The sequence below is a fragment of the Pseudomonas sp. P4_C1 genome (genome assembly GCF_056402155.1).
Window position 1 is genome coordinate 1 of record NZ_JBFUHY010000020.1, and the last position, 81,628, is coordinate 81,628.

General features: G+C 57.8%; 69 protein-coding genes, 5 tRNA genes and 2 pseudogenes. 33 read left to right on the forward strand and 43 right to left on the reverse strand.

The genetic code is table 11. From position 1 onward, the window contains the following. Positions 1-91: 91 nt before the first annotated feature. The 16 genes from AC1DU9_RS14255 to leuC all read right to left on the reverse strand — a co-directional run bounded on the left by AC1DU9_RS14255 (position 92) and on the right by leuC (position 18,688). The gene (locus AC1DU9_RS14255) at positions 92-868 is read right to left on the reverse strand and encodes an SDR family oxidoreductase (protein WP_477810360.1); all 777 of its coding nucleotides are present in this window, start codon (positions 866-868) and stop codon (positions 92-94) included. Then, entirely contained in the window at positions 865-2,076 is a 1,212-nt protein-coding gene (locus AC1DU9_RS14260; protein ID WP_477810361.1) for an O-succinylhomoserine sulfhydrylase, read from the reverse strand. Before AC1DU9_RS14260 ends, AC1DU9_RS14255 begins: the two co-directional genes overlap by 4 nt. Positions 2,077-2,157: 81 nt before the next feature. After that, positions 2,158-3,663: an amidophosphoribosyltransferase gene (purF, locus tag AC1DU9_RS14265; protein WP_108217777.1), complete on the reverse strand. Its 1,506-nt coding sequence runs from the start codon at positions 3,661-3,663 to the stop codon at positions 2,158-2,160. A gap of 41 nt (positions 3,664-3,704) precedes the next feature. After that, positions 3,705-4,265, reverse strand: a complete 561-nt coding sequence (locus AC1DU9_RS14270; protein ID WP_223457095.1) for a CvpA family protein — start codon at positions 4,263-4,265, stop codon at positions 3,705-3,707. Between the two features lie 98 nt (positions 4,266-4,363). Beyond that, on the reverse strand, positions 4,364-5,032 hold the full coding sequence (locus AC1DU9_RS14275; RefSeq protein WP_223457093.1) for an SPOR domain-containing protein: 669 nt from the start codon (positions 5,030-5,032) through the stop codon (positions 4,364-4,366). Further along, a complete protein-coding gene (gene folC / locus AC1DU9_RS14280) occupies positions 5,016-6,323 on the reverse strand; it encodes a bifunctional tetrahydrofolate synthase/dihydrofolate synthase (RefSeq protein WP_223457090.1) in 1,308 nt (435 codons plus the stop codon). Before folC ends, AC1DU9_RS14275 begins: the two co-directional genes overlap by 17 nt. Then, the gene (gene accD, locus AC1DU9_RS14285; protein WP_223457088.1) at positions 6,320-7,240 is read right to left on the reverse strand and encodes an acetyl-CoA carboxylase, carboxyltransferase subunit beta; all 921 of its coding nucleotides are present in this window, start codon (positions 7,238-7,240) and stop codon (positions 6,320-6,322) included. The genes folC and accD overlap by 4 nt, the downstream gene beginning before the upstream one ends. Before the next feature lie 217 nt (positions 7,241-7,457). Then, complete coding sequence (locus tag AC1DU9_RS14290) at positions 7,458-8,084, reverse strand: phosphoribosylanthranilate isomerase (RefSeq protein WP_223457086.1); 627 nt, start codon at positions 8,082-8,084, stop codon at positions 7,458-7,460. A gap of 63 nt (positions 8,085-8,147) precedes the next feature. Continuing rightward, entirely contained in the window at positions 8,148-8,972 is an 825-nt protein-coding gene (truA, locus tag AC1DU9_RS14295) for a tRNA pseudouridine(38-40) synthase TruA (RefSeq protein WP_095943676.1), read from the reverse strand. A gap of 309 nt (positions 8,973-9,281) precedes the next feature. After that, positions 9,282-11,885, reverse strand: a complete 2,604-nt coding sequence (locus tag AC1DU9_RS14300) for a motility hub landmark protein FimV (protein ID WP_477810362.1) — start codon at positions 11,883-11,885, stop codon at positions 9,282-9,284. A gap of 205 nt (positions 11,886-12,090) precedes the next feature. Continuing rightward, positions 12,091-13,101 carry an aspartate-semialdehyde dehydrogenase gene (locus tag AC1DU9_RS14305; RefSeq protein WP_223457082.1) on the reverse strand — a complete coding sequence of 337 codons (1,011 nt, stop codon included), beginning with the start codon at positions 13,099-13,101 and terminating at the stop codon, positions 12,091-12,093. A gap of 259 nt (positions 13,102-13,360) precedes the next feature. Beyond that, complete coding sequence (asd, locus tag AC1DU9_RS14310) at positions 13,361-14,473, reverse strand: aspartate-semialdehyde dehydrogenase (RefSeq protein WP_007975660.1); 1,113 nt, start codon at positions 14,471-14,473, stop codon at positions 13,361-13,363. A gap of 66 nt (positions 14,474-14,539) precedes the next feature. Continuing rightward, complete coding sequence (gene leuB, locus AC1DU9_RS14315; RefSeq protein ID WP_056722174.1) at positions 14,540-15,622, reverse strand: 3-isopropylmalate dehydrogenase; 1,083 nt, start codon at positions 15,620-15,622, stop codon at positions 14,540-14,542. A gap of 79 nt (positions 15,623-15,701) precedes the next feature. After that, positions 15,702-16,469 carry a class I SAM-dependent methyltransferase gene (locus AC1DU9_RS14320; RefSeq protein ID WP_223457078.1) on the reverse strand — a complete coding sequence of 256 codons (768 nt, stop codon included), beginning with the start codon at positions 16,467-16,469 and terminating at the stop codon, positions 15,702-15,704. Positions 16,470-16,613: 144 nt separating this feature from the next. Continuing rightward, complete coding sequence (leuD, locus tag AC1DU9_RS14325; RefSeq protein WP_157711688.1) at positions 16,614-17,258, reverse strand: 3-isopropylmalate dehydratase small subunit; 645 nt, start codon at positions 17,256-17,258, stop codon at positions 16,614-16,616. Positions 17,259-17,269: 11 nt separating this feature from the next. Next, entirely contained in the window at positions 17,270-18,688 is a 1,419-nt protein-coding gene (gene leuC, locus AC1DU9_RS14330; RefSeq protein ID WP_223457076.1) for a 3-isopropylmalate dehydratase large subunit, read from the reverse strand. Between the two features lie 147 nt (positions 18,689-18,835). Here leuC and AC1DU9_RS14335 point away from each other — a divergent pair, with 147 nt between their 5' ends. Then, a complete protein-coding gene (locus tag AC1DU9_RS14335; protein ID WP_223457074.1) occupies positions 18,836-19,726 on the forward strand; it encodes a LysR family transcriptional regulator in 891 nt (296 codons plus the stop codon). Between the two features lie 67 nt (positions 19,727-19,793). Continuing rightward, positions 19,794-23,072, forward strand: coding sequence for a sensor domain-containing protein (locus AC1DU9_RS14340; RefSeq protein ID WP_223457072.1), 3,279 nt, complete (start codon positions 19,794-19,796; stop codon positions 23,070-23,072). 171 nt (positions 23,073-23,243) lie between these two features. Here the strand turns inward: AC1DU9_RS14340 and AC1DU9_RS14345 are convergent, their stop codons facing one another. The 10 genes from AC1DU9_RS14345 to gltX all read right to left on the reverse strand — a co-directional run bounded on the left by AC1DU9_RS14345 (position 23,244) and on the right by gltX (position 29,206). Beyond that, positions 23,244-23,690: an Hsp20 family protein gene (locus AC1DU9_RS14345; RefSeq protein ID WP_223457069.1), complete on the reverse strand. Its 447-nt coding sequence runs from the start codon at positions 23,688-23,690 to the stop codon at positions 23,244-23,246. 129 nt (positions 23,691-23,819) lie between these two features. Further along, on the reverse strand, positions 23,820-24,779 hold the full coding sequence (locus AC1DU9_RS14350) for a tRNA dihydrouridine synthase (protein WP_108217793.1): 960 nt from the start codon (positions 24,777-24,779) through the stop codon (positions 23,820-23,822). A gap of 129 nt (positions 24,780-24,908) precedes the next feature. Then, complete coding sequence (locus AC1DU9_RS14355) at positions 24,909-25,370, reverse strand: acyl-CoA thioesterase (protein ID WP_223457067.1); 462 nt, start codon at positions 25,368-25,370, stop codon at positions 24,909-24,911. Positions 25,371-25,418: 48 nt separating this feature from the next. After that, positions 25,419-26,252, reverse strand: a complete 834-nt coding sequence (locus tag AC1DU9_RS14360) for an alpha/beta fold hydrolase (protein WP_223457065.1) — start codon at positions 26,250-26,252, stop codon at positions 25,419-25,421. A 29-nt stretch (positions 26,253-26,281) separates the two neighbouring features. Beyond that, a complete protein-coding gene (locus tag AC1DU9_RS14365) occupies positions 26,282-26,821 on the reverse strand; it encodes a TetR/AcrR family transcriptional regulator (protein WP_223457063.1) in 540 nt (179 codons plus the stop codon). Between the two features lie 184 nt (positions 26,822-27,005). Further along, positions 27,006-27,081: transfer RNA gene (locus AC1DU9_RS14370), tRNA-Glu, on the reverse strand. A gap of 80 nt (positions 27,082-27,161) precedes the next feature. Next, a tRNA-Ala gene (locus AC1DU9_RS14375) sits at positions 27,162-27,237 on the reverse strand. Positions 27,238-27,290: 53 nt separating this feature from the next. Continuing rightward, positions 27,291-27,366 (reverse strand) — tRNA-Glu (locus tag AC1DU9_RS14380). Between the two features lie 79 nt (positions 27,367-27,445). Beyond that, positions 27,446-27,521 (reverse strand) — tRNA-Ala (locus AC1DU9_RS14385). A 203-nt stretch (positions 27,522-27,724) separates the two neighbouring features. After that, complete coding sequence (gene gltX, locus AC1DU9_RS14390; protein ID WP_477810363.1) at positions 27,725-29,206, reverse strand: glutamate--tRNA ligase; 1,482 nt, start codon at positions 29,204-29,206, stop codon at positions 27,725-27,727. A 219-nt stretch (positions 29,207-29,425) separates the two neighbouring features. Here gltX and AC1DU9_RS14395 point away from each other — a divergent pair, with 219 nt between their 5' ends. Further along, positions 29,426-30,514 carry an HlyD family secretion protein gene (locus tag AC1DU9_RS14395; protein ID WP_477810364.1) on the forward strand — a complete coding sequence of 363 codons (1,089 nt, stop codon included), beginning with the start codon at positions 29,426-29,428 and terminating at the stop codon, positions 30,512-30,514. Next, a complete protein-coding gene (locus tag AC1DU9_RS14400) occupies positions 30,504-32,054 on the forward strand; it encodes an MDR family MFS transporter (protein ID WP_477810365.1) in 1,551 nt (516 codons plus the stop codon). The genes AC1DU9_RS14395 and AC1DU9_RS14400 overlap by 11 nt, the downstream gene beginning before the upstream one ends. A gap of 103 nt (positions 32,055-32,157) precedes the next feature. Here the strand turns inward: AC1DU9_RS14400 and uvrB are convergent, their stop codons facing one another. After that, entirely contained in the window at positions 32,158-34,173 is a 2,016-nt protein-coding gene (gene uvrB, locus AC1DU9_RS14405; RefSeq protein ID WP_477810366.1) for an excinuclease ABC subunit UvrB, read from the reverse strand. A gap of 335 nt (positions 34,174-34,508) precedes the next feature. Here uvrB and AC1DU9_RS14410 point away from each other — a divergent pair, with 335 nt between their 5' ends. Together AC1DU9_RS14410 and AC1DU9_RS14415 are read left to right on the forward strand one after the other, a co-directional pair. Beyond that, positions 34,509-35,705 (forward strand): amino acid aminotransferase, encoded by a 1,197-nt coding sequence (locus AC1DU9_RS14410; protein ID WP_477810367.1) that lies wholly within the window; start codon positions 34,509-34,511, stop codon positions 35,703-35,705. 238 nt (positions 35,706-35,943) lie between these two features. Further along, positions 35,944-36,153 (forward strand): hypothetical protein, encoded by a 210-nt coding sequence (locus AC1DU9_RS14415; protein ID WP_477810368.1) that lies wholly within the window; start codon positions 35,944-35,946, stop codon positions 36,151-36,153. On the opposite strand, the gene AC1DU9_RS14420 is transcribed toward AC1DU9_RS14415, so the two are convergent. Then, the gene (locus AC1DU9_RS14420; protein WP_223457051.1) at positions 36,150-36,380 is read right to left on the reverse strand and encodes a hypothetical protein; all 231 of its coding nucleotides are present in this window, start codon (positions 36,378-36,380) and stop codon (positions 36,150-36,152) included. The genes AC1DU9_RS14415 and AC1DU9_RS14420 overlap by 4 nt on opposite strands. A gap of 227 nt (positions 36,381-36,607) precedes the next feature. On the opposite strand from AC1DU9_RS14420, the gene AC1DU9_RS14425 reads away from it, so the two are divergent. After that, positions 36,608-36,683, forward strand: a tRNA-Asn gene (locus AC1DU9_RS14425). A gap of 98 nt (positions 36,684-36,781) precedes the next feature. On the opposite strand, the gene AC1DU9_RS14430 is transcribed toward AC1DU9_RS14425, so the two are convergent. Next, entirely contained in the window at positions 36,782-39,931 is a 3,150-nt protein-coding gene (locus tag AC1DU9_RS14430) for an efflux RND transporter permease subunit (RefSeq protein WP_477810369.1), read from the reverse strand. Beyond that, complete coding sequence (locus AC1DU9_RS14435; protein WP_477810370.1) at positions 39,928-41,037, reverse strand: efflux RND transporter periplasmic adaptor subunit; 1,110 nt, start codon at positions 41,035-41,037, stop codon at positions 39,928-39,930. The genes AC1DU9_RS14430 and AC1DU9_RS14435 overlap by 4 nt, the downstream gene beginning before the upstream one ends. 216 nt (positions 41,038-41,253) lie before the next feature. Here AC1DU9_RS14435 and AC1DU9_RS14440 point away from each other — a divergent pair. Continuing rightward, positions 41,254-42,310, forward strand: a pseudogene (locus tag AC1DU9_RS14440) (TolC family protein). A 53-nt stretch (positions 42,311-42,363) separates the two neighbouring features. Here AC1DU9_RS14440 and AC1DU9_RS14445 read toward each other — a convergent pair. The 3 genes from AC1DU9_RS14445 to AC1DU9_RS14455 form a co-directional block, all read right to left on the reverse strand. Next, positions 42,364-43,635, reverse strand: coding sequence for an OmpP1/FadL family transporter (locus AC1DU9_RS14445; protein WP_457266245.1), 1,272 nt, complete (start codon positions 43,633-43,635; stop codon positions 42,364-42,366). Positions 43,636-43,834: 199 nt separating this feature from the next. Beyond that, a complete protein-coding gene (locus AC1DU9_RS14450; RefSeq protein WP_223457043.1) occupies positions 43,835-44,461 on the reverse strand; it encodes a TetR/AcrR family transcriptional regulator in 627 nt (208 codons plus the stop codon). Positions 44,462-44,576: 115 nt separating this feature from the next. Next, complete coding sequence (locus AC1DU9_RS14455; protein WP_223457041.1) at positions 44,577-46,094, reverse strand: nucleobase:cation symporter-2 family protein; 1,518 nt, start codon at positions 46,092-46,094, stop codon at positions 44,577-44,579. Between the two features lie 256 nt (positions 46,095-46,350). Between AC1DU9_RS14455 and AC1DU9_RS14460 the strand changes: the two genes are divergently transcribed. Both AC1DU9_RS14460 and AC1DU9_RS14465 read left to right on the forward strand, forming a co-directional pair. After that, complete coding sequence (locus AC1DU9_RS14460) at positions 46,351-46,632, forward strand: BrnT family toxin (protein WP_477810371.1); 282 nt, start codon at positions 46,351-46,353, stop codon at positions 46,630-46,632. A gap of 3 nt (positions 46,633-46,635) precedes the next feature. Further along, on the forward strand, positions 46,636-46,941 hold the full coding sequence (locus AC1DU9_RS14465; protein ID WP_223457037.1) for a BrnA antitoxin family protein: 306 nt from the start codon (positions 46,636-46,638) through the stop codon (positions 46,939-46,941). 55 nt (positions 46,942-46,996) lie between these two features. Here AC1DU9_RS14465 and AC1DU9_RS14470 read toward each other — a convergent pair whose 3' ends face one another. Then, the gene (locus tag AC1DU9_RS14470) at positions 46,997-47,827 is read right to left on the reverse strand and encodes an arylamine N-acetyltransferase family protein (protein ID WP_477810372.1); all 831 of its coding nucleotides are present in this window, start codon (positions 47,825-47,827) and stop codon (positions 46,997-46,999) included. A 175-nt stretch (positions 47,828-48,002) separates the two neighbouring features. Here AC1DU9_RS14470 and AC1DU9_RS14475 point away from each other — a divergent pair, with 175 nt between their 5' ends. After that, the gene (locus AC1DU9_RS14475) at positions 48,003-48,341 is read left to right on the forward strand and encodes a hypothetical protein (protein WP_477810373.1); all 339 of its coding nucleotides are present in this window, start codon (positions 48,003-48,005) and stop codon (positions 48,339-48,341) included. A 35-nt stretch (positions 48,342-48,376) separates the two neighbouring features. On the opposite strand, the gene AC1DU9_RS14480 is transcribed toward AC1DU9_RS14475, so the two are convergent. Together AC1DU9_RS14480 and AC1DU9_RS14485 are read right to left on the reverse strand one after the other, a co-directional pair. Next, on the reverse strand, positions 48,377-49,783 hold the full coding sequence (locus AC1DU9_RS14480) for a DUF1254 domain-containing protein (RefSeq protein WP_477810374.1): 1,407 nt from the start codon (positions 49,781-49,783) through the stop codon (positions 48,377-48,379). A 112-nt stretch (positions 49,784-49,895) separates the two neighbouring features. Then, positions 49,896-51,467, reverse strand: coding sequence for a sensor domain-containing diguanylate cyclase (locus AC1DU9_RS14485; protein WP_477810375.1), 1,572 nt, complete (start codon positions 51,465-51,467; stop codon positions 49,896-49,898). Between the two features lie 208 nt (positions 51,468-51,675). Here AC1DU9_RS14485 and AC1DU9_RS14490 point away from each other — a divergent pair, with 208 nt between their 5' ends. After that, on the forward strand, positions 51,676-52,143 hold the full coding sequence (locus tag AC1DU9_RS14490; protein WP_477810376.1) for a hypothetical protein: 468 nt from the start codon (positions 51,676-51,678) through the stop codon (positions 52,141-52,143). Between the two features lie 424 nt (positions 52,144-52,567). Here AC1DU9_RS14490 and AC1DU9_RS14495 read toward each other — a convergent pair whose 3' ends face one another. Continuing rightward, a complete protein-coding gene (locus AC1DU9_RS14495; protein ID WP_477810377.1) occupies positions 52,568-54,322 on the reverse strand; it encodes a L,D-transpeptidase family protein in 1,755 nt (584 codons plus the stop codon). An 85-nt stretch (positions 54,323-54,407) separates the two neighbouring features. Between AC1DU9_RS14495 and AC1DU9_RS14500 the strand changes: the two genes are divergently transcribed. The 8 genes and pseudogenes from AC1DU9_RS14500 to AC1DU9_RS14535 all read left to right on the forward strand — a co-directional run bounded on the left by AC1DU9_RS14500 (position 54,408) and on the right by AC1DU9_RS14535 (position 60,827). Then, positions 54,408-55,109, forward strand: coding sequence for a murein L,D-transpeptidase catalytic domain family protein (locus AC1DU9_RS14500; protein ID WP_477810378.1), 702 nt, complete (start codon positions 54,408-54,410; stop codon positions 55,107-55,109). Positions 55,110-55,216: 107 nt separating this feature from the next. Continuing rightward, on the forward strand, positions 55,217-56,938 hold the full coding sequence (locus AC1DU9_RS14505) for a copper resistance system multicopper oxidase (RefSeq protein ID WP_477810379.1): 1,722 nt from the start codon (positions 55,217-55,219) through the stop codon (positions 56,936-56,938). 10 nt (positions 56,939-56,948) lie between these two features. After that, a complete protein-coding gene (locus tag AC1DU9_RS14510; protein ID WP_477810380.1) occupies positions 56,949-57,836 on the forward strand; it encodes a copper resistance protein B in 888 nt (295 codons plus the stop codon). 52 nt (positions 57,837-57,888) lie between these two features. After that, a complete protein-coding gene (gene copC, locus AC1DU9_RS14515) occupies positions 57,889-58,272 on the forward strand; it encodes a copper homeostasis periplasmic binding protein CopC (RefSeq protein WP_477810381.1) in 384 nt (127 codons plus the stop codon). A gap of 3 nt (positions 58,273-58,275) precedes the next feature. After that, the gene (gene copD / locus AC1DU9_RS14520; RefSeq protein WP_477810382.1) at positions 58,276-59,232 is read left to right on the forward strand and encodes a copper homeostasis membrane protein CopD; all 957 of its coding nucleotides are present in this window, start codon (positions 58,276-58,278) and stop codon (positions 59,230-59,232) included. Between the two features lie 187 nt (positions 59,233-59,419). Then, positions 59,420-59,659 carry a type II toxin-antitoxin system RelB/DinJ family antitoxin gene (locus tag AC1DU9_RS14525; protein ID WP_477810383.1) on the forward strand — a complete coding sequence of 80 codons (240 nt, stop codon included), beginning with the start codon at positions 59,420-59,422 and terminating at the stop codon, positions 59,657-59,659. Then, a pseudogene (locus tag AC1DU9_RS14530) lies at positions 59,652-59,936 on the forward strand (type II toxin-antitoxin system RelE family toxin); the annotation flags it as partial. The gene AC1DU9_RS14525 and the pseudogene AC1DU9_RS14530, both read left to right, overlap by 8 nt. 105 nt (positions 59,937-60,041) lie before the next feature. Beyond that, on the forward strand, positions 60,042-60,827 hold the full coding sequence (locus tag AC1DU9_RS14535; RefSeq protein WP_477810384.1) for a transporter substrate-binding domain-containing protein: 786 nt from the start codon (positions 60,042-60,044) through the stop codon (positions 60,825-60,827). Between the two features lie 71 nt (positions 60,828-60,898). On the opposite strand, the gene AC1DU9_RS14540 is transcribed toward AC1DU9_RS14535, so the two are convergent. After that, positions 60,899-61,120, reverse strand: coding sequence for a hypothetical protein (locus tag AC1DU9_RS14540; protein WP_223462685.1), 222 nt, complete (start codon positions 61,118-61,120; stop codon positions 60,899-60,901). 329 nt (positions 61,121-61,449) lie between these two features. Between AC1DU9_RS14540 and AC1DU9_RS14545 the strand changes: the two genes are divergently transcribed. Both AC1DU9_RS14545 and AC1DU9_RS14550 read left to right on the forward strand, forming a co-directional pair. Then, entirely contained in the window at positions 61,450-61,596 is a 147-nt protein-coding gene (locus AC1DU9_RS14545; RefSeq protein WP_223462687.1) for a hypothetical protein, read from the forward strand. Positions 61,597-61,602: 6 nt separating this feature from the next. Then, positions 61,603-62,022: a type II toxin-antitoxin system YafO family toxin gene (locus AC1DU9_RS14550; RefSeq protein ID WP_477810385.1), complete on the forward strand. Its 420-nt coding sequence runs from the start codon at positions 61,603-61,605 to the stop codon at positions 62,020-62,022. A 100-nt stretch (positions 62,023-62,122) separates the two neighbouring features. Here AC1DU9_RS14550 and AC1DU9_RS14555 read toward each other — a convergent pair whose 3' ends face one another. From AC1DU9_RS14555 to AC1DU9_RS14565, 3 genes are all read right to left on the reverse strand, one after another. After that, positions 62,123-62,383 (reverse strand): hypothetical protein, encoded by a 261-nt coding sequence (locus AC1DU9_RS14555; protein ID WP_477810386.1) that lies wholly within the window; start codon positions 62,381-62,383, stop codon positions 62,123-62,125. Positions 62,384-62,526: 143 nt separating this feature from the next. Further along, on the reverse strand, positions 62,527-62,781 hold the full coding sequence (locus AC1DU9_RS14560) for a hypothetical protein (protein WP_477810387.1): 255 nt from the start codon (positions 62,779-62,781) through the stop codon (positions 62,527-62,529). A gap of 55 nt (positions 62,782-62,836) precedes the next feature. After that, on the reverse strand, positions 62,837-65,122 hold the full coding sequence (locus AC1DU9_RS14565; RefSeq protein WP_477810388.1) for a glycosyl hydrolase family 28-related protein: 2,286 nt from the start codon (positions 65,120-65,122) through the stop codon (positions 62,837-62,839). Between the two features lie 223 nt (positions 65,123-65,345). Between AC1DU9_RS14565 and dusA the strand changes: the two genes are divergently transcribed. After that, a complete protein-coding gene (dusA, locus tag AC1DU9_RS14570) occupies positions 65,346-66,341 on the forward strand; it encodes a tRNA dihydrouridine(20/20a) synthase DusA (protein WP_477810389.1) in 996 nt (331 codons plus the stop codon). 56 nt (positions 66,342-66,397) lie between these two features. Here the strand turns inward: dusA and AC1DU9_RS14575 are convergent, their stop codons facing one another. Further along, positions 66,398-67,231, reverse strand: a complete 834-nt coding sequence (locus AC1DU9_RS14575; protein ID WP_477810390.1) for an undecaprenyl-diphosphate phosphatase — start codon at positions 67,229-67,231, stop codon at positions 66,398-66,400. A 524-nt stretch (positions 67,232-67,755) separates the two neighbouring features. Here AC1DU9_RS14575 and AC1DU9_RS14580 point away from each other — a divergent pair. From AC1DU9_RS14580 to AC1DU9_RS14595, 4 genes are all read left to right on the forward strand, one after another. Then, positions 67,756-68,496: a winged helix-turn-helix domain-containing protein gene (locus AC1DU9_RS14580; protein ID WP_477810391.1), complete on the forward strand. Its 741-nt coding sequence runs from the start codon at positions 67,756-67,758 to the stop codon at positions 68,494-68,496. 29 nt (positions 68,497-68,525) lie between these two features. Next, positions 68,526-69,269, forward strand: coding sequence for an EAL domain-containing protein (locus AC1DU9_RS14585; RefSeq protein ID WP_477810392.1), 744 nt, complete (start codon positions 68,526-68,528; stop codon positions 69,267-69,269). A 34-nt stretch (positions 69,270-69,303) separates the two neighbouring features. Further along, entirely contained in the window at positions 69,304-69,990 is a 687-nt protein-coding gene (locus tag AC1DU9_RS14590) for a winged helix-turn-helix domain-containing protein (protein WP_477810393.1), read from the forward strand. 360 nt (positions 69,991-70,350) lie between these two features. After that, positions 70,351-71,745, forward strand: a complete 1,395-nt coding sequence (locus AC1DU9_RS14595; RefSeq protein WP_477810394.1) for an undecaprenyl-phosphate glucose phosphotransferase — start codon at positions 70,351-70,353, stop codon at positions 71,743-71,745. A gap of 484 nt (positions 71,746-72,229) precedes the next feature. Here the strand turns inward: AC1DU9_RS14595 and rfaH are convergent, their stop codons facing one another. Continuing rightward, on the reverse strand, positions 72,230-72,760 hold the full coding sequence (gene rfaH, locus AC1DU9_RS14600; RefSeq protein WP_477810401.1) for a transcription/translation regulatory transformer protein RfaH: 531 nt from the start codon (positions 72,758-72,760) through the stop codon (positions 72,230-72,232). Between the two features lie 648 nt (positions 72,761-73,408). Between rfaH and AC1DU9_RS14605 the strand changes: the two genes are divergently transcribed. From AC1DU9_RS14605 to AC1DU9_RS14630, 6 genes are all read left to right on the forward strand, one after another. After that, the gene (locus AC1DU9_RS14605; RefSeq protein WP_477810395.1) at positions 73,409-73,849 is read left to right on the forward strand and encodes a low molecular weight protein-tyrosine-phosphatase; all 441 of its coding nucleotides are present in this window, start codon (positions 73,409-73,411) and stop codon (positions 73,847-73,849) included. A gap of 37 nt (positions 73,850-73,886) precedes the next feature. Beyond that, positions 73,887-76,112, forward strand: a complete 2,226-nt coding sequence (locus AC1DU9_RS14610) for a polysaccharide biosynthesis tyrosine autokinase (protein ID WP_477810396.1) — start codon at positions 73,887-73,889, stop codon at positions 76,110-76,112. A gap of 339 nt (positions 76,113-76,451) precedes the next feature. Beyond that, the gene (gene wecB, locus AC1DU9_RS14615) at positions 76,452-77,570 is read left to right on the forward strand and encodes a non-hydrolyzing UDP-N-acetylglucosamine 2-epimerase (RefSeq protein ID WP_477810397.1); all 1,119 of its coding nucleotides are present in this window, start codon (positions 76,452-76,454) and stop codon (positions 77,568-77,570) included. A gap of 88 nt (positions 77,571-77,658) precedes the next feature. After that, positions 77,659-78,921, forward strand: a complete 1,263-nt coding sequence (gene wecC, locus AC1DU9_RS14620; RefSeq protein WP_477810398.1) for a UDP-N-acetyl-D-mannosamine dehydrogenase — start codon at positions 77,659-77,661, stop codon at positions 78,919-78,921. Further along, positions 78,912-80,141, forward strand: a complete 1,230-nt coding sequence (locus AC1DU9_RS14625) for a hypothetical protein (RefSeq protein ID WP_477810399.1) — start codon at positions 78,912-78,914, stop codon at positions 80,139-80,141. Before wecC ends, AC1DU9_RS14625 begins: the two co-directional genes overlap by 10 nt. Beyond that, a complete protein-coding gene (locus AC1DU9_RS14630; protein ID WP_477810400.1) occupies positions 80,125-80,913 on the forward strand; it encodes a hypothetical protein in 789 nt (262 codons plus the stop codon). Before AC1DU9_RS14625 ends, AC1DU9_RS14630 begins: the two co-directional genes overlap by 17 nt. Positions 80,914-81,628: the final 715 nt, after the last annotated feature.

An 81,628-nucleotide genomic window follows, 5' to 3' on the forward strand; every position in this document is an offset into this window, starting at 1 on the left:
AAGCATGCTCTCTCCCTCTGTGGGAGCGAGCTTGCTCGCGATGAGGGCAGCACATTCAACATCAAATGCCGAAAACCGCACCCTGCCCCCATCACTCGCTGTAAATCATCTTCTTGGTCATGCCGCCATCGACCACGAATTCCTGGCCGGTGACAAACCCGGCGTTCCTCGACAGCAGCCAGGCCACCATCGCCGCGACATCCTCGACCGTCCCTACCCTGCCCGCCGGATGCTGGGCATGATCGGCTTCGGTCAAGGGTTCGGCACGCCGCACCGAAGGATCGCGCGCATCGATCCAGCCAGGGCTGACGGCATTGACCCGGATCTCCGGGCCAAGACTGATCGCCAACGCATGCGTCAGGGCCAACAAACCGCCCTTGCTCGCCGCGTAAGCCTCTGTGTCGGGTTCAGACTGCCCGGCGCGGGTCGAGGCCAGATTGACGATGGCACCGCTGTGAGCGCGCAGGTACGGCGCACAGTGCTTGGCCAGCAACATCGGCCCGCTGAGGTTCACCGCCAACACCCGATTCCAGTGAGCCAAGTCGAGGCTTTCCAGAGTGATGTTATGCGGATCGGCAACCGCGGCATTGCAGACCAGTGCATCCAGGCGCCCGAACTGGCCGAGCACCTCGGCCACGCCCAGTGCGACCTGCCCCTCGCTGGCGACATCCATGGTGATGAACCAGGCGTTGTCACCCAGCACCTTCGCCACTTTCGAGCCGCGCTCGCGGTCCAGATCCGTCAACACGACTTGCCAGCCTTCGCTGATCAGCCAGGCCGAGATCCCCAGGCCAATGCCCCGCGCAGCGCCGGTCACCAGCGCTACGCGGCCATTCGAGCCGGTGGTCGGTGCAGGCAACTCGATCACAACGCAGCCAGACCGCGCGCCAGATCGGCTTGCAGGTCCGCCACGTCTTCCAGACCGACCGCAACGCGGATCAGGCTGTCACGAATGCCCGCCGCTTCACGTTCCTGCGGCGCCAGGCGACCATGGGACGTGGTGCTCGGATGGGTGATGGTGGTCTTGCTGTCGCCCAGGTTGGCGGTGATCGAAATCAGGCGCGTGGCATCGATAAAGCGCCAGGCGCCCTCTTTACCACCCTTCACTTCAAAACTGACGACCGCACCGAAACCCTTCTGCTGGCGCAGCGCCAGTTCGTGCTGTGGATGACTCTTGAGACCGGCGTAATGGACTTTCTCGATGCCTTCCTGCTGCTCCAGCCATTCGGCCAGTTGCTGGGCGTTGGCACAATGGGCCTTCATCCGCAGGTTCAGGGTTTCCAGGCCCTTGAGGAAGATCCAGGCATTGAACGGGCTCAGGGTCGGCCCGGCGGTACGCAGGAAGCCCACCACCTCTTTCATCTGCTCGCTGCGACCGGCGACCACGCCGCCCATGCAACGGCCCTGGCCATCGATGAACTTGGTGGCCGAGTGCACGACGATGTCCGCGCCCATTTTCAGCGGCTGCTGCAAGGCCGGGGTGCAGAAGCAGTTGTCGACCACCAGCATCGTGCCTTTGGTGTGCGCGATTTTCGCCAGTTCGGCGATGTCGACCAATTCGGCCAGCGGGTTGGACGGCGACTCGACGAACAGCAATTTGGTATTGGCCTTGATCGCCGCGTCCCAGCCGGACAAATCCGCCAGGGCCACGTAATCGACTTCGATGCCGAAGCGCTTGAAGTACTTTTCGAACAGGCTGATGGTCGAGCCGAATACGCTACGCGACACCAGCACGTGATCACCGGCGCTGCACAGGCTCATCACCACAGCCATGATCGCGGCCATACCGGTGGCGGTGGCCACGGCCTGCTCGGCGCTTTCCAGCGCGGCGATGCGCTCTTCGAACGCGCGTACGGTCGGGTTGGTGTAGCGCGAATAAACGTTGCCCGGCACTTCGCCAGCGAAGCGCGCAGCGGCGTCGGCGGCGGTACGAAACACGTAGCTGGAGGTGAAGAACATCGGATCACCGTGTTCGCCTTCCGGCGTACGGTGCTGACCGGCGCGTACGGCCAGGGTATCGAACGCTACACCTTCGAGGTCGCTGTCCAGCCGACCGGCATCCCATTCCTGACTCATGCTCTCACTCCTTGCCCTGCTCTTGATAGATGAAGTTCTTTTTGCCAGATACAAAACCGGCCCCTCAGGGCCGGTAGATACTCAGTTGTTGTACAGATCGATGATCGCACTGACTGCCTGCGTCTTGACCTTGGAGGCATCGTTGCGTGCCTGCTCGATCTTGTTCAGGTAAGCCTCGTCGACGTCGCCGGTGACGTACTGGCCATCGAACACCGCGCAATCGAACTTGTCGATCTTGATCTTGCCGCCACCGACCGCTTCGATCAAGTCAGGCAGATCCTGATAAATCAGCCAGTCAGCGCCGATCAAGTCAGCCACGTCCTGGGTCGAACGGTTGTGGGCGATCAGTTCGTGAGCGCTCGGCATGTCGATGCCATAGACGTTCGGGTAGCGAACCGCTGGGGCCGCAGAGCAGAAGTACACGTTCTTGGCGCCAGCTTCGCGGGCCATCTGGATGATCTGCTTGCAAGTGGTACCGCGAACGATGGAGTCATCCACCAGCATCACGTTCTTGCCGCGGAATTCCAGCTCGATGGCATTGAGCTTCTGGCGTACCGACTTCTTGCGCGCAGCCTGGCCCGGCATGATGAAGGTCCGGCCGATGTAGCGGTTCTTCACGAAGCCTTCGCGGAACTTCACGCCCAGGTGGTTCGCCAGTTCCAGGGCCGCGGTGCGGCTGGTGTCCGGGATCGGGATGACCACGTCGATATCGTGATCCGGACGCTCGCGCAGGATCTTCTCGGCCAGCTTCTCACCCATGCGCAGGCGGGCCTTGTAGACCGACACGCCGTCGATGATCGAATCCGGACGCGCCAGGTACACATGTTCGAAAATGCACGGAGTCAACGACGGGTTGGTCGCGCACTGACGGGTGTGCAGCTTGCCGTCTTCAGTGATGTAGACCGCTTCGCCCGGTGCCAGGTCGCGAATCAGGGTGAAGCCGAGCACGTCCAGGGAAACGCTTTCGGAGGCGATCATGTACTCGACGCCTTCGTCGGTGTGACGCTGGCCGAACACGATCGGACGGATGCCGTGCGGGTCGCGGAAACCGACGATGCCGTAGCCGGTCACCATCGCCACGACGGCGTAGCCACCGACACAACGGTTGTGCACGTCAGTCACAGCGGCGAACACGTCTTCTTCGGTTGGCTGCAACTTGCCGCGCTGGGCCAGTTCGTGAGCGAACACGTTCAGCAGCACTTCCGAATCGGAGCTGGTGTTGACGTGGCGCAGGTCAGATTCGTAAATCTCCTTGGCCAGTTGTTCAACGTTGGTCAGGTTACCGTTGTGCGCCAGGGTGATGCCGTAAGGCGAGTTGACGTAAAACGGTTGAGCTTCGGCCGAGGTCGAGCTGCCCGCGGTCGGGTAGCGCACATGGCCAATACCCATGTGACCGACCAGGCGCTGCATGTGACGCTGATGGAACACGTCACGCACCAGGCCGTTGTCCTTGCGCAGGAATAACCGGCCATCGTGGCTGGTCACGATACCGGCAGCGTCCTGGCCGCGGTGCTGGAGGACGGTTAGCGCGTCATACAGCGCCTGATTGACGTTCGACTTACCGACGATACCGACGATGCCACACATGCGACGCAACCCCTACTTAATGGATCTGAACTGAACACAACTCACTGAGGCGTTTTGGCCATCGGCAAGAGGTGCTCCTTGAACGGTATATCAGCGGGTACGCTGATTCCGCTGGCAAGCCACTGACTGCTCCACCCGAGGATCAGGTTTTTGGACCAGTCGGCGACCAATAAAAATTTTGGCACGAGCTGTGACTCTTTCCACCACCCGTCCTGCTGTACCGGCCCCAGGCTCAACAGCCCGACGGCGATGACCACCAGCAACCCGCCACGCGCGGCGCCGAAGGCCATGCCGAGGAATCGGTCGGTCCCGGAGAGCCCGGTGACGCGAACCAGTTCGCCGATAAGATAATTGATCATTGCGCCTACGATTAAAGTGGCGACAAACATGATGGCACAGCCCGTGATTATACGAGCCGATGGCGTTTGAATGTACCCGCCGAGGTACTCGGACAGTGAGCCACCGAACATCCAGGCAACGACTCCTGCGATGATCCAGGTCAGCAGCGACAATGCTTCTTTGACGAAGCCGCGGCTCAGACTGATCAATGCGGAGATGGCGACGATCGCTACGATCGCCCAGTCAACCCAGGTAAATGGCACAGTGCAGCCTACAGACGGATAAGGCGGCGCATTTTAGCAGAGCCCGTGCTTATCGGTAAGCTGCTATTGCCAGTGCATTTCATATCGGGGCGATAGTTTTAGCCACGTTCCGGTTGAAAGCGCACCACAAACCCCTTGAGATTCTGCTGGCGGTTCAGCAAGTCACGCAGGCGGTCGGCCTCAGCGCGCTCGATCAACGGCCCGACAAACACCCGGTTTTTGCCGTCGGCGGTACGGATGTAGGCGTTGTAACCCTGGCTGCGCAGGGTTTTCTGAAGTTTTTCCGCGCTTTCACGACTCGACAGGCTGGCCAGTTGCACCGACCAGCTGACAGACAAACCATTGGCATCGACACGGCTTTGCGTGGTGTCCGGCTTGCCCGGTGCTGCGGTGATCGGCTGGGCAGGCGCTGTCGCAGGTTTGGCGGCCAGAGCCGGGACTGGCGCCGGTGCAGCCGGTTTGGCCGCTGGCGCTGGAGCCGCTGGTGCTGGAACTACCGGCGCACTTGGCACCGCCGATTCCTGCTGGGCGATTTCGTCATCGCTCGGCACGGGTTCCTGAGGCAAGGCTTGCGGCTCGGGCACCACCACGGGCTCGACCTGCACCTGGGGCATCGCAGGCGCCCGCGGAGCCGCCGGCGCTTCGACCGTCACCTGGCGCTGTTCGTCCTGGCGGGAAAACAGCATCGGCAGAAAAATCACTGCCAGCGCGACCAACACCAGGGCGCCAACCATGCGCTGCTTGTATGCCTTATCCAGCAATGCCATTTGCCGCGTCCTCCGTGGAGCGCCGGGCCAGCCATTCAAGGGCCTCGGCGACACAATAAAATGATCCGAACAACAGGATTTCGTCGTCGCTCGTGGCCCGCGCGCACTGCCCTTCCAGGGCGGCCGCGACACTTTCGTATGACGTGACCGAAGCACCCAGACCCTGCAGAGCGCCGTGCAAATCCGCAACCGGACGCGCTCGAGGCGAATCCAGCGGTGCGACAGCCCAGTGCTGGACACTAGCATTCAATTCGCCGACAACACCATCCAGATCCTTGTCCGCCAACAGCCCGAACACCGCCAGGCGCTTGCCGACCGGCGGGCGACTGGCCAGACGACGAGCCAGATACTCCGCCGCATGGGGGTTATGCCCCACATCCAGCAATAGATTCAAGCGCTTGCCTAGCCACTCGAACTCACGGCGATCCAGGCGACCGACTACCTTCGTTGCCCGCAGCGCCTCGATAATCTGCGCATCCACCCAAGGCAAGCCGAGCAGCAGGTACGCCTGCATCGCCAGCGCAGCGTTTTCCATCGGCAGATCGAGCAGTGGCAAGTCGCGCAGTTCAACTGCACGCCCTTGCGCATCGACACCGCGCCACTGCCAGTTGTGATCGGTCATACCGAGATCAAAATCGCGCCCACGCAGGAAAAACGGGCATTTTAGCTCGCGCGCCTTGTCCAGCAGAGGTTGTGGAGGATTCAGATCGCCGCAGAGCGCAGGCGCGCCCTGACGGAAAATACCGGCCTTCTCGAAGGCCACGGACTCTCGTGTATCACCGAGGTAATCCGCATGATCGACGCCAATACTGGTGACCAGCGCCACATCGGCGTCCACCACGTTGACCGTATCCAGGCGACCGCCAAGACCGACTTCCAGCACCACAGCATCGAGCCCTGAACGCTGGAATAGCCAGAACGCCGCCAGGGTGCCCATTTCGAAGTAAGTCAGGGAAGTATCGCCGCGCCCGGCCTCTACCGCGACAAAGGCCTCGCACAGCTCGGCGTCAGTGGCTTCGACGCCATTGACCTGCACCCGCTCGTTGTAACGCAGCAGGTGCGGGGAGTTGTAAACCCCCACTTTCAAGCCCTGGGCCCGCAGCAAGGACGCCACGAACGCACAGGTGGAACCCTTGCCGTTGGTCCCGGTGACCGTAATCACCCGCGGCGCCGGCTTGCCCAGTCCCATGCGGGACGCTACCTGCTGCGACCGCTCCAGGCCCATGTCGATGGCCGAAGGGTGCAACTGCTCGAGGTAGGCGAGCCATTCGCCAAGGGTACGTTGGGTCATAGGCCGACAGGTACCGGTGGAACCACGATCGGCTCGATAGGTGCAGCCACGAACTTCGGCGTTGGCAGACCCATCATTTGCGCCAGCAGGTTGCCCAGACGCGGACGCAGCTCCTGACGATCGATGATCATGTCGATGGCACCGTGCTCCAGCAGGAACTCGCTGCGCTGGAAGCCTTCCGGCAGTTTTTCACGCACGGTTTGCTCGATCACACGCGGACCGGCAAAACCGATCAACGCCTTCGGCTCACCGACAATCACGTCACCCAGCATCGCCAGACTGGCGGAAACGCCGCCGTAGACCGGATCGGTCAACACCGAGATGAACGGGATGCCCTCTTCACGCAAACGCGCCAGCACCGCGGAGGTCTTGGCCATCTGCATCAGGGAAATCAGCGCTTCCTGCATCCGCGCACCGCCGGAAGCGGCGAAGCAGATCATCGGGCAACGTTTTTCCAGGGCGTAGTTGGCGGCGCGAACGAAACGCTCACCGACGATGGCGCCCATCGAACCGCCCATGAAGGAAAACTCGAACGCCGAAACCACGACCGGCATGCCCAGCAAAGTGCCGCTCATGGAAACCAGCGCATCTTTTTCACCGGTCTGCTTTTGTGCAGCGGTCAGGCGGTCCTTGTACTTCTTGCCGTCGCGGAATTTCAGACGGTCAACCGGCTCCAGGTCCGCACCCAGCTCGGTACGACCTTCAACGTCGAGAAAAATGTCGATACGAGCGCGGGCGCCGATACGCATGTGATGGTTGCACTTGGGGCAAACGTCCAGGGTCTTTTCCAACTCTGGACGATAAAGCACAGCCTCGCAAGACGGGCATTTGTGCCAAAGACCTTCAGGCACCGAGCTCTTTTTGACCTCGGAACGCATGATCGAAGGGATCAGTTTGTCTACTAACCAGTTGCTCATGCTTTCTTTCTCCAGTACCGGCGGCCCGAACGCTCTGGTTCGCGGCCCCGTGTATGCCCTAGCGCTAAATTCATGTGTGCGGCGACGGTCGATGGACTGCCACGGTCAGCGCGAAACATGACCTGCGTGCAACCACAAACCCTCGGATCTGCCTGCTGTGTGCAGTGCATCCGCTTTGTACAGTGCAGTGGACGGCGGCAGTCTGCCAGCCGTCACATCAACAGGTGCTACCGCGTACCGCTTTGATAAATGCCTGAATCTTTGCGTGATCCTTGATGCCCTTGCTCGCCTCTACCCCGCCGCTGACATCCACGGCGTAAGGTCGAACGCGCGCAACCGCTTCGGCGACGTTATCCGGCGTCAGACCGCCCGCCAGAATGATCGGCTTGCTCAAGCCTTGCGGTATCAGTGACCAGTCAAATGCCTCACCGGTTCCTCCGGGAACGCCTTCGACATAGGTATCGAGCAAGATCCCGCTGGCACTGGCATAGGCATCACAGGCCGCGGCGATGTCATCACCCGCCTTGACCCGCAGCGCCTTGATGTACGGGCGGTGCCAACCTTCGCACTCGGCCGCGCTTTCATCGCCGTGAAATTGCAGCAGGTCCAGGGGCACCGCGTCGAGAATTTCACCCAATTCGCAACGGCTCGCATTGACGAACAAGCCCACGGTGGTTACGAACGGCGGCAGCGCCTTGATGATCGAGCGCGCCTGCTGGAACGTCACCGCACGGGGGCTTTTGGCGTAGAACACGAATCCGATGGCATCCGCCCCGGCCTCGACGGCTGCCAACGCATCTTCCATGCGGGTAATCCCACAGATCTTGCTGCGAACGGCTGACATGTCGACACAACTCCAAGACAAATCCGGGAAAGTCCCGGATGGTAACAAAAGCATCCGAGGGCGTCAGCCGCCAAGTTCCGAGAAACCGGTCAGGAAGTGTGGACCGATGTAGCGCTCGGGTAATTGGAACTCGTCACGGTACTCGACCTGAACCAGATACAAACCGAATGGATGCGCGGTCACGCCACCGGTCCGCCGAATCCGGCTCTCCAACACCTCTTTCATCCACTCCACCGGACGCTCACCAGCACCAATGGTCATCAGCACGCCGGCAATGTTGCGCACCATGTGATGCAGGAAGGCGCTGGCGCGAATATCCAGCACGATCATCTTGCCGTGACGGGTGACGCGCAGGTGGTGCAGCTCCTTGATCGGCGACTTGGCCTGGCACTGGCCGGCGCGAAACGCGCTGAAATCATGGGTGCCGAGCAGGTACTGGGCGGCCTCGGCCATGCGCTCGACGTCCAGCGGACGGTGGTTCCAGGTCACTTCTTCGTTCAGGTGTGCGGGGCGGATCTGATCGTTGTAGATCACATAGCGATAACGCCGGGCAATGGCCTTGAACCGCGCATGGAAATGCGCTGGCATGACCTTGGCCCAACTGACACTGACGTCGTGGGGCAAGTTGATGTTGGCGCCCATGGTCCAGGCCTTCATCGAACGCTCGACCTGGGTGTCGAAATGCACCACCTGTCCGCAGGCATGCACCCCGGCATCGGTACGCCCGGCGCACATCAGCGAAACGGGTGAATCGGCGACTTTGGACAAGGCGTTTTCGAGGGTTTCCTGCACGGTGAGCACCCCGGACGCCTGGCGCTGCCAGCCGCGGTAGCGCGAGCCCTTGTATTCGACGCCCAGCGCGATGCGGAAAAAGCCGTCGGCTGCCATTTCGGCGGCCGGGTTATCTATATTTGCCAAGGAGGGACAGCCTGCTGATGTACCAAAGGCGGGCATTATAAGGCCGACTGGAGGGGATGCCAGTACAACTGAGGGACTGGAGTGAATGTTAGGGCCTCATCGCGAGCAAGCTCGCTCCCACAGGGGATCTTTAGTGGATGCACATTTTGTGGTCAACACAAAACCATTGTGGGAGCGGGCTTGCCCGCGAAGGGGCCACCGCAGACGACATCAATTCATGGACCAAACAAAAACGGCAGCCTCAATAGGCTGCCGCTCTGTTTACAACCTACCGAACACTCAAGCCAGGCGCGAAAGCATTTCCTCGGCTTCACTCTTCTGCTCGGCACTGCCTTCGCTTACCACTTCATTGAGGATGTCGCGGGCACCGTCGCTGTCGCCCATGTCGATATAGGCCTGAGCCAGATCGAGCTTGGTGGCGGCTTCGTCAGTGCCCGAGAGGAAGTCGAAGTCATCATCGTCGCCCAGCGCGGCATCTGCTTCGGTGAAGGTCGGCTCGCCGATGCTGTTGGACAGGCTCTCCAGCTCGGCGTTGACATCATCCAACTCTGCTTCGAACGCATCCGGCGCGTCCATTTCATCGGCCAGCGACAGGTCGAAATCGGCCGGTAATTCCAGATCATCCAGTGCAACCTCGGGAACAGCCGGGGTTTCGGCGACCGGAAAGTCCTTCACGCCTTCGTCCAGATCCAGCAGGAAATCATCTTCAGCCAGTATCGCCGGCAACGGTTCTGCACCGAGATCCAGGTCCAGGTCGAAGTCCGACAGATCATCGAGGTTTTCCTTGATTTCAGTCTGTTGCTGCAACACCGACTCAAAACTCAGATCGTCATCCAGCGGGAATTCATCCAGGTCTGCCAGCGCCGCCACTTCAGGCTCCGGCGCAGGTGCCGGCGCCACAGGCGTGATCGCGTCCAGATCATCCAGGCTCAGGTCGAAGGCGCTGTCGAGGTCATCCTCGAACGTCGCCGGTTCTGGCTCTGGCGCCGGTGCTTGCGGCTCATCGAGCAACAGATCCTTGACGTATTGCGCGTCCAGCTCGGCGGCAACGGCGGCTGCGGCGATACCACCGGCAGCCACCAGCGCCATGGCCGGGAAGCGGCTTTTGAGCTTTTCAACCTGGGCAAAGTTATCGCCATTGGCCACCAACTGACGCTCCTGGCCGACGAACGCATCGCGATCGCCTTGCTGGCCGTAGACTTCCATCAGTTTCAAGCGCAGGTCACTGCGCTTGGGCTCCTGCTTGACGCCGTCCTCCAGCAACGCGGCAGCCTGGTTCAAGCGACCGGCATTGATGTGCGACTGGGCCTGGCCCAGCACGTCGTCGGAACGCTCGGCAGCCGGCGCCACCAATGGCGCGGCGATCGGCGTGGTCATCACGACTGGAGCAACGACCGGCGCTGGCGCGGGAGCAGGCGTCGGTGCAGTCGCCAGCTTCACGCTCGGCGACGGAACTTCCAGGCCTTCGAAGCTGGTTTCCGGCAAGTCGAAATCGGCCGAGAACGGCTGTTCTTCGGCCAAGGCACGCGCCATGCGCATATGCTTTTCGGCTTCTTGCAGGGCTTTGCGGCGGCGCGCCAGCAACAGCAGCAAGAGCAGTAGAATCACCGCACCGCCACCCACCAGGCCCAGGAGCACCGGATTGGTCAGCAACTCATTGAATTTCTGATCGTCGGATGCTGCCGGTGTTGCCTCAACGGGCTTCTCGGCCGACGCCGGAGTTGCCTCGGACGCTGGTGCAGTGTCAGCCGGAGCAGGCGCTGCGGCCGGGTTGGCAGCAAGTTCGGCCGACATTGCCGGAGCCGTCGCAGCAGCCGGGGCGCCATTTGCGCCCTCGGCCTGCAACTTGGCCAATTGGTTGTTCTTCAGCTCAATCAGGCGCTGCAGCTTGTCCACCTGGCTTTGCAGGTCGGCCATGCGGCTCTTCAGTTCGGCATTATCACGACGACTGGTGTCGAGGCTTTCCTGGGTCACCGCCAGCTTGTTGCCGAGGGCCCTGGCATCGCCGACAGGACCTTTGCCACGGTTCTTGCCGGACTCGGCAGAAACCAGGCTCAGCTTGTCGGTGGCCGCTTGAGCCGGAGCACCATCGGTGCGTGCGCGATTGGTGGCGTCGAGCTGCTGCTGCCCTGCCCCGGGTTTCGCCACATAACGACGACCCTGACGCCAGGCCTTGTTTTGCGCGGCTACTTCGGCAATGGCCTTGGGTTGCGGCAGGCCGGCGCTCTGCGCCTGGTCCGGCAGGCGCAGCACCTGGCCGGTTTTCAAGCGGTTGATGTTGCCGTCAATGAAGGCGTCCGGGTTCAGCGCCTGGATGGCGAGCATGGTTTGCTGGATCGAACCGCCATTACGCGCCTTCGCGGCGATTTCCCACAGGGTATCGCGCGGTGTGGTGGTGTATTGGGACGCCTTGGTCGCACCGGTTACGGGTGCGGCAACCGTTGACGTCGGTTGCGCAGCCGCTTCAGCGGTTTGCGGCGAGAATTTGGACGGATCGAGCAGCACACTGTAGTCGCGCAGCAAACGACCGTTCGGCCACATGACCTGAACCAGGAACTTCACCATGGGTTCGGAGAGTGGCTTGCTGGAGGTCACGCGCAGGATGCTTTTGCCGCTGGCGTTTAGCACCGGGGTGAAGGTCAAGTCGTTCAGAAACGCCTGGCGGTCGACACCGGCCTTGGCGAAATCGTCTGGTGAGGCCAGGCTCGGCACCACTTCGGCAGCGGTGAGTTCCTTGACGTCGAGCAATTCGATTTCCGCCACCAACGGCTGGTTCAGCGTCGATTTCAGGGTCAGCTCCCCGAGCCCGAGGGCATGCGCCATACCGGAGGACAGCGCCGAGGCGGCCGCTATTGCTAACACCAGTTTGCGAACTTGAACCATTAGCTCATCCTTAGTTTGAACATTCCTCGGCCAGCGAGAAGGTATTGATAGTCGCTGCCGTAAGGCATTGCGCGCAACGGCGAGAGTCGTCGCGCGCGGTCATTTCATTAATGCCCGGCAAAGCCCCGCAGAGCGGCTCGCCTTCAGCACTCCGGCAAGCATAGGCTCGCCCGGAATCAATCGACAAATTGTTGCAAAGTATCTTTTACAGCAGGTCTTTAAGCAACAACTCAGCCAGCTGCACAGCGTTGAGCGCCGCGCCTTTGCGTACGTTATCTGACGTCAGCCACAGATTAAGTTCCGACGGGTCGTCGATACCCTGGCGAACCCGACCGACGTAGACCACATCCTGCCCTACCGCATCGCCCACCGGGGTCGGGTAATCGCCGGCTTCCACCAGCTCGATGCCGGGTGCGTCTTCCAGGGCCGCATTGATTTTCACCAGGTCGATTTCACTCGCGGACTGCAGGGTCACGCTATAGCTATCGCCAAAAAACACCGGGGCTTGAATGCAAGTGACAGAAATCTTCAATGACGGCCGCGCCATGACCTGACGCAGCTCACGCACCAGGCGCTTTTCCAGCAACGTATGGCCTTGCTCATCCGGTTTGCCGACCTGGGCCAACAGGTTGAAGGCCATCTGCCGATCAAAGAATTTCGGCTCCAGCGGCCGCACATTCAGTAGCTCGGCGGTCTGCCGCGCCAGCTCGCTCACGGCTTCGCGGCCCTGGGCCGATACCGCCAGGCTGGCGGTCAGGCTGATGCGCTGCAAATCGAGCAAATCCATCAGCGGCGCGAGCACCACCGCCAGCGTGGTGGCCGACGGACTTGGACTGCTGACCTGAAACGGTTTTTTCAAGCCAGCCAACACCTGGGCGTTCGCCTCAGGCACGACCTGCGGCGCCTTTTCGGCCGGCAAGGCACCGGAGAGATCGATCACCGAGCATCCGGCATCGGTCGCGCGGGAAGCAAAACTCAACGAAACCGCCGGGCCGGCCGCGAAAAACCCAAGCTGCACCTTGCTGAAGTCGAACTCATCGACTTCCCGTACCCGCACGTTCTTGCCGCGAAACGGTACGGAACTGCCGGCCGATTCGCTGCTGGCCAACAGATGAAGGGTGCCGATCGGGAAATCGCGCTCTTCGAGAATCTGCACGAGTGTTTCGCCGACAGTACCGGTGGCGCCGATCACGGCAATATCAATGGACTGGCTCATGGGTTTTACCTCTGGCGAAACGGGGGGAGCGGCACTTTACCGGGTGACTGGCATGCAGGCAATTCTGTGGTGCCTGACCTGGCCCCATCGCGAGCAAGCTCGCTCCCACAGGGGCTGATGGTGTACACAAAATTTCTATTCAACTCCAACTCTCTGTGGGAGCGAGCTTGCTCGCGATGAGGCCGGCACTGACGACGCTACTTGCATAAAAAAACCCGCACCTCTTTCAAGGCGCGGGTTCTTTCATTGCATCAACCGATCAACGCTCGAGCAGGATCCGCAGCATGCGGCGCAGCGGTTCGGCCGCGCCCCACAACAACTGGTCGCCAACGGTGAACGCGCCGACGAACTGCGAACCCATGTTCAGCTTGCGCAGACGGCCAACCGGGATGTTCAGGGTGCCGGTGACCTTGTTCGGGCTCAGCTCCTGAATGCTGGTCTCACGGCTGTTCGGCACCAGCTTGACCCAAGGGTTGTGCTGGCTGATCAGCCCTTCGATATCAGCGATCGGCACATCTTTGTTCAGCTTGATGGTCAGCGCCTGGCTGTGGCAGCGCATGGCGCCGATACGCACACAGATGCCATCGACCGGGATCGGGCTCTTGAAGCGACCGAGGATCTTGTTGGTCTCGGCCTGGGCCTTCCACTCTTCGCGGCTCTGGCCGTTCGGCAGTTCCTTGTCGATCCACGGGATCAGGCTGCCGGCCAGCGGTACGCCGAAGTTTTCGGTCGGGTACGCGTCGCTGCGCATGGCTTCGGCAACACGACGGTCGATGTCGAGGATCGCGCTGGCCGGATCGGCCAGTTGATCGGCAACAGCGGCGTGGGTCGCGCCCATCTGCTTGATCAGTTCACGCATGTTCTGCGCGCCGGCACCGGAGGCCGCCTGATAGGTCATGGCGCTCATCCACTCCACCAGACCGGCTTCGAACAGGCCACCCAGGCCCATCAGCATCAGGCTGACGGTACAGTTGCCGCCGATGTAGTTCTTGGTGCCCGCGTCCAGTTGCTGGTCGATGACCTTGCGGTTCACCGGGTCCAGAACGATCACCGCGTCATCCTGCATACGCAGGCTGGAAGCGGCGTCGATCCAGTAGCCCTGCCAGCCGGCTTCACGCAGCTTGGGGAAGACTTCGCTGGTGTAGTCGCCACCCTGGCAGGTCAGAATCACGTCGAGGGTTTTCAGCTCTTCAATGCTGTAAGCGTCCTTGAGCGGAGCAATGTCCTTGCCCACGGACGGGCCTTGGCCACCGACATTGGAAGTGGTGAAAAACACCGGCTCGATAAGATCGAAATCCTGCTCTTCCAGCATCCGCTGCATGAGCACGGAACCGACCATACCGCGCCAACCGATCAGACCTACACGTTTCATCGCAACTACACCTTCTTGAAATGTGGGCCGCTGCTTTGTAATGAATTTGGCAGCGGGCCCGAGAGATTACAGATTCCGCAGCGCGGCGACTACTGCGTCACCCATTTCCTGCGTACCGACTTTAGTGCAACCGGCCGACCAGATGTCGCCCGTGCGCAAACCCTGATCCAGCACCAGGCTGACGGCTTTCTCGATGGCATCGGCCGCGGCCTGCTGGTTGAAACTGTAACGCAGCATCATCGACACCGACAAAATGGTCGCCAGCGGGTTGGCAATGCCCTTGCCCGCGATGTCCGGCGCCGAACCGTGGCACGGCTCGTACATGCCTTTGTTGTTGGTGTCCAGGGACGCCGACGGCAGCATGCCGATGGAACCGGTGAGCATCGAGGCCTGGTCGGACAGGATATCGCCGAACATGTTGTCGGTGACGATCACGTCGAACTGCTTCGGTGCGCGCACCAGCTGCATGGCGGCGTTGTCGACGTACATGTGGCTCAGTTCGACTTCAGGATAATCCTTGGCCACTTGCTCGACCACTTCACGCCACAGCTGGCTGGAGGCCAGTACGTTGGCCTTGTCCACCGAGCACAGCTTCTTGCCACGCACCATGGCCATGTCGAAGCCGACACGGGCGATACGACGGATTTCGCTTTCGCTGTACGGCAGGGTGTCGTAGGACTGACGCTCGCCGTTTTCCAGGGTGCGGGTGCCGCGAGGCGCGCCGAAGTAGATACCGCCGGTCAGCTCACGCACGATCAGGATGTCCAGCCCGGAAACGATCTCCGGCTTCAGGCTGGAAGCCTCGGCCAGTTGCGGGTACAGGATCGCCGGACGCAGGTTGCCGAACAGGCCCAGTTGCGCACGGATCTTCAGCAGGCCGCGCTCAGGGCGGATATCACGTTCGATGGCATCCCATTTCGGGCCGCCAACGGCGCCCAGCAACACGGCGTCGGCCGCGCGGGCACGCTCCAGGGTTTCGTCGGCCAGGGGCACGCCGTGCTTGTCGATGGCAGCGCCACCGATCACGTCATGGCTCAACTCGAAGCCCAGGGCGAACTTGTCACTGGCCAGCTCCAGAACCTTGACCGCTTCGGCCATGATTTCCGGGCCAATACCGTCACCTGGGAGAATCAGAATCTGCTTGCTCATGCTTTCCTCATGTCATCTGTCGGTGCGCCCTGGGGCGCTCCCGGAAAAATTCTATCGTTCGGCGCTCTTCTTTCAGAGCTTATCGTTCAGCCATCAGCACCAGTACATCGGTACTGAACGAACCATCGGCCTCAATCTCAAAATATTCGCGTACTTCATTGCCCATCGACTGCTGCAACTCGCGGATCGCCGCGCGCATCACTTCAGGCGTGCGCATGCGCTCGACCCAGCTGTTGTACTCCAGACGCAGACGCTGACGAGTGGTACTGCGCGTGTGCAGCCCCGCCTCACTGACCTGGCGCAACCACTCACCGGCGGAATAATCGCGCACATGGCTGGTGTCGCGCAGCACTTCGACGCTTTGCAGGTAAGTGTCGAACAGCGGGCTACCCGGTGACAATACGTCGACGAACGCCGCCACACCGCCCGGTTTCAACACCCGGCGCACTTCCCGCAACGCCACGCCGAGATCGCTCCAATGGTGCGCCGAATAACGGCTGAAGACGAAATCGAATTCGCCATCGGCGAACGGCAGGCGCTCGGCGGCACCGTTGACCGTGGACACGTTGCTCAAACCACGATCGATGGCGGCAGCGGTCACCACATCGAGCATCTGCTGCGACAGGTCGTAGGCCACCACTTCTTTCACCAATGAGGCTACGTGAAAGCTCACGTGACCTGCGCCGCAGCCAAGGTCCAGCACCCGTGCCTCGCCCTGCCCGGCCAGCTCAGCCTGCAGCAGCGCGAATTCGGTGCCTTGAGCGTGTACGGCGCTGCTCAGGTAGGCCGCAGCCTGTTCACCGAATTGCTTCTGGACTACCTGGGTGTGCTGGGCGGTGCTGGTCATGGGGACTTCCTTTTGGGGGTGAGTCTTGGGGTGTCTTTTCTGGCCTCATCGCGAGCAAGCTCGCTCCCACAGGTTTTGTGAACACCGCAAATCCAATGTGGGAGCGAGCTTGCTCGCGATGACGGCATTACGCCTTACGCAAAATCAAGCGTCGCGAAACAACCACGGCTGGCTAGCCCGGTGCTTGGCCTCAAACGTCGCAATCGCCTCATGGTCCTGCAACGTCAGGCCGATATCGTCCAGGCCGTTGAGCAGGCAATGCTTGCGGAACGCGTCGATTTCAAAGCTCAGCACCTTGCCGTCAGGGCGGGTCACGGTCTGGGCTTGCAGATCGACCTGCAACTGATAACCCGGATTGGCCTCGACCTGCTGGAACAGTTCGTCGACTTCGGCATCGCTCAGGATGATCGGCAGCAAGCCGTTCTTGAAACTGTTGTTGAAGAAGATGTCGGCGTAGCTCGGCGCGATGATGCTGCGGAAACCGTATTCCTCCAGCGCCCACGGCGCGTGTTCACGGCTGGAGCCGCAACCGAAGTTTTCGCGGGCCAACAGTACGCTGGCGCCTTGATAACGCTCGGCGTTAAGGACGAAGTCCTTGTTCAGCGGACGCTTGGAGTTGTCCTGGTAAGGCTGGCCCACATCCAGGTAACGCCATTCATCGAACAGGTTCGGGCCAAAACCCGTGCGCTTGATCGACTTCAGGAATTGCTTCGGAATGATCTGGTCGGTGTCGACGTTGGCACGATCCAAAGGCGCGACAAGTCCAGTGTGCTGGGTAAAAGCTTTCATGCTGTGCTCCTTTAGATCAATTCACGGACGTCGATGAAACGACCGTTCACAGCGGCTGCGGCGGCCATGGCCGGGCTGACGAGGTGAGTACGACCACCAGCGCCCTGACGACCTTCGAAGTTACGGTTGGAGGTCGAAGCGCAGTGCTCGCCGGACTCCAAACGGTCCGGGTTCATCGCCAGACACATCGAGCAACCCGGCTCGCGCCATTCGAAACCAGCCTCGAGGAAAATCTTGTCCAGGCCTTCCGATTCAGCCTGGGCTTTGACCAGACCCGAGCCCGGCACGACGATGGCCTGCTTGATGGTCGAGGCCACTTTGCGGCCCTTGGCGATCACGGCCGCCGCACGCAGGTCTTCGATCCGCGAGTTGGTGCAGGAACCGATGAACACGCGGTCGAGCTGAATGTCGGTGATCGCCTGGTTGGCGGTCAAACCCATGTATTTCAAGGCACGGACGATGGAGTCGCGCTTGACCAAGTCCATTTCCTTCGCAGGATCCGGCACGTTCTGATCCACCGCCAACACCATCTCAGGCGAAGTGCCCCAGCTGACTTGCGGCTTGATCTGGGTGGCATCGAGCTCGACAACAGTATCGAACTTGGCGTCGGCGTCAGACACCAGGTCTTTCCAGGCTTCGACGGCCAGATCCCATTCCGCGCCTTTCGGTGCGAAAGGACGACCCTTGACGTATTCCACGGTTTTTTCGTCAGCCGCTACCAGGCCCACACGAGCGCCGGCTTCGATGGACATGTTGCAGATGGTCATGCGGCCTTCCACGGACAGGTCGCGAATCGCACTGCCGGCGAATTCGATGGCGTGGCCGTTACCGCCGGCGGTGCCGATCTTGCCGATCACGGCGAGCACGATGTCCTTGGCGGTCACGCCGAACGGCAATTGGCCTTCGACCCGTACCAGCATGTTTTTCATTTTCTTGGCGACCAGGCACTGGGTGGCGAGCACATGCTCGACCTCGGAAGTACCGATACCGTGCGCCAATGCGCCGAATGCGCCGTGGGTCGAGGTGTGGGAGTCGCCGCAGACCACGGTCATGCCCGGCAAGGTCGCGCCCTGCTCCGGGCCGATGACGTGGACGATGCCCTGGCGAACGTCGTTCATCTTGAACTCGACGATGCCGTATTCATCGCAGTTGTCGTCGAGGGTCTGCACTTGCAGACGCGAGACCTGGTCAACGATGGCGTCGATGCCGCCCTTGCGCTCCGGCGTGGTCGGTACGTTGTGGTCCGGGGTCGCGATGTTGGCATCGATGCGCCATGGCTTGCGCCCGGCCAGACGCAGGCCTTCGAAGGCTTGCGGCGAGGTCACTTCGTGGATGATGTGACGATCGATGTAGATCAGCGCAGAGCCATCGTCGCGCTGCTTGACCAAATGCGAATCCCAGAGCTTGTCGTAGAGCGTTTTGCCGGCCATCAGACGGTTCCTCATCAGCTTGTTTCTATGCCCCGGGTCTTGAAGTGCTCAATAACCCTCTGGCTTGTGAGGCTGATCCTATGGGGTTACATTAAATAACTCAAATTCATATTTTTTATGCTTTGGATAACCAACTGGAATACAACCATGGACCTGGCCAACCTCAATGCCTTTATAGCCATCGCCGAAACCGGCAGCTTCTCCGGCGCCGGCGAACGGCTGCACCTGACCCAGCCGGCCATCAGCAAACGCATCGCCGGGCTGGAGCAGCAATTGAAGGTGCGGCTGTTCGATCGCCTGGGTCGTGAAGTGGGCCTGACCGAAGCCGGGCGCGCCCTGCTGCCGCGGGCCTACCAGATTCTGAATGTTCTCGATGATACGCGCCGCGCCCTGACCAACCTCACAGGCGAGGTGACCGGTCGTCTGACCCTGGCCACCAGTCACCACATCGGCCTGCACCGCTTGCCGCCTTTATTAAGGGAGTTCACCCGACGTTATCCCGAGGTGGCGCTGGATATTCAGTTCCTCGATTCGGAAGTGGCCTACGAGGAAATTCTCCATGGCCGCGCCGAACTGGCGGTCATCACCCTGGCACCGGAACCCCATGCGCTGGTCAAGGCCACCCCGGTGTGGGACGACCCGCTGGATTTCGTGGTCGCCCCGGAGCATTCGCTGCTCAATAGCGGCAAGGTCAGCCTGGCGGACATCGCCCGGCACCCGGCAGTATTCCCCGGCGGCAACACGTTTACCCACCACATCGTGCAACGGCTGTTTGAAGCCCAGGGCCTGACGCCAAACATCGCCATGAGCACCAACTATCTGGAAACCATCAAGATGATGGTCTCGATTGGCCTGGCCTGGAGCGTTTTGCCGCGCACCATGCTCGATGACCAGGTAGCACGCATACCTTTACCGGGCATACAGCTCACTCGCCAGCTAGGCTATATCCTGCACACGGAACGGACGCTGTCGAATGCTGCGCGGGCCTTCATGGCCTTGCTGGACGCTCAACTCGATCCGCCAGGGACTCAAGGCTAACTTGTGCTACTCCTATAGAGCCGAGAATTCCTGCAACAAAGGCCCAAACTCAGCCCAAGGCTTGCCAATGCCGAAATCTGTAGACCGTATTCCGCCGATGCCGCGAATTCAGGCACTTGATCCGAAAAGCTCCGAACAGAGCTGGGAAAGTGCCTCGCAATTACTGGCCGCGCTCAACGGTGCGCGCCTGGGCGCCTGGTATTGGGACATCGAGCGCGGGCAGATCAGCTGGTCCCGGGGCACGCAGGCGCTGTTCGGCTTCGACCCCCGCAAACCATTGCCATCGGATCTGGAATACCTCGACCTGCTGCCCCCGGAAGATCGCGCGAAAACCCTTCGCGCCTTCCACGCGGTCATTGCTGGCGCGCCACTGGAGCAAGCGATGCATCACCGCATCCGCTGGCCCGATGGCAGCCTGCACTGGCTGGAAATCAACGGCAGCCTGTTGCCGGACAAGCACGGCAGGCCACGGATGATCGGCGTAATCCGCGAGATTACCCACCAGCGTCAGCGCGAACAGGCGTTGAGCAGCTCGGAAAAACGCTTCGCCACACTGTTCCACCTGTGCCCGAACATGGTCCTGCTGACCCGCCAGGAGGACGGCCTGATCTCCGAAGCCAACCAGTATTTCGAAAGCCTGTTCGGTTGGCCGGTACAAAACGCGATCGGCCGCACCACCCTGGAACTGGGGTTGTGGGTGTATCCCGAGCAACGGGCCGATCTGGTCAAGGCCACCAAGGCCAAAGGCGACCTGGTAAGCATGGAAGTGCAGTTTCGCGCCAGCAATGGCCAGATCCATGACGGTATCCTCAGTGCGCAAAAAGTCGAGCTCGAAGGCCAGCCCTATCTACTGAGCACGTTCCTGGACACTACCGAACGCAAAGTCGCCGAACATGCCCTCAAGGACAGCCAGGAACGCCTCGACCTGGCCCTGGACTCCGCGCAGCTCGGCACCTGGGACTGGCACATTCCCAGCGGCATGCTCTACGGATCGGCACGGGCCGCCCAACTGCACGGCCTGGACGCCAAACCCTTTCACGAGTCCTTCGACGAGTTTTTCGAAGGCGTGCCCGGCAACGAACGCGACACCATGCGCGACGCTTACCGCAGCCTGCGTGAAGGCCCGGCCGGCAACTATCAATTGACCTACCGCGTGCAATTGCCCGACGGCAGCTCGCGCTACCTGGAAAGCCGCGCCCGCCTCTACCGCGATGACAACGGCGTGCCGGTGCGCATGGCCGGTACATTGCTCGACATCACTGACCAGGTGGAGCGCGAACAACGGCTGGTGGCCTCCGAAGAGAAATTCGCCACACTGTTCCAGGTCAGCCCCGATCCGATTTGCGTCACCCACCAGGACAGCGGCCAGTTCATTGAAATCAACTCCAGCTTCACCCAGACCTTCGGCTGGAGCACCGCCGATGTGATCGGCCGCAGCGCCGACGAAATAGGCCTGTGGGACGCTTCAGCGAAAAGTCTGCGACGGATCGAACAAGTGATCCGCGAACAAGGCCTGAACAACGTCGCCATACTCGTCCAGCACAAGGACGGACAGGTCCTGACCTGCGTGATTTCCAGCCGCCAGATCAGCGTCGGCGACCAGCCCTGCATCGTCACCACGCTGCGCGATATCACCCAGCAACAGCGCTCGGAAGCGGCGCTCAAGGCCAGTGAAGAGAAATTCGCCAAGGCGTTCCACTCCAGCCCCGACGCCATCACCATCACCGAGCGCGACACCGGACGCTATCTGGAGGTCAACGACGGTTTCTGCCGCCTGACCGGTTACCGCGCCGAAGAAGTGGTGGGCCGCACGGTGTATCAGGTGGGAATTTGGGCCGAAGAAAAACAACGCTCGGCGCTGCTCGCCGAATTGCAGATCAAGGGTCGGGTTCATCACCAGGAAATGCTCGGGCGCAACAAGCGCGGCGAACTGCTCACCGTCGAAGTCTCGGTGGAACCGATCACCCTCAATGAAACCGCCTGCCTGCTGTTGACCGCGCGGGACGTCAGCCTGCTGAAAAACGCCGAAGCGCAGATTCGCCATCTGGCCTACCACGACTCACTGACCAACCTGCCCAATCGGGCGCTGCTGATGGATCGGCTCAGTCAGCAAATTGCCCTGCTCAAACGCCACAATTTACGTGGTGCGCTGATGTTCCTCGACCTGGACCACTTCAAGCACATCAACGACTCCCTCGGGCATCCGGTGGGCGATACCGTGCTGAAAATCATCACCGCGCGCCTGGAGGCCAGCGTGCGCATGGAGGACACCGTTGCGCGTCTGGGCGGTGACGAATTCGTAATACTGCTCAGCGGTCTCGAAGGCTCGCGCAGCGAGGTCAGCGATCAGGTACGCGAACTGGCCGACACCATCCGCGAACTGCTGTCCGAACCGATGTTCCTCGACGGCCAGCGCCTGCAAGTGACGCCAAGCATCGGCATTGCGCTGATCCCCGATCACGGTTCGACCCCGACCGACCTGCTCAAGCGCGCCGACATCGCGCTCTATCGCGCCAAGGACTCGGGGCGCAATACCGCGCAGATGTTCCACAACACCATGCAGAAGGCCGCGAGCGAACGCCTGCGCATGGAAACCGACTTGCGCCTGGCGCTTTCCCGGGGTGAGTTTCGCGTGCATTACCAACCCCAGGTCGACGCCCGGGGCGACCGCATCGTCGGTGCAGAGGCCTTGGTGCGCTGGAATCATCCGGAGCTCGGCAGGCAGTCACCCACCGAGTTCATCAAGGTGCTGGAAGACAGCGGACTGATTCTGGAGGTCGGCACCTGGATCCTCGACGAAGCCTGCCAGGCCTTCAAACAACTGATCGACAAAGGCTTGATAGACCCTTACAAATTCAGCTTGTGCGTGAACATCAGCCCGCGCCAGTTCCGCCAGAACGACTTCGTCGAGCGCGTCGAAAACAGCCTGTCCAGCTATGGCCTGCCCTGCTCCCTGTTGAAACTGGAAATCACCGAAGGCATCGTCATCCAGAACCTGGAGGACACCATCAGCAAAATGCGCCGCCTGAAAAAACTCGGTGTGAGCTTCGCCATGGACGACTTCGGCACCGGCTATTCCTCGCTGACGTACCTCAAGCGCTTGCCGGTCGACACCCTGAAAATCGACCAGTCGTTCATCCGCGACGCCACCAGCGACCCGAACGACGCCGAGATCATCCGCGCCATCGTCGCCATGGCCCACAGCCTGGATTTGAAGGTGATTGCCGAAGGGGTCGAAACAGCGGAGCAGCTGGAGTTCTTACAGGGGCTGGAGTGCCATTTCTACCAAGGGTATTTGCACAGTCAGCCGTTGCCGGTGGAAGAGTTCCAAAAACTGCTGAAATAACACCACTCCTGTAGGAGCGAGCCTGCTCGCGATGCACGCGAACGATTACGCGTGCTGGCTGGAAAAATCCGGTTTCCTTCACATGAGTGCAAAAAAAGACCCCGACAAGTCGGGGTCTTTTTGTTTCGGCCGGCTACCTGATCAATCACACGACCCGGCTTCGGGCTCGGCTCAGTGTTGCAGAGCCTTCTTCTGCGTGCCGTTGATCGGGATGCGCTTGGCTTTCGCCTCTTCCGGTACCACCCGCAACAGGTCGATGCTCAACAGACCGTTGCTCAGGCCGGCAGCCTTGATCTCGATGTGGTCCGCCAGGCGGAAGGACAGTTTGAAGGCACGCTGCGCAATGCCCTGATACAGATAAGTGACGTCTTCGTTCGCGTCGCGTTTGCCGCCACTGATGGTCAGCACGCCTTTCTCGACTTCGAGCTCCAGATCTTCTTCCTGGAAACCTGCCGCGGCAATGACGATGCGGTATAGATCGTCGCCGTGTTTTTCCACGTTGTAAGGTGGATAGGTGCTGCCTGGCTCATTGCGCAAGGCGGTTTCGAACAGGTCGTTGAAACGATCGAAACCTACCGAGGAACGGAACAGTGGTGCCATCGAAAATGTAGTTGCCATGATTCAAATCTCCTGAAAACAATCAGCAAGGTTTTTTGTCTCCGCGACCCGAATTCGGCATCGCGTAATCCTTAGATAGGGACCGCTGATTGCATTTCAAGAGATTTTTTTCAGCTTTTTTTAAAAATTTCAGGCTGCTTCCGCCACGGGCAGACCCAGCAAATGCGAGACATTATCCAGCTCGGTCTCACGGCGCAGCACGGTGAACAGCTCTACCGCCTCGGGATAATTGCGGGTCAGCATCGCCAGCCATTGCTTCAAGCGACCCGGCGATTGACGCGGCGTCATCTGCGCTTTGGCTTGCAGCCAGAAGTCCTGGATCAGCGGCAGCAACTCGGCCCAGGTCATCTCGACCACCTCCTCCCCGGCCCGCGCTGCAGCGATCTGCCGGGCGAGATCCGGGCGCGAAACCAGGCCACGACCGAGCATGATGTCTTCAACGCCGCTGATCTCGCGGCAACGCCGCCAGTCTTCGACGCTCCAGATATCACCATTGGCGAACACCGGCACCTTGACCACATCCTGCACGCGAGGGATCCATTCCCAGTGCGCTGGCGGCTTGTAGCCATCCACCTTGGTCCGCGCGTGCACCACGATATGTTCCGCACCGCCTTCGGCCAGGGCCGTAGCGCACACCAGCGAACCGTCCGGGCTATCGAAGCCCAGGCGCATCTTGGCGGTCACCGGAATGTGCGCGGGGACGGCGCGGCGGACGTGCTCGACGATCTGGTTGAGCAGCTCGGGCTCCTTGAGCAGTACCGCGCCACCACGGGATTTGTTGACGGTCTTGGCCGGGCAGCCGAAGTTCAGGTCGATCACTTCGGAACCCAGCTCGCAAGCCAGCGCGGCATTTTCCGCCAGGCACACCGGATCGGAACCGAGCAATTGCACACGCAGCGGCACACCGGAGGCAGTCCGGGCACCGTTGAGCAACTCCGGGCCGAACTTGTGGAAATAGGCAGGTGTCAGCAACTGGTCGTTGACCCGAATGAACTCGGTCACGCACCAGTCAATACCACCCACGCGGGTCAGCACATCGCGCAGGATGTCGTCGACCAACCCCTCCATGGGCGCCAAAGCAATTTGCATGAAAAACACACTCGAGGAAAAACGTGCGGCAGTTTACTGGATATCGCAAGCAAACTGCAGAACAACGCAGACCCTGTGGGAGCGAGCTTGCTCGCGATTCAGGCGACACGGTTTATCCGGCACACCGCGTTATCGTTCATCGCGAGCAAGCTCGCTCCCACATTGAGTTAACGCCGGGCCATAGCCCTCGATGAATTCTGCCGGCATGCGCTTGGGTTTACCGCTCGACAGCTCGATACAGACGAAGGTGGTTTGCGCGCGCAGCAAGGTCGAATTGTCGCTGGGTCGCTTCAACTGGAAATGCCGGGTCATTCTCAGGCGCTGATCCCAATCGACAATCCAGGTCGCCAACTGCAACTCATCGCCCTCATAGGCTGCCGCCTGGTAATCGATCTCGTGGCGCACCACCGCCATCGCCCGGTCCAGCCGCCGGTATTCGACCAGGTCCAGGCCCAGGCGCTGGGAGTGGCGCCAGGCACAGCGTTCGAGCCAGGTCACGTAGACCGCGTTGTTCGCGTGCCCCAACCCGTCTATGTCCTCGGCGTCCACTTGCAGATCAATGATAAATGGCGTTTCCCGATCCCAGCCCATGCCCCACTCCCGGTCATATCGATTCGACCGGGGCAGTGTAACGGATGCTCAAGCGGATTGGCGCGATTGCAGACGGCGACCGGCCAGCAGTGATAACACGCCATCAATCACCCGAGGGTCAGCCAGCACCCGCTGATGCCCACCTTCTTGCAGGCGCAGCAAACGGCTGTCGAACCAGGCTTCGTGGATCAGCTGAGACTCCTTGACCGAGACCATGCTGTCATCTTCGGCGTGGACGATCAGGCCGGGCATATCGAGTTGATAATGGGCGACATCCAGCGTCGCGGCGCGCATGCCGACGTCTTGCTCGACCTGGCGAATGAATGCAGAGCGGGCTTTCGGTGGCAGTCCGACGTAGCGGGCGAATCCACGCAACACACCAAGGATCCGCGCCGGGGCGGCGATGGTGACCAGGGTTTCCGTGCGCAGACCCAACTGCACCGCCAGCATGGCGCTGGCGCCCCCCATGGAGTGGCCGATGACCGCTTGCAATGGCGGCAATTCGGCGGCGGCTTCGAGCATGGCACGAGCAAAGAGCACCACATTCGCCTCGCTGCCCGGCGAGCGTCCGTGAGCCGGACCATCCAGCGCCACCACGGAGTAACCGGCATCGACCAACGCCGTAATCAGGCTGGCAAACTGCGTTGGCCGCCCTTCCCAACCGTGCATCAGCAACACGGCCGGGCCCTGCCCCCAACGTAACGCCGAGAGGCCGAAACGCAAGGTGATCCGCTCGGACTTCGCCAACAGCGGCAGTTCCCAGTCACGGGGCGGCAGATCCCGCGGTGTCATGAAGGCCAGTCGCATTTTGCTAGCGACCAGTTTCGGGGCAAACCAGCCCAAGGTGCCATTAACGCCACGAACCCACTTTAACGCGCTCATCGCATTCTCCTCAGGCCGCAGCCTTCAGGTCAACGCACTGCCGATTTGGCGGCACGCAGTAATCGATCGGACAACTCTCCCGGCCCCAGCGCCCGCGCCAGAGCCAGCCCACCCACCATCAAGGCCATGTCGGCCAGGGCTTTTTCGGTTTCTTCAGGACTGGCCGCCAACTGCGCAACCATCATTTCCACATGTTCATTCAGAGCGACACGAAACGCTTCCGGCAGCCGCCCCAGTTCGCCCACCGATGCCGGGATCGGACAGGCTGATTCGGAGGAATCACGGTGCTTGCGCGACAGGTAAAACGCTGCCACCAGAGTGCGGCGCTCTTCGCCGGTCAACTCCGCGTCCATGTCGGCAATCAGGTCGCGGCGGTGACCGAGCAATTGCTTGAACGCCTCCAGCATCATCGCGTCCTTGCTTTCGAAGTGTGCGTAGAAGCCGCCGACCGTCAGGCCCGCCGCGCCCATCACTTCGCCCACGCTTGGCTCGGCCGGGCCGCGCTGAATCAGCGCTGCGCTGGCAGCCTTGAGGATGCGTTCGCGGGTTTGAGCTTTTTTATCGTTCATCGTCGCCTCCGAATATTACGATTGAAATATTATTCTCATAATAAATTTTAGCAAGCCATGGGTGTGACCGCTGGTCTGAAGAACAGTTTTTTTGGAAATGGAGGAATTTGGCCAAACGCCAGACAAACAAAAGGGCCATTCAATAATTGAATGACCCTTATAAATCCCGCAGAGCGGGTAATCGTGGCGTCCCCTAGGGGACTCGAACCCCTGTTACCGCCGTGAAAGGGCGGTGTCCTAGGCCACTAGACGAAGGGGACACAAACCCTTCTATACAACTGATCAGTGCTGAGAGCTGATCGATTCAAGGCCGGTGTGGCCAGACCTTGAACTGTAAAATTGGTGGAGCTAAGCGGGATCGAACCGCTGACCTCCTGCATGCCATGCAGGCGCTCTCCCAGCTGAGCTATAGCCCCGGATTTTTCGCCTCGCGGCGGAGCGATATCTTGCAACATCGCTTCTGTAAAACTGGCGTCCCCTAGGGGACTCGAACCCCTGTTACCGCCGTGAAAGGGCGGTGTCCTAGGCCACTAGACGAAGGGGACGCAAACCCTTCCATACAACTGATCAACGCTGAGTGTTGATCGCTTCAAGGCCGGTGTGGCCAGACCTTGAAGTGTAAATTGGTGGAGCTAGACGGGATCGAACCGTCGACCTCTTGCATGCCATGCAAGCGCTCTCCCAGCTGAGCTATAGCCCCTCATCGTTGATGTCATCGCTGAGGACGGGGCGAATCTTAAGGGCGTATCGAAAGTCTGTCAAACTTATTTTTCAAAAAATTTAAAATTTTTTGCCGACATAACAATCACTTACCGCCCTCCCCCCGGAAAATTGGGGGTCTGAGGACCACTGCGCGCCCAACGACGGGCATGCACAATGGCCATCAGTCCTTCAGCAAGCGTGTCAGGCGATAGCGCCCAACAGCTTTTCCCACTCCTTGTTTTCTTTCTTCGACACCCCGCCCAGCAGGTCAATCGCCTGGCGCAGACGGAAACGGGTCAGGTCCGGCCCGAGGATTTCCATCGCATCGAGCACCGACACCGAGCTGGCCTGGCCAGTGATCGCAGCGAACATCAGCGGCATGGCATCACGCAGCTTCAACTCCAGGGATTCGACCACTGCCTGAATGGTCGCGGTGATGCTGTCCTTCTCCCACTGACGCAGGCTTTCGAGCTTCCACAGGATCAACTGCATCAACTGGCGGACCTGATCGCCCGACAGCTTCTTCGATTCGAACAGTTTGGCATCGGGGTTCACGCCACCGGCAAAGAAGAACCCGGCCAGCGGTGCCACCTGGCTGAAAGTTTCGACCCGGCCCTGCACGTGCGGCGCGATCTTCATCATGTACTCGGAATTGAACGCCCACTTCTGCACCCGTGCGGCGAACTCTTCCACCGGCAGGTCGCGCAGCCACTGGCCGTTGAGCCACGACAGCTTCTCGATGTCGAAGATCGGCCCGCCGAGGGACACGCGCTTGAGGTCGAAGTTGTCGACCATTTCCTGCAACGAGAACTTCTCGCGCTCGTCCGGCATCGACCAGCCCATGCGGCCCAGGTAGTTGAGCATCGCTTCGGGCATGAAGCCCATGCGCTCGTAGAACGTCACCGAAGTCGGGTTCTTGCGCTTGGACAGCTTGCTCTTGTCCGGGTTACGCAGCAGCGGCATGTAGCACAGCTCCGGTTGTTCCCAGCCGAAGTACTCGTAAAGCAGGATCAGCTTCGGCGCCGATGGCAGCCACTCTTCGCCGCGCAATACATGGGTGATGCCCATCAGGTGATCGTCGACCACGTTGGCCAGGAAGTACGTCGGCAGGCCGTCAGTCTTCATCAGGACTTGCATGTCCATGCGGTCCCACGGGATTTCAACATCGCCGCGCAGCATGTCCGGCACCACGCAGACGCCTTCGCTCGGTACTTTCATCCGGATAACGTGAGGTTCACCAGCCGCCAGGCGACGGGCGACTTCTTCCTTGGACAGCAGCAAGGCGCGGCCGTCGTAGCGCGGGGTTTCGCCACGGGCCATTTGCTCGGCGCGCATCTGGTCCAGTTCTTCGGCGGTGCAGAAGCACGGGAACGCATGGCCCAGGTCGACCAGTTGCTGGCAATACTTCTGATAAATATCGCCGCGCTCGCTTTGACGGTATGGACCGTGCGGGCCGCCGACGTCAGGGCCTTCGCTCCATTCGATGCCGAGCCAGCGCAAGGCGTCGAAAATCTGCTGTTCGGACTCGCGGGTCGAACGCAGTTGGTCGGTGTCTTCGATCCGCAGGATGAACTCACCGCCGTGCTGCTTGGCAAAGCAGTAGTTGAACAAGGCGATGTAAGCGGTACCTACGTGGGGATCCCCGGTAGGCGATGGCGCGATGCGAGTGCGGACGGTGGTCATGGCATGTCTCGAAAAGAAAAAAAGCAAAGTTCAAACAAGGCGCGAATGGTAACAGGCGACACCCGCCCGGCTCCAGCGAACAGGGCATTTAAGCCAAGGTTGCGGCTGTAACGCCCGTATGCCGCGGATATCGGTCGATGGCATTTACCGTTTATCGGCTGTATGCCAGATTTGCCTGCTGATAACTTCTCTTACAATTTCTCAACTACAGTTTTCCCCATGCCTGCCCAACTCAAGCGTCGCCTCTTCACCTTCCTGCTGATGGTCCTGTTGATTGCAGGGGGCCTGTTTGCCCACTGGTTCTTCAAGGGGCGCTTTTATGAAAGCACCGACAACGCTTATGTCCAGGGCGAGATCACCCGTGTGTCGAGCCAATTGGGCGCGCGCATCGATCAGGTACTGGTGCAGGACAACCAGCATGTCGAGAAAGGCCAGTTGCTGATCAAACTCGAAGGCGACGACTTCCGCCTCGCTGTCGACCGCGCCAACGCAGCCCTGGCCACTCGCCAGGCCGAACGCCTGCAAGCCCAGAGCAAACTGACCCAGCAGGCCAGCCTGATTGCCGCCAGCGAAGCGCAAGTCGCGTCCAGCCAGGCCAGCCTGGGTCGCTCGCAGATCGATCTGACCCGCGCCGAGACCTTGCGCAAACCCGGCTATGTCTCGGAAGAACGGGTGACCACCCTCTCCGCCGAATCCCACATTGCCCGCTCGCAAGTGGCCAAGGCCCAGGCCGACGCGCAAAGTCAGCGCCAGCAGGTCAATGCACTGACCGCCGAGATCAAACGCCTCGACGCACAGATCGCCAACGCCGAAACCGATCTGGCACAGGCCGAACTGAACCTCACCCGCAGCGAAATCCACGCCCCCATCAGCGGTCTGATCGGCCAGCGCGCCGCACGCAATGGCCAATACGTGCAGGCCGGCGCTTACCTGTTGTCGATCGTGCCCGATGAAGACATCTGGATTCAGGCCAATTTCAAGGAAACCCAGATCGGCCATATGCAGCCCGGCCAGAAAGCCGAGCTGACCTTCGACGCCTACAGCGACACGCCGATCGAAGCCCGGGTCGACAGCCTGTTCGCCGCATCGGGCGCGCAGTTCAGCCTGTTACCGCCGGATAACGCCACGGGCAACTTCACCAAGGTCGTACAACGGATTCCGGTAAAACTGACCTTCGCCGCGGACAACCCGCTGCGCGGCAAGATTCGTCCGGGCATGTCGGTGACCGCCAAGGTGAACATCAAGGACGCCCCTGAAGATGTCACCAGCAAAGTGAGCAGCAAAGACGCCGCTGACAATGGCCGGTGATCAACTGATCCGCCCGGTCGGCGAACCGACCCGGCGGGACTGGATCGCGGTGATGAGCGTGATGCTCGGTGCCTTCATGGCGGTGCTCGACATCCAGATCACCAACTCCTCGCTCAAGGACATCCAGGGCGCGCTGTCGGCGACCCTGGAAGAAGGTTCGTGGATTTCCACCTCGTACCTGGTGGCGGAAATCATCATGATTCCGCTCACCGCCTGGCTGGTGCAGCTGCTGTCGGCGCGACGCCTGGCCGTGTGGGTGTCCCTCGGGTTTCTCGCGGCCTCCCTGCTCTGCTCCATGGCCTGGAGCCTGGAAAGCATGATCGTGTTCCGCGCCCTGCAAGGGTTTACCGGTGGCGCGCTGATTCCGCTGGCGTTCACCCTCACCCTGATCAAACTCCCGGAACACCACCGCGCCAAGGGCATGGCCATGTTCGCCATGACCGCCACCTTCGCCCCCTCCATCGGCCCGACCCTTGGCGGCTGGCTGACGGAAAACTGGGGCTGGGAATACATCTTCTACATCAACATCCCGCCCGGCCTGATCATGATTGCCGGCCTGATGTACGGCCTGGAGAAGAAAGAAGCCCACTGGGAATTGCTCAAAAGCACCGACTACGCCGGCATTCTCACCCTCGGCGTCGGGCTTGGTTGCTTGCAGGTATTCCTGGAGGAAGGCCATCGCAAGGACTGGCTGGAGTCGAACCTGATCGTGACCCTGGGCAGCATCGCGCTGGTCAGCCTGATCACCTTTGTGATCGTGCAGTTTTCCAAACCCAATCCACTGATCAATCTCGGCATCCTCGGCAACCGCAACTTCGGTTTATCCAGCATTTCCAGCGTCGGAATGGGGGTCGGGTTGTACGGTTCGATCTACCTGCTGCCGCTGTACCTGGCGCAGATCCAGAACTACAACGCCCTGCAGATCGGTGAAGTGATCATGTGGATGGGCATACCGCAGCTGTTTCTGATTCCGCTGGTGCCCAAACTGATGAAGTTCGTCTCGCCGAAATGGCTGTGCACGCTGGGCTTCGGACTATTCGGATTGGCGAGTTTCTCTTCGGGCGTGCTGAACCCGGACTTTGCCGGGCCACAGTTCAATCAGATCCAGATCATCCGCGCCCTGGGCCAGCCGCTGATCATGGTCACCATCTCGCTGATCGCTACCGCCTACATCCTGCCTCAGGATGCGGGATCGGCATCGAGCCTGTTCAACATCCTGCGCAACCTCGGCGGCGCCATCGGCATCGCCCTGCTCGCCACCCTGCTGGATGCGCAGACCAAGGTTTACTTTGACTACCTGCGTGAATCGATCGTGCCGAGCAATCCGCAGGTGGCCGAGCGCATTGCCTCGTTGACCGACCGACTGGGCAGTGAAACGGCGGCACTGGGCAAACTCAGCGAAATTGCGCATCAACAGGCGTCGATCATGGCCTATAACGATGCGTTTCATTTTGTCGGGATTGCGCTGGGGATCAGCATGCTGGCGGTGTTGCTGACCAGGAAATTGCCGGTGGGGTTGAAGGCTGGGGAAGCGCACTGAGACCGAGTTGCCCCAATCGCGAGCAGGCTCACTCCTACAGGGATCACATTGAACCCTGTAGGAGTGAGCCTGCTCGCGATGAGGCCAGTTCAGGCACTAAAGATCAAACAGTCAGTAGGCGCTCGCGCAACTTGGTAATCTCGTCGCGCATCTGCGCCGCTGCTTCAAACTCCAGATCACGCGCCAACGCATACATCTTCTCTTCCAGGGCCTTGATACGCTTGGCGATCTCGCCCGGCGAGCGCAATTCCGCTTCGTACCTGGCGTTTTCCTCGGCGGCCTTGGCCATGCCTTTGCGCTTCTTGCTGCGCGAACCGGGCACGGTGGCACCTTCCATGATGTCGGCAACGTCCTTGAACACGCCCTTCGGCGTGATGCCATTGGCCAGGTTGAACGCAATCTGCTTGTCGCGACGACGCTCGGTTTCGCCGATTGCCCGTTCCATGGAACCGGTAATGCGGTCCGCATAGAGAATCGCCCGGCCATTGAGGTTACGCGCCGCGCGGCCGATGGTCTGGATCAGCGAGCGCTCGGACCGCAGGAAGCCTTCCTTGTCGGCATCGAGGATCGCTACCAGCGACACTTCCGGCATGTCCAGACCTTCGCGCAACAGGTTGATGCCCACCAGCACATCGAAGGTGCCCAGGCGCAGGTCGCGGATGATCTCGACCCGCTCCACGGTGTCGATGTCCGAGTGCAGGTAACGCACGCGCACGCCGTGGTCGGCCAGGTAATCGGTCAAATCCTCGGCCATGCGCTTGGTCAGCGTGGTGACGAGCACCCGCTCTTCCAGAGCGACGCGCTTGGTGATTTCCGACAGCAAGTCGTCGACCTGGGTCAGTGCCGGGCGGATCTCGATTTGTGGGTCCACCAGCCCGGTCGGGCGCACCACCATGTCAATGACGCGCCCGGCGTGCTCGGCTTCATAGTTACCTGGCGTCGCCGAGACGAAAATCGTCTGCGGGCTGATGCTTTCCCACTCATCGAAACGCATTGGCCGGTTGTCCAGGGCCGAGGGCAGGCGGAAACCGTATTCGACCAGGGTCTCTTTACGCGAGCGGTCGCCCTTGTACATGGCACCGACCTGCGGAACGCTGACATGGGATTCGTCGATCACCAGCAAGGCATCGGCCGGCAGGTAATCGTAAAGGGTTGGTGGCGCCGCGCCGGCTTCGCGGCCGGACAGATAGCGCGAGTAGTTTTCGATGCCGTTGCAGTAACCCAGTTCGAGGATCATCTCCAGATCGAAACGGGTGCGCTGCTCCAGGCGCTGGGCTTCCACCAGTTTGTTGTTGGAGCGCAGGTATTCCAGGCGCTCCTGCAACTCGACCTTGATGCCTTCGACCGCGTCCATCAGGGTTTCCCGTGGCGTCACGTAGTGGCTCTTCGGGTAGAAGGTGAAACGCGGCAGTTTGCGAATGACTTCGCCGGTCAGCGGATCGAACGCCGACAGGCTTTCCACTTCATCGTCGAACAACTCGATGCGGATCGCCTCGAAATCGGATTCCGCCGGGTGGATATCGATCACATCGCCACGCACGCGGAAGGTCGCGCGGGCAAAATCCATGTCATTGCGGGTGTACTGCAGGTCGGCCAGGCGTCGCAGCAATTCGCGCTGATCGAGCCGGTCGCCGCGATCCACGTGCAACACCATCTTCAAATAGGTTTCCGGACTGCCCAGACCGTAGATGCAGGACACCGTGGTGACGATGATCGCGTCCTTGCGCTCGAGCAAGGCCTTGGTCGCCGACAGACGCATCTGTTCGATGTGATCGTTGATCGAGGCGTCTTTCTCGATGAAGGTGTCCGAGGACGGCACGTAGGCTTCCGGCTGGTAGTAGTCGTAGTAGGAAACGAAATACTCCACCGCGTTGTTCGGGAAGAACGCCTTGAACTCACCGTACAACTGCGCCGCCAGGGTCTTGTTCGGCGCCAGCACCAGGGTCGGGCGCTGCACCTGGGCAATGACGTTGGCGATGCTGAAGGTCTTGCCCGAGCCGGTCACACCGAGCAGCGTCTGGTGCGCCAGCCCGGCTTCGATACCCTCGACCATCAGGCGGATGGCTTCCGGCTGATCGCCGGCGGGCTCGAAACGGGTGACTAGCTGGAATTCAGACATGAAATACCTCTGGATCACTCTTGCCGGCAAAACCGGCACGAACGAGAAAGACCGCAAACGACCGATGTCGCCCGAGGAAAAAACTGGATTGTGCTCAATGTGGAGCCGATTGCCAGCGCTTTCAAGGCAAACGTCCTACATCCGGTAAAGTCTCCGACACGACCAATCGACTAACGGTCGAAAAATAATCGGAAAAACTTAACCGAAAAGCCGAATCGCCTGTCGCCAGCAATCGCCGATGGCCTCTATACTAGCTCCCCGTTTGTGCACCGCTCTAGTGCATTCGGCTGGAGCGCGACACGTCCCTCCACTCTCCATTCAGAGCCGCCGCAATAATGAGCCTGTTCTCCGCTGTCGAAATGGCACCACGCGATCCAATCCTGGGCCTCAACGAAGCATTCAACGCCGATACCCGGACCAACAAAGTCAACCTGGGGGTCGGTGTTTACTGCAACGAGGAGGGGCGAATTCCACTCCTGCGCGCCGTTGTCGAAGCCGAAACCATTCGCGCCGCTCAACACGTTTCCCGTGRCTACCTGCCAATCGACGGCATCGCCGCCTACGACCAGGCCGTGCAAAAGCTGCTGTTCGGCAATGACTCGCCGCTGATCGCCGCTGGCCGCGTGATCACCACCCAAGCCGTTGGCGGTACTGGTGCTCTGAAAATCGGTGCCGATTTCCTCAAGCAACTGCTGCCGAACGCCGTTGTGGCAATCAGCGATCCGAGCTGGGAAAACCACCGCGCCCTGTTCGAAACCGCGGGTTTCCCGGTGCAGAACTACCGTTACTACGACGCCGCGACCCACGACGTGAATCGCACCGGCATGCTGGAAGACCTGAACGCGCTGCCAAACGGCTCGATCATTGTGCTGCACGCCTGCTGCCACAACCCGACTGGCGTGGACCTGAGCCCGGCCGACTGGAAAAACGTCCTGGAAGTCGTTAAAACCAAAGGCCACGTGCCGTTCCTCGACATGGCGTACCAAGGTTTCGGCGATGGCATCGACGAAGACGCCGCTGCCGTGCGTCTGTTCGCCGAGTCGGGCCTGACTTTCTTCGCTTCCAGCTCGTTCTCCAAGTCGTTCTCGCTGTACGGCGAGCGCGTAGGTGCCCTGTCGATCGTCAGCGAATCGAAAGAAGAAAGCGCGCGCGTGCTGTCGCAAGTCAAACGCGTAATCCGCACCAACTACTCCAACCCGCCGACCCACGGTGCCAGCGTTGTCGCTGCGGTGCTGAACAGCCCGGAACTGCGCGCCCAGTGGGAAGCCGAACTGGCCGAAATGCGCCTGCGCATCCGCGGCATGCGCACCCAGATGGTCGATCTGCTGGCACAAAAAGCGCCTCAACGCGATTTCAGCTTCGTCGGTCGTCAGTGCGGCATGTTCTCGTACTCCGGCTTGAGCGTTGAGCAGGTTCACCGCTTGCGCAACGAGTTCGGCATCTACGCCCTGGACACCGGCCGCATCTGCGTGGCCGCGCTGAATCAGAGCAATATCAAGGCCGTTACGGATGCCATCGTTCAGGTGATCTGAATCGCGTCGTGATACGAAAAACGGGAAGCCATTAGGCTTCCCGTTTTTTATTTGTCGCAGATAAATCTCAAAGCACGGGCTCAGCCCTCTAAACTCCACACAATCCAAAATGTGGGAGCGAGCCTGCTCGCGATAGCGATGTACCAGTCACCATTGATGGTGAATGTGCTGTTGCCATCGCGAGCAGGCTCGCTCCTACAGGTTTTGTGTACACCCTGGAATTCCTGCGAGAACCCACATGAAAAACGATGACCTTCGCGCTGACCGCGATGACCTGGATGACCTGGATCACTTCGCCCCCCGCGCCCCGACAAAACGCGGCAGCAACCTGGTAATGCAAGTCGCTGCTGGCGTCTTTCTCGGTGGTCTGGCGCTATGGCTGGTGCAACTGGGCGCCACGGCGCTCTACGCCAAACTGATGCTTGGCACGATTACCTTCGGCGGTTAAGCCAGCTCGGTCGCACGCTGACTGACCGCATCGTCATAGGCGACGTAGAGCGATTCGGCGATCTGACTCTTGATCGCCTTGGTGCTTTCCAGCCCCAGGACGAAACCTTCCGCCTTGCCACCCGCGCGGCTCAATGCTTCAGCGGTGCCGGCCTGAGTGATGGCGTCGAACAACTTTTCGGCGTGGGGGCCGACACCTTTGGGCAGGCTGATCTGAGAGATGCTCATGGGTGCACCCCGTGGTGTCGAGGTGTGAGGGTCAAATGATTCATGGCGCATACCTTTTCGGCGAATGGCCGGCAGCGCGTGTCACCACTTCCGGGCGGCCATGGTAGACCTCTGGGGCGATCCTGGTAACCGCCAATCGCCGCTAAACCACCGCCCGTCCCGATGATTCGCTCCAATTGTTATTCGATGCTTGACTTCTCTTTTTGAATCAGTAAGATACGCGCCATTCCGCGATAGCTCAGTTGGTAGAGCAAGTGACTGTTAATCACTGGGTCCCTGGTTCGAGTCCAGGTCGTGGAGCCAGACAAGGTTCCAGAGAAGGCTTTCAAAATCTCTGAAACCACCGAAAAACCCGCCTTCTCAGGCGGGTTTTTTCGTTTTGGCGTTCTGTTGGATATGACCTACAGCTTTGTGGTCTGGTGAGCGGCGAGAGGACGGGGTGGCGTCCTCTCCACCAGGCTCGCCTGCTTATTCGCTGCTTCAGTTTGACCCGTATTGTCAGGACGGATCTTGAACCAGATGGCGTACATCGCTGGCAGGAACACCAGCGTCATGATGGTTCCGACGAAGGTGCCTCCGATCAGCGTGTAGGCCAGCGTCCCCCAGAAGACGGAGTGTGTCAGCGGAATGAATGCCAGGATTGCCGCCAGCGCTGTCAGCAGTACCGGGCGGGCACGTTGTACCGTGGCTTCGACCACTGCGTGAAACGGGTCCAGCCCTTCTTGCGCGTTGTGGTGGATTTGCCCAATCAGAATCAGCGTATTGCGCATCAAAATGCCCGACAGGGCGATCAGGCCGACCAGCGCGTTGATACCAAACGGCTGCTGGAAGATAAGCAGTGTCGGCACCACACCAATCAACCCCAGTGGCGAGGTGAGGAACACCATGATCATCGCCGAGATCGAACGCACCTGCAGAATGATGACCAGCAGCGTCATGGCGATCATGATCGGGAATAACGGCAACATCGCTTTACCGGCCTTTCCCGACTCCTCGATGGCACCCGCCTGCTCAATCCGGTATCCGCCAGGCAGCTTGTCGATGACCGGTTGCAGCTCCTTCATGATCACGCTCGAGACGTCCGGTGGCTGCAAGCCTTCGGCAATGTCGCCGCGCACGGTAATGGTCGGCGTGCGGTCGCGACGTCGGAGGATCGGATCCTCCATACGCACATCGACCGCTCCCACCTGGGACAACGGAATCCGCTGACCCGCCGCGCCCACCAACGTGAAGCCTTCTATCTTTGCGGGATCGAGCCGGATATCACCCGCTGCGCGACCAACCACCTGCACCGAACGAATGTCCTCGCGAACCGCGGTGATCGGTACTCCGGCCAGCAGGAACTGCAGTTGCTGCGCGACTGAGTTTGACGTCAACCCCACCGCCTCCAGGCGATCCTGATCCAGAGCGAAATGCAGCGTCGGCGTCAGCGCTCCCCAATCGGTGTTGACGGTTCTCATCATCGGGCTCGACTGCAACACGTCCTGTACCTGGCCCGCAATCTCGCGCAACTTTGACGGATCAGGTCCCATCACCCGGTAGGCAACAGGGAATGGCGAGTACGGCCCAAAAACGAGCTGCGTCACCCTGACACGCGCTTCTGGGGCAAGTCCCTCAGCTGTCGCTTCGCGGATACGGAACTTGAGGGTCTCGCGCTCCTCCTGGCTGTCCGTCAGCACCACAATCTTCGCGAAAGACGGATCGGGGAGTTCCGGCGCCATCGCCAAATAGAAACGCGGCGCGCCTTGCCCGATATAAGCTGTGACGATTTTTGCCTCACCCTGCTTTTGCAGCCAGGCCTCTATCTTGGCAGTGGTGGCGCTGGTCTGCTCAATGGAGGTCCCATAAGGCATTTGCACTTCAATCAATACCTCGGGACGGTCCGAGGTAGGGAAGAACTGCTTCTTGACCAGGCTCATGCCGAGGATCGCCACGACAAACGAAGCGACGACAGTACCGGCCACCAGCCATTTGCGAGCGATGACTCGCGTCAAAACCTGGCGGAAGCGGTTGTAGTTGGGGGTGTTGTAGATGGCCGCGTGACCACCCTCGACTTTCTTGATGTTCGGCAACATCTTCACCCCCAGGTATGGGGTAAAAGCGACCGCAACCACCCAGGAGGCAATCAGGGCAATGCCCACGATCCAGAACATGTTGCTGGTGTACTCGCCGGCTGTCGATTGCGCGAAGCCGTTGGGCATAAAGCCGATAGCCGTCACTAGCGTACCGGAAAGCATCGGCGCGGCCGTATGACTCCAGGCATACGCGGAGGCTTTGACGCGGTCGTAGCCCTCTTCCATTTTCACCACCATCATTTCGATAGCGATGATGGCGTCGTCCACCAGCAGTCCGAGCGCCAGAATCAACGAGCCGAGGGTAATACGGTCAAAGTTCTTTCCAGTGGCCGCCATCACCACAAACACCACGGCCAACGTCAACGGCACAGCCGCAGCGACCACAACGCCTACACGCCAGCCCATGCTGAGAAAGCAGACAAGCATCACCACAAGCAGCGCGACGAAAAATTTGACCATGAACTCGCCGACGGCCGAGCCGATATTCACAGATTGATCGGTGACCTTGGAGAGCGTCATGCCCAACGGCATGCCTTCATTTATCTTGACCGTCTCCGCGTCCAACGCCTTGCCGAGGTCAAGGCCGTTCCAGCCCTCACGCATCACGATCCCCAGCAACAAGGCCTCTTCACCGTTATTGCGCACGAGAAAGGTTGCCGGATCTTCATAACCACGTTCGATCGTCGCCACGTCAGAGAGTTTGAGCGTGCGCCCCTGAACCGCAATGGGTGTGTCACGAATCTTTTGCACCTTATCGAAGGCGCCATCCAGCCGGAGGAAGACCTGTGGCCCATTGGTTTCGATCGAGCCCGCGGGCGTGAGCACGTTTTGATTATTCAGCGCGGCAAAGATGTCCTGAGGAGATACGCCCAAGGTGGCCAACCGATCATGGGAAAAGGAAACAAAGATACGTTCGGGCTGCTCCCCAATAATGTTGACCTTCTTCACGCCCGGCACATGCAACAGTTGTTGGCGCAACGACTCTGCATCACGCACCAACAGTCGCTGCGGCTCGCCTTTGGCTTTCAGGGCGAAAAGTGCAAATGTCACGTCCGAAAACTCGTCGTTGACCATTGGCCCGATGACACCCGCCGGCAGCTTCCTGGCCTCATCGTCGAGCTTTTTGCGCGCCTGATAGAACTCCTCCTGCACTTGCGAGGGCGGCGTACTATCGAGCAGTGACACCATCGTGAAAGCAAGGCCAGGACGGGTGTAGGTTTCCGTGCGGTCGTACCATTTCAGTTCTTGCAGGCGTTTTTCAAGTGGCTCTGCTACCTGATCCTGCATCTCCTGCGCCGTGGCGCCCGGCCACGCGGTAATGACCGTCAACTGCTTGACCGTAAACGGAGGATCTTCCGCACGCCCCAGCTGAAAGAACGACAAGATGCCCGCAACGGCAATCAGGAAGATCAGAAACACCGTGACAGAGCGCTCACGAACGGCGATCGCGGAAAGATTGAAGCGCCCCTCGCTCATGGACGACCCCCGGCAACTTTGACGTCATCCTGTTGAGGCAATCTCACCTCTTCACCTTCGCGCAACAGATGTGCGCCTAACGCTACGATCTGCTCGCCGACCTCGAGGTCGCCCGCGACTCGCACTGTGTCGTCGCTCAAGCCCAGGACTTGTACAGGTCGCCAGGCCACCTTCGCCGGCGTACCGGCGATGACCCACACGCCAGTGCCTTGGCCTGGGTCATAAACGGCGGCAATCGGTACTTGCAGCCCCCGCCCTTGCGTGGCGCCTTCAGCGATCCGAAGCGTGACGGTCGAACCTATCGGTGCATTGGCCAGCGCGCCCTCAAGCACATACCGCGCCTCGAAGGTACGTGTCATTCGGTCGGCCGAGTCAGAAAGCAGCCTCAGCTTCGCTGTAACAGCATCCGTGGCATTGCCATAAAGCGTCGCCTGCGCGGTGGATCCTGCTGCGGGGCGCAACGTCTCGGGCAGGTGCACGATGGCTTCGCGCTGCCCTGCCCGCGCCAGTCGAACCACGGGCTGTCCCGGGCTGACAACTTGTCCGGGCTCGGCGAGCGTCTCCACCACCACGCCGTCGGAATCCGCCAACAGCACCGCATAACCAGAAGCATTGCGGGCTACATCAGCCTGCGCTTCAGCGGCGCCAAGCTGCGCCTTTGCGGTATCCGCTGCGGCTTTGATCTGGTCATAGGCCGATGCGGAAATAGCACCTGCGGCGACCAGGTTGCGATATCGAGCCTCGTCATCTGCTGTCTGTTTGGCTCGGGCCCGAGCGGCCATGACTGACTCTTGCTGTGCTCGCGCCTGCAACCCCAGGTCGATTGGGTCAAGGCGCATGAGTGGCTGACCACGTTTAACGGTTTGACCGGTGTCAACCAGACGCTCAAGCACCTTGCCTGATACCCGAAAACCCAGATCGCCCTGGACGCGGGCAGCCACGACACCAGTGAAAGAACGTGAAGCGTCGGAGGAACCCTGAACCGCTGCGGACCTGACCAGAGGGGCATGCGTGCGCGGATCCTCAACGGTGGATGAGTCGCCACATGCCGTCAGGACGAGAGGCAACAAGCAAGCGGCAATGGGGAAAGGTCGAAGCCGGCGCATAGGTTCCCTTACTTGAAAATAGGACGAGTGCCCCATTCTCAGTCTAGTGACCATAAGTGTCAATGGTCACAAACCATGAAACATTCAGCGTCTCAAGCTCAACACATAAACGGCGCTACCAACGAGAAAACCCAAAATTCGCTCAAATCACCTCAATTGACAGGTTGTGACTATTACGAAATATGGTCACAAACATCCTCTATTGAAGGAATCTCAATGCCTCCCCTCCGTCCAATTGCTCTTTTGGTCAGCGCCGGCTTATTGGCAGGTTGCGCGGTCGGTCCGAACTACCATCGTCCAGACGCTCCGCTTTCGGATCGTTACCTGGGTCAGCCTTCTGTCGAACAGCGGCGTGGAGCGACGTCGACCAGCCTTGTAGCCTGGTGGGAAGGCTTTGGTGATCCAGTGCTGACCGACTTCATCTCCAAGGCGCTTGAGCAGAATCTGGACCTGGCGCAAGCGTCGGCGCGAGTCACGCAGGCGCGGGCCGGACTAGGTGCTGCAAATGCCGCTCTACTCCCCTCTGGGAACATCAGCGGACAGGCCGCGCGCTCCTACCAGTCAATCGAGACGCCGCTCGGCCAGGTGTTGAACTCAACGCCTGGCAATGATCGGTACGCAACTGGCAAGTGCGGGGAGCATTCCTGTAGCGCCGCAGATAAAGGCGATGGGAACGCCGGCCGATTTGCTGCGCCGCCGGCCAGATCTCATTGTGGCTGAGCGCCGTCTTGCGGCCTCAAACGCACGCATCGGGGAGGCGATTGCCGAGTACTACCCGAAATTCTCCCTTAGCGCATTGCTGGGCAGTGCCACGGCTGTATCCGCAGGCAACCTTTTTACCGGCGGCGCCAGCCAGTCGGCGGGCGTATTGGGACTGCGCTGGAGACTCTTCGACTTCGGTCGCATAAACGCCGAAATCGACCAGGCCAAGGGACAGGAAGCCGAAACCCTGGCCGCTTACCGTCAGTCCGCGCTGCGCGCCACCGAGGATGTCGAGAGCGCGTTGTCCTCACTGGTGAATCGGGAAGCTCAAGCAACCATCCTCACCGCCGGAGAGGCGTCTCTGACACAGGCGCGCCAATCGTCGTTCATTGCCTATGAGAAAGGCACGGCCAGCCTGATCGATGTCCTGCACGCTGACGAGACGATGCTGCAGGCTTCTGATGCCCGAGCGCAAGCACGAACGGAATCGGCACGAGCGGCGGTTGCGGCATTCAAGTCGCTCGGTGGTGGCTGGCAACCGCCTGAAGCCCAGGCTGTTGCGACACGATGAGCTGATAAGGTGACGTGCTCCCGACCGGACACTCATCGTGTAACGGCATTCAACTAGAAGCGGTAACTGACGGAAGCACCGAGCCCGCTCGCACTGTTCTTGTATTTGGCACCGTATGCACCTCTGGTCGGCGAGGTCTGGTTGACCTGCACGCTCTCCTCCCACAGGTAGGAATAAGCAACATCGATCGTGACGTTGTCCGCCGGAGTCCAGCCAGCACCGAAGCTGATAACCTTCCGGTCGCCTGTAGGAATGCGTGGCCCCCGGTTGGTGTTGTTGGTGGGCGACTGATCAACCGAAAAACCTGCGCGAAGTACCCATTGGTTATTCAGTTGGTACGCCGTACCAATAGCGTGTGCCCATGTATCGTGCCAATTCTGTTCTTCGGTAATGGTGCCCAGCGCGCCGCTCAACGCAGGGGGTAAACCTGTGTTCTCGATGGTTAATTCCTTGAAGCGACTCCAGCGAGTCCAGGTGCTCCCCAAGTAGAGGGTCCAGTCGTTATCAAGCTGATGAGTCACCGAGAAATCCACTGACTCTGGTGTATTCACATCCAGCGAAGCGTCATAACTCCGGCCGCTGACCCCCAACACGCTAAAGATGCCGTCAGTGACCTTGGTCTTGGCATCCAGTTGATAACTGACTTTGGAATGGTAGGTCATGCCCAAACGGGTTCGGTCTGTAGCCTGCACCAGGATACCGGCGTTGAAACCGAGGGCCGTGTCGTCGCCAGTGCTTTTGAGTTTTCCGTCGTTGCGACCAGGACTGAGTGGGTTGGGCACCATCCCGGATATCTCACCGCTGATACGGTTGATGGTGGGACCGAACCCGATCGAAACCTTGTCGTTAAAGGCATAGCTGACGGTGGGCTGGAACGTAAGTGTCGTGACCTCGCTTTTGTTGGCGTAGTAACGCCCGGCATAACCGCTGCCATAATCGGTCATCAGACCGAACGGTACATAAAAACCAACACCGAACGCCCAATGCTCATCGATGGGTTTGACGTAGTAACCCATAGGCACCGTGGTCGTGGGCACCATATCACCATCTTCCTGACCTCCGAATGTACTGCGGGTCTGGCTTATGTCGGACTTCGCGAAAAGAGTCGCCGCCCCCACGCTGACCTGCTCTCTTTTCAAGCGGGACATTCCCGCGGGATTACCGAAGACCGTGCTCGCATCTTCAGCGGAGGAGGAGCGACCGGCAAACCCGGATCCCATCCCACTGATGCTTTGTTCATTGAGAGCGAAGCCGCTTGCAAAAACGCTTGAGGATGCGAGCACGACAGCAAGGCCCAATGGGCTCTTGAGCAATATTGTTTTCATTGTTTGAACTCTATGGGTATCACTGAGATGAAGCAGTAGAAGCGACGGATCCCCATACTTATTCATGTGACCAATTCAGTCAATAGTCACAAATCAGATAAATAAAATGCCCTTCGAAAGATGGGAAGAAGGGCAAAGTGAGAAGCCGTTTTGATGATCGGGTGCTGACCCGGGTATGCCGTAACCGTTTAGCCGAAGGTCAAGGCATGAGGCTACGCAAGATGAGGTTGGAGGTGAGCGTGGGCGCTTGCTCGACGAAATCGAGGTTGTACTGCAACAGCAAAGGATTGACGAATGGCCGCAGCGCGAGATGTATCGATTCTACCGTCTCGTCCAGCGGAGTCTTGCGTTCAAATTCGCCAATTTCTCGCCCTTCCCGCACGATTTGCAACACGAAGTGTTTGATCCGTGCGTCATAAGCCTGCGTACTGGGCCAGCTTTCCGACGCCGCGAACGCTGCAATGTCATAGAGTTTTCGGTCGTTGAAGAACAGATTCACACCTGTGGCGATCACCGTCTTGACCAAGCGTCGAAAGCGCTCCGTCGGCGACAGGTCTTCTACATTGACAGCCTGCTCCACAGCCGCGACGATTTCTGCCAGGCAATTTGCGCAGATGGCTTCACCGATCGCCTGCTTGGAATCAAAAAATTTGTAGATGTAGGCCTTTGAAAATCCGATGGCCTTGGCCAGGTCGGAAACCGTCGTTTTGCCGTAGCCGTACTGACTGAAATGCTCATTGGCCGCCGCGACAATCTGGTCTCGAATGTCGTGATCGGCTGGGCCACGGGGGCTGGGCGAAGATGAAGATATTGATGGCTGATTCATGAGCACAGCTTACTCACCCTATCGAAGACTGACAACTTGTGACCGATTAGTTTTATAGTCACAAAGCCGATCTGTCTATTCAACAGATCGGCCCTTTTTTCAGTCTCCGTGAACGTCAGACATGCTCGCTGCTTTTTAAGTGCGCCGCGCGTGGCTCGCCATGCCCGTGATCCACCTCGACCACCGGTATCTCCTTGCCGTCGCAATCGTGCAGTTTACCGTCGCTGAAGTAGTCCCCTTCGCGCAACGCCGCCAGATCCTGATAACGCAGCACCCGCTCGGTACCGGCCGCAAACACCGATTGCTGGTCAGAGTTACCGGCGGTGAGATGGTTGAAGGTCAGGTTCAGCACGATAGCCATGATCGCTGACGAGCTGATGCCCGAATGGAAAATGGTCGCGAACCAGCTCGGGAAGTGATCGTAGAAGTTCGGCGCCGCGATCGGGATCATGCCGAAGCCGATGGAGGTGGCGACAATGATCAGATTGACGTTGTTGCGGTAGTCGACCTTGGACAAGGTCCGAATGCCGCTGGCCGCAACAGTGCCGAACAGCACGATGCCGGCGCCACCCAGTACCGAGGTCGGCACGGCGGCGATAACCCGGCCCATGAACGGCAGCAGGCCGAGGATCACCAGGAACAGACCGCCAGTGGCCACCACGTAGCGGCTCTTGATGCCGGTGACAGCCACCAGGCCGACGTTCTGGGCGAAGGCGCTCTGGGTGAACGAACCGAAGATCGGCGCGAACATGCTCGACAGCATGTCGGCGCGCAGACCGTTGCCCAGGCGCTTGGAATCGACCTTGGTGCCGATGATCTCACCGACGGCCAGAATGTCCGCCGAGGTCTCCACCAGCGTCACCATCACCACGATGCACATCGACAGGATCGCAGCGAAGTGAAAGGTCGGCATGCCGAAGTGGAACGGCGTCGGGAAGCCGAACATCGGGCCCTGGGTTACGGACGAGAAATCCGCCATGCCGAGGAACACCGCGATGATCGTGCCGATCACCATGGCCAGCAGAATCGACAGGCGGGAGATGGTCGCACTGCCGATTTTGCTCAGCAGCAGCACCAGCACCAGCGTTACCGCCGCCAGGCCGATGTTCGCCACGCTGCCGAATTCCGGTGCATGGCTGTTGCCGCCCATGGCCCAGCGCGCGGCTACCGGCATCAGCGTCAGGCCGATGGTGGTAATCACGATGCCGGTCACCAGCGGCGGGAAGAACCTGGTGATACGCGAGAACACCGGGGTTATCAGCAATCCGATCAGGGACGCCGCTATCACCGCACCCAACACCGACTGAAACCCGCCCTCCCCGCCACTGCTGACAATCGCCACCATGGTCGCGACGCCGGAGAAGGACACGCCCTGTACCAGCGGCAATTGACAACCAAAAAACGGTAAACCCAGGGTTTGCAGCAACGTTGCCAGCCCCCCCGCAAACAATGAAGCAGCAATCAACAAACCGATGTCCGCCGGCGAGAGCCCGGCCGCCTGGCCGATGATCAATGGCACCGCGACAATACCGCCATACATGGTTAGAACATGTTGCAGGCCATAAGCCATATTCGCGCCGATCCCAAGATTTTCGTCCTCGGGCCGTTGGTGTGAAACATGAGGCGTTTTCATGGTAGGGGGTTCCCTGGTTTTTGTTATTCGCACACTGTATTCAATAGTCGTGACAAATGTCTATAGAGTTGTATACAACTTATCAGTCACAAAATGGATACCTGTCCATTTCCACCTGCTACCCACCCTCCAGGCCCCGCCAAAAAACCTTGAAATACATCCCTCCCTGTCCAAACTCGGGTGCTGACTAGTCTTTCGAATTCCTGGCGACCATCGGTAAGGCCCGCCCCTTTTTTATACATATAAAGTATGCATAATGAAGACATTCGAAATTCAGGTCCACAAGGCAAAGAACGCAGCCAACAAACTCAAGCACCAAGGCATCAGCCTCGCAGAGACTGAACCGGTATTCCATGTCGAACGAGCGCTGACCATCGAGGACAACCACCATGATGAACAACGCTGGATCACCCCGGGGCTGGATGCCAAAGGCCGGTTGCTGGTCGTCGCGTACACCCATCGCGATCCGAATTTCGTTCGAATCATTTCCGCGCGCATCGCCACCAAAAGCGAGCGCCGTCAGTACCTGGAGGCATGACCGATGAAAGACGAATACGATTTCAGCAACGCCAGGCGCGGGGCCGTGGTGCCCGCCAAAGGCAAGACCCGCATTACCATCATGCTCGATGACGCTGTCATCGAAGCCGCCCGGGCCCTGGCAGAAAACGAGGGATACGGTTACCAGACGGCGATCAACAATACGTTGCGCCGGGCCCTGCTCAACGAAGGCAAGACCACACACCTGAAAAAAACCCTCACCCCTGCCGAACTCAAGGGCCTGGAGCAGAAACTGGCAGAGGCCTTGCGCGAAATTCAACGGGTGATGGAGCCGGGTGTTCGGCCCTGAAACACCAAGGGCCGATCAATCGGATCAGCCCTTTTTGATGTCTACGATCGGCTCGCTATTGCGGCGCTGCGATCAATCGTTCCAGCGTCCGCGCCAATTGCGCCTGTTCCGGTACGCGAATGCCGAACTCGCTGCCCAGCAGGCCAATCAGTTCCTGCACATCCGTCACCTCCCGCCGCTCGCTGTCCTGGCCAATCCGGTGAATCGMGAAGTTGCCGTTGTTGAGCGTACGCCGCCACCCTTCCCCGGTGCGCGCCACCATCAACTGCTTGACGAAAGACGACTCGGGGTGGGTCGAGACGTACCAGTTGCCCACGGCAAAATCGATATCTTCCTGGCGTTGCAGGTCGAAGATGTACATTGCTCGCCATTCCCCCGCAACGTTGGCGCGCAGGGTAAAGCCGTCGACGTGCAGGTCGATGCGATACGGCTCGTGAGGGGTGAGTTGTTCGGCGCGGGAATCGAGCAACAGCGGCGCGGTCGGTACCATGCCGCCGAAGCCGACGTCGGTGATGTAGCGCACGTCATCGATGATGACCAGGCTCAAGCGATGGGTCCGGGCAGTCCAGGCGCCCTCCGGCTGGCCCATCACCACCCGGCCGCTGATGGCACGGGCGTCGAAACCCAGCGCTTGAAGCAAGGCCAGAAACAGGTTGTTGAGTTCGTAGCAGTAACCGCCACGACCGCCATGCAAGACCTTCTGCTCGATAGACGGCAAGTCGATCAGCACCGGTTCGCCGGATAATGTGGTGAGGTTTTCAAACGGGAAAGCGCCGGTATGGCGCAGTTGCAGTTGGCGCAAGGTTTCCAGGGTCGGTGCCGGAGGTGCATCGAAGCCCAGGCGTTGCAGATACAAAGCACGGTCAGTCAGGCGTGGCTCGCTCATCGTTCAATCCTTTTGCACGCAAGCGGCGGATTGCTCCGCCAGTGGCCGCTATGTATACGGGATCAAGCACTGCCGACGACAATTGATTTAGCCAATCACCGGAAATGAAACATTCAACGGCGCTTGCGCAGCCCCTACACAAGCATCAGGTAACGACTCATCCCTGGAGACGACCATGATGAACATCAGAATGACTTCGCTACTCTTGGCGGGATTGTTGTCGGCAACGCCCCTGGCTACCTTGGCGGCGTCCGGCGATGGCACTGGCACTGGCACTGGCGCGACCGGTACGACTTCAGGCGCCACCCGCAACTCAACCATGCTGCCAGACAACAACAGGCCCGGCGCACCCTCGGGTGACTACAGCCGCAGTCATGGCCCTGGCTCGTCAATCGGCAGCACCGGCGTCAATGGTCCGGGTAGCGGCGCGGGTGGTGGAACCGGCGCCCCCGGAGGTGGAACCGGTGGCGCGGGTGGCGGGACGGGCAGCTGGACAGGCAAAAGCAGCCGATGAGGTACAGTCATTGCCTGCTTTTTGTCACCTGAGGCTTACATCGGCTTGACCGCCGGCGGGTTCCATTTGCCATTCAGCGCCTCGGCTTTCGGGCCGTACAGACGCATGGTCAGGTTGAACGGCCCTTTGGGTGCCGGCAGCCAGTTGGCCTCCAGATCCTTGCCGGGGCTTTCGTTCTGGAAATAGAGGTCCAGCGAGCCATCGGCGTTGGCCTTGAACGGCATCCAGCTACTGACCGCAAAACGATTGAGCGAGTTGCCGACCTGGAAACCTTCCGGGTCATACAGGGTGATCGACCAGAAGGCGCTCACCGGCGGCGTCTCGCCCTTGCTGAAATGCAGCACGTATTTGTTCGCACCGTCGAGAGACTTGCCGTTGCTGTCGCCGATGTTCAACGGATAAATCGCATCCTCGGGCAGGTTGGCACCGAGCCCCACTTGCGTAACGATGGCGCGCTTGAGGTAGTAGTTGCCGTAGACGCCCATGGTGTCGGTGTTCATCGACCAGCCATTGACCTCCCGCGCCAGGGTCGGCACCTTCCAGGTCATCAAGGCCTGCGCATCCTGCGGCACCGTTTGCAGCGCGGCCTGGATCTGCGGGTCCAGCGCGTCCATGTCGAACGGCTTGCCGGCTTCGATGCCGATACGCTTGAGCTGCGCCAGCATTGGCTGGTCGGTGCTGTGCGGCGGGTTCACCTTCAGCAGTTCGGCAGCGTAGGTGAAGTAATTGGCAGCCGACATGGAGTCGACCTGAATCTTCGGCGGCGTTTTCATGTCCACCGCCGGGTCGATTTTCACGGTGACGGCTTCAGGCTCCTTGCCCAAGCGGGACAACGGCGTCACCGTGTAGCCGGCCTGGATCTTGTGCACCGCCGCGTAATCCGCCGCACCGTCGGTCTTGGTACGGCCGATGACCCAGACAAAGGGCGTGGGTGCCGGCAGATGACTCATCCCGGCGGGCACCGTGCCGGTCCACCCCGGCGGCGTCACCAAAAATTGCCCGGCCTTGGTGCCCGTGGTACGCCAGCCCGGCGACGCGAACACGTCAGTCCACATATCGAGCATCGGCAACAGGTAGAAACGCCCGTCGGTATCCGGCGCGGCGATCACCATCGGTTCCTTGGTCAAATCCAGCCAGGCAATCGAATACAAGGTGTCGAAATTAGCGCGCACCACCCCTTTGAACTCGGCAGGCGGGTACTGCGGCACACTCACAAACATGTTCATCGGGCCTTTGCCGAATTCCTTGCCCGGTTCGATGTTGGTGAACTGCTTGCGGGTAATGTCCATGCTCAGCAGCGGGTAAAAATAGATGTAGGCATCCACGCCGATTGCGTGAGCTTCTTCGGCGGTGATTTTCGATTGCGCGTGGCTGGCCAGCGGGAAGATGGCAGCGGCTGCGACGGTCAGAGCAACGGCTGTCAACGCTTGCGGTAGCAACATGTTGGCGATCGTCCGTGCGAGGGGGAGCCTGCCGGATTCGGCAGCGCTAACGGAACTCTAGACTATCAATTCCGCCAGGCCCTAGAGGCGGACCAGCGGCAGGAAAAGCACTTCAACGATCGGAGCGCATCAACGCCTCGACTCCACCGGCCATCGACAACGTTGCCACGCGGTTTCGCCCCGAACGCTTGGCCTGATACAACGCCGCATCCGCCCGTTCGACAAACACGTCCATGCTGTCACGCCCCGACGGCACGAACGAATAGCAACCCAGACTGACCGTTACGTAGCCATTGGGCGAGCCGGTGTGACTGATGCTCTTGTCAATGACGCTGCGGCGGATCTGCTCGGCAATCGTCATGGCCCCGTGGATGTCGGTGTCGGGCAGCAGCACCGCAAACTCTTCACCGCCGTAACGCACCGCCAGATCGGCCTTGCGGTGGCAGCAACTCTTCAGCGCCCGTGCCACTTCGGCCAGGCAGTGATCCCCCACCACATGGCCGTAGGTATCGTTGTAGCGCTTGAAGTAATCGATATCGAGCATGATCAGGCTCAAGGGGCTGGCCTGCCGGGCGCCGCGCCCGAACTCGATACCCAGCGCCCGCTCGAACAACCGGCGGTTGGCCAGCCCTGTCAGGCTGTCGTGAGTGGCGATCAGCTCCAGTGCTTGCTGGGCCCTGCGCAAATCCGCCTCGACCCGCTCGCCAACACGCACCTGATGCAGGAACACCCACCCGAACAATCCTACGCCCAGCAATACCAGGGCTACGATGAGGCTGGAGTGAAACGCCGTGTCGTACCAGTCCGCGAGAATGGATTCCGTGGACGACGCAGCGGCGACCACCAACGGATAGGCCTCCAGCTGTCGGTAACTGTACATGCGTGTCACACCATCGATGATGGAGGTGAACAGCGCATTGCCGGAGGTGGTCAGCGGCAGGAACTTCTGGAAAATCTCGGTCTGGGCCAGCGACACGCCGATCTGCGCCTCTACAAAAGGTCGACGCGCCAACAATGTGCCATCGGTCAAGCCGAGAAACATCGAGCCATTGTCGTCGAGGCTGAAACTTTTGAAGAACTGGTCGAAGTACGACATCTTGATGCCGGCCAGCAGCACGCCCTGGAAATGCCCGTTCCTGTCGTTGACCCGTTTGGAAACCGGAATGATCCACTCGCCGTTTTCCCGACTGCGGATGGCCGGGCCGATATRCGCCACCGACGATACGTTCTGCTGGTGATACTTGAAGTATTCACGGTCCGCGACCCCGGCACCCCGGGGCAGGTTTTCAAACGAGGTCACCACCCACTGGCCCTTTTGGTCGAACAGCAGGATGCCGTGCAACTGATCCAGCGCCTGCACCCGCCGGGCGAACGTCTGCTGCAAGCGTGGTCGCTGGTCCGGGCCGAAACCGTCGACCTGAATCCAGTCCACCAGACTGGTCAGCACCAGGTCGGCCTTCATGAAGGTGTCTTCGGCTTGCTGCGCCATGGCCCGCGTCAGGTTCGAAGACGCCACTTGCGCGTCGCTCAGGTCATGGCGACGGGACTGTTCCAGTTGCAGGTAGAGCAAACCGCACAGGCACAGACACACCGTGGCAATGAACAATACCGCGGCCTTGCGCAGCGGTATGCGTTTCAATGCGACGCCAGGGGCGTGGTCCGGATTGTTGAAGCGTGTGGGCAAAAAGTCATCCTGTCGGGGCAAGGCGTGGGCGTCGCCCCAAAGCCCTCAATCTTTGTGGGCCGTAGTTTACGGGGTTATCCATGACAAATGGCGGCCATTTGCCCAGTGGTATCACACCTGCCCGGTGGTGCTGTAAACATGACCCAGGGCAGCGCTGCCTGCGCGTCAACGAGCTACGATTAGATTGACCTCAAAACAGGGAATCGACATGAGCAAGGCAGACGAGCTCGCGGCAAAATTGAAACAGACACGGCTTACCAGCGCAGATCAGGCGATCGATGCCTGGCCGGGCCAGGTCTACGAACTGTATCAGCGGATAGAGACCTGGCTGCTGCCCTTGACCGAAGCGGGCCTGGTCTTGCGGCGCAACCCCACCCACGTGTTCGAGAGCCACCCCGATGGCGACGCGTACGACTACGCCATCGACCAGTTGGTGATTGCCGGCAACGGGCACAGCCTCACCTTTGACCCGGTTGCGCGCTTCACAGCAGATGGCGATGGGCGGGTCGAGATCCACACGACAGGCAATGAACTCGCCCTGTTGCGCACTGTGGACGAACACGGTGAAACACACTGGTGGCTACAAACGATCGAGCAGGCCACAGCGCAGCTGGATGCGGTGGCGCTGACGGAAAGCGATCTGCTGGCAGTGGTGCAACAAGGGCTGGCGCTTTAGAGGCTGATGCCAGTCGGTCAAGCATTTGAACACCGCAAACCTTGTGGGAGCGAGCTTGCTCGCGATGACGGTCGCACATTCAAAATCAATGTGTCTGACAGTCCGCCATCGCGAGCAAGCTCGCTCCCACAGGGATTGCAGTGTTCAGACTGATCGGCATTACGTTCCAAAGTCGCCCTTTTTCCAACCGCTGGTTACAGTTGGTTCTGCCCCTTCACCACCAGCGGTATCTCTGCACGACGCAAGTCCAGTAGGTACGCAATGCTGTTCAGTTAAGCGAATGTGGTCCTCTGTAGGAGCGAGCTTGCTCCGGGCGGCGTTCCGACGATGGTCGTTAACGATAACGCGTACTTACTGGCTAAACGCGGCGTTCTTGAGTCCATCGCGAGCAGGCTCGCTCCTACAAGGTCCGGGGTGTGATTCATTACTGTTGGTTCTGCCCCTTCACCACCAGCGGCATCTCTGCACGACGCAAATCCAGAGCGGGCAACTTCGTAGGCTGGCTCAAGCCTTGCAGCACCCTGGCGTCGTAATCATAAATATCGGGCTTGAATGTCACCCGCCCGTCCTTGCTCAGGTCCACGGTCCAGTAAGCCAACAGCACCGGCACTTTCACCGGTAGCTGGATGTTCTCGGTCCTGCCATTGGCCAACTGCTTCTGAATGCCGGCGCTGTTCCAGCGCACCGGGTCGTTGAACAACAACTCGACCAGTTGCAACGGGTTTTCCACGCGGATGCAGCCTGAACTGGTGGCCCGAACCGTTTTGGCAAACAGTTCGCGGTGCGGCGTGTCATGCAGGTAAATCGCATAGTCGTTGGGGAAGCGGATCGCCACCTGCCCCAGCGAACTGTCGGGCCCGGCATCCTGACGCAGGTGGATGCCTCGCGGGTTGCTCCAGTCAACGCTCGACGGATCGAGCACATTGCCTTCGCGATCGAGCACGCGAATCCGGTTGGCCTCCAGATAGCCCGGATCGTTCTGGACTTTTGGAATCACGTCCTGCTTGAGGATGGTCGGCGGCACGGTCCAGGTCGGGTTGAACGTGATGTAGGTGATTTCGGCCTGGAACACCGGCGTACTGCGCACCGGTTTACCGACTTGCACCCGCGAACGCCAGATCGGCTGACCGTCGCGGTACATCGCCACCTTGTATCCGGCGATATCGACGATCACGAACGTGCCCTGAAGCTTGTACAACAGCCACCGGGCGCGCTCCATGTTGACCCGCACCTGATCGATCCGAGCCTCGACCGGCACGTTCAGTGCCGCCAGCGTCGCCGCCCCCGCCACGCCATCGGCACCCAGGTATTGCTCGGTCTGATACTTCTTCACCGCGGCAATGACCTTGTCGTCGTAACCGGCCTTTTTCGACAGGTGCGGGTCCAGATACCCGCCCGCCACCAGACGCGCACGCAATTGTGCGACAGCCACGCCGTCCATGCCGGGCTTGAGCGATTGCCCTTCAGTGACTTTCGGCCAGCCGCCCGCATCACGGACCTGGCGCAACCGGGCCAGGCCCTCACGCAAGTTGCGGTAAATCTCTTCCTGAGGAGGCGCCTCGGCAAAGGCACGCGCCACGTCATGGGCATCGAGGGCGGCGAACAGGTTGTTCATGTCCCCGCGGGCAGCGCCGCCGGCAGGCTCGAAATTCCAGTGAATGTCCAGCCGCGACGGATCGACCTTGCCCCGCCGCAGTTGCAGCAGCGCGGTGATGAACGTGCGGGTCGCCGCCATGTCGAACATCGCCCGTTGCGCCGTGGAAGGCACGGCCGCTGCCAGTGACTCATGGGCCTGGGCTAGCTCGCTGATGCGAAAATCCGCCGGATTCAGGCCGTCGATCCGGGTGTCTTCAAGACTCTTGAGCAACTGGGCCACATCACGATCGTCTGTCCACGCCGCGCGATAGTTGCGATGCATATAGAAATCCAGCACCACCCGGCTGACATCCACGCGCTGATGGCGCCTGGAAGTGAGCAACGGCGGAAAGGCCGAGCGCAGCGGTTCCAGTGTTGCCTGAATCGCCTGGCCGACCGCATCGTCGGGCGCTGCGGCATCGATTGTGCTGCTTGCCGCAGATACCGGCTCAATCGGCGAAGTTTGCCCAAACGCCGCACCGCTGATCAGAAAGCCCATAAAAAATATGCGGCTTATGACGAATGACCTTGTTAATTGCACCATGGATAATCCTTAATCCCCCGTTTCAAACGGCTAGCTTTCCGCTCGCCGCTAGCTAGACTCGAAATTATCATGATGAGACCCGACTATGGCGCTAAACCGCTTTGGCCCTTTATTTGCCATTTTACTGACGTGCCTTTCAGTAACGTCAGCCTACGCCGATTCGCTTGAAAACGCGCTGGTCAAAGCCGCACCAGGCGCCGACGCCAAAGTGATTGCCCTGGCCGTTCGCGCGACCCAATGCAGCCGCGCCCAAGGTGTCGCCCCCGCCCAAAGACTGGCGGTGATCGATTATTCCCTGCCCTCGACCGAACAACGTCTGTGGGTCTTCGACCTTAAACGGCGCAAGTTGCTGTTTCACGAACTGGTCGCCCATGGCCGCAACAGCGGTGAAAACATGGCCACGCTGTTCTCCAACCAGAATGACAGCCACGCCACCAGCCTCGGCCTGTTCCGCACACAAGAGAGCTACCGCGGCCAGAACGGTTACTCGTTGCGCATGGAAGGCCTGGAGCCAGGCTTCAACGATAACGCCTTTGACCGGGCCATCGTCATTCACGGCGCGCCCTATGTCAGCCCGGTGCTGGCCCGTGCCAATGGCCGGATCGGTCGCAGCCTGGGTTGCCCGGCCGTCAGACCGGCGATTGCCCATCGTCTGATCGATTCGATGAAGGACGGGCAGCTGTTGTTCTCCTACTACCCGGACCAGCGCTGGTTGAAGTCGTCTTCCTACATCAACTGTGGCAGCGACACCGTGGCTTCAAGGGAAAAGTCCACTTCACGCCAGTAAGCAATGCCCTTACCTGTCAAAACTGTAATCTTCGCCTCAGCCTGCTGAAAGGCACCGCCCGCTAGCCTCGTCGACAAGTTCACAGGCTGACGGGCGGAACACACGGCATGCACTCCCACACATCAAGACGCACTTTCGTCAAAGGGCTGGCCATCAGCGGGCTCTTCGGCGGCCTCGAGTTATGGCGCACGCCGGTCTGGGCGATCAGCAGTCCCGGCGAACCGCAGGTGTTGGCGGGCAGCGACTTCGACCTGTTCATCGGCGAATCTCCGGCGAATTTCACCGGTCACCCGCGCACCGCCACGACCATCAACGGCGGCATTCCCGGCCCGCTGCTGCGCTGGCGTGAAGGCGATACGGTGACGCTGCGGGTGCGCAACAAACTCAAGGACAGCACCTCAATTCACTGGCACGGCATCTTGCTGCCGACCAACATGGACGGCGTGCCGGGGCTGAGCTTCAAGGGCATCGAGCCGGGCGGCATGTACGTCTACCAGTTCACCGTGCAGCAGAACGGCACCTACTGGTATCACAGCCATTCGGGCTTTCAGGAACAATCCGGCGTCTACGGCCCGCTGGTGATCGACGCCAAGGATCCGGAGCCGTTCCAGTACGACCGCGACTACGTGGTGATGCTCAGCGACTGGACCGACGAAGACCCGGTCGGCCTGATGAAGACCCTGAAAAAACAGTCCGATTACTACAACTTCAACAAACGCACCGTGGGCGACTTCATCCACGACGTCAGCGAAAAAGGCTGGGGGCCGACCGTCGCCGATCGCAAGATGTGGGCCGAGATGAAGATGAACCCCACTGACCTCGCGGACGTCGGCGGCGCCACTTACACCTACCTGCTGAACGGCCAGGCGCCGGACACGAACTGGACCGGGGTGTTCCGCCCGGGGGAAAAACTGCGGCTGCGCTTCATCAACGGCTCGTCCATGACCTACTTCGACGTGCGCATCCCCGGCCTGAAAATGACCGTGGTCGCCGCCGATGGCCTGCACGTCAAACCGGTGAGCGTCGACGAGTTTCGCATTGCCGTGGCGGAAACCTTCGACGTCATCGTCGAGCCGACCGAAGCGGCCTACACCCTGTTCGCCCAGGCGATGGATCGCACCGGATACGCACGGGGCACCCTGGCGGTGAAGACAGGACTAGTCGCGCCGCTGCCGCCACTGGACCCACGCCCTCTGGTGACCATGGATGACATGGGCATGGCCGGCATGGGTATGGCCGGCATGGACCACGGCAGCATGGCGGGCATGGATCACGGCAGCATGGCCATGGGCGACATGCCCGGCATGCAATCCCACCCGGCCTCGGAAACCGACAACCCGCTGGTGGACATGCAAGCCATGTCCACCTCACCGAAACTCGACGACCCCGGCATGGGCCTGCGCAACAACGGTCGCCGCGTGCTCACCTACTCCGACCTGCACAGCACCTTCGAAGACCCGGACGGCCGCGAGCCCGGCCGCACCCTGGAACTGCACCTGACCGGGCACATGGAAAAATTCGCCTGGTCATTCAACGGCGTGAAGTTTTCTGATGCAGAGCCGCTACGCCTCAAGTACGGCGAGCGGCTGCGGATCGTGCTGGTCAACGACACGATGATGATGCACCCCATCCACCTGCACGGAATGTGGAGCGACCTCGAAGACGAGAACGGCCAGTTCATGGTGCGCAAACACACCATCGACATGCCACCGGGCTCCCGGCGCAGCTATCGGGTCACTGCCGACGCGCTCGGCCGCTGGGCCTATCACTGCCATCTCCTGTACCACATGGAAATGGGCATGTTCCGTGAAGTTCGCGTGGAAGAATGAGGCGCACCCCATGATTCGATTCACCCCGTTTTTTTTCGCACTCGCGACCTCGACGGCGATGGCCGCCAGCGATGACATGCAAGGCATGGATCACAGCCAGATGGACCACGGCCAGATGCAAGGCATGGATCACAGCCAGATGCAAAGCATGGACGAGGGCCAGATGCAGCCCGCCGCGCCCAGCGAAAGCCGCACGCCGATCCCGGTGCTCACCGATGCCGATCGCGCTGCGGTGTATGCCGATCCTGCCGGTCACCACGTACATGACAGCACGCTCAATTCATTCTTCCTCGCCGACAAACTGGAATGGCAGGACGCCGATGACGGCAGCACCCTGGCCTGGGATTTGTCCGGCTGGATCGGCGGCGACATCGATCATCTGTGGCTGCGCTCCGAAGGCGAACGCAGCAATGGCGTGACCGAGGACGCAGAAATCCAGGCCCTGTGGGGCCACGCCATTTCCCCATGGTGGGACGTCGTCAGCGGCGTCCGCCAGGACTTCAAACCCGGCGCCCCGCAAACCTGGGCTGCGTTCGGCGTGCAAGGCATGGCGCTGTACAACTTCGAAGCCGAAGCCACGGCCTTCATCGGCGAAGGCGGCCAGAGCGCCGTGCGGCTGGAAGGCGACTACGACATCCTGCTGACCAATCGGCTGATCCTGCAGCCAACCATCGAACTCAACGCCTACGGCAAAAACGACCCGCAACGGGGCATCGGCGCGGGGCTGTCCAACACCGAAGCCGGCCTGCGCCTGCGCTACGAAATCCGCCGGGAATTCGCGCCCTACCTCGGCGTCACCTGGAACCGCACCTACGGCAACACCGCCGACTTTGCCAATGACGAAGGCGAGGACCGTAGCGAAGCACGCTTGGTGCTCGGTGTTCGGCTGTGGTTCTGAACAGACTCACCTCAAACCAACAACAACCGCTTCAAGCGGTAAAGGACCTTGCATGCGCATCTTCAAACCCACCGCTATCGCAGTCGCGTTGCTCAGCGGCCTGCTTGTTAGCACCCTCGCTCAAGCGCACCCCAAACTACTCTCCTCCACCCCGGCGGAAGGCGCGGCCGGTACGCCACCCGACAAGATCGAACTGCACTTTTCCGAAAACCTCGTCACCCAGTTTTCCGGCGCAAAACTGCTGATGACCGAAATGGCCGGCATGGCCCATGACCCGATGCCAATCAAGGCCAAAGTCAGTGGCGGCAGTGATCCGAAGACCATGTTCATCATTCCGACAGCGCCCTTGACTGCCGGCACTTACAAGGTCGAATGGCGCGCGGTGTCGTCGGACACCCATCCGATCACCGGCAACGTCACGTTCAAAGTGAAATGATCGATGAGCGACTCGGCCAACGTCGTGCTGCGGTTTGTGTTGTATGTGGATTTGATGCTGTTGTTTGGCGTGGCGCTGTTCGGGCTCTACAGCTTCAAAGGACAGGAACGGCTATCCGGGACGGTGCTGCCCTTTCGCCGATTATTGACGGCAACAGCCGGGCTCGGCGCACTGCTGTCCATCGCCGGCATGGTGTTGATGGTCCGCGCCATGAGCGGCGAATCAGACGTTGCCGAGTTGCGCCCACACATCGAGATGATGCTGTTCGAGACCGACGTCGGGTTGGCCTGGGCCGTGCGGATGATTGCGTTAGCAGCCGTGGGGCTGGCGTTGACGCTCAACTCACGATCACCCGGCATCAGCCTGGTGATCGCCGCCACGGCCGGCGGCATCGCCCTCGCCAGCCTGGCCTGGAGCGGGCATGGCGCCATGGACGAAGGCAGTCGCCGTTACTGGCACTTCACCGCAGACATCCTGCACCTGCTAATAGCGGGTGCCTGGCTCGGTGCGTTGCTTGCGTTTGCCCTGATGGCGCAAACCCGGACCCTGCAATCGCAAGCTCACATTCGCTTGCTGGTTCGCGCGGTCAAGCGATTCGAAGGTGTCGGTGCGCTGATCGTTGTGATCATCACCGTGACGGGCGTGGTGAACTACCTGCTCATCGTCGGGCCGAAGCTCGATGAGGTTTCACTCAGCCACTACGGCATTTTGCTGGCGATCAAAGTGCTGCTGTTTGCCGGGATGCTGGTGTTGGCGGCGTTGAACCGCTTTCATCTTGGCCCCTTGCTGGAGCAGTCGTTGCGAGAGGGCCAATATCGCACGGCGGCCCATGCACTTCGGCGCAGTGTGGTGGTGGAAATGGCCGCAGCGGTGTTGATTGTGGGGTTGGTGGCGTGGCTGGGGACGTTGAGTCCGGAAGTGGAAATGAGCAATGTTCAGGGGGAAATCTCTGACACTTAAGTACTGATTTAAATTTGGGCCACCCAGGCCTGGGCAAAGGCCCAGGCGTTGGGATCTTTGCTGGTTGGCATTTTCATCCTCCCGAGTACGAATTTTCTCTAAATTAGCCGTACGTCTCGGCGGACTTGCCAATGAGGAACTCTTGATTCAGTGTAATGACAAATGTCATTACATGAGAATCTATCCCATGGCATCTATCAACATCCGTATCGATGACGACCTCAAGGCTCGCGCCTTTCTCGAACTGGAAAAGCTCGGCGTCACGCCTTCCGAACTGATGCGCCAGACCCTGCAATATGTAGCGGAGCGTGGTCAGTTGCCTTTCAAGCCTGTCTTGATGACTGAAGACGATGAGGCTTTATTGGCCACCGTGCGGAAACGGCTTGCATCTCCTCAACGAGTAAAGGTTTCTATAGAGGACCTATAGCCTTGAGTTTGATGCCCGTGCATTGAAGGAGTGGCAAAAACTTGGCGACACAGTCCGACAGCAGCTCAAAAAGAAGCTGGTGGAGATCCTGAACAATCCACGCATTGAAGCTAACCGCCTGCATGGTTTTCCCGACTGCTACAAAGTCAAACTACGTAGCAGCGGTTACCGCTTGGTCTATCAAGTGATTGACCAGGAAATTACTGTGTTTGTGGTAGCCGTGGATAAACGGGAACGTGAGCAGGTTTATCGCAAAGCGGCTGAACGCTTGAAGTAATGACGCAAGGTGGTAGCCATTTATGGGGGCGCTGATTTTTCACACCGGTGAAAGTTTCACTACACTCCCCCTTCAAAACCACTCCAGCACAAAAGTCCGATAACAATGAAGAAAATCAACAGAGCAATGATGCTCGGCGGCTTGCTCGCACTCTCCCTTGGCGCCCAGGCAGAACCTTCGCACCTGGACAGCGTCATACAACAGGGACAATTACGCGTTTGCACCACCGGTGACTACAAGCCCTACACCCTCAAATCAGAGGACGGCGAGCATTCCGGCATCGACATCGCCATGGCCCGCGCCTTGGCCGACAGCCTTGGCGTCAAGGTCGAATGGGTGCCCACCACCTGGAAAACCCTGATGCCCGACATGCTCGCCGGCAAGTGCGACATCGCCATGGGCGGCATCTCGGTCACCCTCGAACGGCAGAAAAAAGCCTTCTTCAGCAACATCCTCGACGTCGACGGCAAAATCCCGCTGGTGCGCTGCGAAGACCAGGCGCGGTACCAGACCGTCGAACAGATCAACCAACCAACGGTTCGCCTGGTCGAACCCGCCGGCGGCACCAACGAAGCGTTTGTCCACGCCTACCTGCCCAAGGCGCAATTGCAACTGCACGACAACGTAAGCATCTTTCAGGAACTGCTGGATAAAAAAGCCGACGTAATGATCACCGACGCATCGGAGGCGCTGTATCAGCAGAAACTCAAACCGGGGCTGTGCGCAGTCAACCCCACGCACTACCTGCAATACGGCGAAAAAGCCTACCTGCTGCCCCGCGACGACATCACCTGGAAGCTATACGTCGATCAATGGCTGCACCTGGCCAAGGCGACGGGCAATTATCAGAAGATTTTGCGGCAGTGGCTGGCGGTGCCTGACGCGAAGTAATGGGGCATTCTTTCCCGCACAAAAAAGGGCGCTCCCGTGGGAGCGCCCTTTTTTCATTGCGTGTCCGCATATCAATCGTCGTGCAACAATCCTGAACTGTACTCGCCGAAGCTATTGCCAAGCGCGCTGCCATGGAAATTCATCTTGGCGGCATTGCTGTTGGTCGGCCCCGGGCCAAAGCCGGCCGGCTGCACCGAGTCGGTCGAATAATCGCTATGGGAGCTCACACCGGAACAGGCACTCAGCAACAAAGCACCGGCAATCAGCGAAACTTTGACGAGGTTGGCGATCATTTTTCAGATTCCTGTGGCGTGGCGGCACGATGATAGGAGCTTTAGGCCTTCATCCTATACCTCGCCTCAGTTGAACATCATGAAATTTTGAAGGGTGACAGCATAGGTTCAGCTACGGCACATCGGGGCCGGAGCGAGACAAGCTCATTAAAAAAGCGATGTCCTACACAACACTCAGAAATGTCCATGCGCTCAAGCATTGCTGCACTTTTGTCCCGAAGACTATAGTCCAAGCTACACCCGCATAGCATGCCGACCCGCTCGGTTTGCCCGGATTCCATTAATCAAATAAGCTGACCAGCATGCATACACATCCATCGGAGGCGCCCATGGCCACCACCAAAAAAACCGACAAGCCTCGCAGAAAGGTCATCCATAAAGAACTGACGTTTCTGGATGTGCGAGAGGCCGCGCGTGATGGGCAGAAGGTATTCGATGCGTTTGTGATTACTGGCAAGCTTCCTATTACAAAGTAGGCCTGGATGCCGGCAGTCAAAATCGCGGCAATTTTCCAAAGAGTAAAACACTGGGAAACAATTGCCGCACAGTTCTACAACTACAAACTATTCGGCGATCTGCCTGACATTTTCGGTAGAGACGAAAGACTTGATCTGAGCGAAATGCATCATGTTCACCTCGCGAGCTCAGAAAAAACACAAGCCCGCTGGGCAAAAATCAGTCGCCAGTATTATCGAACCTCACTGGCTGATGATCCAGACAATGACTTCTGGCTCATCTACGCCTACGACGACTTCAGAGATGAATATCTGCTGCTGACCGTTATCGGGCCGGATGCTCACAATCGAAAGGAATGGGGTTCGTTCTTACGCATGATGCGTGGGGAAATCGTAGAGCCCTGGATTGTAGAGCGAGTCACTTTCCCTGACTTGGATGATCTTTGATAAAAAGAAAAACCGACGTTCAATCTGGTTGATTTCATACCGCGATGGATTTCAAGAAACTGAAATGCTCGCGTAAAGGGCTCTTCTCCACTCCACCCCCTCAATACTGATAAACTCCCTCACCTCCCAGCCTCACCGATTCCAGATCCCCCATGTCCGTAAGCACCGCCCCCGCCCACTCTCCGGCCGTTTCTCCGTCGCGCCGATGATGGATCGCCACGCTTGTTATCTGTGGCGTACAGAGCGACTGCTGCATCGAACTGTCCGGCGAGCCTTGGTACTCGGTTACGATGGGTTTTCGGAAGTCGACGGGCTTGGGGTAGAGATAGACTTTTTCGACTTTTGCGTCGGGACGCATCATGAGGTGCTGGCTCCGGAAAGAAATCGGGAGCACAGCATCGGGGATCAGGTGGGGGACATTGAATGTGGGGTTTATGGAGCGCTTACTTTTCTCCAGGCGAAAAAAGCCCGCACTAGGCGGGCTGCTTGTTGTTCGGATAGCGATCAGCCGTCGGTTGCATGCGCGAACTCCGGCAGCGCTTTCAAGTGCTCATATCCCTGCATGATCGGGTTTTCCCCGTTAAGGTTATAGGCGCACTGAATACTCGCGTTGTTGAACGGTATATCGGCGCCAGACGCCATGTAGTGCGCGACGAAGTCGATACGCTCATTGCCTGGGCTAATCGTGATCCCGTTGATCCTAATATATGCGTCCGCGACAGAAAGGCCGCGAAAATTGATGGTTTGTTTAAGCGCCATAGGTACCTCGGAGTGGAGTGAGGCCCTCTCATCAGGGGCTGTGTAAATTAAAATTTTACGGCGGTGTAACCTTCATGGTCCCGTCCGCCAGCTTGTAAACAGCTTCAGGCGCGCCAGGGACTGCAGTGGTCAGCCCGAGCATCCGTATCCGCCCAGCGTCATCGACAACAATCTTACTTACGCCGTTTTGTTGTATTACGACATTCTTACCCGGTGCGCTATTGACCGTAACCGTACCGTCATAGGCAACTGTGACCCTCGGCGTACCTGAGCCGTCGTTCGCAGTGACTTTGCCGTTACCGCTGTTCTCAGTCGCAATGCGTACGTTCCCTTCGCGATCCAGCAACCGCACTTGGTTCGCGTCGAAGAGGTCGGTACGGAAGTTATCGACGCGAACACCACCCGTACCATTCTTCCCTGCGTATATTGCTGTGTTGGCTGAGTTTCGAACGTTTATACCGCCTGCGGCTAAGTACTCTATGGCAGAGTTGGTCGGGTCAGTAGAAACGAATTTTATCAAGCTGGCGTTAAGAGAGCCCACCGTATAAAACTGTGTAGTAGCATATTTCGCCCCCGGCAATACCGACACCGAAGACAAGTACACATCCGCTTCGCAACGGTTGAGTTGGCTACGACCGAAGGCCACAAAACAGGAAGCAGTCCAACTATAGAAACGCCCCCCTCGCACTACGTTTTGCGTGCATTTTGTAGCGTCGCTATTGTCCATGAAAACGCCACAAACTGAAGATTCGATGTCGGCGACGCTCTCTATAACGGTACTCCAGGAGTTTGCAAGATGCCATGCTTTGCCGAATACAGCCGATGTGATCGTGGTTGTTACTCCACTGGTTCCGCCTCCTATAGAGTCGGACGCCCTTGGGACATATTTCGACGTTCCGTCAATCGGCGTAATCACCCGGAGAGTTGAACCTACTACCGATGAGACAATACCTTTGTACCCGTCGCCGGTAGTGATCGTTTCCCCAACAACGAACCCACTTACGTTGCTGACCGTAATATGGGAAGCCTTGAAATTACTTGCCGTGCAGGCAATGAACCGGTTGCCGCCGCAATTATAACTCCCTGACCCTACAATAAAACCGGTGCCTGTGGAGGTTTCCCCCGCACCCGATACAGCAGTCACGCAAAAAAACGTGTTCTCGTTGCCTCCGGATATAACAAACAGAATCCCGTCCCGGTCCGCCGTGTGCTGACCAGCGTTGCCATCCCAGATGGCGAGGCAATTGCTAACCAGGAAGCCTTGGGTGATAGAGTGGAAGTCTCGGGAAGACTTACCAAGCTCGACGAGGTGGGTGTAAAAGCGAACGAACTGGACACGCTCAATAGACGACGAATTTCGGCCGCCGCCGATCCAGATACCCTTTACATCCGTTCTGTTGTTGAAATCAAGCGACAGGTCAAAGACATGACAATTGTATAAGTCGTCTCCACTTAGTACGTACGCTGCGTCCCATATGATCATCCACTTGCCATGAAGGTCTGGACCCGCATCCGCAGAGAAAGTGCCAGGGGTTGCTTGGATTATCGTGGCGCCTGCGCCTGCCCCGGCAAGAATCGTGTTTACTGACTTAACAACCAATGGTTTAGAGATCAGGTAGACGCCTTCCGGGAAGAATAGCGTTGCACCTCCAGACCTTTGCTGCGTGGTCAAAGGGGTGTTGACTATTGAGTCTAAGGCCGCTTGGATAGCGTCGGTATCATCCGTAACACCATTGCCCACTGCACCGAGGTCTTTGACGTTGACAACCCGAATCGTCCCCGCGACCAGCCTCGCGCCTTTGCTCGGGTCAGTGGGGTTGGCAAGGGCCTGCCGCAGTAAGTCGTCACCGATCAGCTTTAGTTTCGCCTCATCAGTCGCCCAGTTGGTAGTGGTGAACGGGATAAACGACCCTTTTGCCCGGTACTCGTTGCCGAGATAGGAAACCGTCTTGGTCGTGCGATCCAGCAGGATGCCGGGGTCGTAGGGAATCGGCGGCTCGTAGCCACTGGCATCCATAAAGGTGTTGAACTGGGCTGCGCGGTTATCCTGGTCGTTATCGAACTCTGACTTGCGCCGAGTCTGATCCGCATTGTGCTCACCCTCCATCCCCTTCCACGATTTACGGGGCACGCCCTTGCGATCGAGGTAGGACGGATCACTCCCGTTGACCAGATGATCCAGATTCCGGGCGTTATCGGACAAGTCTTTTGGCGAAGTTGAGCCAATCGCGTTGCCGGTGTTGTAGGCCATGGTTATGTTGCTCGCAGAGTACGCCAGCGGCGCCGCGAACGAAGCGGTGCCTAGGGCGCTGATTTTTAATAATTGCCGGCGATTAACCATGACGACCAAACCTAGAAACGGGAACGGCCGACAGTATACCGGTGGGGATGTCTTATGTTCGTGAAGACGATCAGTGCCTTCGGGACAGATCTATTTTTCAACAGTCACCCGCGCGCGCCCTCGGTCAGATGTCTCGAATACCGCTATAAGACTTACCTCAGCCCCAAAAGCTCAATACTGATAAACTCCCCCTTCTCCCAGCCTCACCGATTCCAGATCCCTCATGTCCGTAACCACCGCCACACCCGCCCCACTTTCCCGCCGTTTCTCCGTCGCACCGATGATGGACTGGACTGACCGCCACTGCCGTTTTTTCCTGCGCCTATTGTCGAAAAACGCCCTGCTCTACACCGAAATGGTCACCACCGGTGCTTTGCTCAACGGCGATCACGACCGTTTCCTGCGCCACAACGAAGCCGAGCACCCGCTGGCATTGCAACTCGGCGGCAGTGTGCCGCTGGACCTGGCCGCGTGTGCGCGGATGGCGCAGGAGCACGGGTACGACGAGGTGAACCTGAATGTCGGCTGCCCGAGTGATCGGGTGCAGAACAACATGATCGGCGCGTGTCTGATGGGGCATCCGCAGTTGGTGGCCGATTGCGTGAAGGCGATGCGTGATGCGGTGTCGATTCCGGTGACGGTCAAGCACCGGATCGGGATTAATGGGCGCGACAGTTACGAAGAACTGTGTGATTTCGTCGGCACGGTGCGGGATGCCGGGTGCACCAGTTTTACCGTGCACGCGCGGATCGCGATTCTGGAGGGGTTGTCGCCGAAGGAAAACCGCGACATTCCGCCTCTGCGTTATGACGTAGCGGCGCAGTTGAAGGCGGATTTTCCGGAGCTGGAGATTATTCTCAACGGCGGGATCAAGACGCTGGAGGCCTGCCACGAGCATTTGCAGACGTTCGACGGCGTGATGCTGGGCCGTGAGGCGTATCACAACCCTTATGTGATGGCCGAGGTGGATCAGCAGCTGTTCGGCAGCACGGCGCCGGTGATCAGCYGGGCTGAGGCGCTGGCGCAGTTGCGTCCCTATATAGCGGCGCACATCGCTGCAGGTGGTTCGATGCACCACATCACCCGACATGTACTGGGCCTGGGCACCGGGTTCCCGGGGGCGCGCAAGTTTCGGCAGTTACTGTCGGTGGACATTCACAAGGCCAAAGAACCTTTGGCCTTGCTGGATCAAGCGGCGGAGCTGCTTGAGGGACGTTAACGGTTAACCGCGCCCCCTGTGACCAGGCTGCATGTCGTGCAGCCTGGTGGCGAGTGTCAGTGCGCTACAGCCCCGGTCCAGTCAACCCAACCGAATACCCACGTTGCCAGAATCAGCAAACCGAATCCGATCCGGTACCAGGCGAACACGGCGTAACTGTGGGCGGCGATAAACTTGAGCAAACCACGCACGGCGATCATGGCGAAAAAGAACGCCGTCACGAAACCCAGCGCAAACACAGGCAGGTCCCCGGCCTGGAACAGATCCCGAAACTTATAGCCGGAATACACCGCGGCACCGACCATGGTCGGCATCGCCAGAAAGAACGAAAACTCCGTGGCAGCCTTACGCGACAGACCAAACAGTAACCCACCGATAATCGTCGATCCCGAGCGCGAGGTGCCCGGAATCATCGCCAGGCATTGCACGAAACCGACCTTGAGGGCGTCGGTCCAGCGCATGTCGTCAACATGGTCGACAGACACCACATGTTCCCGCTGCTCGGCCCACAACATGATGATGCCACCCACCACTAGTGCCACTGCAACAGTGATTGGATTAAACAGATACTCATGGATCTTATCGGCGAACAACACCCCCAAGACCACTGCCGGGAGAAAACCGATTAACAGATTCAAGGTGAAACGTTGTGCATTGCGCTGGGTCGGCAAGCCGGTAACGATCTCGAGAATCTTGCGGCGGAACTCCCAGACAACCGCCAGGATCGCGCCCAATTGAATGATGATGTTGAAGGCCATCGCTCGCTCGCCGCCGAAGCCGAGCAAGTCCGCGACGATAATCTGGTGCCCTGTACTTGATATCGGCAAGAACTCCGTCAGACCTTCGACCATCCCTAAAATCAACACTGTGATGGCTGTCCAAAGATCCATTAACCCCCCTCAACGACAAATACCCATGCGTCGACTTCGCTCTAATTCAACGCCAACACGAAAGTAAAGCGCATTAGGCCGATTAATAAAACTCAATGTTATGAAATGTCCATGGCCGACACCACCGATATCAACGTTATATAACGGTTAATATTGGAGAATACTGAGCCAGACAAGAGCAAAAAATCGCACTTGAAACAACAAAACCCTACCGCCTCATGACGCCCAATCAAAAAAAGTCAGGTGGCTGAAACTTTAACGACATGCGCGGTCATATGGCTGCGAAAATGCGGGGCATTGGACCAATAGATGGCACAATGCTATACCTCATCAACCCCACGAGATTGCCATCGATCATCAGGCACCTCGAACCACCGGAGGGCAAACGATCACGTCAGAATGACAAGCAATGTTAAAAAAACGAGACGGCCGTCTGAAAAAACAGTGAAATGTTACCAATTGTCAGTCACAAGCGAGAATTGGTGCTTTAACATTCGAATGCCAGCACCTATCCGAGTCAAAGCATGATGCTTACAGGGAAATTAACGACTACAGGCCACAGCGACGTGAAGGAGGAGACAGGTGTTCTCACCATTGGGCGAACCCACACGCTAGCTGAGGGCTTTAGGGAATTAGTCGCAAGCCACGTAGGCCAGGATATTGCCGTTGATGCAATGTGCTATAGCAACTCATTCAAAAGAAACAAGAATTCTAATTCATACCGTGCAATTTTCATCGTTATTGACAGCCCTCAAGCGTTTGTTGAGAGCCTCACCCTGGTAGAAAACATTCGCGCCGATAATYTGGCGTCAATAATTTTCATCGCCATCACCGGTAGAGGCACCTACAACAAGATGAAATATTATCTTGCCGGGGCGGACTACTGTATTAATTGCGACACTTTTGCAGGCGAAAATACTGACGCACTGTCGGAGTTTTTTAGCAGTCCAGAATGGCAAAAAAAGCATAATCTGCTTTTGGACCCCACTCGCATGTGCCTGATTGGCGACTATAAAAAGCTGGACGTATCGTTTGCGGAAATGAAAATTCTTGAGGCTTTCTCTCAAACGAAAAACCAGATATTGAGCCATGATGAAATCGCCAGAATCATGGGGCTGAATATAAATTTTTATGACCCAAGAGCCTTGGAAAAGTCGATCAGTCRCCTTCGCGGCAAAATAAAAGGCATGTATGGCAGCAACGCCATTCAAAGTATTCGTGGGCATGGATATCGTTTAATCAGGGGTCTGATCTCGACAACCTGATTCTTAATGTAAAAGGGAGTTTCTGTATTATGAACGCAACAGGGAGCGTGCGACTCTACGGTCACGCAGAGCATTACCTGTCTCGACAATTGATTCTCACTCGGGATGACTGCCCGTTTGGCAGCGAGATCAGAATACATTTTGACGACTCCGCCTGCGCGTCCCGCGCGCCAGAAGCGCATCAGATGAGTGGGATCTACAGTGAAGTACTGATGCAGACCAGGCTGATGGCCTTCTCGCTGAAAGATCACAACACCACCAACGGAAATAAATACCTGAGCCGTAGATTTGTTTGCGTAGGGCAGTCAGATCTCGCCAACTCTGCGCTCACGGAAGAGCTGATACAGTCCGGCGCCGCTCTGCGCGAATTTGGCCAGACACTGGTTGTCGCGCTCAATGAGCTCCCCCTGTCGGCTGTCAGCTTCGCAGAAAAAAAGAAAATCCTTCACAACGTATATCTGTTGAAAGATCACGGCATAGAAATCGCGCTCGACGACTACAACATCGACGATGAAAGTATCGAAATCTTTACCACCCTGAATCTATTCGACTATATAAAGATTTCCATTTCCTCTCTAGACTTGAGCCTCAAGCTCAGTGGCAACCCAGAGTTATTCAATCGTCTTCACGAACGCATGACCATGCTCGCTCACAATACAAAAGTCGCCTTTATAGCGGACAGAGTGGAGCATGCTGCTAGCCATATACTGGCACGTGCACTGCCCTTTGATTACTTTCAAGGGAGTCATTACTCCCCTGCCGACAACCTTTAAACCGAATTCAAGACGTGCAACTCAGGAGAGAGCCATGGATAGCAGCACAAACCTCCCCAGAAAATACTTTGTCGTAGTTACTCACAACCCCGCACTACAACTGGAGCTTGAAGCATTACTGTCCAGCAAGCGATACAACAGTTACGGCACGTCACAGGCAAAAATGTTTTTTGAAGGCGTTGCGCCGCCCACTTCTGCCCCCAAGCTTATGGAGATTATTTCCCCGCAAATGGCCAGAATGGTTCCTCCGGTTATCAAGCATGATACCCAGCGCATACTTTCGACGTTCAAGTCCGAATGGCAAGCTGCCCAATCCGTATCGAAATTTACGCACTTCACATCAACCGTAGACAGCTCCAGGGATGACACCAGGGAATATGTCTCCCAGCCAGCCAAACCGCACGCTCCAGCGACTGAAACCTGGCGACTGAGCGACAGCAGTGGCGCGTTGATCAAAGATGACGTGGAAATTGTCTTGACTGGCCTGGAGGCCGCGCTGCTTAAAAAAATGCTGCACCATGAAGATCGCGTGGTCAGCAAGGACGACCTTATCCGCAGCATCGGTAGAGAACCTGAACAATATCGGGGTCTCGAAATGTGCCTGAGTCGACTACAGGAAAAATTTAAAAAAGCCAGTAACGGCGAACGCCTTTTTCGTGCAGTGAGGAATCGCGGGTACTGTGTGATACAAAAAATCGTCCGCGTAAAAAATCTGGCCTGAGCAATTCAGATGTTCGTCCCGGCAGTGCAAAACAACAATAAAAAAGCACGCCATGCCATCGCCCCTCCGTATTTCCGGCACCGCCCGCGCCCTCTATAAAGCCGCGTTAACAAACTTGAATCCAGACTATTTCTAACGCGCTTCTCACCCAGACATATCAACCAGATACACCACCCGCTCGTTAAAAGTCGTCAGACAGTGCCCGCACTAATAATTTAACCTATGGACTGATGACAGCGCCGCCCGCGTGGCGTTTCGGTCGTCAATGAATCGCCATCTAAGCATGAACAACAACTCTTAACGCATAAATTTTGGCTCTTGTTTGTCGAAACACGAATGGACGTATTTTGGGGATATCGTATGGTTAACAATCTTCGTATCAATCGAAATACCACCCTCAAAGGACTGACCTTCTGGGGACAGTGGGCATTGGGTCAGGGCTTTGTTGTCGCCCTGTTACTTCTATTGGTTTATTACCAGACTGGAACGGTAGAGTTCTATTATCGAGTATGCGCAACGCTTACCGTGCTTGCATCGGTTCCGGCCTATACATGGTGCGGCGCCTATGCAAAAAAGGATAATTACCTGGAAGGGTTGATCAGACTACTGATGGGTTGGTCAATGACACTGGCAGCGCTGGCTATTGTCGCCTTCCTCTGCAAGGCCAACGAACTGTTTTCCCGTGAAATCATCCTGATTTGGGCTTTCAGCAGCTACATCGGGCAGGCGGTTTTGTATGTCCCGCTGCATGGTTTTTCGAAGTACTACCAACGGGCGCTTCAAATCGAGCGTAGAACGCTGATTGTTGGCACTGGCGAACTGGCACTGGGCCTGGCTAACAAGCTTCGTGCCCTCGAGCACTTCCCGTTGGTCGGCCTGGTAAGCTCCGACACCACTGCCTTGCCGGAGACGGGTATGCCACCTGTCGTAGGCCCGCAAGAGGAACTGCTCGAACTGATCAAGACCCATGACATCCGACGCCTGTACATCACGCTCCCCCTGAGCGAAGCGGCACAAATCGAAGAAATGTATGTCGACTTGCTGGATGCCAACGTCGATGTGGTCTGGGTCCCGGACTTGAACAGCCTGACACTGCTCAATCACTCGGTCAGTGATGTGGATGGCATGCCGGCAATCCATTTGATTGAATGCCCGCTGAGCAGCCAACCCACTGCCGCGCTGAGTAAAAGCCTGTTCGATAAAAGCCTGGCGCTGATGGCCATTGTCGCTCTAAGCCCGTTGCTGCTGATCATTGGCCTGGCCGTCAAATTCACTTCCCATGGCCCGGTGTTTTTCAAACAGGACCGCCACGGGTGGAACGGAAAGGTCATCAAGGTCTGGAAGYTTCGCTCGATGCGCGTACACGACGATCACGAGGTCAAGCAAGCCAGCCGTAACGACTCGCGGATCACCCCGATCGGGCGCTTTATCCGTCGCACTTCCATCGATGAGCTACCGCAATTGTTCAACGTCTTGCAGGGCCATATGGCGCTGGTCGGGCCACGTCCTCATGCCGTTGCGCACAATAACTACTACTCCGGCAAGATTCTCGCCTACATGGCGCGCCACCGAATCAAACCGGGGATCACCGGGCTGGCTCAAATCAACGGTTGCCGCGGCGAGACCGACACCATCGACAAGATGCAGAAGCGCGTCGAGATCGACCTCAAGTACATCAATAACTGGTCGTTGTGGCTGGATGTGAAAATCCTGGTGAAGACACCGTTCACCCTGCTGTCAAAAGACATTTATTGATGATGCACCTGCAGGTTAACCAGGAGACGCAAGCCATTTGCGCAATGCGTTAGCCTCGTCACTCGTGGCTGGACCCTCACCAGCCACGCCTGCAACTGCATCAACACCGGCAGACTGTTCTGCTGTCGACTCTCGTGGCGATACTCATCGCCGACTTCTTTTAAATCTCTGCTCGATACCGTACAGCTGATGAGCCGATTCAGGGCGATATCGGCATGCCCGGACTTATCTTCAGGCAGGCGCAACGGCAGCAGTCGACCGCAAAAAAGTGGATTCCGGGCAATCAGGTGCCGACATAAACCTGTTCGCAAGCTGGAACGTCAGCGACGCCGTAAAGATGCGGCCCTGATTGAGACCGCTACCTTCCCGGCGCTGCGAAAAAATGCTTAATGCCTACTGGGGGGGAGCGAAGACGAGAGCAACTAACCTCGTTGCCAGAATGGTATCTGCTCGCTGATTGGCTGGCCGGGAGCAATGCGCCGTGTCAATGTTTACTGATATCAACCAGGGGGATGCTGATTCTTTGCTCACGTTGCAGCAGTGTCATCAGGAGCAACACACGCTGCTCTCCCTCCATCGCCAGGAAGATCGCTTCCACATCGGCAAAAGGCCCCTCATTGATACGCACCCTCTCGCCACAGGCAAACCCAGCCTCCACAGGGGCTCCGCTATCGTGCTCATGAAGTCGGGCGATCAAGTCATCACCTACGGGCAGCGGCTTGCCGCCAAAACTGACAATTCGCAACACACCGCGGGTAGAACGCAAAGGCGCCCAGCTCTCACCTGAGCCTAGCTGGATAAACAGATAACCCGGAAACAGCGATTCGCGAACAATCCTCCTGCGCCCCTGTAAAACACGCTCGCGCCGGTGCGTAGGGCGAAAACAGGTATACCCCTGATTATCCAGATTGATCTCTGCACGCTCGTCCTGGTTCGCCTTGCATTGAACCAAATACCAGGCGCTAGCAGTGAGACTCTCAGGCAAGGTCGTTTGAACCGCCGAAGCACTATGGATGGACACAATCAACCCCTTCTACGCCTATGTGGCCAAGTAGCTCCGTGGTTCTCTCCTCGACCTTGCGACGGATTTCTCCCAAGGATGGAAACGCACCTGAGAAACGGAATTGGCCGATCATGGAAACTGCGCCCTTTAAATACATGCGAAACTTATTGGCAACAAACGAATGCTGGAGAACGCTTTACCCAAAGCAATCCCCTACACTAATCGTCGAACCGCGCCTCACGCTATTTAACACAGCCCAATACTGCACAACACAAAAAAGCCGGAAATGTTAAAAATTGTCCGATAATAGCCAGCAATGTTATTTTAAGAGTTAGTGATGTTATTTAATATCTGACTTTATATATTGATATTTTTTTTCCGCGCGCACTCAATAACCACGTGGCATTTAATGGTTGAGTTTGTCGTGGGTTGCCAGTTATCATTTTTAGCACAGCAACTGTCAAGCACACGCCAAGTCAAGATTCCAGCAGATCAGAGTCTTCGCAGTGAACAGTTTCATCCAGTACGGTAATTCCTCACGGAAAGAGGCACACACCCAATAGCTGCAAGCCGTCACAAAAGTGCCATTGAAGAAATACAGAATTTCAGTCTTTCCAATTGCACCATCACCGCAAGTGTGGAATTTCCAGGGAGGTTGCCTTGTTTAACAAGATTCTCATCGTTTGCATTGGCAACATTTGCCGAAGCCCCACTGCAGAACATTTGTTGCGAGAAGCACTGGGTCGGTCCGACATCGAAGTCAGCTCCGCGGGTCTTGGCGCGCTACAAGACCACCCTATCGAGCCCACCGCCCGGGTCGTACTGGAAGAGCATGGCCATCTGCCAAACGAGCACAAAGCCAATCAACTGACCCCCGCCACCATCAGCGAATCGGATCTGATCCTGGTGATGGAGCAGTCCCACATAGACCGTGTTCTCAAGATCGCGCCTGAAGCGCGCGGCAAGGTCTTCTTGCTGGGCAAGTGGCAGAACAACCGCGAAATCAGCGACCCCTACCGTCAAGGCAAACCTGCTTTCGTGCATGCATACGCGCTGATTGAAGAAGCAGTAACCGCCTGGGCAAGGCGTCTCGCACGCTAAACCACTCCTCGAACATCTGTTAAAAAAGAACCCACTTATGCAGCAAACTCCAGCATTAACCTCACATGACGATGATGAAATCGACTTGATGGGCCTACTCGGAACACTGGTCGATCATAAATGGTTGATTGCCGGGATCACTGCTGCCTCCATGGCCGTTGGCACGGCGTACGCGGTGTTGGCCAATCCTGTTTACCAAGCTACTGCCTTGGTACAGGTGGAGGCTAAAAAAAATGACATGCTCGGTTTCTCCGATATCAACAGCATGTTGGGTAAAGAGTCACCTTCAGCCACAGAAATTGAATTAATTAAATCGCGTGCCGTCATCGGCAAGGTTATCGACAATTTATCGCTCGATATTACCGTCGAGCCGAACCATTTTCCGTTGATTGGCGACTTTATTGCTCGTCATTTCAAACCAGACGCTGTGAATACGGTCGCGACGCCATGGTTTGGCATGAGCAGCTTTGCCTGGGGTGGCGAAACCCTGAAAATATTTCAGCTCGAGCTCCCACAAGAACTTCTGGGTGAGGAACTAACTTTCGTCAGCGGTGAAAGTGGCCACTTCACGTTGCTGGATGAAGACGACAATGTCCTGGTCCAAAGCCAAGTGGGCCAAGCCTATGACCAGGACGGCATCAAACTGCAAGTCGAGGTGTTGCAGGCCAATCCTGGCACAACGTTCAGAATTGTGCGTGACCCACGCCTGACCAGCATCTTGGCGTACCAAAAGGTACTTGATGTAGCAGAACGCGGTAAAGAGTCCGGCATGATCGGGCTTGCTCTTGAGAGCGAGAAACCGGCCGAAGCCATTCAAATCCTCAATGAAATCGCCAAGCTCTACGTACGGCAAAATGTTGAGCGAACGTCGGCCGAAGCCGCTCAAAGCCTGGAGTTCCTACAAGATCAACTGCCTCAGGTCCGTAAAGACCTGGAAAAAGCCGAAAACGCCCTGAACAAGTATCAAATTCGCAGTAAGTCCATCGATATCAGCCTGGAAGCCAAAGCCATTCTCGACCAGATCGTGGCGCTGGATACCAGCATCTCCGAATTGAAATTGCAGCAAGCGGAAATGGATCGCAAGTTTACCCGTCAGCATCCCGCCTATCGGGCCTTGCTCAGCCAATTAGGCGAGCTGACAGCCAAGCAGAATGGTTTGGCCAAAAAAGTCGAGGGCCTGCCTTCAACGCAGCAAGAACTGCTTAGCCTCACCCGCGATGTAAAAGTCAGCACCGAAATTTATACCCAGCTCCTGAATAAATCCCAAGAGCTGGATGTAATGCGTGCTGGCACCGTGGGCAACGTGCGCTTGGTCGATACCGCCGATGTGGATCTGCACAAGCCTGTAAAACCCAAGAAGGCCCTGATCGTACTCATCGCCACCCTGCTAGGGGCTTTCCTGGCGATTGCAGTGGTGCTGTTTCGCAAAGCCCTTAACCGCGGCGTGGAAAATCCGGATCAAATTGAACAGCTGGGGTTGCCGGTTTATGCCTCCATTCCGTTCAGCGCGCTGCAGAAAAGTGAAGAAAGCAAACTCTCCCGTGGTAACCGGGGCCGCGCCAACAACGTCGCACCCATACTGGCCAGCAGTCACCCCACAGACCTGGCCATGGAAGCCTTGCGCAGCCTGCGCACCAGTCTGCACTTCGCCATGCTCGAAGCCAGCAATAATCGCCTGATGATCTCCGGCCCGAGCCCCAAGGTAGGTAAAACCTTCGTTTCCGCCAACCTCGCTGCGGTCATCGCTCAGACCGGCCAGCGTGTATTGCTGATCGACRTGGATATGCGCAAAGGGTATTTGCATAAAGTGTTCGGAACTCCCGCTGAAAACGGGCTTTCAGATTTACTCGTCAAGCGCTGCGACCTGGCAACCGCGATCAATAAAACTGAATTCGAGCACCTTGACGTTATCGGCCGCGGCCAAATTCCGCCCAACCCTTCAGAACTGCTAATGCACGCGAACTTCAGTGCCTTTCTGGACGAAGTCAGCGCCCAGTACGACCTGGTGATTCTGGATACCCCACCATTGCTGGCGGTGACGGATGCGGCGATTGTCGGTCGCCAGTCGGGCACCAGCTTGATTGTGACGCGCTTTGCACTTAACCCGGTTCGTGAAATTGAATTGACCATGCGCCGCTTTGCTCAAAATGGCATTGATTTGAAAGGCGCCATTTTCAATGGCGTTGAAAAACGCGCCTCGGCCAAATATGGCTATGCCGATTATGGTTATTACAACTACGAATATAAGTCAGAGAGCGTTTAGTTAACTAACCGTTATCTGTACCCCGCTACCGTCGAGCAAAAATGCACGGCGGTAGCCATATCAACTCCACCTTGCTACCTGCAGCTGAACAAAGATGCAGACACATTAATAAATAATGACGCTCTCAGGGACTGGCAATTAATCCTGGGGCGGTAGCGTGGCAAAAATCAAACTAGTGGCACCCCACGTCGATGGTTATCCGTTAATTCGGCGTATTTCCCTGGATCAACAAAGGTTGGCTCACCGTTGTTTTATACAACATCGATCTGAAACGACATTTGTTATGTCAGTCCAAACATCCCTCCACCTTCAGCTACGAACATAGCAATGGATCGCCCTATGAAGACCCTATGCATTTTTGGTACCCGTCCTGAGGCCATTAAAATGGCTCCACTTGCGTTGGCACTGGCGGCAGATGAACGCTTTGAGGCGAAAGTCTGCGTCACCGGCCAGCACCGTGAAATGCTCGATCAAGTGCTTGGATTGTTTGCCATTGAGCCGGACTTCGACCTGAACATCATGAAACCCGGCCAGGACCTGACCGATGTCACCAGCGCGATCCTGCAAGGGCTGAAGAAAGTCCTGGCAGAATTCAAACCCGATATCGTGCTGGTTCACGGAGATACCGCCACCACCTTCGCTGCCAGCCTCGCGGCCTACTACCAGCAGATACCGGTTGCGCACGTCGAAGCCGGTTTGCGCACGGGTAACCTCTACTCGCCGTGGCCGGAAGAAGGCAATCGTAAACTCACGGGGGCGTTGGCCAACCTGCACTTCGCGCCAACCGAAACGTCACAAGCCAATCTGCTGCGCGAGGGCGTTGACCCAGCCACGATCGTCGTCACGGGCAACACCGTGATCGATGCCCTGCTGGATGTCGTCAAGCGTCTCGATCAGGACCAGGCACTGTTTGCCCAAGCCTCGGCACCGGCGGCCTTCCTGAACCCAGCTCGAAAACTGATCCTCGTGACAGGCCATCGCCGGGAAAGTTTCGGTGACGGCTTCGAACGCATCTGTCAGGCGTTGATGGAGGTTGCCCAGCAACATCCAGAGGTGGATATCGTCTATCCCGTGCACCTCAATCCCAATGTGCGCGAGCCGGTCAATCGACTCCTGACCGGCATTAACAACATCTACCTGATCGAGCCCCTGGACTACCTGCCTTTCGTCCACATGATGAGCCGTGCGCACATCATCTTGACCGACTCCGGTGGCATCCAGGAAGAAGCGCCGTCGCTGGGCAAACCCGTGCTGGTGATGCGCGATACCACAGAACGGCCAGAGGCCGTTGCCGCAGGCACGGTGAAACTGGTCGGCACTGAAACCGCCGATATCGCCCGCGAACTGAACCGCTTGCTCACCGATACGGTCGCCTACCGCACCATGAGTTACGCCCATAACCCTTACGGTGACGGTAAAGCCTGTCAGCGCATCATCGAGGCGCTGCTCGCTCGTTAACCCCCTCCCTTACTTAACAGCCGTGGCTTTGCCCGGCTGTTAGCTCGCTTGAACAACGTATCAACACATCACCATTCAAGGACGTCCCATGCCTTTCAAAACCATCTCCGTCGTTGGTCTCGGGTATATCGGCTTGCCCACGGCGGCTGTCTTCGCTTCGCGCAAAAAACAAGTGATCGGTGTCGACGTTAATCAAAACGCGGTTGATATCATCAACCGTGGACAGATTCATATCGTTGAGCCCGACCTGGACATGGTTGTGCATGCCGCCGTGACTGAAGGCTACCTGCGCGCCACCACCCGGCCGGAACCCGCCGATGCTTTTCTGATTGCCGTGCCCACTCCGTTCAAGGGCGACCATGAACCGGACCTGACCTACATCGAATCGGCCAGTAAAAACATTGCCCCGGTGTTGAAGAAAGGCGACCTGGTCATTCTTGAATCGACCTCCCCGGTCGGCGCTACCGAACAGATGGCCGCCTGGCTCGCCGAAGCCCGTCCAGACCTGAGTTTTCCGCAAACCCACGGTGAAAGCTCCGACATTCGCATTGCCCACTGCCCGGAACGCGTACTGCCCGGCCATGTGCTGCGCGAACTGGTGCAGAACGACCGCGTTATCGGTGGCATGACACCGAAGTGCTCCGAATTGGCCATCAGCCTTTACAAGATCTTCGTCCAGGGCGAATGCATCGTCACCAACGCTCGTACTGCGGAAATGTGCAAACTCACCGAGAACAGCTCTCGCGATGTGAGCATCGCCTTCGCCAATGAACTCTCGATGATTTGCGACAAGCTGGATATCAACGTTTGGGAACTGATCCGCCTGGCCAACCGTCACCCGAGGGTTAATATCCTGCAACCCGGCCCGGGTGTCGGCGGCCACTGCATCGCTGTAGATCCTTGGTTTATCGTCAGCAAAACACCGGAACAGGCACACCTGATCCGTACCGCCCGGGAAGTGAATGACAGCAAGCCTCAATGGGTGATTGACAAGGTCAAACTGGCGGTCGCCGAATTCTTGCAAACCCATCCGGATAAGACTGCACGGGAAGTGACCATTGCTTGCTTTGGTTTGGCGTTCAAGGCGGATATTGAYGACCTTCGAGAAAGCCCTGCAGCATCTATTACGAAAAACATCGCTACTAACCACCCTGGACGCACTCTTGCAGTAGAACCTAATATTTCAGAGTTACCAGTTAAGCTCAAAAGCAACTTAACGCTTACTAGCCTTGATGAAGCATTAGCTGAAGCGGATATAATAGTCCTCCTCGTCGACCACAACGAATTCAAGTCTGTACCATGTGACAAAATTTCCGGAAAAATCATTGATACCCGTGGAATATGGAAATAATCTCGCGTATCAGAGGTAAGGTAGAAAACCACGCCGCCGCTCTAGCCCTTATGGCTGGGGCGGCAGCCTTTTTTATAGCAAATGCTTCACTATCCAAGATAATGAATAGTGTCGATTATGGGGCTTACTCTTTAATAGCTACGCTGCTAACAATATCAACATCGTTTGGACTATTAGGGCACGAACAAAGTATTTTAAGACTTTCTTCCATAAAAAACAAAATCCTTGAAATACCCAAAAAAGAGCTTCACACGTCTGTATCACTCTGTTTTATTTCGCCAATTGCAGGGATATTGTATCTATATAACTTTACAACCGCCCCCGTCATTGGGATATTAGATATAGCGATAGTATACACGTTATATACCCTAGGGCTCGGAGCTACATTATTCTGCTACATTGACCGAGGAAGAGACCTAAAATTTCACTCACAACTACACGCTGCGAGCTGGAAGGTCTCGTTCCTGGCTGGCACACTTACTTGCTTACTTCTGCCATCCCCCACACTAACCTCACTGCTTTTACCAAGCACAATATTTCAAATAATATTCGTAGCAATCACATTCAAAACATATCCAATCTCAGCCCCTCGTGCAACCATCTCCAAGGATAACAAAACATACAACTCAAGTTTAAATTTCAGCTTCCTTCTAACTATGCTTACAGGTGCGGCACTTTCATTTGGCGATAGATTGTTTATTCAGACAAATTTTGGACTGGAAACACTGGGTCGATTTTTTCTATACCAAAACCTTTTACTCTCCCCTCTACTGATAATATCAAGCTACTTAGCAATAAACCAAACACAGCACATTAAAAATGGAAAATGTAAAACCGATGTTATTACCACGATAAAAAAACAAGCATATACATCAGTCGTCATCTACATTTCAATTCTACCAATAATTTTATTCGTTCCGCTTTTCGACGACGAGCACAAATTATCATGTTTGATTATGCTAGCAATTGGCGCCAGCAGAATTCCGTACTCAACAATTTCTGCTATCCAGAGCATAGGATCCTCACCTCGCTCTCACCATATAGCCAACATTATATCTTTATGCCCTTTACTATTATTTCTATTAATTTATCATTTTGACTACCTAACAAATAATGCGACCACACCAACCCTTTATCTAAGCATTCTTGCAGGCTGGCTTTTAAGATCAGTTTACATATTAAAAACATACGTCGGAGCTACAGATGTCCATACTAGTTAAGATGACTAAAGCGCTTGGTCTCTTAGAAGAAAAAAAACAAAAAGCTTTCAATGAAAAAACACATCCATGCGCCCTGCATCCGATGAAATATGTTTTCCACGAAGAGAAAGAGAGCCGAAGCCTTGTTGTTGTATTTTCTGCTTTCCCTGCCGCAAACAGCACAGCGCGCTATAACTACATGCGCAGCCTCAAAGATGTAAACACAAATAAACTCTTCATTTTAGATGACTTCGGCTTCGACCAAAGGGGGTCTTACTACCTAGGCCAAGACGGAGACTTTCAAATACAAGACGCTACAATTTCTTTGATCAATAAAATAAGAGCAGAAAATAAAATAGAAAAGATGGTATTTGCTGGCTCTAGCAAAGGTGGATATGCGTCAATTTTTTTCTCATCCTTCTATGAAAATACACATATAATAGCGGGTGGCCCTCAATATTTGCTGGGGGAATATCTCAACACCCCAGATCACGCACATATACTCAAGTTCATATGCGGCGATAGTTCGATCGAATCAGCCAATTCTCTTAACTCATTATCAAGAAAAATCCTTGAAAAGAAAATAAGTGCAACTTGTACCTATGATATTTTCTGCTCAAAAACTGACAGCATGTATCCATTACATGTTAAAGAACTGCTTGACGACTTAGAACGCAACAAGTTGAACTTTATGTTTAACCTAGGGACTTATGCGACACATGACGACTTGGCGGTTGAATTCCCCGCCTTTCTAAAAACAACAGTTCAGAATATTCTTTGCCAAAAAAAATAGTGGCATGCATAGTTGAGGAGCCAAGTCTAAACCAAAAATCTTGATGGTTAGGTTTTCACAGAAAATCAAATCATGCATATGCACACCCTCAAAAGGATTTCTCCAGGCACAACTACATTTGACAATAGCAACGCTGTGCTAAAAACAGCTTAACCCCTTAAATAAAACAGAATATATGTACGCGATATACTCATTAGCCGCACTAATGACAAGTCTACTGACCCTAACTTACAAAAGAAAATCTCTAAAGATTTTTATAATTTTGAGTTGCGTCATTCCTTCTTCTTTCGCATTTGAAACGCAAGTGTCAGTTCTTGGCATATATTTTTTTGAGCACTTTTATTGGGTCGCACTGCCAATTTCTGCAATTTTTATTGTAAAAAAAGGAATACCAAAAAAACTGAACATTGTGGCAATCGCAATCCTCATATATTTCGCATATATCTTATCAGCCGTATACCTCTATAACGGCGAGCCAAAGTACCTTATAAGAGACATTAGACCCTTAATAACTTTAGCGGCCCCACTACTATTAATATGCCTATTCAGGAAAGTTACGTTATCCTCGAATGAAATTGATAAAATCATCGTGATTTCTTCGGCAGCCACAATAGCAACTTACCTCACGATCTTATTAGGCATACTTAGCTTTTCTAATGCGTTTTATGACGAGGAAAATAGATACAGATATTTTGGTATCTGTACTTATCTATGC

Coding starts and splice junctions, on each gene's coding strand:
- AC1DU9_RS14350 (WP_108217793.1), bottom strand. CDS start 24,779: ATGCAAATTGCTTTGGCGCCCATGGAGGGGTTGGTCGACGACATCCTG.
- copC (WP_477810381.1), top strand. CDS start 57,889: ATGCGCATCTTCAAACCCACCGCTATCGCAGTCGCGTTGCTCAGCGGC.
- AC1DU9_RS14480 (WP_477810374.1), bottom strand. CDS start 49,783: ATGTTGCTACCGCAAGCGTTGACAGCCGTTGCTCTGACCGTCGCAGCC.
- leuD (WP_157711688.1), bottom strand. CDS start 17,258: ATGAAAGCTTTTACCCAGCACACTGGACTTGTCGCGCCTTTGGATCGT.
- AC1DU9_RS14320 (WP_223457078.1), bottom strand. CDS start 16,469: ATGACCAGCACCGCCCAGCACACCCAGGTAGTCCAGAAGCAATTCGGT.
- AC1DU9_RS14395 (WP_477810364.1), top strand. CDS start 29,426: ATGCCTGCCCAACTCAAGCGTCGCCTCTTCACCTTCCTGCTGATGGTC.
- AC1DU9_RS14510 (WP_477810380.1), top strand. CDS start 56,949: ATGATTCGATTCACCCCGTTTTTTTTCGCACTCGCGACCTCGACGGCG.
- AC1DU9_RS14525 (WP_477810383.1), top strand. CDS start 59,420: ATGGCATCTATCAACATCCGTATCGATGACGACCTCAAGGCTCGCGCC.
- AC1DU9_RS14300 (WP_477810362.1), bottom strand. CDS start 11,885: ATGGTTCAAGTTCGCAAACTGGTGTTAGCAATAGCGGCCGCCTCGGCG.
- AC1DU9_RS14430 (WP_477810369.1), bottom strand. CDS start 39,931: ATGAGCGAGGGGCGCTTCAATCTTTCCGCGATCGCCGTTCGTGAGCGC.
- AC1DU9_RS14340 (WP_223457072.1), top strand. CDS start 19,794: ATGCCGAAATCTGTAGACCGTATTCCGCCGATGCCGCGAATTCAGGCA.
- AC1DU9_RS14565 (WP_477810388.1), bottom strand. CDS start 65,122: ATGGTTAATCGCCGGCAATTATTAAAAATCAGCGCCCTAGGCACCGCT.
- AC1DU9_RS14400 (WP_477810365.1), top strand. CDS start 30,504: ATGGCCGGTGATCAACTGATCCGCCCGGTCGGCGAACCGACCCGGCGG.
- AC1DU9_RS14365 (WP_223457063.1), bottom strand. CDS start 26,821: ATGAACGATAAAAAAGCTCAAACCCGCGAACGCATCCTCAAGGCTGCC.
- AC1DU9_RS14535 (WP_477810384.1), top strand. CDS start 60,042: ATGAAGAAAATCAACAGAGCAATGATGCTCGGCGGCTTGCTCGCACTC.
- folC (WP_223457090.1), bottom strand. CDS start 6,323: ATGACCCAACGTACCCTTGGCGAATGGCTCGCCTACCTCGAGCAGTTG.
- AC1DU9_RS14305 (WP_223457082.1), bottom strand. CDS start 13,101: ATGAGCCAGTCCATTGATATTGCCGTGATCGGCGCCACCGGTACTGTC.
- AC1DU9_RS14345 (WP_223457069.1), bottom strand. CDS start 23,690: ATGGCAACTACATTTTCGATGGCACCACTGTTCCGTTCCTCGGTAGGT.
- AC1DU9_RS14550 (WP_477810385.1), top strand. CDS start 61,603: ATGCCGGCAGTCAAAATCGCGGCAATTTTCCAAAGAGTAAAACACTGG.
- leuB (WP_056722174.1), bottom strand. CDS start 15,622: ATGAGCAAGCAGATTCTGATTCTCCCAGGTGACGGTATTGGCCCGGAA.
- asd (WP_007975660.1), bottom strand. CDS start 14,473: ATGAAACGTGTAGGTCTGATCGGTTGGCGCGGTATGGTCGGTTCCGTG.
- truA (WP_095943676.1), bottom strand. CDS start 8,972: ATGGCAGCCGACGGCTTTTTCCGCATCGCGCTGGGCGTCGAATACAAG.
- AC1DU9_RS14590 (WP_477810393.1), top strand. CDS start 69,304: ATGGATAGCAGCACAAACCTCCCCAGAAAATACTTTGTCGTAGTTACT.
- AC1DU9_RS14500 (WP_477810378.1), top strand. CDS start 54,408: ATGGCGCTAAACCGCTTTGGCCCTTTATTTGCCATTTTACTGACGTGC.
- AC1DU9_RS14585 (WP_477810392.1), top strand. CDS start 68,526: ATGAACGCAACAGGGAGCGTGCGACTCTACGGTCACGCAGAGCATTAC.
- AC1DU9_RS14560 (WP_477810387.1), bottom strand. CDS start 62,781: ATGGCGCTTAAACAAACCATCAATTTTCGCGGCCTTTCTGTCGCGGAC.
- uvrB (WP_477810366.1), bottom strand. CDS start 34,173: ATGTCTGAATTCCAGCTAGTCACCCGTTTCGAGCCCGCCGGCGATCAG.
- purF (WP_108217777.1), bottom strand. CDS start 3,663: ATGTGTGGCATCGTCGGTATCGTCGGTAAGTCGAACGTCAATCAGGCG.
- AC1DU9_RS14355 (WP_223457067.1), bottom strand. CDS start 25,370: ATGGGCTGGGATCGGGAAACGCCATTTATCATTGATCTGCAAGTGGAC.
- AC1DU9_RS14505 (WP_477810379.1), top strand. CDS start 55,217: ATGCACTCCCACACATCAAGACGCACTTTCGTCAAAGGGCTGGCCATC.
- AC1DU9_RS14490 (WP_477810376.1), top strand. CDS start 51,676: ATGAGCAAGGCAGACGAGCTCGCGGCAAAATTGAAACAGACACGGCTT.
- gltX (WP_477810363.1), bottom strand. CDS start 29,206: ATGACCACCGTCCGCACTCGCATCGCGCCATCGCCTACCGGGGATCCC.
- AC1DU9_RS14420 (WP_223457051.1), bottom strand. CDS start 36,380: ATGAGCATCTCTCAGATCAGCCTGCCCAAAGGTGTCGGCCCCCACGCC.
- AC1DU9_RS14475 (WP_477810373.1), top strand. CDS start 48,003: ATGATGAACATCAGAATGACTTCGCTACTCTTGGCGGGATTGTTGTCG.
- AC1DU9_RS14575 (WP_477810390.1), bottom strand. CDS start 67,231: ATGGATCTTTGGACAGCCATCACAGTGTTGATTTTAGGGATGGTCGAA.
- AC1DU9_RS14625 (WP_477810399.1), top strand. CDS start 78,912: ATGGAAATAATCTCGCGTATCAGAGGTAAGGTAGAAAACCACGCCGCC.
- AC1DU9_RS14260 (WP_477810361.1), bottom strand. CDS start 2,076: ATGAGTCAGGAATGGGATGCCGGTCGGCTGGACAGCGACCTCGAAGGT.
- AC1DU9_RS14465 (WP_223457037.1), top strand. CDS start 46,636: ATGAAAGACGAATACGATTTCAGCAACGCCAGGCGCGGGGCCGTGGTG.
- AC1DU9_RS14630 (WP_477810400.1), top strand. CDS start 80,125: ATGTCCATACTAGTTAAGATGACTAAAGCGCTTGGTCTCTTAGAAGAA.
- accD (WP_223457088.1), bottom strand. CDS start 7,240: ATGAGCAACTGGTTAGTAGACAAACTGATCCCTTCGATCATGCGTTCC.
- AC1DU9_RS14335 (WP_223457074.1), top strand. CDS start 18,836: ATGGACCTGGCCAACCTCAATGCCTTTATAGCCATCGCCGAAACCGGC.
- AC1DU9_RS14540 (WP_223462685.1), bottom strand. CDS start 61,120: ATGATCGCCAACCTCGTCAAAGTTTCGCTGATTGCCGGTGCTTTGTTG.
- AC1DU9_RS14415 (WP_477810368.1), top strand. CDS start 35,944: ATGAAAAACGATGACCTTCGCGCTGACCGCGATGACCTGGATGACCTG.
- leuC (WP_223457076.1), bottom strand. CDS start 18,688: ATGGCCGGCAAAACGCTCTACGACAAGCTCTGGGATTCGCATTTGGTC.
- AC1DU9_RS14545 (WP_223462687.1), top strand. CDS start 61,450: ATGGCCACCACCAAAAAAACCGACAAGCCTCGCAGAAAGGTCATCCAT.
- AC1DU9_RS14275 (WP_223457093.1), bottom strand. CDS start 5,032: ATGGCATTGCTGGATAAGGCATACAAGCAGCGCATGGTTGGCGCCCTG.
- copD (WP_477810382.1), top strand. CDS start 58,276: ATGAGCGACTCGGCCAACGTCGTGCTGCGGTTTGTGTTGTATGTGGAT.
- wecB (WP_477810397.1), top strand. CDS start 76,452: ATGAAGACCCTATGCATTTTTGGTACCCGTCCTGAGGCCATTAAAATG.
- AC1DU9_RS14455 (WP_223457041.1), bottom strand. CDS start 46,094: ATGAAAACGCCTCATGTTTCACACCAACGGCCCGAGGACGAAAATCTT.
- AC1DU9_RS14445 (WP_457266245.1), bottom strand. CDS start 43,635: ATGAAAACAATATTGCTCAAGAGCCCATTGGGCCTTGCTGTCGTGCTC.
- AC1DU9_RS14360 (WP_223457065.1), bottom strand. CDS start 26,252: ATGAGCGCGTTAAAGTGGGTTCGTGGCGTTAATGGCACCTTGGGCTGG.
- AC1DU9_RS14495 (WP_477810377.1), bottom strand. CDS start 54,322: ATGGTGCAATTAACAAGGTCATTCGTCATAAGCCGCATATTTTTTATG.
- AC1DU9_RS14450 (WP_223457043.1), bottom strand. CDS start 44,461: ATGAATCAGCCATCAATATCTTCATCTTCGCCCAGCCCCCGTGGCCCA.
- AC1DU9_RS14435 (WP_477810370.1), bottom strand. CDS start 41,037: ATGCGCCGGCTTCGACCTTTCCCCATTGCCGCTTGCTTGTTGCCTCTC.
- AC1DU9_RS14290 (WP_223457086.1), bottom strand. CDS start 8,084: ATGTCAGCCGTTCGCAGCAAGATCTGTGGGATTACCCGCATGGAAGAT.
- AC1DU9_RS14555 (WP_477810386.1), bottom strand. CDS start 62,383: ATGATGCGTCCCGACGCAAAAGTCGAAAAAGTCTATCTCTACCCCAAG.
- AC1DU9_RS14460 (WP_477810371.1), top strand. CDS start 46,351: ATGAAGACATTCGAAATTCAGGTCCACAAGGCAAAGAACGCAGCCAAC.